This window comes from Agromyces rhizosphaerae, assembly GCF_027925245.1.
GTDB lineage: Bacteria > Actinomycetota > Actinomycetes > Actinomycetales > Microbacteriaceae > Agromyces > Agromyces rhizosphaerae.
In genome coordinates, this window is record NZ_BSDP01000001.1 from 1,987,950 (window position 1) to 2,101,653 (window position 113,704).

At 72.0% G+C, this 113,704-nt stretch carries 101 protein-coding genes and 2 pseudogenes (2 of these 103 only partly in view); 42 read left to right on the top strand and 61 right to left on the bottom strand.

The features are described 5' to 3' along the window. A protein-coding gene (locus tag QMG39_RS09370; protein WP_281884328.1) for an alpha/beta hydrolase crosses the window boundary here: on the bottom strand, positions 1-559 show its beginning. 587 nt of this gene lie to the left of the window's left edge; only the first 559 of its 1,146 coding nucleotides appear in the window; the start codon lies at positions 557-559; the stop codon falls past the left edge of the window. Positions 560-1,065: 506 nt separating this feature from the next. Here QMG39_RS09370 and QMG39_RS09375 point away from each other — a divergent pair. Both QMG39_RS09375 and QMG39_RS09380 read left to right on the top strand, forming a co-directional pair. Then, complete coding sequence (locus QMG39_RS09375; protein ID WP_281884330.1) at positions 1,066-3,147, top strand: DEAD/DEAH box helicase; 2,082 nt, start codon at positions 1,066-1,068, stop codon at positions 3,145-3,147. A 184-nt stretch (positions 3,148-3,331) separates the two neighbouring features. Next, entirely contained in the window at positions 3,332-4,408 is a 1,077-nt protein-coding gene (locus tag QMG39_RS09380; protein WP_281884332.1) for a GDSL-type esterase/lipase family protein, read from the top strand. 154 nt (positions 4,409-4,562) lie between these two features. Here QMG39_RS09380 and QMG39_RS09385 read toward each other — a convergent pair whose 3' ends face one another. Beyond that, a complete protein-coding gene (locus tag QMG39_RS09385) occupies positions 4,563-4,979 on the bottom strand; it encodes a GNAT family acetyltransferase (protein WP_281884334.1) in 417 nt (138 codons plus the stop codon). Positions 4,980-5,072: 93 nt separating this feature from the next. Here QMG39_RS09385 and QMG39_RS09390 point away from each other — a divergent pair, with 93 nt between their 5' ends. Then, the gene (locus tag QMG39_RS09390) at positions 5,073-5,501 is read left to right on the top strand and encodes a GNAT family N-acetyltransferase (protein ID WP_281884336.1); all 429 of its coding nucleotides are present in this window, start codon (positions 5,073-5,075) and stop codon (positions 5,499-5,501) included. Positions 5,502-5,520: 19 nt separating this feature from the next. Here QMG39_RS09390 and QMG39_RS09395 read toward each other — a convergent pair whose 3' ends face one another. Next, positions 5,521-5,964: a GNAT family N-acetyltransferase gene (locus QMG39_RS09395; RefSeq protein ID WP_281884338.1), complete on the bottom strand. Its 444-nt coding sequence runs from the start codon at positions 5,962-5,964 to the stop codon at positions 5,521-5,523. A gap of 41 nt (positions 5,965-6,005) precedes the next feature. Beyond that, the gene (locus QMG39_RS09400; RefSeq protein ID WP_281884340.1) at positions 6,006-7,028 is read right to left on the bottom strand and encodes an LLM class flavin-dependent oxidoreductase; all 1,023 of its coding nucleotides are present in this window, start codon (positions 7,026-7,028) and stop codon (positions 6,006-6,008) included. Between the two features lie 82 nt (positions 7,029-7,110). On the opposite strand from QMG39_RS09400, the gene QMG39_RS09405 reads away from it, so the two are divergent. Beyond that, the gene (locus QMG39_RS09405; protein WP_281884341.1) at positions 7,111-7,506 is read left to right on the top strand and encodes a hypothetical protein; all 396 of its coding nucleotides are present in this window, start codon (positions 7,111-7,113) and stop codon (positions 7,504-7,506) included. A 14-nt stretch (positions 7,507-7,520) separates the two neighbouring features. Here the strand turns inward: QMG39_RS09405 and QMG39_RS09410 are convergent, their stop codons facing one another. From QMG39_RS09410 to QMG39_RS09420, 3 genes are all read right to left on the bottom strand, one after another. Beyond that, on the bottom strand, positions 7,521-9,632 hold the full coding sequence (locus tag QMG39_RS09410) for a RecQ family ATP-dependent DNA helicase (RefSeq protein WP_281884344.1): 2,112 nt from the start codon (positions 9,630-9,632) through the stop codon (positions 7,521-7,523). 58 nt (positions 9,633-9,690) lie between these two features. Beyond that, positions 9,691-10,644: a DUF1214 domain-containing protein gene (locus tag QMG39_RS09415; protein WP_281884346.1), complete on the bottom strand. Its 954-nt coding sequence runs from the start codon at positions 10,642-10,644 to the stop codon at positions 9,691-9,693. Between the two features lie 117 nt (positions 10,645-10,761). Continuing rightward, positions 10,762-11,682, bottom strand: a complete 921-nt coding sequence (locus tag QMG39_RS09420; RefSeq protein ID WP_281884348.1) for a hypothetical protein — start codon at positions 11,680-11,682, stop codon at positions 10,762-10,764. A gap of 116 nt (positions 11,683-11,798) precedes the next feature. On the opposite strand from QMG39_RS09420, the gene QMG39_RS09425 reads away from it, so the two are divergent. Further along, a complete protein-coding gene (locus tag QMG39_RS09425) occupies positions 11,799-13,634 on the top strand; it encodes a helix-turn-helix domain-containing protein (protein WP_281884350.1) in 1,836 nt (611 codons plus the stop codon). 84 nt (positions 13,635-13,718) lie between these two features. Here QMG39_RS09425 and mnhG read toward each other — a convergent pair whose 3' ends face one another. From mnhG to QMG39_RS09455, 6 genes are read right to left on the bottom strand one after another with little or no spacing between them, the layout of a single operon-like run. After that, positions 13,719-14,186, bottom strand: a complete 468-nt coding sequence (gene mnhG / locus QMG39_RS09430; RefSeq protein ID WP_281884352.1) for a monovalent cation/H(+) antiporter subunit G — start codon at positions 14,184-14,186, stop codon at positions 13,719-13,721. Next, positions 14,183-14,458 carry an MrpF/PhaF family protein gene (locus tag QMG39_RS09435; RefSeq protein ID WP_281884354.1) on the bottom strand — a complete coding sequence of 92 codons (276 nt, stop codon included), beginning with the start codon at positions 14,456-14,458 and terminating at the stop codon, positions 14,183-14,185. Before QMG39_RS09435 ends, mnhG begins: the two co-directional genes overlap by 4 nt. After that, positions 14,455-15,168 carry a Na+/H+ antiporter subunit E gene (locus QMG39_RS09440; RefSeq protein WP_281884356.1) on the bottom strand — a complete coding sequence of 238 codons (714 nt, stop codon included), beginning with the start codon at positions 15,166-15,168 and terminating at the stop codon, positions 14,455-14,457. Before QMG39_RS09440 ends, QMG39_RS09435 begins: the two co-directional genes overlap by 4 nt. Next, positions 15,165-16,745, bottom strand: coding sequence for a Na+/H+ antiporter subunit D (locus QMG39_RS09445; RefSeq protein WP_281884358.1), 1,581 nt, complete (start codon positions 16,743-16,745; stop codon positions 15,165-15,167). The genes QMG39_RS09440 and QMG39_RS09445 overlap by 4 nt, the downstream gene beginning before the upstream one ends. Further along, positions 16,742-17,251: a sodium:proton antiporter gene (locus tag QMG39_RS09450; protein ID WP_281884360.1), complete on the bottom strand. Its 510-nt coding sequence runs from the start codon at positions 17,249-17,251 to the stop codon at positions 16,742-16,744. The genes QMG39_RS09445 and QMG39_RS09450 overlap by 4 nt, the downstream gene beginning before the upstream one ends. Continuing rightward, positions 17,248-20,250, bottom strand: a complete 3,003-nt coding sequence (locus QMG39_RS09455; RefSeq protein ID WP_281884362.1) for a Na+/H+ antiporter subunit A — start codon at positions 20,248-20,250, stop codon at positions 17,248-17,250. The genes QMG39_RS09450 and QMG39_RS09455 overlap by 4 nt, the downstream gene beginning before the upstream one ends. 60 nt (positions 20,251-20,310) lie before the next feature. Here QMG39_RS09455 and QMG39_RS09460 point away from each other — a divergent pair, with 60 nt between their 5' ends. Then, the gene (locus QMG39_RS09460; protein ID WP_281884364.1) at positions 20,311-21,147 is read left to right on the top strand and encodes a sulfurtransferase; all 837 of its coding nucleotides are present in this window, start codon (positions 20,311-20,313) and stop codon (positions 21,145-21,147) included. Between the two features lies 1 nt (position 21,148). Here QMG39_RS09460 and QMG39_RS09465 read toward each other — a convergent pair whose 3' ends face one another. Genes QMG39_RS09465 through QMG39_RS09475 form a run of 3 tightly spaced genes read right to left on the bottom strand, consistent with a single transcriptional unit; the run spans position 21,149 to position 22,644 of the window. Then, complete coding sequence (locus QMG39_RS09465; RefSeq protein ID WP_281884366.1) at positions 21,149-21,520, bottom strand: type II toxin-antitoxin system VapC family toxin; 372 nt, start codon at positions 21,518-21,520, stop codon at positions 21,149-21,151. Next, on the bottom strand, positions 21,517-21,762 hold the full coding sequence (locus tag QMG39_RS09470) for an AbrB/MazE/SpoVT family DNA-binding domain-containing protein (protein ID WP_281884368.1): 246 nt from the start codon (positions 21,760-21,762) through the stop codon (positions 21,517-21,519). Before QMG39_RS09470 ends, QMG39_RS09465 begins: the two co-directional genes overlap by 4 nt. A 60-nt stretch (positions 21,763-21,822) precedes the next feature. Continuing rightward, positions 21,823-22,644, bottom strand: a complete 822-nt coding sequence (locus tag QMG39_RS09475) for a class I SAM-dependent methyltransferase (protein WP_281884370.1) — start codon at positions 22,642-22,644, stop codon at positions 21,823-21,825. Positions 22,645-22,740: 96 nt separating this feature from the next. Here QMG39_RS09475 and QMG39_RS09480 point away from each other — a divergent pair, with 96 nt between their 5' ends. Then, entirely contained in the window at positions 22,741-23,697 is a 957-nt protein-coding gene (locus QMG39_RS09480) for an FKBP-type peptidyl-prolyl cis-trans isomerase (protein ID WP_281884373.1), read from the top strand. Between the two features lie 75 nt (positions 23,698-23,772). Here the strand turns inward: QMG39_RS09480 and vapC are convergent, their stop codons facing one another. From vapC to QMG39_RS09505, 5 genes are all read right to left on the bottom strand, one after another. Continuing rightward, on the bottom strand, positions 23,773-24,177 hold the full coding sequence (gene vapC / locus QMG39_RS09485; protein WP_281884375.1) for a type II toxin-antitoxin system VapC family toxin: 405 nt from the start codon (positions 24,175-24,177) through the stop codon (positions 23,773-23,775). Next, positions 24,177-24,374 carry a type II toxin-antitoxin system VapB family antitoxin gene (locus QMG39_RS09490; RefSeq protein ID WP_281884377.1) on the bottom strand — a complete coding sequence of 66 codons (198 nt, stop codon included), beginning with the start codon at positions 24,372-24,374 and terminating at the stop codon, positions 24,177-24,179. Before QMG39_RS09490 ends, vapC begins: the two co-directional genes overlap by 1 nt. An 84-nt stretch (positions 24,375-24,458) precedes the next feature. Next, a complete protein-coding gene (locus QMG39_RS09495) occupies positions 24,459-25,043 on the bottom strand; it encodes an ECF transporter S component (protein ID WP_281884379.1) in 585 nt (194 codons plus the stop codon). 39 nt (positions 25,044-25,082) lie between these two features. Next, positions 25,083-26,048: an energy-coupling factor transporter transmembrane component T family protein gene (locus QMG39_RS09500; protein ID WP_281884381.1), complete on the bottom strand. Its 966-nt coding sequence runs from the start codon at positions 26,046-26,048 to the stop codon at positions 25,083-25,085. After that, positions 26,045-27,907, bottom strand: a complete 1,863-nt coding sequence (locus tag QMG39_RS09505) for an ABC transporter ATP-binding protein (RefSeq protein WP_281884383.1) — start codon at positions 27,905-27,907, stop codon at positions 26,045-26,047. Before QMG39_RS09505 ends, QMG39_RS09500 begins: the two co-directional genes overlap by 4 nt. Before the next feature lie 208 nt (positions 27,908-28,115). On the opposite strand from QMG39_RS09505, the gene QMG39_RS09510 reads away from it, so the two are divergent. Then, on the top strand, positions 28,116-28,529 hold the full coding sequence (locus QMG39_RS09510; RefSeq protein ID WP_281884385.1) for a transferase: 414 nt from the start codon (positions 28,116-28,118) through the stop codon (positions 28,527-28,529). A 110-nt stretch (positions 28,530-28,639) separates the two neighbouring features. Here the strand turns inward: QMG39_RS09510 and QMG39_RS09515 are convergent, their stop codons facing one another. Both QMG39_RS09515 and QMG39_RS09520 read right to left on the bottom strand, forming a co-directional pair. Continuing rightward, positions 28,640-29,110 carry a hypothetical protein gene (locus QMG39_RS09515; RefSeq protein ID WP_281884387.1) on the bottom strand — a complete coding sequence of 157 codons (471 nt, stop codon included), beginning with the start codon at positions 29,108-29,110 and terminating at the stop codon, positions 28,640-28,642. A gap of 202 nt (positions 29,111-29,312) precedes the next feature. After that, entirely contained in the window at positions 29,313-30,368 is a 1,056-nt protein-coding gene (locus tag QMG39_RS09520; RefSeq protein ID WP_281884389.1) for an LLM class flavin-dependent oxidoreductase, read from the bottom strand. Between the two features lie 244 nt (positions 30,369-30,612). Between QMG39_RS09520 and QMG39_RS09525 the strand changes: the two genes are divergently transcribed. Beyond that, positions 30,613-32,052 carry an FAD-binding oxidoreductase gene (locus QMG39_RS09525; RefSeq protein ID WP_281884391.1) on the top strand — a complete coding sequence of 480 codons (1,440 nt, stop codon included), beginning with the start codon at positions 30,613-30,615 and terminating at the stop codon, positions 32,050-32,052. A 31-nt stretch (positions 32,053-32,083) separates the two neighbouring features. On the opposite strand, the gene QMG39_RS09530 is transcribed toward QMG39_RS09525, so the two are convergent. Further along, entirely contained in the window at positions 32,084-32,482 is a 399-nt protein-coding gene (locus QMG39_RS09530) for a hypothetical protein (RefSeq protein WP_281884393.1), read from the bottom strand. 108 nt (positions 32,483-32,590) lie between these two features. Between QMG39_RS09530 and QMG39_RS09535 the strand changes: the two genes are divergently transcribed. Further along, the gene (locus tag QMG39_RS09535; RefSeq protein ID WP_281884395.1) at positions 32,591-33,586 is read left to right on the top strand and encodes an LLM class F420-dependent oxidoreductase; all 996 of its coding nucleotides are present in this window, start codon (positions 32,591-32,593) and stop codon (positions 33,584-33,586) included. Between the two features lie 9 nt (positions 33,587-33,595). On the opposite strand, the gene QMG39_RS09540 is transcribed toward QMG39_RS09535, so the two are convergent. The 5 genes from QMG39_RS09540 to QMG39_RS09560 all read right to left on the bottom strand — a co-directional run bounded on the left by QMG39_RS09540 (position 33,596) and on the right by QMG39_RS09560 (position 39,511). Further along, the gene (locus QMG39_RS09540) at positions 33,596-33,838 is read right to left on the bottom strand and encodes a glutaredoxin family protein (protein ID WP_281887232.1); all 243 of its coding nucleotides are present in this window, start codon (positions 33,836-33,838) and stop codon (positions 33,596-33,598) included. A 43-nt stretch (positions 33,839-33,881) separates the two neighbouring features. After that, entirely contained in the window at positions 33,882-37,442 is a 3,561-nt protein-coding gene (locus tag QMG39_RS09545; protein WP_281884397.1) for a TM0106 family RecB-like putative nuclease, read from the bottom strand. 135 nt (positions 37,443-37,577) lie between these two features. Next, on the bottom strand, positions 37,578-38,108 hold the full coding sequence (locus QMG39_RS09550; RefSeq protein WP_281884399.1) for a hypothetical protein: 531 nt from the start codon (positions 38,106-38,108) through the stop codon (positions 37,578-37,580). A gap of 146 nt (positions 38,109-38,254) precedes the next feature. Continuing rightward, the gene (locus tag QMG39_RS09555) at positions 38,255-38,773 is read right to left on the bottom strand and encodes a hypothetical protein (RefSeq protein ID WP_281884401.1); all 519 of its coding nucleotides are present in this window, start codon (positions 38,771-38,773) and stop codon (positions 38,255-38,257) included. A 99-nt stretch (positions 38,774-38,872) separates the two neighbouring features. Continuing rightward, positions 38,873-39,511 carry a TetR/AcrR family transcriptional regulator gene (locus QMG39_RS09560; RefSeq protein WP_281884403.1) on the bottom strand — a complete coding sequence of 213 codons (639 nt, stop codon included), beginning with the start codon at positions 39,509-39,511 and terminating at the stop codon, positions 38,873-38,875. 117 nt (positions 39,512-39,628) lie between these two features. On the opposite strand from QMG39_RS09560, the gene QMG39_RS09565 reads away from it, so the two are divergent. From QMG39_RS09565 to QMG39_RS09575, 3 genes are all read left to right on the top strand, one after another. After that, complete coding sequence (locus tag QMG39_RS09565; RefSeq protein ID WP_281884406.1) at positions 39,629-40,681, top strand: agmatine deiminase family protein; 1,053 nt, start codon at positions 39,629-39,631, stop codon at positions 40,679-40,681. Beyond that, positions 40,678-42,399 carry an amidase gene (locus QMG39_RS09570; protein ID WP_281884408.1) on the top strand — a complete coding sequence of 574 codons (1,722 nt, stop codon included), beginning with the start codon at positions 40,678-40,680 and terminating at the stop codon, positions 42,397-42,399. The genes QMG39_RS09565 and QMG39_RS09570 overlap by 4 nt, the downstream gene beginning before the upstream one ends. 122 nt (positions 42,400-42,521) lie before the next feature. Next, positions 42,522-43,160 (top strand): hypothetical protein, encoded by a 639-nt coding sequence (locus QMG39_RS09575; RefSeq protein ID WP_281884409.1) that lies wholly within the window; start codon positions 42,522-42,524, stop codon positions 43,158-43,160. Positions 43,161-43,260: 100 nt separating this feature from the next. Here QMG39_RS09575 and QMG39_RS09580 read toward each other — a convergent pair whose 3' ends face one another. The 3 genes from QMG39_RS09580 to QMG39_RS09590 form a co-directional block, all read right to left on the bottom strand. Next, positions 43,261-44,451, bottom strand: a complete 1,191-nt coding sequence (locus QMG39_RS09580) for a phage tail sheath family protein (protein WP_281884411.1) — start codon at positions 44,449-44,451, stop codon at positions 43,261-43,263. Positions 44,452-44,563: 112 nt separating this feature from the next. Beyond that, positions 44,564-45,526, bottom strand: a complete 963-nt coding sequence (locus tag QMG39_RS09585) for a phosphotransferase family protein (protein WP_281884412.1) — start codon at positions 45,524-45,526, stop codon at positions 44,564-44,566. A 50-nt stretch (positions 45,527-45,576) separates the two neighbouring features. Next, positions 45,577-47,145, bottom strand: coding sequence for a molybdopterin-dependent oxidoreductase (locus tag QMG39_RS09590; protein WP_281884414.1), 1,569 nt, complete (start codon positions 47,143-47,145; stop codon positions 45,577-45,579). 121 nt (positions 47,146-47,266) lie between these two features. Between QMG39_RS09590 and QMG39_RS09595 the strand changes: the two genes are divergently transcribed. Beyond that, a complete protein-coding gene (locus QMG39_RS09595) occupies positions 47,267-47,521 on the top strand; it encodes a hypothetical protein (protein WP_281884416.1) in 255 nt (84 codons plus the stop codon). A 78-nt stretch (positions 47,522-47,599) separates the two neighbouring features. On the opposite strand, the gene QMG39_RS09600 is transcribed toward QMG39_RS09595, so the two are convergent. Next, entirely contained in the window at positions 47,600-50,365 is a 2,766-nt protein-coding gene (locus QMG39_RS09600; RefSeq protein ID WP_281884418.1) for a cation-translocating P-type ATPase, read from the bottom strand. A gap of 269 nt (positions 50,366-50,634) precedes the next feature. Continuing rightward, positions 50,635-51,552 carry a TspO/MBR family protein gene (locus tag QMG39_RS09605; protein ID WP_281884420.1) on the bottom strand — a complete coding sequence of 306 codons (918 nt, stop codon included), beginning with the start codon at positions 51,550-51,552 and terminating at the stop codon, positions 50,635-50,637. Positions 51,553-51,885: 333 nt separating this feature from the next. Here QMG39_RS09605 and QMG39_RS09610 point away from each other — a divergent pair, with 333 nt between their 5' ends. Continuing rightward, complete coding sequence (locus tag QMG39_RS09610; RefSeq protein WP_281884422.1) at positions 51,886-52,860, top strand: DUF2332 domain-containing protein; 975 nt, start codon at positions 51,886-51,888, stop codon at positions 52,858-52,860. Between the two features lie 88 nt (positions 52,861-52,948). On the opposite strand, the gene QMG39_RS09615 is transcribed toward QMG39_RS09610, so the two are convergent. From QMG39_RS09615 to QMG39_RS09625, 3 genes are all read right to left on the bottom strand, one after another. Further along, complete coding sequence (locus QMG39_RS09615; protein ID WP_281884423.1) at positions 52,949-53,788, bottom strand: hypothetical protein; 840 nt, start codon at positions 53,786-53,788, stop codon at positions 52,949-52,951. A 185-nt stretch (positions 53,789-53,973) separates the two neighbouring features. Next, on the bottom strand, positions 53,974-55,014 hold the full coding sequence (locus QMG39_RS09620; protein ID WP_281884425.1) for an FUSC family protein: 1,041 nt from the start codon (positions 55,012-55,014) through the stop codon (positions 53,974-53,976). Between the two features lie 42 nt (positions 55,015-55,056). Continuing rightward, on the bottom strand, positions 55,057-56,004 hold the full coding sequence (locus tag QMG39_RS09625; protein WP_281884427.1) for a PLP-dependent cysteine synthase family protein: 948 nt from the start codon (positions 56,002-56,004) through the stop codon (positions 55,057-55,059). Between the two features lie 45 nt (positions 56,005-56,049). On the opposite strand from QMG39_RS09625, the gene QMG39_RS09630 reads away from it, so the two are divergent. Further along, positions 56,050-57,009: a PfkB family carbohydrate kinase gene (locus tag QMG39_RS09630; RefSeq protein ID WP_281884429.1), complete on the top strand. Its 960-nt coding sequence runs from the start codon at positions 56,050-56,052 to the stop codon at positions 57,007-57,009. A gap of 10 nt (positions 57,010-57,019) precedes the next feature. On the opposite strand, the gene QMG39_RS09635 is transcribed toward QMG39_RS09630, so the two are convergent. Continuing rightward, entirely contained in the window at positions 57,020-58,621 is a 1,602-nt protein-coding gene (locus tag QMG39_RS09635) for a Na+/H+ antiporter NhaC family protein (protein ID WP_281884431.1), read from the bottom strand. 172 nt (positions 58,622-58,793) lie between these two features. Continuing rightward, a complete protein-coding gene (locus QMG39_RS09640) occupies positions 58,794-59,225 on the bottom strand; it encodes a pyridoxamine 5'-phosphate oxidase family protein (protein WP_281884433.1) in 432 nt (143 codons plus the stop codon). A 191-nt stretch (positions 59,226-59,416) separates the two neighbouring features. On the opposite strand from QMG39_RS09640, the gene QMG39_RS09645 reads away from it, so the two are divergent. Beyond that, positions 59,417-60,157, top strand: a complete 741-nt coding sequence (locus tag QMG39_RS09645; protein ID WP_281884436.1) for a glucose 1-dehydrogenase — start codon at positions 59,417-59,419, stop codon at positions 60,155-60,157. A 173-nt stretch (positions 60,158-60,330) separates the two neighbouring features. Continuing rightward, positions 60,331-60,951, top strand: a complete 621-nt coding sequence (locus tag QMG39_RS09650; RefSeq protein ID WP_281884437.1) for a TetR/AcrR family transcriptional regulator — start codon at positions 60,331-60,333, stop codon at positions 60,949-60,951. Positions 60,952-61,026: 75 nt separating this feature from the next. On the opposite strand, the gene QMG39_RS09655 is transcribed toward QMG39_RS09650, so the two are convergent. Continuing rightward, positions 61,027-62,931, bottom strand: a complete 1,905-nt coding sequence (locus QMG39_RS09655; RefSeq protein ID WP_281884439.1) for a DUF2207 domain-containing protein — start codon at positions 62,929-62,931, stop codon at positions 61,027-61,029. A gap of 131 nt (positions 62,932-63,062) precedes the next feature. Between QMG39_RS09655 and QMG39_RS09660 the strand changes: the two genes are divergently transcribed. Then, complete coding sequence (locus tag QMG39_RS09660; RefSeq protein WP_281884441.1) at positions 63,063-63,452, top strand: DUF4190 domain-containing protein; 390 nt, start codon at positions 63,063-63,065, stop codon at positions 63,450-63,452. A 296-nt stretch (positions 63,453-63,748) separates the two neighbouring features. Here QMG39_RS09660 and glsA read toward each other — a convergent pair whose 3' ends face one another. After that, complete coding sequence (gene glsA / locus QMG39_RS09665; protein ID WP_281884443.1) at positions 63,749-65,011, bottom strand: glutaminase A; 1,263 nt, start codon at positions 65,009-65,011, stop codon at positions 63,749-63,751. 127 nt (positions 65,012-65,138) lie between these two features. Here glsA and QMG39_RS09670 point away from each other — a divergent pair, with 127 nt between their 5' ends. From QMG39_RS09670 to QMG39_RS09685, 5 genes and pseudogenes are all read left to right on the top strand, one after another. Beyond that, entirely contained in the window at positions 65,139-66,518 is a 1,380-nt protein-coding gene (locus QMG39_RS09670; RefSeq protein ID WP_281884445.1) for a glutamine synthetase family protein, read from the top strand. Positions 66,519-66,566: 48 nt separating this feature from the next. Further along, positions 66,567-67,238 carry a TetR/AcrR family transcriptional regulator gene (locus QMG39_RS09675; RefSeq protein WP_281884447.1) on the top strand — a complete coding sequence of 224 codons (672 nt, stop codon included), beginning with the start codon at positions 66,567-66,569 and terminating at the stop codon, positions 67,236-67,238. Between the two features lie 187 nt (positions 67,239-67,425). Continuing rightward, a pseudogene (locus QMG39_RS17155) lies at positions 67,426-67,770 on the top strand (ATP-binding cassette domain-containing protein); the annotation flags it as partial. Between the two features lie 33 nt (positions 67,771-67,803). Further along, on the top strand, positions 67,804-68,358 hold the full coding sequence (locus QMG39_RS17160; protein WP_444979321.1) for an ATP-binding cassette domain-containing protein: 555 nt from the start codon (positions 67,804-67,806) through the stop codon (positions 68,356-68,358). After that, entirely contained in the window at positions 68,355-70,022 is a 1,668-nt protein-coding gene (locus tag QMG39_RS09685; RefSeq protein ID WP_281884450.1) for an ABC transporter permease, read from the top strand. The genes QMG39_RS17160 and QMG39_RS09685 overlap by 4 nt, the downstream gene beginning before the upstream one ends. 58 nt (positions 70,023-70,080) lie before the next feature. On the opposite strand, the gene QMG39_RS09690 is transcribed toward QMG39_RS09685, so the two are convergent. Both QMG39_RS09690 and QMG39_RS09695 read right to left on the bottom strand, forming a co-directional pair. Next, on the bottom strand, positions 70,081-70,209 hold the full coding sequence (locus QMG39_RS09690) for a hypothetical protein (RefSeq protein ID WP_281884452.1): 129 nt from the start codon (positions 70,207-70,209) through the stop codon (positions 70,081-70,083). 634 nt (positions 70,210-70,843) lie between these two features. Further along, a complete protein-coding gene (locus QMG39_RS09695; RefSeq protein ID WP_281884454.1) occupies positions 70,844-71,029 on the bottom strand; it encodes a hypothetical protein in 186 nt (61 codons plus the stop codon). Between the two features lie 153 nt (positions 71,030-71,182). Here QMG39_RS09695 and QMG39_RS09700 point away from each other — a divergent pair, with 153 nt between their 5' ends. Further along, on the top strand, positions 71,183-72,601 hold the full coding sequence (locus QMG39_RS09700) for an MFS transporter (protein WP_281884456.1): 1,419 nt from the start codon (positions 71,183-71,185) through the stop codon (positions 72,599-72,601). A gap of 471 nt (positions 72,602-73,072) precedes the next feature. Here QMG39_RS09700 and ppk2 read toward each other — a convergent pair whose 3' ends face one another. The 4 genes from ppk2 to QMG39_RS09720 all read right to left on the bottom strand — a co-directional run bounded on the left by ppk2 (position 73,073) and on the right by QMG39_RS09720 (position 75,951). Then, the gene (ppk2, locus tag QMG39_RS09705; protein WP_281884458.1) at positions 73,073-73,888 is read right to left on the bottom strand and encodes a polyphosphate kinase 2; all 816 of its coding nucleotides are present in this window, start codon (positions 73,886-73,888) and stop codon (positions 73,073-73,075) included. An 88-nt stretch (positions 73,889-73,976) separates the two neighbouring features. Next, complete coding sequence (locus QMG39_RS09710; protein WP_281884460.1) at positions 73,977-75,086, bottom strand: epoxide hydrolase family protein; 1,110 nt, start codon at positions 75,084-75,086, stop codon at positions 73,977-73,979. 92 nt (positions 75,087-75,178) lie between these two features. Further along, positions 75,179-75,520 carry a HepT-like ribonuclease domain-containing protein gene (locus tag QMG39_RS09715; RefSeq protein ID WP_281884462.1) on the bottom strand — a complete coding sequence of 114 codons (342 nt, stop codon included), beginning with the start codon at positions 75,518-75,520 and terminating at the stop codon, positions 75,179-75,181. Beyond that, positions 75,517-75,951, bottom strand: a complete 435-nt coding sequence (locus QMG39_RS09720; protein ID WP_281884463.1) for a nucleotidyltransferase family protein — start codon at positions 75,949-75,951, stop codon at positions 75,517-75,519. The genes QMG39_RS09715 and QMG39_RS09720 overlap by 4 nt, the downstream gene beginning before the upstream one ends. A 200-nt stretch (positions 75,952-76,151) precedes the next feature. On the opposite strand from QMG39_RS09720, the gene QMG39_RS09725 reads away from it, so the two are divergent. Beyond that, complete coding sequence (locus QMG39_RS09725) at positions 76,152-78,041, top strand: aminotransferase class V-fold PLP-dependent enzyme (RefSeq protein WP_281884465.1); 1,890 nt, start codon at positions 76,152-76,154, stop codon at positions 78,039-78,041. Positions 78,042-78,265: 224 nt separating this feature from the next. Here QMG39_RS09725 and ppsA read toward each other — a convergent pair whose 3' ends face one another. The 3 genes from ppsA to QMG39_RS09740 form a co-directional block, all read right to left on the bottom strand. Beyond that, positions 78,266-80,662 (bottom strand): phosphoenolpyruvate synthase, encoded by a 2,397-nt coding sequence (gene ppsA / locus QMG39_RS09730; protein WP_281884466.1) that lies wholly within the window; start codon positions 80,660-80,662, stop codon positions 78,266-78,268. A gap of 611 nt (positions 80,663-81,273) precedes the next feature. Then, the gene (locus QMG39_RS09735) at positions 81,274-81,900 is read right to left on the bottom strand and encodes a helix-turn-helix domain-containing protein (RefSeq protein WP_281887234.1); all 627 of its coding nucleotides are present in this window, start codon (positions 81,898-81,900) and stop codon (positions 81,274-81,276) included. A gap of 280 nt (positions 81,901-82,180) precedes the next feature. Then, complete coding sequence (locus QMG39_RS09740; RefSeq protein ID WP_281884468.1) at positions 82,181-83,692, bottom strand: APC family permease; 1,512 nt, start codon at positions 83,690-83,692, stop codon at positions 82,181-82,183. Between the two features lie 298 nt (positions 83,693-83,990). Between QMG39_RS09740 and QMG39_RS09745 the strand changes: the two genes are divergently transcribed. The 3 genes from QMG39_RS09745 to QMG39_RS09755 all read left to right on the top strand — a co-directional run bounded on the left by QMG39_RS09745 (position 83,991) and on the right by QMG39_RS09755 (position 88,419). Next, positions 83,991-85,475, top strand: coding sequence for an APC family permease (locus QMG39_RS09745; RefSeq protein ID WP_281884470.1), 1,485 nt, complete (start codon positions 83,991-83,993; stop codon positions 85,473-85,475). Positions 85,476-85,736: 261 nt separating this feature from the next. Then, the gene (locus QMG39_RS09750) at positions 85,737-87,764 is read left to right on the top strand and encodes a primary-amine oxidase (protein ID WP_281884472.1); all 2,028 of its coding nucleotides are present in this window, start codon (positions 85,737-85,739) and stop codon (positions 87,762-87,764) included. A gap of 58 nt (positions 87,765-87,822) precedes the next feature. Further along, entirely contained in the window at positions 87,823-88,419 is a 597-nt protein-coding gene (locus QMG39_RS09755) for a hypothetical protein (protein WP_281884473.1), read from the top strand. 22 nt (positions 88,420-88,441) lie between these two features. On the opposite strand, the gene QMG39_RS09760 is transcribed toward QMG39_RS09755, so the two are convergent. From QMG39_RS09760 to QMG39_RS09805, 10 genes and pseudogenes are all read right to left on the bottom strand, one after another. After that, positions 88,442-88,759, bottom strand: coding sequence for a HepT-like ribonuclease domain-containing protein (locus tag QMG39_RS09760; RefSeq protein WP_281884475.1), 318 nt, complete (start codon positions 88,757-88,759; stop codon positions 88,442-88,444). Then, positions 88,756-89,250, bottom strand: a complete 495-nt coding sequence (locus tag QMG39_RS09765) for a nucleotidyltransferase family protein (protein ID WP_281884477.1) — start codon at positions 89,248-89,250, stop codon at positions 88,756-88,758. The genes QMG39_RS09760 and QMG39_RS09765 overlap by 4 nt, the downstream gene beginning before the upstream one ends. 44 nt (positions 89,251-89,294) lie before the next feature. Next, positions 89,295-90,101: a nuclease-related domain-containing protein gene (locus tag QMG39_RS09770; protein WP_281884479.1), complete on the bottom strand. Its 807-nt coding sequence runs from the start codon at positions 90,099-90,101 to the stop codon at positions 89,295-89,297. Positions 90,102-90,298: 197 nt separating this feature from the next. Next, the gene (locus QMG39_RS09775; RefSeq protein WP_281884481.1) at positions 90,299-91,573 is read right to left on the bottom strand and encodes a hypothetical protein; all 1,275 of its coding nucleotides are present in this window, start codon (positions 91,571-91,573) and stop codon (positions 90,299-90,301) included. Next, the gene (locus QMG39_RS09780; RefSeq protein ID WP_281884483.1) at positions 91,570-92,733 is read right to left on the bottom strand and encodes an AAA family ATPase; all 1,164 of its coding nucleotides are present in this window, start codon (positions 92,731-92,733) and stop codon (positions 91,570-91,572) included. Before QMG39_RS09780 ends, QMG39_RS09775 begins: the two co-directional genes overlap by 4 nt. Further along, the gene (locus QMG39_RS09785; RefSeq protein ID WP_281884484.1) at positions 92,726-93,898 is read right to left on the bottom strand and encodes a hypothetical protein; all 1,173 of its coding nucleotides are present in this window, start codon (positions 93,896-93,898) and stop codon (positions 92,726-92,728) included. Before QMG39_RS09785 ends, QMG39_RS09780 begins: the two co-directional genes overlap by 8 nt. Then, positions 93,895-95,232 (bottom strand): DNA methyltransferase, encoded by a 1,338-nt coding sequence (locus tag QMG39_RS09790; protein WP_281884486.1) that lies wholly within the window; start codon positions 95,230-95,232, stop codon positions 93,895-93,897. The genes QMG39_RS09785 and QMG39_RS09790 overlap by 4 nt, the downstream gene beginning before the upstream one ends. Beyond that, positions 95,229-96,557, bottom strand: a complete 1,329-nt coding sequence (locus QMG39_RS09795; RefSeq protein ID WP_281884488.1) for a hypothetical protein — start codon at positions 96,555-96,557, stop codon at positions 95,229-95,231. Before QMG39_RS09795 ends, QMG39_RS09790 begins: the two co-directional genes overlap by 4 nt. Positions 96,558-96,699: 142 nt before the next feature. Beyond that, positions 96,700-97,699, bottom strand: a pseudogene (locus QMG39_RS09800) (IS481 family transposase). Positions 97,700-98,008: 309 nt separating this feature from the next. After that, on the bottom strand, positions 98,009-98,689 hold the full coding sequence (locus QMG39_RS09805; RefSeq protein WP_281884490.1) for a ScoMcrA-related endonuclease: 681 nt from the start codon (positions 98,687-98,689) through the stop codon (positions 98,009-98,011). A gap of 351 nt (positions 98,690-99,040) precedes the next feature. Here QMG39_RS09805 and QMG39_RS09810 point away from each other — a divergent pair, with 351 nt between their 5' ends. From QMG39_RS09810 to QMG39_RS09865, 12 genes are all read left to right on the top strand, one after another. Further along, a complete protein-coding gene (locus QMG39_RS09810) occupies positions 99,041-99,286 on the top strand; it encodes a type II toxin-antitoxin system Phd/YefM family antitoxin (protein ID WP_281884492.1) in 246 nt (81 codons plus the stop codon). After that, on the top strand, positions 99,283-99,681 hold the full coding sequence (locus QMG39_RS09815) for a type II toxin-antitoxin system VapC family toxin (RefSeq protein WP_281884494.1): 399 nt from the start codon (positions 99,283-99,285) through the stop codon (positions 99,679-99,681). The genes QMG39_RS09810 and QMG39_RS09815 overlap by 4 nt, the downstream gene beginning before the upstream one ends. Positions 99,682-99,854: 173 nt before the next feature. Then, a complete protein-coding gene (locus tag QMG39_RS09820; RefSeq protein WP_281884495.1) occupies positions 99,855-100,337 on the top strand; it encodes a hypothetical protein in 483 nt (160 codons plus the stop codon). Positions 100,338-100,503: 166 nt separating this feature from the next. After that, positions 100,504-101,118, top strand: coding sequence for an NADPH-dependent FMN reductase (locus QMG39_RS09825; RefSeq protein WP_281884497.1), 615 nt, complete (start codon positions 100,504-100,506; stop codon positions 101,116-101,118). Then, positions 101,115-101,588 carry a flavin reductase family protein gene (locus QMG39_RS09830; protein ID WP_281884499.1) on the top strand — a complete coding sequence of 158 codons (474 nt, stop codon included), beginning with the start codon at positions 101,115-101,117 and terminating at the stop codon, positions 101,586-101,588. Before QMG39_RS09825 ends, QMG39_RS09830 begins: the two co-directional genes overlap by 4 nt. Beyond that, positions 101,589-102,428: an ABC transporter ATP-binding protein gene (locus QMG39_RS09835; RefSeq protein WP_281884500.1), complete on the top strand. Its 840-nt coding sequence runs from the start codon at positions 101,589-101,591 to the stop codon at positions 102,426-102,428. Between the two features lie 9 nt (positions 102,429-102,437). Then, positions 102,438-103,379, top strand: a complete 942-nt coding sequence (locus tag QMG39_RS09840) for an ABC transporter permease (RefSeq protein ID WP_281884502.1) — start codon at positions 102,438-102,440, stop codon at positions 103,377-103,379. Between the two features lie 141 nt (positions 103,380-103,520). Next, a complete protein-coding gene (locus QMG39_RS09845; protein WP_281884504.1) occupies positions 103,521-104,627 on the top strand; it encodes an ABC transporter substrate-binding protein in 1,107 nt (368 codons plus the stop codon). Between the two features lie 127 nt (positions 104,628-104,754). Then, a complete protein-coding gene (locus tag QMG39_RS09850) occupies positions 104,755-105,864 on the top strand; it encodes an LLM class flavin-dependent oxidoreductase (RefSeq protein ID WP_281884506.1) in 1,110 nt (369 codons plus the stop codon). Continuing rightward, positions 105,861-106,568, top strand: a complete 708-nt coding sequence (locus QMG39_RS09855; protein ID WP_281884508.1) for a cysteine hydrolase family protein — start codon at positions 105,861-105,863, stop codon at positions 106,566-106,568. The genes QMG39_RS09850 and QMG39_RS09855 overlap by 4 nt, the downstream gene beginning before the upstream one ends. Beyond that, on the top strand, positions 106,565-107,902 hold the full coding sequence (locus QMG39_RS09860; RefSeq protein ID WP_281884509.1) for an NtaA/DmoA family FMN-dependent monooxygenase: 1,338 nt from the start codon (positions 106,565-106,567) through the stop codon (positions 107,900-107,902). The genes QMG39_RS09855 and QMG39_RS09860 overlap by 4 nt, the downstream gene beginning before the upstream one ends. After that, positions 107,902-109,326 carry an MFS transporter gene (locus QMG39_RS09865; protein WP_281887235.1) on the top strand — a complete coding sequence of 475 codons (1,425 nt, stop codon included), beginning with the start codon at positions 107,902-107,904 and terminating at the stop codon, positions 109,324-109,326. Before QMG39_RS09860 ends, QMG39_RS09865 begins: the two co-directional genes overlap by 1 nt. 336 nt (positions 109,327-109,662) lie before the next feature. Here QMG39_RS09865 and QMG39_RS09870 read toward each other — a convergent pair whose 3' ends face one another. Beyond that, positions 109,663-109,932 (bottom strand): DUF1876 domain-containing protein, encoded by a 270-nt coding sequence (locus QMG39_RS09870; protein WP_281884511.1) that lies wholly within the window; start codon positions 109,930-109,932, stop codon positions 109,663-109,665. 371 nt (positions 109,933-110,303) lie between these two features. Between QMG39_RS09870 and QMG39_RS09875 the strand changes: the two genes are divergently transcribed. Continuing rightward, on the top strand, positions 110,304-113,704 hold the 5' portion of the coding sequence (locus QMG39_RS09875) for a hypothetical protein (protein ID WP_281884513.1). It continues 535 nt past the right edge of the window; the window shows 3,401 of its 3,936 coding nt (coding positions 1-3,401); the start codon lies at positions 110,304-110,306; its stop codon lies beyond the right edge, outside the window.

Sequence of the window (113,704 nt, forward strand, 5' to 3'; positions counted from 1 at the left end):
CGACCTGCTCGGGCTCGCGCAGCCACTCGACCGCGAGCGCCACGTCGTCGATCGCCGCCGGGAACGTCACGTCGGGCACGAGCCGGTAGTTCACCGACACCGCCACGAACCCCTGCGAGGCGAGCCACTGGCAGACGAGCCGCCAGTCGTCGCTGGCCTTGTCGCCGCGCGCCCAGCTGCCGCCGTGGATCGCGAGCACCCCCGGACGGCTCGCGTCGGGGCCGGCAGGGCTGCAGACGTCGAGGGTCAGCAGCGTGCCGTCGGCGCGGGTGCCGTACTCGACGTCCTCGTCGATCGCGATGCCGGTGGCCGGTGGCGTGAAGGTGCGGATGCCCGTGATCGCGTCGCCGGGGAGCTCGCTCACGTCGTTCGGGCCGGCGGGGTCGATCGCGCGCAGCCCGAGGTGGAAGCCGCTGAGGGCGGCGACGGCCGCGATCGCCGATCCAGCCGCTGCCGTGACCAGCAGCGCGCGCCAGCGGCGGCGGCGTCCTGCCGGCCGGCGCCCGTCGGGTGCGGCGCCCCGGCCCGCGCCGCCGTCGGTCGCTCGGGTGGTCTGCACGGGGCGCTCCGGGGGGAATCGGGTGGGGCGATGCTACCTGAGGCGGGCTCAGCCGCCGAATGCGGCGGCGCCCTGCCGCTCGTCGCGGGGCCCGTGCGAGGCGTAGGACCCGATCGGCGACACGCCGACCCGGGCGGCCCGGGGCCGCGATTCTCCTCCGGTTCGCACACTGGCCCCCACGGGGTCCGGGCGAAACGGAGGACTGGAGGGGAAACGCGCCGTGGTGGGCCGGCCCGGGGCCGCGAATCTCCTTCGGCTCGCGCCGGGTCGACGTGCCCGGCCGGGCATCCTCACAGCAAGGTCCGCTAGCATCGACGGGTCGGTCTGGGACACCGCGCGCATCGCGCGGATGGGTTTGTGAGTCCCGTGGGCCGGATCCCCGCCGCGGTGGCGGGGAGCATCACCGTATGTGACGGCCCCGGTCGAGGACAGCCCGGGTTCTGAAGCCGACGCGCGCTCGCTCGGCGGTTTCCCATGTACTCGAGGACAACCCAGGAAGCATCGCCATGCCCAAGAACAAGAAGCCCGCCGGCGGCCGCCCCGCCAAGAACTTCGACCCGTCGTACGCGAAGAAGTCGAAGTCGAAGCAGCACAAGCGAGCGGATGCCTCCGGCAGCTCGCGCAAGCCCGGCTCGCGCAGCCCGGGCCACCGCGGCTACCGCCCGGAGGAGGCCGAGCCCAAGCAGCGCTGGAGCCGCGAGGAGCGCGAGGCGGCGGGCCGCTCGCCGCGCCGCTCGAGCTCGTCGCGCCGCGACGACCGCGACGGCGGCGGCCGGTACGACCGCGACGACCGTCCGCGCCGGGACGACCGTGACCAGCGGGGCTCGCGCGGCTATGACCGTGACGACCGCGCCCCGCGTCGGGACGACCGCGACCGTCGGGACTCCGGCCGCAAGTACGACCGTGACGACCGCGCCCCGCGTCGCGACGACCGCGACCAGCGCGGCTCGCGCGGGTACGACCGTGACGACCGCGCCCCGCGTCGGGACGACCGCGACCGTCGCGACTCCGGCCGCCGGTACGACCGCGACGACCGCGCGCCCCGCCGCGACGACCGCGACCGCGACCGCTCGCAGCGCGTCGCCGGGCGCGGCTACGACCACGACGACGCCCGCAAGCGCGACCGCGACCGCGGCGAGCGCCCCCGCCGCGACCACGACGACCGCCGGGTCGCCGGCCGCGGCTACGACCGCACCGACCGGGACGACCGCCGCGGCTACGACCGCACCGACCGGGACGACCGCCGCGGCTACGACCGCAACGACCGCCCGGGCTTCCGCGAGTCCGAGCGCCGCCCGTCGACGTACTTCCCCGCGAAGGACGACCGTGCGCCCTACACGCCCGAGGACGACGTCGTGCTCGAGCGCCTCCAGGCCGAGGCGATCACGGCGGACGCCGTCGAGGGCGTGACGTTCGCCGACCTCGGTCTCGGCGGCAACATCGTGCGTTCGCTGCGAGACCTCGGCGCGGAGCATCCGTTCCCCATCCAGGCCGCGACCATCCCGGTCGTGCTCGAGGGGCGCGACGTGCTGGGCCGCGGCCGCACCGGCTCGGGCAAGACGATCGCGTTCGGCGCGCCGACCGTCGAGCGCCTCATGCAGATGTGGGCGGCGAAGGGCAAGGCCGGCGAGAAGCGCAAGCTCGGCCGCGCGCCGCGCGCGCTCATCCTCGCGCCGACCCGCGAGCTCGCGCTGCAGATCGACCGCACCGTGCAGCCGATCGCCCAGAGCGTCGGGCTGTTCACCACCCAGGTCTACGGCGGCGTGCCGCAGGGCCGCCAGGTCGGCGCGCTGCAGCGCGGCGTCGACATCGTGATCGGCACGCCCGGCCGCATCGAGGACCTGATCGAGCAGCGCCGCCTCGACCTGAGCGAGGTCGAGATCACCGTGCTCGACGAGGCCGACCACATGTGCGACCTCGGGTTCCTCGAGCCCGTGCAGCGCATCCTCCGCCGCACCCGCGAGGGCGGCCAGAAGCTGCTGTTCTCGGCGACCCTCGACACGGGCGTCGCCGCGCTCGTCGACGAGTTCCTCGTCGACCCGGCCGTGCACGAGGTCGCGGGCGAGGACCAGGCGTCGGGCACGATCGAGCACCGCGTGCTCGTGATCCGCAACGACCAGAAGCGCGACATCGTCGCGCAGCTCGCCGCGCGACCGGGCAAGACCCTCGTGTTCTCGCGCACCCGCGCGTTCGCCGAGGACCTCGTCGAGCACCTCGAGGACCGCGGCGTGTTCGCGGTCGCACTGCACGGCGACCTCAACCAGGCCCGACGCACGCGCAACCTGCAGCAGCTCACGAGCGGCAAGGTCGACGTGCTGGTCGCGACCGACGTGGCAGCGCGAGGCATCCACGTCGACGACATCGACCTGGTGATCCAGGCGGATGCCCCGGACGAGTACAAGACCTACCTGCACCGCTCGGGTCGCACCGGTCGTGCCGGCAAGCGGGGGGTCGTGGTGACGCTCATCCCGCGCGGGCGCCACCGCCGCATGACGGAGCTGCTCGAGCGCGCCGAGATCGAGGCCGAGTTCGACGAGTTCGCGCGCGGCGACGAGTTCACGATCGCGGCGGCCGACGCCTCGGAGTAGTCGAGGAGGCCTCACCCCCGCGAACGGGGGTGTTGTCGCCGCCCGCACACGGGACTAACGTGCGGCGTGGGCGCGATCGATGCTGCCCACCGCCGCGCGATCGACGACGTCGCCGAACGTGCAGCCCACGCACCGCGTGCCGGGGGCGTCCCGGGGCGATCGACACCCGTACCGCGGAGGACCGATGACCCGCCACCGTCCCGCCGGCGCACCTGCAGCCGTCGCCGTCATCATCTCGACCGTGATCGCGGTCGGCCTCATCGCCAGCCCCGCGCTCGGCGCGCCGCCCGAGGGCAAGGGCGGCGGCAACGGCAAGGGCAAGAACAAGCCGACGCCGACGGTGATCGAGACGACCACCCCGCCGCCGACCGAGACGACCGCCCCGCCGACCGAGACGACCGCCCCGCCGACGGAGACGACCGCGCCTCCCACGGAGACCACGGCCCCGCCGACGGAGACCACGGCCCCTCCCACGGAGACGACCGCCCCGCCCACGGAGACCACCCCGCCGCCCACCGACCCGGCCGCGCTCCCGGCGATCATGGCCGGCGTCGGCGACTCGATCACCGTCGCGTACGACGCCGACGGCAGCGGCTCGTACCCGCAGTACAGCTGGTCGACGGGCGGCTCGTCGAGCGTGCAGTCGCATGCGACCAGGCTGCGCGCAGCCGGGGCATCCGATCTCGTGGCCTACAACGACGCGGTGGTGGGCGCGCAGGCGGCCGACCTCGCGCCGCAGGTGAACCAGGCGATCGCGCAGGGCGCGGACTACCTCACCGTGCAGATCGGCGCGAACGACGCGTGCACGAGCACGGTCGACGGGATGACGCGGACGGATGAGTTCTCGGCCAGCGTCGCCGGTGCGCTCGGCACGTTCGCCGACCAGCGGCCCGACGCCGAGATCCTGCTCACGACGGTGCCGAACCTGAAGCGCATGTGGGCGCTCAGCAAGGACAACGGCTGGGCCCGGTTCATCTGGTCGATCGGGAGCGTCTGCCAGTCGATGCTGCAGAACCCGACCTCGACGACCACCGCGAGCGAGGAGCGTCGCGACGCCGTGCAGGCCCGCGTCGACGAGTACAACGCCGAGCTCGAGGCGATCTGCGACGCGATCGCGACCTGCACGTTCGACGACTACACGGTGGCGGACTACCAGTTCACCTCGTCGCACATCTCGACGTTCGACTACTTCCACCCGAGCGTCTCGGGGCAGGCGACGCTCGCCGCGATCACCTGGCCGTACTCCGCCTACGCGGGGTAGGACGTCGCTTTTCAGGAGCCGGCCCGGCGGCCGCGCACGGATGGTGCGGGCCGGGCCGGAATCCGGCCGGTTCGGTCGTGCGCGGCTCGCGCCGCGCAGGATTCCGCCGCCGGGCGCCGGTCGGCTCCTGAAAAGTGCCGCACTTCGCCGGGCGTCAGTCGTCGATGAGGCGCTTGCCGAGGTCGATCGTGTCGTCGACCCGGTAGCCGAGCCGCTCGTAGAAGGCGACGGCCTCGCGGTTCGTCGCGCGCACCTGCAGGTTGACCTTGGGGCATCCGATCGCCTGCAGGGCCGTCTCGACGTGCGCGACCAGCGCGCGCCCGATGCCGAGCCGACGCGAACCCGGAGCGGTCGCGAGGTAGTTCATCCAGCCGCGGTGCCCGTCGTACCCGGCCATCACCGACCCCACCACTCGGTCGTCGTCGACCGCCACCACGAACAGCTCCGGCTGCACGGCCAGCTTGCGGGCGATGTCCTTCCGCGGGTCGTTCCACGGCCGCGTGAGCCCGGACGCCTCCCACAGCGCGACGACCGCCTCGGTGTCGTCGGTGCGGAACGGCCGGATCTCCATCACCACACTGTGGCAGAGGCCCGGCGCGAGCGTCGGGTGCGTCGCCGTCGCGGTACGGTCGGCAGCATGGTCGAGCCCGGAGCACCAGCTGCGATGTCGGAACCTCCCGAGGTGCGCGACGACCGGATGCCGGGAATCGAGGCGCTCGTCGCCCTCTACGACGCGGTGGGCTGGTCGGCGTATACCGCCGCACCCGACGTGCTGGTCCGTGCGCTCGCCGGATCGCTCCGCGTGGTGACGGCGTGGCGCGGAGACCGGCTCGTCGGGCTCGCCCGCATCGTCGGCGACGGTGCGACCATCGCATACCTGCAGGACGTGCTCGTGCACCCCGACCATCGACGGTCCGGGCTGGGGTCGCGAATGGTGGCGGCCGCATTCGCGCCGTTCGGCGACGTGCGTCAGCAGGTGCTGCTCACCGACGACGAGCCCGGACAGCGGGCGTTCTACGAGTCGCTCGGGTTCACCGAGGTGCACGACGTGCGGCCCCGGCAGCTGCGCGCGTTCGTACGATTCCGGAGCTGAGCGGCGCGAGCCGGTCGCGCTAGAGCGAGATCTGGTAGTGGATGAAGCCGCTGCGCGAGGCCACCCGGTCGTAGAGCCCGCGCGCCACCTGGTTGGTCTCGGCCGTGAGCCAGTAGACCTTCGCGCAGCCGTGCCCGGCGGCCCACTCGTGCACGTGTGCGATCAGCGCCCGGCCCGCGCCGCCGACCCGCGCATCGGGTGCGACGAAGAGGTCCTCGAGGTAGCAGTAGTCGGCGGTCGACCAGGTGGCGGCGTGCGTCAGCCAGTGCACGAGCCCGATCGCACGCCCCGCCTCGTCGCGCGCCAGGGCGCCGTGCACGGTCGACGTCGGGTCGAGGAGCGCCGCGAACGTGGCATCCGTCGTCGCCTCGTCGAGGTCGGTCTCGTAGAACTCGAGGTACCCGGCCCAGAGCCGCCCCCACTCGTCGCGATCGGCGGGGGTGACGGCGGTGATGGTGACCATGCCCGAAGCCTACGGGCGGATGCTCCCGCTCAGCGCCAGCGTCAGCGCCAGCCGAGCGCCGGCGCCACGTGCGTCAGCACCGACTCGAGCACGTGCGCGTTGTAGTCGACGCCGAGCTGCGTGGGCACGGTGAGCAGCAGCGTGTCGGCCGCGGCGATCGCCTCATCGGCGCGGAGCTGCTCGACCAGCCGGTCGGGCTCGTCGGAGTAGCTGCGCCCGAACACCGCGCGGTAGCCGTCGATCGCGCCGAACTGGTCGCTCGTCTCGCCGCCGCCCACGAAGTAGGCGCGATCGCGGTCGTCGACGATCGGGAAGATCGACCGGCTGACCGACACGCGCGGCTCGCGCTCGTGGCCCGCTGCCGCCCAGGCCTCGCGGTACTGCTCGATCTGCTTCCGCTGCTGCACGTGCAGCGGCTCGCCCGACTCGTCCTCCTTGAGCGTCGAGCTCATGAGGTGCATGCCGCGCTCGGCGGCCCAGACCGCCGTGGCATCCGACCCGGCGCCCCACCAGATGCGGTCGCGCAGCCCGGGGGACTGCGGCTCGATCGGCAGCGGGCCCGGATACGGGTTGGCGAACATCGGCCGCGGATTCGGCTCGGCGAAGCGCGCACCCTCGATGACCTTGAGGAACACCTCGGTCTGCTCGCGCGCGACATCGGCCATGGTCTTGCCCTCGGGCGCCTCGTAGCCGAAGTAGCGGTACCCGTCGATGACCTGCTCGGGCGACCCGCGGCTCACGCCGAGCTGCAGCCGCCCGCCCGAGATGAGGTCGGCGGCGCCGGCGTCCTCCGCCATGTAGAGCGGGTTCTCGTAGCGCATGTCGATCACGCCCGTGCCGATCTCGATGCGGCTCGTGCGCGCGCCGATCGCCGCCAGCAGCGGGAACGGGCTCGCGAGCTGCCGGGCGAAGTGGTGCACGCGGAAGTACGCGCCGTCGGCGCCGAGCTCCTCCGCCGCGACGGCGAGGTCGATCGACTGCAGCAGGGCGTCGCCGCCCGAGCGCGTGGCCGACTGCGGGGACGGCTGCCAGTGCCCGAACGAGAGGAATCCGATGTGCTTCACACCAGAAGACAAGCACACGCGGATGCCGCGAATTCCCGCGCCCGCCCTTGACCGCCCCGCCGCACCCGGCCAGTGTGGGGACATGACCGCTCCCGGCACCGGCAGCACCCGTCAACCACCGCGTCGCGGCGCCGCGTACTGGATCTGCTTCGCGGTCGTCCTCCTCAGCGCATCCGTCAGCGTCTGGTACTCGGTCACCGCGGTGATCGCCGGCGGCCTCGAGGACGCCGACGCGCTCTACGCCGCCTCGCGCAGCGTCGCCATCGTCGTCGTGGCGCTCATCGTGCCGCTCTTCCCGGCGGATGCCGCGCTGCTCGCGATCGCGGTCGTCATGGTCATCGTGCAGGGCATCGACACATTCGTCGGCGCCGTGCAGGGCAACACCCTCGTGATGGTCGGCGCCGCGGTGCTCTGCATCGTGAACATCGTGACCGCGAGCTTCCTCGCACGCACCGACCGCGTGCGCGGCGCGGCGTAGACGCCCCCGCAGCCCTACCCGCGCAGCGCCAGCGCGAACGGCAGTACCGCGCTCGCGCCGGCCCGGCGCAGTTCGCGCGCGGCGACCGTGAGGGTCCAGCGGCTGTCGGCGAGGTCGTCGACGAGCAGCACGGGCCCGTCGGGCAGGTCGAGGGCGGATGCCTCGAAGCGCGCCCACACCCCCGCCAGCCGGTAGGCGCTGTTGCCGCCGGCATCGCCGGTCGGGCCGCCGTCGACCAGGCCGAGCGCGCCCACGTAGGGGAGCCGCCCGACCTCGGCGAGCCCGCGTGCGAGCGACTCGACGAGCTGCGGGCGGCGCCGGGCGGGCATCGAGACCACCGCGACCGGCCGCTCCGCCCACGGCCAGTCGGCGAGCACGCGCACGGCCGCGTCGCGGAGGGCGCCGCTGATGGGGGCATCCGCTGCCGACTCGGCGAACACTTCGCGCAGCGCCCCGCCCCAGCCGAGGTCGGTGAGTCGGGCGAGGGCGCGCCCCTCCGCCATGCGCTCGTCGGGCGCGATGCGCCCCTTCACGGGCACGCCGAGGCGATCGGCGCCGGTCGGCCACTGGGCGCGTGGCTCGATCGGCACGCCGACGCGGTCGAGCGATGCCGCCGCGGTCTCGGCCGCCGAGGAGTCGATCGAGGTCGGGAACCACGGCTCGGTGCAGTTGTCGCACCGTCCGCACGGCGCAGCGGTCGCATCGTCGAGCGACCGCTGCAGGAACTCCATGCGGCAGCCGTCGGTGCGCTCGTAGTCGATCATGTGCTGCTGCTCGGCCCGTCGCTCGGCGGCGATGCGGTCGTACCGGTCGGCGTCGTACACCCACGGCCGGCCGGTCGATACCCAGCCGCCCCGCACGCGCCGCACCGCGCCGTCGACGTCGAGCACCTTCAACAGCAGCTCGAGCGGCGAGCGGCGGATGTCGACGATGGACTCGAGCGCGGGCGTCGACAGCGGCTCGTCGGGCGACAGGGCGGCGATGACGCGCGACGCGCGCTCCTCGGTCGGCATCGCGGCGGTCGCGAAGTGGTGCCAGATGTCGGGGTCCTCGCGCCCGGGCATGAGCAGCACGTCGGCGTTCTCGGTCGCGCGGCCCGCGCGACCCACCTGCTGGTAGTACGCCACCGGCGACGACGGCGCGCCCAGGTGCACCACGAACCCCAGGTCGGGCTTGTCGAACCCCATGCCGAGCGCCGAGGTCGCGACGAGCGCCTTGACCCGGTTCTCCTTCAGCAGCCGCTCCGACTCCTCGCGCTCGGCCGGATCGGTCTGCCCCGTGTAGGCGCGCACCTCGTGGCCGGCGTCCCGCAGCATCCGTGCCGTGTCGTTCGCGGCGCTCACCGTGAGGGCGTAGACGATGCCCGAGCCGGGCAGGTCGTCGAGGTGGCTGAGCAGCCAGCCGAGCCGGCCGCGCGCCTCGGGCAGCCGCAGGACACCGAGGCGCAGGGATGCCCGCGCCAGCGGTCCGCGGATCGTCACGACCTCCACCGAACGCTCGTCGGCGGCGTGCTCGAGCTGCTCGGCGACATCCGTCACCACCCGGCTGTTCGCGGTCGCCGTGGTCGCGAGCACCGGCACGTCGTCGGGCAGCTGCGCGATGAGCTCGGCCAGCCGCCGGTAGTCGGGCCGGAAGTCGTGCCCCCAGTCGCTGATGCAGTGCGCCTCGTCGACGACGAGCATGCCCATGCGGCGCACGAGCACAGGCAGTCGCTCGTCGCGGAACGACGGGTTGTTCAGACGCTCGGGGGAGACGAGCAGCACGTCGACCTCGTCGCGGTCGAGCGCGGCGAGCACGTCGCCCCACTCGTGCGCGTTGGTCGAGTTGATCGCCACGGCGCGCACGCCGGCCCGCTCGGCGGCCGCGATCTGGTCGCGCATGAGCGCGAGCAGCGGCGACACGAGCACGGTCGGCCCGGCACCCTGCCGTCGGCGCAGCAGCGTCGCGACGAAGTACACCGCCGACTTGCCCCACCCCGTGCGCTGCACGACCAGCGCGCGCCGCCGGTCGTCGACGAGCGTCGCGATCGCCTCGAACTGGCCCTCGTGGAACTCGGCGTCGTCGCGCCCGACGAGCGCACGCAGCACGTCGAGGGCGTCGTCGCGGGTGGTGGTGGCGGTGGTCACCCCTCCACCCTCTCGCACCCGGCCGACACGGGCGGCCGCACCGGCCGGCCGAGCGCCCTCAGCGCAGCACCGGCGTCAGGTCGGGCAGCGTCCAGGCCCCGTCGAAGTACTCCTGCCGCGGGCGGTAGAGCCGCACGATGAAGTTCCAGCCCTCGGGGATCGGGATCGCGTTGGGCAGGTCGCGCACCCCGTCGTCGTGCACGAAGTGCACGGTGATCGCGCCGTCGTCGTCGGGCACGCCGGTCACGCTGTTCACGGTGTACCGGCCGCTCTCGTTCGGCACGAAGAAGCCCTTCGCGTCGTACACCGAGATCGACCAGAACGCGTCGACCGGCACGTCGGCCATGCGCAGCGAGAACGTGCCCGTCGCCTCCTCCGGCACCACGCCGATGTACGACGCCTCGTGCGACGGCAGGCCACCCCACCCGGCGGCCGTGCCGATGAGGTGGCGTACCGGATCGACCTCGTCGGGCGCGCCGAAGGTGCGCTCGAACCCCGTGAGGCCGGCCGCGAGCTGCAGCAGCGCGTTGCGGGTCGCGTCGAGGCTCGCCTGGTCGAAGTCGGGGTCGGGGAAGGGCTCGGCGGATGCCGCCTCCAGCCCGATCGCGTCCTGCAGTGCGCCGACCGCGGCGACGTCGTCGGCGTCGTTCGGGTCGACGAGCGTGCGCACGGCGACGAAGCAGTGCGAGGCGCCGGCGAGGTCCGCATCGAGCCGGTACTCGCCGGGGTCGTGGAAGATCCTCGGGATGTAGTGCTCGGTCGTCACGACCATCGCCGACAGGTACCGCCCGCCCGCGTCGGGCAGGGTCAGCGTCGCCCCGCCCGAGACGTCGACGACGACGAAGCTGTAGAGCGTGTCGCGGTTCATGCGGATCACGGTCTGCTGGTCGATCGGCGCGGGCGCGCGATGATGCAGCAGTCGGTTGACGCCCCCGGCGTCGCGCTGCAGGTCGTGGAACATCCGCGCGGTCTCCGCGACCGCGAAGTTGTCGACGTTGACGTGCGTGCCCATGTCGGATCCCCCATCCGTTCCCTGGAACACGTTCACCGTACCGCCGTTCGGGGAGCGTGTCAGGGTCGATCGTCCCGCCGTCGAACGGTCAGCGGATGCTGCGGGGTGGCCGGGCCCTCACAGCCGGCCGACGACCGCGATCGCGAGCTGCGTCGCCGCGCCGACGTCCTCCGCGCGCGAGTCGCCGTCGCCAGTGCGCACCGACACGAAGCCGCCGACGTCGCCCGCCGTGAAGCTCACCGCGTGCCCGCTCGTGCTGAAGCTGCCGGTGCCGATCATGCCCTCGTAGGCCGCGCCGTCCTCGAGCTCGTCGATCTCGGAGTTCGCCAGCGGCGTCGACTCGTCGAGGTACTCGCTGCGGAACTCGTCGATCGGCACGAGCATCACCCAGACCTCGTTGTCCGACGCGGCCGCCTCCCACTGGCACTGGATCCAGCCGAACCCGAGGTCGCTCGACTCGCCCTCGGGGACGTCGCCGCCCATGACCGCGACGAGCGGTGCGTCCGCCTCGCTGAGCAGCGTGCAGGCGTCGGTGACCGTGGTCCCTGCCGCGTCGCCGGTGCCGCACTCGACCGCGGCGAACTCGCCGACCGTGTAGGCGGCGTCGGCAGCCGCGAACGCGAGTTCGTTCACCCGCTCGGGCATCGCCTCGAGCGCGTCGCCGAGCGCAGTGTCGTCGTCGGTGTCGACGTCCGCGAAGTGCGCCGCGATCTCCGAGAAGTACTCCGACAGCACTCCCCACTCGTCGGCGATGTCCTCGGGCGGCGTGGTGGCGACGAACCCGGGCGTCAGCCCGACGACCGTCGTGACGGCCTCGGCCGCCTCGGAGGGCGGCGACTCGATGACGCCGATGAGCGTCGCATGGTCCGGGTACAGGTCGCAGAACCCCGCCGGGTCCGTCGTCGTGGTCTCTGTGTCCGGGGCCTCGGCCGGCGCATCCGCCTCGGCATCGGACGACGTCGCGCACCCCGCGAGGGCGAGCGCGGTCACGAGGCAGCCGACGATCAGCGCGCCGCGCGCGCGGAGGGACGAGGTCATGGGTCGGATGCTACGGAGCGGGCCGTTCCGGTGAATCCGTAGACACTACCGGGTTCCCGGAGTCCACCCTCCACATAGGCGGACCGGGTGCGCCGCAGGGTCGCTACCATGCCCGCATGAGCCCGGGCGCACCCACCGATCGGGTCACGCTCGCGCGGCTCGCGCTGATCGACGCGCTCGACGGCGACCCTGAGGCGCAGGCCGTGGAGATCTGCCTGCTCCCGATCGATGCGTCGGTGCAGTGCACCGGAACCCTCGTCGCCGCAGCCCGGTCCGCCGCCGCGCGGGGCGCCCATGCCGAATCCGCCAGATGGTGGGTCGAGGCGGCCCGCCGCACCCCCGACCGCGACGAGCAGCGCCGACTGTTCGAGGGCGCGGCCGCCGCCACCTTCCTCGCCGGCCGGCCCGACCAGCTCGCGGCGGTGCTCGACGAACTGCTCGCCGAGGCGCTGCCCGAGCAGGCGGCGCGCTGGATCGCCCTGCGGCTGCTCGCCGACCTCGACCACGCCGATCCCCTCGGTCGCATGGGGGAGATCGATGCGATCGCCGTGCGCGTCGCCGCCAGCGATACCGAGGCGGCCGACGCGCTGCGCATCACGGCCGCCTTCGCGCTCGTGCTCGCCGGGCACTGCGAGCAGGCGGTGCGCGTCGCCGACGAGCTGCGGGCGACGGGCCGGGAGCTCCCGCTCGCGGCCCGGCTGATCGCCGACGGCATCGACGTTGTCGTCGGCCGCACCGGTGCCGGCGAGCTGATCCGCGCCAACGGCGATCGCCAGTTCGCCGCGGAGGCGCTCATCGAGCCGACGCTCCCCATCGCGCCGACGGCACTGCACATCGCCTGGCTCGGCGAACCCGAGCGCGCCCTGCGCGCGCTGTCGGAGCACCGCGCCGGCCTCGAGGCATCCGCCGCCCCCAGCCCGCTCGCGTTCACGCTCGCCCAGGAGGGCGTGGTGCTCCAGCAGCTCGGCCGATGGTCCGAGGCGCTCGCCGCGTTCGAGCGCGCCGCGTCGCTCGCCGACACCGGTGCGCTGGGCGCGGTGCTCGCGCCGATCCGCGTGCGCCACGCGCACCTGCTCGCGCTGCTCGGGCGGGTCGAGGAGATGGAGGCGGTGCTCGCCGATCCCGCCGTGCGGAGGGTCGCCGCGATGCCCCTCAGCCGGCACACGATCGAGAGCTCGCGAGGCATCGTCGCGCTCGCCGCAGGCGACGTCGCGGTGGCGTATGCGCGCTTCACCGAGGCGGCGCGGCTGGAGCGCGTGATGGGCACGGCGGAGCCGGCGTTCCTGCCGAGCGTCGGCGATCGGTTCGAGGCGGCCTGGCGCCTGGCCCGCGAGCACGAGGTCGCCGACGATCTCGAGGCGTTCGCGCAGCGTGCGCGCCGGCTCGACCGCACCGCGCAGCTCGCCGTGGCGCTGCGTTGCCGGGCACTGGCCGACGGCGACGACGGCGCGTTCGCCGAGTCCGAGCGGCTGCACGAGGCATCCGCGCATCCGTTCGAGCACGCCCGCACGCTGCTGGCGTGGGGGCGGTCGCTGCGTCGCCGGCGTCGGCGGCAGGACGCGCGCGACCGCCTCGCGGAGGCCGCCGAGCGGTTCGACGCCCTCGGTGCGCGCTCGTGGTGCGACGCGGTCGCGCAGGAGCGGGTCGCGTGCGGCGAGCGACCGGCCGGCGGCGCCGTCGCAGGGCCGCTGGCGTCGCTGACCCCGCGCGAGCTCGAGGTGGTCGCGCTCGTCGCCGACGGCGCGAGCAACGCCGACGTCGCCGCCCGCCTCGTGCTCTCGCGGCGCACGGCCGAGTACCACCTGGGCAACGCCTACCGGAAACTCGGCGTGTCGAGTCGCGCCGGCCTGTTCGCCGCGCTCGCGAGCGCGCACGCCGACACCACGCGCCCGCCGGGTTCCTCGAGTGGTCACGAAGTGCCGGAATCCGCGCGGCGAAGCGACATCTCGTGACGACTCGGCGAGCGGGGGCCGGGGGCCGGGGGCCGGGGCCGGGGGTCGGGGCCGGGGGTCGGGGACCGGGGGTCGGTCGCCGGGTCAGGAGCCGTCGTCGGCCGAGGTGCGCTCCCGCTCGCGCCGCGCGATGTCCTCGGCGAGCTCGTCGTCGATGAGCAGGTCGCGGCGCACATGGTCGGTGCGGTAGGCGGCGCGGCCGAGCATGTGCGCGGTCATCGGCTGGGTGAGCAGCTGGAAGGTCAGGATCAGCACGATCGTGGTGAGCACGCCCCACGTCGGCACCTCGACGAGGATCGCGACGAGCACGGCGACCAGGCCCAGCACCTGCGGCTTGGTGCCCGCGTGCAGGCGCGAGAGCACGTCGGGGAAGCGCACGATGCCGACGCCGGCGGCCATCGAGAGGAACGCGCCGAGCAGCACCAGCACGCCGATCACGACCTCGCGCACCCCGAACCCCTCGGGCAGCAGCGGCATGGCCTCGGCGGCGGGCGCGATGCCCTGTGCCGACACCGCGGGGGCGAGGAGCAGGGCGACGGATGCGGCGCTCACGAGTCGTCCTCCTTCGCCATGAACCTCGCGATGGCGATCGACCCGAGCACCGCGAACATCGCGAGGACGAGCAGCACGATGAGCGTGTCGGTGTGGTGGTTGACGGCCATCTCGGCGCCGATCGCGCACATCGAGATCGCGAGCAGCACGTCGGCCGCGAGCGCGCGGTCGAGGATCGACGGCCCGACGATGATGCGCCAGACCGCGCCGATCGCGCCGATGCCGAACATGATGCCGGCGAGGATCGTGACGGCCAGCCCGAAGATGCTCATCGCTCCCCCTCCCCGGAACCCGGGCGGCCCGGGTCATCGCGGTGCACCCCGTCGCGCCGGGCGATGTCGTCGGCCGAGACCTCGTCGCTGCCGAGCGAGGTGAGCCCGTCGGGCGCGCCGCCGTGTGCGCCGCCGCCCCGCTGCATCCGCCTGGCCCGTCGTTCGGCGCGCACCGACTCGGCCTCCTCGTGCGTGCCGACGGCGAGCACGATGCGCTCCTCGGTGCCGAGCACGTGGCGCCTGGTGCGCTCGACGTCCTCGTCGGTGCGGGTGCCGAGCGCGTGCAGGTAGAGCACCGCGCGCTCGCGGTCGACGTCGACCACGACGGTGCCGGGCACGACCGTGATCGCCTCGGCGGTGAGGGTCATGACGAGGTCGGAGTGGGTGTGCAGCTGCACGGCGATGATCGAGTTGACCGGCTTGTAGCGCGGGTTCACCGCCCAGAACGCGACCTCGATCGACGCGGTCGCGACGTCGACGATCATCCGCAGGCCGAGCAGCAGCCCGCGCCACGGGTTGAACCTGCCCGACAGCAGCACGGGCGGCAGGTAGAAGACGCGCGTCACGAGGATCGCCAGCAGCACGCCGGTGACGACCGACATGACCGTGACCTCGTCCCAGAGGAACAGCCAGAGCGCGATGAGCAGCACCAGCAGCGGCAGCTGCCGCCAGATCGAGCGCCAGGGCGAGATGTCGCGTGCCGGGCTCATCGGATGCCCCCGGGGAAGACGAGGTTCACGTAGACGGCCGGGTCGAGCAGGTTCGTCGCCGCCCGGCTGCTGAGCTCGAACAGCGGCCCGGCGAGCACCGTGAGCAGGAGGCTGAACGCGACCAGTCCGACCGTGGCGGCGAGCATCAGCACGGGCGCGGTGCGGGTCTCGGTGACCGTCGCGCCCTCGGGCGCCTCCTGCATCGACTCGACGAGGAACGACTCGTACCCCTCGAGCTCGTCGCGGCTGCGCCAGAACGCGAGGTTCCAGAACCGGGTGAGCGCGTAGAGGGTGAGCAGCGAGGTCGCCGCCCCGGCACCGATGACGGTCCAGATGAGCCAAGGTGCCGCGCCCTCGCCGGAACCCGCCACCTCGGCACCGCCGAGGAACAGCCCGACCTTGCCGATGAACCCCGAGAAGGGCGGGATGCCGCCGAGGTTCAGCGCCGGGATGAAGAACAGGATCGCGACGAACGGCGAGGCGGCGAGCAGCCCGGCGAGCCGGTTCACCGAGGTCGCGCCGCCGACGCGCTCGATGAGCCCGGTGGTGAGGAACAGCGCGGTCTGCACGGTGATGTGGTGCACGACGTAGTAGACGGTCGCCGCGATGCCGAGCTCCGACGCGAGGCCGATGCCCATGAGCATGTAGCCGATGTGCGAGACGAGCGTGAACGACAGCAGCCGCTTGATGTCGGCCTGGGCGAGTGCGCCGAGGATGCCCACGAGCATCGTGAGCCCGCCGAGCACGAGGTACATCGTGGTGAGGTCGTTGTCGGCGAAGATCGTCATCTCCGACCGGATGAGCGCGTACACGCCGACCTTGGTGAGCAGGCCGGCGAACACGGCCGTGACCGGCGCAGGCGCGGTCGGGTACGAGTCGGGCAGCCAGAACGAGAGCGGGAAGACCGCGGCCTTGATGCCGAACGCCGTGATGAGCGCGAGGTGCAGCAGCAGCTGGATGTCCTGCGGCAGCTCGGCGATGCGCACCGAGAGCTGGGCGATGTTCGCCGTGCCCGTCGCGCCGTAGATGAGTGCGATCGCGCTGAGGAAGAACAGCGACGACACGAGGCTCACCACGATGTAGGTGACGCCCGCGCGGATGCGCTCGCCCGTGCCGCCGAGCGTGAGCAGCACGTAGCTCGCCGCCAGCAGGATCTCGAACCCGACGTACAGGTTGAACAGGTCGCCCGCGATGAACGCGTTGCAGATGCCCGCGGCGAGGATCAGGTAGGTCGGGTAGAAGATCGACACCGGCGTCTCGCGGTGGCGGTCGGCCACGCCCTGCCCCACCGAGTAGACGAGCACGCCGAGCAGCATGATCGCCGAGATGACCAGCAGGATCGCCGAGAGGCGATCGACGACGAGGGTGATGCCGAAGGGGGCATCCCAGTCGCCGATGTAGACCACGATGCCCCGGGTGGCGTCGACCGCGAACAGCAGCACGCTCGCGATCACCGCGACCGCCGCCAGCACGGCGACGCTGAGCCACAGCTGCACCCGCCGGTTGCGGCCGAGCACGAGCGTGGCGGCCGCGCCCAGCAGGGGCAGCAGCACGACGAGGGGCACGAGCGCGGTCATCGGCGATCCCCTCCCCGGTCGGGGCGATCCGTCCGGGCGGATGCCTCGGAGCCGCGCTCGTCGTACTCCTCGTCGCTCTCGTCGAGGATCTGCAGGATGGCCGTGTCGTCGAGCCGCGAGCTGCGGGCCACGTCGGCGGCGCCCTCGCCCGACTCGCGCCCGTCGCGATCGTCGTCGACCAGGTCGCCCTGGTCGCCCAGCCGGGCGAGCCACCACGACCGGTAGATGAGCGCGAGCATGAACGCGGTGATGCCGAGGTTGATCACGATCGCGGTGAGCATGAACACCTGCGGCAGCGGGTCGCTGATCGCCTCGGGGTCGACGCCGTCGTACAGCACCGGCGCGAGGCCGGGCGCGCCTGCCATGACGTAGAGCAGCAGGTTCACGGCGTTGCCGACGAGGAGGAACCCGATGAGCACGCGCGTGAGGCTGCGCTCGAGCATCACGTAGATGCCGGCGCCGAACATCACGGCGACGAGCGCGACGAGGGTGAGCGAGCCGGTCACGGGCGGGCCTCCTCGGGGGTCGTGCCGGTGTCCACGGGCGCGGTGGCGGCGGTGTCGTCGTCGGCATCGGATGCCCCGGGGGCGCCGGGCTCGTCGCCCGGGCCGCTTCCGTCGGCGGCGTCCATGCCCTCCTCGCGGTGACGGTCGACCTCGGCGCCGAGCGAGCGCAGGATGTCGAGCACGAGCGCGACGACCACGAGGTACACGCCGATGTCGAAGAAGGTCGAGGTGCCGAACGAGATCTCGCCGAGCACCGGCACGTGCCATTCGAACCAGGTCGAGGTGAACACGGTCGAGCCGAACACGAGCGGCGCGGTGGCGGTGCCCGCGGCGAGCAGGAGGCCGAAGCCGAGCAGCTTGCCCGCGTCGACCGGCACGGCCTCGCCGAGCTCGTAGCGCCCGGCGGCGAGGTAGCGGGCGACGAGCGCGAGGCCCGCGAGCAGCCCGCCCGCGAACCCGCCGCCCGGGGCGTTGTGGCCCGCGAACAGCAGGTAGACCGACACGATGATCGCGGGGTGGAAGAGCAGCCGCACGAGCACCTCGATGAGGATCGAGCGGTTGCGCGGCCCCAGCGTGCGGCCGGCGAGCAGCCAGGCCTGGCGGCTCGTGGCGCGGTCCTCGGGCACGTCCTGCTGCTCGACGACGGGACGCACGCGGTCGCGGCGTCCTGCGGAGGAGTCGAGGCGGGGCGCGGCGCCCGTGCGCCCGGTCACGAAGATGAGGCTCGCGACGCCGGTGGCGACCGCGACGAGCACCGAGATCTCGCCGAGCGTGTCCCACGCGCGGATGTCGACGAGCATGACGTTGACGATGTTCTTCCCGTGCGCCTCGAGTGCGAGCTCCGGCAGCCCGCCCGAGATCGACGGCTCGACGCGAGCACCGAGCGCGATGAGCCCGACCGCGCCCATCGCGAGGCCGGCGAGCACGCCGATGATCGCGCGGAACCGGCGCCGCACGGGCGGGTTGTGCTGCGCGATCTGCTTCGGCAGCCGGCGCAGCACGAGCACGAACGCGACCAGGGTGAGCGACTCGACCAGCGCCTGGGTGAGCGCGAGGTCGGGCGCGCCCGACATGCCGAAGAGGACCACGAGGCCGAAGCCCGTGACGCCGACGAGCAGGATCGCGGTGACCCGGTGGCTCGCGACCGCGGCGGCGACGGCCGCGACCGCCATCACGGCGGCGACGAACGGCTGCGCGGGGAAGTCCCACGCGCGCACCTCGTCGGGCCACGCTCCGTTCAGCAGCAGGCCCGTGCCGAGTCCGGCGATGAGCACGAGCACGATGACCGCGACGTAGCCCGGCAGTCCGCGGCGCTGGATGAACACGGTGAGCGCCGCCGCGAACCGGTCGACGCCGCGCACGATCGAGAGGTACTCGCGCGAGGTGTCGAACCACTCGGGCGTCGCCGCCTGGAACCGGGCGACGGGGCGGCGCAGCCAGACGAGCAGCGCCGCGACGCCGAACACGAGCGCCGAGAGCGCGAGCGCGGGCCCGAGGCCGTGCCAGAGCGCGAGGTGGTACTCCTGCGGACCGGGCAGCTCGTCGGCGTAGGCCGTGAGCAGCGGCTCGATCGACGTGATCGCGAACGCCGCGACGACGCCGGCGGTCGCGAGCACGACGGGGGAGATGAGGATGCCCGCGCCCTCGTCGTGCAGGGGCGTGTCGTCGCGCCCGGGCCGGCGCCAGAACGCGCCCCAGAAGAACCGCACGGTGTACGCGACGGTGAGGATCGAGCCGACGACCACCCCGACGAGCGCGAGCCACGCCCAGGCCTCGCCGTGCGCGACGCCCTCGAGGAACGCCTCGAACACGGCCTCCTTCGCCACGAACCCGATGAGCGGCGGGAGCCCGGCCATCGATGCGGCCGCGAGGCCGGCGAACGTCGCGAGCACGGGCATGCGCCTCCCCACCCCCGACAGCTCGCGCCAGTCGCGGGTGCCCGCCGCGTGGTCGACGATGCCGACCACGAGGAACAGCGTCGACTTGAACAGCGCGTGCGCGAGCAGCAGGGCGACGCCGGCCAGCGCCGCATCCCGCGTGCCGAACCCGACGACCACGATCAGGAAGCCGAGCTGGCTGACCGTGCCGTACGCGAGCAGGAGCTTCAGGTCGTACTGCCGCAGCGCGCGCCAGCCGCCCACCAGCATCGTCAGCACGCCGAGGCCGATGACGATCGGATGCCACACCGACAGGTCCGCGTACCCGGGCGCGAGACGCGCCACGAGGTAGACGCCCGCCTTCACCATGGCGGCCGCGTGCAGGTAGGCGCTGACCGGGGTCGGGGCGGCCATCGCGGCCGGCAGCCAGAAGTGGAACGGCACGAGCGCGCTCTTCGAGATCGCGCCCACCAGCACGAGCGCGATGCCCCACTCGGCGGCGGCCCCGGTGACCGGTGTGGCGAGGAGCGTCGCGAGCGAGGTGGTCTCGCCGGCGACCGCGAGCAGCACGAGCCCGACGAGCATGACGAGCCCGCCGAAGGTCGTGACCGTGAGCGCCTGGAGGGCCGCGCCGCGGCTCTCGCGGCGACCCGTGTAGTGGCCGATGAGGAGGTACGAGAGCACGCTCGTCGCCTCCCAGAAGATGAACAGCGCGAACACGTCGTCGGCCGTGACGAGCCCGAACATCACGCCCGCGAACAGCAGCAGCAGCGAGGCGAACCTGCCGAGCGACGGCTCGTCGTCGCGGAAGTACCAGGCGCAGTAGAGCAGCACGAGCGCGCCGACGCCCGTGACGACGAGCGCGAGCAGCAGCGAGAGCGCGTCGAGGCGGAAGCCGAGCTCGATGCCGAGGCGGGGGATCCAGCGGAGCTGCTCGACGAGTTCGCCGGATGTGCCCGTCTCCGCACTGACGCCGACGACGAGCGGCAGTTGCGCCAGCAGCCAGGCGAACACGGCCGCGGGCAGCACGGCGATGACGAGGAAGACGCGGCGTCCGAGCAGGCGGGTGGCGAACGGGGTCAGCAGCCACACGAGCGCGAACAGCCCGAGGCTGACGAGCATCTGGCCTCCCCCTGCCGGTCGCGGATGACCAGCCTACCGGCGTGATGGAAGCATGGGGGGATGGACGTGATCATCACCGCGGAGGCGCTCGCCGGGGCGCTCGGCGGGCCGACGCCGCCGGTGCTGCTCGACGTGCGCTGGAGCCTCGCCGAGCCCGACGGTCGGCCTGCGTACCGGGCGGGGCACCTCCCGGGCGCGGTCTTCGTCGAGCTCGAGACCGAGCTCGCGCGACCCGAGCACGAGCCGGCCGAGGGGCGCCACCCGCTGCCCGACGAAGCGGCGTTCACCGAGTCGATGCGCCGCTGGGGCATCCGCACGGGCGACGCCGTCGTGGTGTACGACGACCTCGGCAACCAGTCTGCGGCGCGCGCGTGGTGGCTCCTCCGGCACGCCGGTGTGGCCGACGCGCGCCTGCTCGACGGCGGACTCGCGGCCTGGCGCGCGGCCGGGCTCCCGCTCGAGACGGGCGACGCGGTACCGACGCCCGGCGACGCGACCGCCCGCTACGGGCACCTGCCGGTGGTCGACATCGACGGGGCCGAGCGGATGCCGCGGAGCGGCGTGCTCCTCGACGCGCGCGCCGCCGCCCGCTATCGCGGCGAGGTCGAGCCGGTCGATCCGATCGCGGGACACGTGCCCGGCGCGGCATCCGCCCCCACCGCCGGCAACCTCGACGCCGACGGCCGATTCCTCCCGGCCGACGCGCTCCGCGCGCGCTACGAGGCCCTCGGCGTCGTTGCCGGGCGCCCCGTCGCCGCGTACTGCGGATCTGGCGTGACCGCGGCGCACGCCGTCGCCGCGCTGGCGATCGCGGGGTTCGATGCGGCCCTGTACCCCGGCTCGTGGAGCCAGTGGGCGAACACCCCCGGCCGCCCCGTGGAGACCGGCGGGGCGTAGGTCAGCGGATCTGGCGGATGCCCGGGTCGGCGCCCCACGCGGCATCGGCGGTGAGCACGTCCGCGCCGAGGCGGCGGCCGAGCGCGAGGCAGAGGCGATCGGCGAGCGAGAGGCCCGAGCCGGCGCGCCAGCGCGTCGCGGCATGCTCGGCATCCTCCTGCGTGACCGGCTCGACCCTCGTTCCGTAGCTCTCGAGCAGCGCGCGGGCAAGCGCCCAGTCGCCGCCGCGACCGGCCACCTTCTGCGCGACCTCCGACCAGTTCGCCGCGCCGACCGCACAGGTGCCGTCGCCGAGCAACTCGGCCTCGACGACGTCCGCCCCGGGCTCGCCGTGCAGGAACGCGAGCACGGCGGACGCGTCGAGGACGCTCACGCCGTGTCTTCCGCGCGTGCTGAGGCCCGCCGGTCGGCGAGGAGTTCCTCGACGAGGCTCGTCCCGGCGAGCTGCTCGCGCAGCAGCCGCTTCACCTGCTCGCGGGTCGCCAGGACCACGCCCCGATCCGTCTCGATGAGCAGCAGCGGCGTGCCCTGCTCCCAGCCCTGATGGGCGCGCAGCTCGGCGGGGATCACGAACCGGCCGCGATCACCGAGCGTCGAGTAGTGCGTGGTCGTCATGCCGGCACGGTACCACCGTCGAGAGTTGAGTGGTACACGCGGGTGCTCTGTACCACTCCGTCACTCGGGACGGCGGCCCACCCCGACGAGCGTGCCGACGTCGACACGCTCGATCTCGCGCTCGGCGAGCGCCGCGAGGTAGGCGGTGCGCACCTCCTCGACCGTCTCCTCGCCGAGGTCGCCGAAGAGCGCCCGCATGCCCGTGCCGCGGGCGAAGCCCCAGGCGAGTTCGGGCGTGAGCTCGAGCGTGCGCGGCACCGCGTCGGCGCGCACCTGCACCAGGCCGAGCCCGGTCATCCACACCGCGAGGGCGCCCGGCGTCGCGGCCGAGCGCATGACCGGCGAGGCGTCGTCGGGGTCGAGGTCGGCGAGCTCGGGCCGGTGCGGAAGGAGCGCCTCGAACAGCACCTCCGCGAGCGCGTCGATGGCGCCGGGCGCCCACACCGTGAGCCCCACGCGCCCACCGGGCCGTGCGAGTTCGACCAGGTGCCGCGCACCGGCGCGAGGGTCGTCGAAGAAGAACACGCCGAGCACGCACTGCACGAGGTCGTACCCGTCCTCGTCCCACTCCAGCACGTCGCCGACGTGCGGATGCAGCTGCGGCAGGTCTCCCCCCGCGCGCGTGACCAGCCGGTCGATCATCGCCCGGGCGGCATCGACCGCGTCGACGTGCCCCTCCGGGCCCACGAGCTCGGCCGTCGGCAGGGCCGACGCCCCGTCGCCGCAGCACGCGTCGAGCACGCGCTCGCCCGGCATCGGCCTCGTGCGCACGATCGTCGCGGTCGAGACCGGTTCCCACAATTGCGGCCCGAGCACCCCGAAATCGTCCGCCGCCTCGGCGAATGACTCGGCGTACGCAGGCGTCGTCGCCGCTTCCCCCATGTGCCCCATTGTGAACCAGCGGCATCCGATTCAGGAATTTGATAGCGGGACGCGCCAGACTGTACGCACACCCACGACGAATCGAGACGCACCTCCATGCATCGCACCCTGCGCCGTGCCGCACCCATCGCACTGCTCTCCGCCTCCGCCCTGCTGCTCGCCGGCTGCGCGGCGGCCGACGAGACCGAGCCCGACGCCACGACCGAGGCCGGCGGGTGCCTCGAGGTCGCCTCCGGCGCCGAGAGCGATTCCGTCACCGTCTCGGGCGACTTCGGCGTGGAGCCCACGACCGAGTTCGACGTGCCGCTCGACGCCGACGAGCTGCAGCGCACCATCGTCGAGGAGGGCGACGGCGACGCGACCGAGATCGGCGACGCCGTGACCGCCCAGATCAGCGTGTTCTCGGGGAGCACCGGCGACCTCGCGTTCTCGCAGGAGGCCACGCTGACCGTCGCCGACGCGTCGATCTTCCCGGCGTTCCTCGCCGGCATCGACTGCCTGCCGGTCGGCACCCGCACCGTCACCATCGCGCCGAGCGACGAGCTCTTCGGCGACGAGGGCAACGCCGACATCGGCATCGCGGGCGGCGACACGGTCGTCATCGTGACCGACTTGGTCGACCGCATCGAGCCCGCGGTGCCGCAGGACTGGACCGAGGACGTGCCCGACGTGTCGTTCGACGACGCGGGCGTGCCGACCGTAACCCTGCCCGACACCGACCCGTCGGACGACCTGCTCATCGCCGTGCTCGAGGAGGGCGACGGCGCCGAGGTCGGCGAGGGCGACACCGTCACCGTGCAGTACCAGGGCATCAGCTGGGACACCGGCGAGGTCTTCGACCAGAGCTACGGCGGCGACCCGATCAGCTTCAGCACCGCCGGCGTCATCGAGGGCTTCGGCGCCGCGCTCGTCGGCCAGACCGTCGGCACGCAGCTGATCGTCACCATCCCGCCGCGCTACGCCTACGGCGAGGAGGGCGCCGGCCAGGAGCTCTCGGGCCAGACGCTCGTCTTCCTGATCGACATCGAGGACACCGCGCCCGCGGCGGGCTGATCCCGCCCGACGCGACGGAGCCGCCGACCCCGACGGGGTGGGCGGCTCCGCTCGTCTGGCGCCTCGAACCGGGTCTCAGGCCGTCCAGACCCGCAGGTCGACGTGGGCCGAAGCGTGGACGAAGTCGCGATCGGTGGTGAGGACCACGTGGCCGTGGCGGATCGCCAACTGGGCGATGAGCGCGTCGATCGTGCCGAGTTGCACCCCACCGCGACGACAGGTGTTGCGGAGTTCCGCGGCGGCGACATGGTCGTCCCGGTCGGGGTGCAGCATCGGTACGTATGCGAAGCGCTCGATGATCTGCGCGCGTGCCGCCGCTGGGAGGACGCCGTGGAGCAGCTCCTGCAGGATGACGCCGGTCGTCGAGACGATCTCCGCTCCCCTGAGTGCGGCGAGCAGCGCGTCGACCTCGGGGACCCGCTCCGGGCGGTCGCGGCGCAGCGCGAGCGACCAGACGCTCGTGTCGACCAGCAGGGCCATCAGCGGGAGCGCTCGGCCTTGTAGTCGAACTCGAGATCCCATTCGACCGCGCCGATGAGGTCGAGGATGCGCGCCTGTTCGCGGCGTGCGATGAACTCCTCGAGTGCCCGGGTCACGGTGGCCTTCTTCGTGTGCTCGCCGCCCACCCGCAACGCGTGGTCGAGCAGTTCGGGGTCGATCGCCAGGTTCGTCGCCATGTGCATCACCTCGCACACGAGTCTACACATGGTCATGTGTAAGACCGAGCCGGGTGACGTCTCGGCGCGGGCGGAGGCCCGATCTCAGACGATGGCGTCGGCGGATGCCTCGGCCGGCGCCCGAACCGGCTCGGGTCGCGCGAGCCCGCGCACGACGCCGGTGTGCTCGAGGCGCGCGGCGATGAACCGTCCGAGCCAGGTCGCGGCGACCGCGCTCACGACGAGCAGTACGACGAAGACGACCTGCACGGCGGGCGCGAAGTCGATCACGCCGAGGCTGCGCATCGACACGGTCGAGTAGAGCGCGGCGAACGCGCCGGCGCCGACGTAGAAGACCCACGGCTTCCAGTAGCGGTAGAGGCTCACGAGGAACGGGACCTCCAGCGCGATGCCGATCATGAGGCACGTGACCACGGCCGAGAACCCGTAGGGCGTGAACGGCACGTTGACGAGCCCGGCGATGAGCGCGGTGAGCACGCCCACGCCGGGGCGGCGCAGCAGCGCGAGCGCGATCACGAACGGCAGCAGGTAGAGGCCCACGCCCGCCGCGTAGGCGAGCGGCACGACCTTCGCGAGTGCGGCGGCGGCGTTGTTGACGGGGATGAGCAGCAGGCCGCCGGCCGCGCCGATCGCGGCGCAGGTCATCAGCAGGCGGGTCGTGAAGCGCATGGGTCTCCTGGGGTGTGGGGTGGGTCGAACGGAACGAGGTCAGGCGGTGATCTCGGAGCGGCTGGGCGTCAGCGTGCCGAGACCCGACGAGATGCCCCACCAGTACAGGGCGATCGCGACGGCCCAGAATGCGACGACGAACACGGTGTCGCGTGCGCGCCACGGCACGAGGTAGCGCTCCGTGCGGGTGGGGTGCGCGCCGAACGCGCGGGCGTCCATCGCCAGGGCGACGCGCTCGGCGTGGCGGATGGCGCTCGCGAGCAGCGGCACGGCGTAGCCGATCGTGCGTCGCACCGCGGCGACCGGCCCGCGCCCGGCATCCGTGCCCCGCACCCGATGCGCCTGGCGGATCACCTCGAGCTCGTGGCCGAACCGGGGAACGAACCGGAACGCGGCCAGCGCGGTGTAGCCGATGCGGTACGGCACGCGCAGCTGCTGCACCATCGAGCGCACGAGCTCGGGCCCCGACGTCGTGAGGCCCGACAGCAGCGCGAGGGCGAGCAGCGCGGCGATGCGCAGCGACGTGGCGAGGCCGACCAGGTAGGCGGCGAGCGTGAACCGCCAGTCGCCGATCTCGAGCAGCACGACGGATGCCGCGGGCGAGCCCTGGTCGATGCGCGACGCGTCGACCCAGAGGCCGAAGCTCACGCCCATCAGGGCGATCACCACCGGCAGCCCGACCACGAGCGCGGCGGTGAGCCGGCCGCTGAGGCGCGCGCCCACGAGCAGGAGCACCACGACGAGCACGATGAACGCGAGCGGGATCGCGATGCCGCGCGTGAAGATGATGAGCAGCATCACCGGCAGGGGGGCGGCGACCTTCGCGAGCGGGTTGAGGTGGTGCAGGAAGCGCCACGCCGGCGCGGGCGGCTTCGGAGCGAACGGGTCGATGCGCACGCCCTCGCCGCGGCCGCGGCGACCCGCCGAGGCGGTGCCGAGCCCGTCGTCGTGGCCGGGGGCGACCGACGCTGCGGTGCCCGCCGGGTTCGTCGAGGGCGCGCTCATCGGTTCGCCCCGATGCGGTCGGATGCCCCGGAGCCGGCCGTGTCGCCCGTCGCCGGCGTGCCCTGCTGGCCGGCCCCGCCGCGCCGTGCGCTCGCCGCCCGCCCGGGAGCGGCCACCGGCAGCTGCGCGATGCGGCTCACACCGTGCCAGTCGGGGTGGCGGGTCAGCGCGCGGGTCGCGCGCGCGAGCGGCGGGTGCCGCAGCCCGGCCTCGTCGATGAGCGGACCGGCGAGCACGGCGCCCGTCGGACCGTGCCCGAGGATGCGCCCGTCGCGCATGACCGCCACCCGCGTGGCGTAGTCGGCGACGAGCTGCAGGTCGTGGGTGACCACGATGACCGTGGTGCCGACGGCGTTCAGGTCGGCGAGCATGCCGAGCAGCTCGGCGGCGCGCTCCCGGTCCTGGCCGAAGGTGGGCTCGTCGAGGGCGAGCACCGGCGCCCCGGCGATGAGCGCGGTGCCGACCGAGAGGCGGCGCTTCTGCCCGCCCGACAGCAGGAACGGATGCTGCTCGCGGTGCTCCGCGAGTCCGAACCGCTCGAGCATCTCGTCGACGCGCGGCGCGCGCTCCTCCTCGGGCACGCCCTGCACGCGCAGCCCGTGGTCGAGCTCGTCGGCCGCCGTGTGGGCGAGGAACTGGTGCTCGGGGTTCTGGAAGACGAAACCGATGCTGCGGGCGAGCGTGCGCGCATCGGTGCGCGCGGGGTCGAGTCCGAGCACGTCGACGGTGCCCTGCGGCGGCACGACGACGCCGGCGAGGGCCTGCAGCAGCGTGGTCTTGCCCGCGCCGTTGGTGCCGACGATCGCGAGGAACTCGCCGCGCTCGACGTCGAGCGACACGTCGTGCACGACGACGGGGCCGCGCCTGCCGCCCCGGCGCACGTCGAGTCCGCGTGCGCGGATGGCGGGGCCGTCGGACGCCGCGGTGCGGGCGGCGACCTGCGGGCGCGGGTCGCGCGTCGAGGCGCGCACCGGCGCGGCATCCGTCAGCGGTGCGGGAAGCTCGGGCACCGCGTCGAGGGCGGCGGCCAGCTCCGCGGGGGTCAGTGGGAGCGGGTCGATGGGCACGCCCGCGTCGGCGAGGCGGATCGCCGCGAGCGTGGAGACCGGCAGCCACACGCCGTGGTCGAGCAGTTCGCGCGCCCGCCCGGCGAGCACCTCGCGTGCGGGTCCGTCAACGACGACGTGCCCGTCGGCGTCGAGCACGACGACCCGGTCGATCAGGTCGACCGCCTGGTCGAGGTTGTGCTCGACGAGCACGATGGCGTGCCGGTCGTCGCGCGCGAGCTCGCGCAGCACGGCGTAGACCTCGTCGATGCCGGCCGGGTCGAGGTTCGCGGTCGGCTCGTCGAGCACGAGCACGGGGCTCGCCATCGCGAGCGCGCACGCGATCGCGAGGCGCTGCCGGCCCCCGCCCGAGAGGCGGTCGGGGTTCTCGCTGCGCCGCTCCCAGAGCCCGACGCGTCGCAGCGCCCGCTCGCCGCGGGCGAGCACCTCGTCGGCGGGCAGCAGCTGGTTCTCGGGGCCGAAGCACACCTCGTCGAGCAGGGTGCCGGTGACGACCTGGGCGTCCGGGTCCTGGAACACCATCGCGACGTGCGCGCTCAGCGCACCCACCGGGTGCTCGGCGGTGTCGAGCCCGGCGACGCGCACCGTGCCCTCGAGGGTCGCTGGCACCGCGTGCGGCACGAGCCCGTCGAGCGCGAGGGCGAGCGTCGACTTGCCGCATCCGCTCGGCCCCAGGATGAGCACGACCTCGCCCGGCGCGACCTCGAAGGAGACGTCGTCCGGCGTCGCGCGGGCCGCGCCGTCGTGCCGGATGGACACGCGGTCGAGGTGCAGCAGAGGCGTCTGGGTCATGGGCTCGCGGACGGTGAGGGCGGATGCAGCTTAGGCCAGCCTAACCTCACGCGGCCCGGATCCCAACGGCGTGACGTCACCCCGCCGCGGCCGAAGTACACAGGTGTCATTCGGATTCCACTCAGCGGGAATGCACGTTGCCGTCGCAGCGTTGTACGAGTGCTACGCGCGATTTCCCCTGCCCCGCGCGTGGTGAAGGGAGGGCACCATGGGCAAGTCCTATGTCGAGTTCGAAGACGACCACGGCGTCACCCTGCGGTACCGGAAGCACGTGAACGGCCGCGGGTTCGTGGCCGCCGGAGCGAAGGTGGATGCGACGGCGTACGTGCACCCGACGGCATACGTCGACCCGGGAGCGAAGGTCCTGAAGAACGCGTCGATCGGTCCGGGCAGCTGGATCGACCACGACGCGGTCGTCGGCGAGCGGGTCAACATCGGCACGAACGTGCACATCGGCAAGCGCACCGTCGTCGGCCACGGGGTCGACGTGGGCGCGCACGCGAAGGTGGGCGCCGACGTGAAGATCGCGAACGGCGCGCGGATCGACCGCGACGTGGTCGTCCCCGACGGCACCTACGTCGACACGACGTCGTGGGCGCGCGCGCACGGGCTCGCCGCCTGAGCGTCGCGACTCCACCCTGAACGAGGGCCCGGTGACATCGGTCGCCGGGCCTTCGTCGTGCCCGGCGACCACGTCCTACCGGGGCTGCGGCCGCCAGCCGCGTCGGCCCGTCAGCCCGTGACGCTCGGACCGATCGGCGGCAGCACGAAGTCGCCGATGCCCACGACCTCGACCCGCACGGGCGCGCCCTTCGCGACGCCGCGCGGCGTGGGGATCTCGTGCGTGCGCAGGCCGAGGTCGGCGGTGCAGGCGTCGCCGCCGGTGCGGACCACCTCGATCTCGATGATCGACGGGTCGGGCACGCTGATGTCGGTCGGCACGTACGGGCACGACGAGCTGCCCGGGATGGTCAGCGCGATGCGCTCGCCGTCGTCGACCCAGGCGACGCCGGGATCGAACTGCCCGGCCGGGGCGTCCGACGGCGCGGGGGTCGCGATGCCGTCCTCGGCGGGGCCGTCGTAGGTGCGCACGGCGACCGAGTGCGGGTCGCATGCGGTCAGGGCCGCGACGAGCGCGGCAGCGGCAAGCACCGCCGACGCCGGCCTCCCGGCCCGGTGGCGGCTCCCTCGTGCCCGTCGCATGCGCGATCCCCTCGCCTCGCTCGCCTGGGTTCGATCGTACTTGCCCGCGCGCGCCCGCGGGTTACGCGCGCTTTTCAGGAACCCGGGCGGCACTGGTGGCTCGATGCTGCCTCGGCCGGGCCTGCGGCGCACGGATGCTGCGCGGCCGGCCGGCCGACGCAGCATATCGCCGCCGAGCCTCAGGCGCTTCCTGAAAAGTGCCTCACCCCGACGGGAGGACGTCGCGCGCGAGCAGCTCGAGGGTGCGCTCGCGGCCCGGCGAGGCATCCGCCCCCTCGTGCTCGTACGCACCCGCGACGGGCGAGACCATCACCTCGTCGACGCCGTAGCGCTCGGCCAGCCGCCGCACCTCGGCCGCGGCCTCACCGGGCGCCCCGATCACCCAGCGGCGCTCCATCGCCGCGACGACCTGCGCCGTCGCAGCGTCGGGGGTCGCGGCCTCCGCCTGGTCGACCGTCTCGAGCGCCTGCAGCGGCCGCCCGGTCTGGATGCGCGCCATGCCCCGCAGCTGCGGCAGCGCCCGCGCGCGGGCCTCCTCGTGCGTCTGGGCCACCGACGCGTTGAGGGTGAGGAACGTGCGCGGCTCGGGGTGCGCCTCGCTCGGCCGGTACCCGGTGCGGTAGAGCTCGAGCGCCCGCTCGATGCCCTCGCCCGCGAAGTGGTAGGCGAACACGTACGGCAGCCCGAGCTCGGCGGCGAGCCGCGCCGAGAAGTCGCTCGAGCCCAGCAGCCAGATGGCGGGGGCGCCGGATGCACCGGGAGTGGCGTGCACCGCGTACTCGCGTCCGCTCGTGAGCCGCAGTGTCGCGCCGTCCGGCTGCACGAGTGCCGCGATGTCGGCGACGTGGTCGCCGAACCGGTCGACGTCGCTGGTCGTGCCCGACATGCGCAGCAGCTGGGTGATCACGCCGTCGCTGCCGGGCGCGCGGCCGAGCCCCAGGTCGATGCGACCGGGCGCGAGTGCCTCGAGCGCGGCGAACTGCTCGGCGACGACGAGCGGCGAGTGGTTCGGCAGCATGACCCCGCCCGACCCGACGCGGATCCGCTCCGTGCGCGCCGCCGCCGCGGCGATCAGCACCGGTGGCGTCGTCGAGGCGACGGCGGGCATGTTGTGGTGCTCGGCGAACCAGTAGCGCGTGTAGCCGAGCCGGTCGGCGAGCGCCGCCAGCCGCATCGAGGCGGCGACGGCCTGCGCGCTGGTCTGGCCGTCGCGCACGGGCACGAGGTCGAGCACGGAGAGGTGGAGCGGTGCGGTCATCGCACGGGCCAACGTGCCGGGGCGGGCGGCTATTCCGGACGTCGCGGGGTCGCGCCGCGCGCGGGCCCGCCGCATCCGCCTCGCCACGGGGTCGGTGCGGCCCCTGATGCCGCACGGCATGCGCGGGTGTTCGATGAGCGTTGCGTGCGCAGCGGCCGAGCCGCTGCACCTGACATCGGATGCCCCGTGGCGGAACGCACCCCGGCATCGATCCCACGCGCCACCATCGGAAAGGAACCACCCCGTGAACACCCCTGTGTCCGGGCCGTCGACGACGGACCGCGACGCGCAGCGGAGCACCGCCCGCGCCGAGGGCCTCGCCGCCCTCGCCAACCGCCTCGCCGGCACGCTCAGCGTGCCCGGCGACCCCGACTGGGACGCCGCCCGCCAGGCCTGGAGCCTCTCGGCCGACCAGCACCCCGCCGCCGTCGTGCACCCCGTCGACGTCGCCGACGTCGTGCACGCCGTCTCCGCCGCCCGCGAACTCGGGCTGCGGATCGCCCCGCAGTCGACCGGCCACAACGCCGGGCCGCTCGCCGCGCAGGGCCTCGGCGACACGCTCCTCGTGCGCACCTCGGCGCTCGACGAGATCTCGATCGACCCCGCGCGTCGCGTCGCCCGCATCGGCGGCGGCACGACCTGGGAATCGGTCGCCGCGGCGGCAGGCCCGCACGGGCTCATGGCGCTCGCGGGCTCGTCCCACGACGTGGGCGTGGTCGGCTACACCCTCGGCGGGGGCGTGAGCTGGTTCGCCAGGTCGCACGGTCTCGCGGCCAACCACGTCCTCGCCATCGAGCTGGTCACGCCCGACGGAGTGCAGCGGCGCGTGGACGCGGACACGGACCCCGACCTGTTCTGGGCGCTCCGCGGCAGCGGTGGCGGCGGGCTCGGAATCGTGACCGCGCTCGAGTGCCGCCTCTTCCCGATCACCGAGGTGTTCGCCGGCATGATGCTCTGGCCCGCCGAGCGTGCGCACGAGGTCTTCACCGCGTGGCGCGATCTCACGACGACGGTGCCGACCACCGCGTCGACCGCGTGCCGCCTGTTCCACTTCCCCGACATGCCCGAACTGCCGCCGTTCCTCGCCGGCCGCTCGGTCGTCGTGGTCGACGGGGTCGTGCAGGGCACGCCGGAGGAGGGCGCGGCGCTCGTCGCGCCGCTGCGTGCGCTCGAGCCGGAGATGGACACGTTCGGCCCGACGCCCGTGTCCGAGCTGATGCACCTGCACATGGACCCGCCCGGCCCGACGCCCGGCACCGGCGACGGCATCCTCCTCGACGAGCTGCCGGACGCCGCGATCGCCGCGGCCATCGGCGGTCTGGGCGTTCGTGGCGCCTCGCGGCTGATGTTCGTGGAGCTGCGTCACGTCGGCGGGGCGCTCCGCCCGGATGAGGGTGCGTCGGTCGCCGACGGCCCGACCGGCGTGCTCGCCGGCCTGGACGCGGAGTACGTGTGCTTCTCGAGCGGCATGCCGTTCCCCGACGGCCCGGCACCCGTGCGCGCAGCGCTCGACGTGCTCTTCGCCGGCCTCGCGCCGTGGCGGGGCGGCCTCGACTACCTCAACTTCGCCGAGACCGGTCGAGACCCCGAGCGGTTCTGGGGAGCGGATGCCCCCCGGCTCCGAGTCGTGCGGGAACGCGTCGACCCCGACGGCGTGATGCGTCCGGCGCACGCGATCGGCTGAGCCGGCATCCGCCACCCGTCCCGCCGAGTGATCAGCCTGTTGGCTCCGAGAGGAGCTGGAACACCGGCTCGGAGTCGAGCTCGGCGGGGCGGACGCGGTCGGGGTGCGGCTCCTCGATCGGGATGCGGAGGTCGCCGGCCGGCGTGTGCACGAGCACCTCGCCCGCGTGGGCCGACTCGAACCAGTCGTCGACGTGCACCCGGGTGAGCACCCGCACGCGCTGCCCCTCGGCGGGCCGCTCGCGCAGCGCGAGTGCGAGCATTCCGGTCGCCTCCGAACGGCCGGGCTCGGCCTCCAGTGCGAGCTCCCAGCCGTCCGTCGGGCACACGCCCGAGCCCGTCACGTGCACGAGGCGGCGCTCGCCGGTGTAGACGGCGTACGCGGCGAAGTCGGCTGCGTCGTACGTGCAGCGCTTGCGGAAGACGACCATGCACCGGACGCTATGGCCCGGCTCGGGGGGAGCGCATCAGTGCGTTCCCCGAGCTTGCCGCGGCGGGCGAGCCTCCCCACGGCCGCCGTGCGTGCGTAGGCTCGGAGCATGCGATTCGGGATGTTCGTTCCTCAGGGTTGGCGGCACGATCTCGTCGGCATCGAGCCGGCCCGGCAGTGGGAGGTGATGCGGGACCTCGCGGCCTACGCCGACGCAGGCACCTGGGAGTCGATCTGGGTCTACGACCACTTCCACACGGTGCCGGTGCCGAGCACCGAGGCCACCCACGAGGCGTGGTCGCTCATGTCGGCGTTCGCGGCCGTCACCGATCGCGTGCGGCTCGGCCAGATGTGCACCTGCATGGGCTACCGCAACCCGGTGTACCTCGCGAAGGTCGCGGCCACGGTCGACATCGTGTCGGGCGGCCGCACCGAGATGGGCATCGGCGGTGGCTGGTACGAGCACGAGTGGGAGGCGTACGGCTACGGGTTCCCGCCGGTGCGCGACCGGCTCGGGATGCTCCGCGAGGGCGTCGAGCTCATGCGCCAGGCGTGGTCGACGGGCGAGGCCAGCCTCGACGGCGAGTACTACCGGGTGTCGGGTGCGCTGGTGCATCCGCAGCCCCTGCAGCCGGGCGGCATCCCGCTCTGGATCGCGGGCGGCGGCGAGAAGGTGACGCTGCGCATCGCGGCGCGCTACGCGCAGTACACGAACTTCGGCAACGGCGACCCCGACGACTTCAGCCGGCGGAGCGAGCTGCTGCGCGGTCACGCCGAGGCGGTCGGCACCGACTTCGACGCGATCGTGCGCAGCACGAACTACAACACGGTCGTGGGCGAGACCGAGGCGGAGGTCGCCGAGCGGCTCGCGGCGATCGAGGCGCGGGCGGCGTCGGCGATGCCGGCGGACGCGGTCGAGAAGTACATGGCCGCCTACCGCGGCGAGCACGCCTTCGGCACGGGCACGGTCGAGCAGATGGTCGAGCGCCTGCAGGACATGCGCGACCGCGGGCTCGGGTACTCGATCCACTACTTCCCCGAGGCGGCCTACGACCGTTCGGGGCTGGAGCTGTTCGAGCGCGAGGTCATCCCCGCGCTGGCCTGAGCCGGTCGGCTACGCTGCGGGCGCCTCGGCGAGCTCGTCGAGCTTCGCGGCGAGCTCCGCATCGGTCGGCTCGACGACGTGCGTGCCGTCGGGGAAGACGACGACGGGGATCTGCGTGCGGCCGCTGATGGCCTTGGCGCGCTCGGCGCCGTCGAACTCCTCCTCGAGGTCGACGTAGTCGTAGTCGACGTCGAGGCGGTCGAGCAGCGCCTTGGAGCGGCGGCAGTCGCCGCACCATTCGGCGCCGTACATGGTCACGCGGGCAGGCTGAAGCTGTGGTGCAGGGGAAGTCACATCAGGAGACTACGCCGACGAGTTGTGAGGTATTCCCAGCTTCGGCCGCCGCGGGCTCCCGGCCGACGAGCCGGATGAATCCGCTGAGCTGCGTGAGCCCGTCGGGCGTGTACGGCAGGTAGTCGAGCAGGCCGGGCGAGTAGATCAGGTACGCGGCGACCTTCGCGCGCGAGACCGCGACGTTCAGGCGGTTCTTCAGCAGCAGGAAGTCGATGCCGCGGGGCACCTCGGCGGCGCTCGAGGCGGCGAGCGACACGATCGCGACGGCCGCCTCCTGCCCCTGGAACTTGTCGACGGTGCCCACCGGCACGTCGCCGTACCCGGCCTCGTCGAGCGCCTGCCGCACGAGCGCGAGCTGCGCGTTGTACGGCGTCACGACGATCAGGTCGGCCTGCTCGAGCGGTCGCGACTCGGCCGCCGACGGCGCGCCGACGTGCGCCTCGGTGTACGCGCGGCCGAGCAGCGACCCCACGAGCCGCACCACCTCGGCGGCCTCCTGCGGCGACTCGGTGGCGTTGCCCTGGTGCGCGAGGGGCAGCGGATGCAGCCCGGGCTCGACACCCTCGATCGCACGCAGCCCGGCCGAGCCGTGCGAGTGCAGCGCACCCTCGTACGACAGCACCGAGACGGACTCGGCGACCGCCGGGTGCATCCGCCGGCTCTCGGCGAGGAAGACGCCGAACTCGGGCGGCAGCACGTCGTGCCCGTCGGCGACCCACCCGAGCGCCGAGCCGTCGACCGGTTCGGGGTGGATGCCCTGGCTCACCTGCGGCAGCTGCTGCGGGTCGCCGAGCAGCAGCAGGTTGCGCGCCGCGACGCCGACGGCGATGGTCGACGCGAGGGAGAACTGGCCGGCCTCGTCGATGACGAGCAGGTCGAGGCTGCGCCGGCCGAAGCGGCCGAGGTTGGCGAAGTCCCAGGCCGTGCCGCCGACGACGTAGCCGGATGCCTCGTGCGCACGCGTGTACTCCCCCACGCCGTTCTTCGCGATGGGGGTGAACGCCGGGTCGGGGGCATCCGGGTCCTTCGGCGCCTTGGCGACCAGGGCATCGTCGAGCCCCGCCTCGACGATGCGCGCGAGCAGGTGCTCGACCACCGCGTGCGACTGCGCGACGACCCCGATGCGCCAGCGGTGCTCGGCGACGAGGCGCGCGACGACGTGCGAGCCCACGTAGGTCTTGCCCGTGCCGGGCGGCCCCTGCACGGCGAGGTACGAGTCGTCGAGGTCGAGCAGGGCCTCGGTGACGGATGCCACGGGGTCGGCGACGGCCGGCAGCGCGCCGCGCTTCGTGCGCGGCGGCACGCGGCGGAGGATGTCGGCCGCGGGGTTGCGCGGCCAGTCGGGGAGCGTCGCCACGAGGTCGCGCGCCCACTCGGCGATGGCGCCCTTCTGCGCGCCCGCGCTCGGGGGTGCGCTCGGGGCGAGCGCGGTCGGCAGCACCCGCCACGGCTCGGCGTCGTCACGCAGGATCTCCTCGATCACGACGCCGTCGTCGCGCATCTCGAGCACGTTCACGGGGAGTGTCGCGCGCGTGGTCGGGCGTGCGCCGGCCGGGCCGAACGGCGCCGGCGGCTCGTAGAGGGCGAAGGGCTTGGCGCCCGTGGAGAACCGGCTGCCGGGCGCGATGCGGCCGCGCAGCAGCACGTGCCGGCGCGGCTTGCGCTGCCGCGAGTCGTCCTCCATGAACCAGTCGCGCAGCACGATCGAGGCCGCGGGCTCGACGACGAGCACGTCGCGCGTGTCCTCCCACTCCTCGATCGGCTGCTCGAGCCGGAAGAAGTGCGCCCACCAGAAGCTCTTCTGCTCGCGCTCGTGGTAGTCGATCGCGGCGGCGGCGAGTGCGAGGGCGGTGCGCTCGGGGTCGCGATCGCGCGCGAGCGGGTCGCCGGCGCGGGCCAGCAGCTCCGCCGCCAGTGGCGACGACTCGACGCTGGCCTCGGTCACGTCGGGCAGCGGCGCGGGCGCGACGCCCTCCTCTCGGGCGCGCTCGAGCAGCCAGTCGCGCAGGCGCAGCGTGGAGACGCAGTCGTAGCGGTTGTAGTCGGCGAGGTCGTCGAGCACGACCTGCGCGCCCGCCGCGTCGCCGGTGGCGCGCAGTTCGCGCGCCCGCACGTACTCGAGGATCGAGTCGCCGCCCGACTTCACCTCCGCCTCGCGCAGCTCGTCGCCCATGTACAGCGGCTCGAGCTTCTTGATCGAGTACGACCGGCTGCCGACGCGCACGCCGCGCTTCACGATCGGGTAGAGGTCGACGAACACGCCCTCGCGCAGCAGCTGGTCGACGGCGGCCTCGCCGACGCCGTGGCGCGCGGCCATGGCGAGCAGGTGCGTGCGCTCGTAGCTCGCGTAGTGGTAGATGTGCAGGCCCGGGTGGCGTCGCCGACGCTCGGCGACGAACGCGAGGAACGCCTCGAGCGCCCGGCGCTCCTCGGCGAAGGTGTGCGCCCAGATGGGCGTGAACTGCTCGTCGACGTCGACCATGCCGAACAGGTAGTCGATGCCCCACCAGGAGCCCTCGCCCTCGGAGTACAGCGGGTCGCCCTCGAAGTCGAAGAAGAGGTCGCCCGGGTCGGGCTCGGGAATGGCAGCGAGCGCGGACGCGTCACGCACGTGGAACGGCGGGGGTGCGGGCGGGGCGGCGGATGCCTCGGGGCCGGCGTCGGTGGGATCGGGCACCGGCTCAGGGGCATCCGCCTCGGCCTCGAGCTGCAGCCGCGCCTGCTCGCGTAGCCCGTCGAGCACCGAGGGGCCGATGCCGTCGACCTCGCCGTGCGACGCGGCCAGCTCGTCGATGGTGCGGATGCCCGCTGCCGCCAGCCGCGTCCGCTGCCCGACGCGCATGCCCGCGACGAGCAGCACGTCGCGGTGCGCCTGCACCTCGAGGTCGCAGGTGGGGCAGCGGCCGTCGAGCGCGTAGCGCTCGTCGCCCCACGCGACCGGCTCGGTGTCCGCGAGGCGCTCGTCGATCACCTGGCGGAGGCGCGCGAGGCGCAGCCGGTACGCGGGCATGAGGTCGTCGATGCGGTGGCTGGAGACGGTGCCGTCGCCGAGCAGCAGCTCGGCGGTGTCGGCGCGCGGCACGCCGATGCGGTCCAGCTGCTCGGCGTACGCGGCGAGCTGGAGCAGCGCGGTCACCTTGGCGCGGCGGGCGAGCTTGGTGTCCTGCACGAGGTAGCGGCCGTCGGCGTCGCGCACGATGAAGTCGGCGAACCCGATGAACTCGTCGGTCGCGAAGGTCGCCTGGAACACCACGTCGGCACCGCGCGCGAACGCGTCGTTCGTGGCATCCACCGCCGCCTGCACCTGGTCGGCGTCACGGGTGTCGGGGCGCTCGACCTGCACGACGCCGTCGCCGAACTGGGCGACGTACTCGGCCAGCCGGCGCTCCTCGTGCGCATCGCCGAGGCGCGCCGAGCGCTCGAGCATGGCGTCCTCGGGGTCGGGCACGGGTTCGCAGCGGCCGAGCTTCGCGTCGAGCGCGCGCAGGAACGCGAACTCGCACTCGGACGCCTTCTTGAGGTCGCTGGCGCTCGTGACGACCCGGCCGTCTCGTACGAACATGCCGCTCCTCGCCTGCCGGGCTCGGGCGTCCCGACACCCTCACGGTAGCGGCGACGGGCGACAGCGCGGAGCGGTCGACGTGCCGCCCGAGGGTGCGGCCGGCGCGTCAGACGGCGCGGCGCGACACGGTGCCGGTCAGCAGCAGCACTCCCACCCCGTGCTGGCCGGCCTCAGCAGATACGCGCCGCGAACCGTGGTGCCCGTGAAGGTCATTCCGGACAATGCGCTGACCGAAACCAGGAGGGTCCCTCTGCCCTCGAGATCCATTGCGACTGAGATGTCGATCGTCTCGGCGAATGCGGCGCCGGTGCCGGTCACGGTGGCGGGACCGGATGTCAGGTCGATGCCGAGCGCGGGGATGCCGGCACTGATCAGTCCGAGATCCTCGTCGGTGGTCACGGAGATCAGGAACCGCGCGCCCACCGGGATCGGGTCCGTCGCGATCTCCGCGTGGAACTCGGGGATGGTCGAGCAGGAGAAGAGCGGGAATCGGACCGCAACCGCGGGAGCCTCAGCCGACGCGGCGACCGTGGGGACCGTCGCGGCGACGGCGATCGCGGGGACCGACCAGGCGGCCGATCTCGCCAGCGCGCGGCGGGTGAGGCCCGTCGGCTCATCGATTCGTCGGTAGTGCGGGGTGCGGGGTGCGTCTGCTGCGTCGTGCATGCACGGCTCCTGCGCTCGGGACGTCTGGTACCCGTCTACTGGATGCACCGAGGGCGACCGTGCCGCGGCGCTCCGCTCAGACTAGGGGAGCGGATACGGCCGCCGCCAGCGTTGTGGCCGCTTTGGTCCGTTTGCAACGGGTCGCGTCAGGCCGTGCTGCACATGTAGTTGTTGCTGTTGCCGTCGCGGCGCTTCGTGATCGCCGAGGTGAGGTCGCCGGTGAGGGTGAGACCGTTCTGTCCCGCGACCACGATGGAGACGGTGCCCGTGCCGTTCTGGCCGAGCGAGAACGCGACGTCGATGATGCCGTCGAAGTCGGCGCCCGTTCCGGTGATGACGTAGGGGCCGTTGCCCGACCCGGTGTGGGTGAACTGCGGCGTCGCCGAGAACGAGCCGCTGCCGGTGTGCGTGAGGGTGATCTGGATCTGCTCGCCCGCCGCGAAGGTGCCGACGTCGATGCGGAAGGTCCCCGTGTTCCGGGATCCGCAGGCCGCGCTGACGACGACCGGGCGGGTCGGGGCGCCGCTGCCGCCGCTCGCGGCGTACGCGGGGGCGCTGACCGCGACCGCGATCGCCGGCACCGACCACGCTGCGGCCTTCGCCACGGAGCGGCGGGTCAGCCCGGCGGGCGCGGTCGTCCCCGCGTCATCCGTCGAATCGACCATTTCGCTCCCCCTGTTCGGTGCTCCGCAGGTTCCGAACGACACCCACCCCGGGCCTCGAGACGCGCAGCGGATCAACAATAGTTGACAGCCCGCGTCGCGTCACCTGCGGATCGTCGCAGGTGCCAGCGCGCCGCGCGTCAGCCCGAGCATCCCCTCGACCGCGCGCCCGATCATCGAGCCGCGCTCCCCCGGGTCGCCCCAGCGCACGAGCGCCTGGGCGTTCAGCCCGTCGATCATGCCGAGCAGCTGCCAGGCGACGGCGTCGGGGGCATCCGTCTCGAACTCGCGCGCCGCGACGCCGGCCTCGATGAGCGCGCGCAGCACGTCGTGCCAGGCGTCCATCTCGGCGCGGACCGCCGTCGCGAGCGCATCGCTGTGCCGGCCCATCGACCACGCCTCGACCCACACGACGGTCACGTCGTCGCGCTCGGCGTCGAGCAGCGTGTCGAGCAGCGCGGCGAGGCCCGCGGTCGGCGTGGGCTGCTCGGCGAGCATCGCGGCGACCTCCTCGACCTCCTCGGTGACGATGGAGGTGAAGGTGGCGGCGATGAGCGCGTCCATGTTCGGCTGGTAGTGCGAGACGAGGGCGGGGGTGACGTCGATGCGGGCCGCGATGCTGCGCAGCGTGAGCGCCGACAGGCCCTGGTCGAGCGCGAGCGCGCGCGCCGCGGCCTGGATCTGTTCCCCCCGAGCCTCGGGCGACTTCCTGCCGGCGCGCCGGCGAAGCGTACGAGTCATTGCGAGCAGTCTAGGCAGACGGATGCCTCCGGGGGAGTGCGCCGCGCCGGTTGTTGACCATATGATCAATAACGCGTCGGTCGCTCCAGACGCCGACGCCCGCCCCGAGGAGGACCCATGACCTGGCGCATGCCATCCGAGACCGCCCCGCACGAGCGCACGTGGATGGCGTTCCCGCGCCCGAACCTCACCCTCGGCGAATCCGAGGCCGACGGCGACCGCGCCCGCGAGGCGTGGACCGCGGTCGCCCACGCCGTCGCGGAGTTCGAGCCGGTGACGATGGTGGTCGACCCCGTGGCATCCGCTCACGCCCGCAGCATGCTCGGCGGGCACATCGCGCAGGTCGAGGCCCCGCTCGACGACTACTGGATGCGCGACATGGGCCCGACGTTCGTGGTCGGCGACGACGGCGCGCTCGGCGCGGTCGACTGGGTCTTCAACGGCTGGGGCGCGCCGGCTTGGGCGAGCTGGGAGCACGACCGCGAGATCGCGCGCTTCGTCGCCGGGCAGGTCGACGTGCCGGTCGTCTCGTCGCTGCTCGTGAACGAGGGCGGCGGCATCCACGTCGACGGCGAGGGCACCGTGCTCGTGACCGAGACCGTGCAGCTCGACCCGGGTCGCAATCCCTACGCCGACCGCGCCCGCGTCGAGGACGAGCTCGCGCGCACCATCGGCGCGACGAAGGTGATCTGGCTGCCCCGCGGCCTCACGCGCGACTACGACGACTTCGGCACGCGCGGCCACGTCGACATGGTCGCGACGATCCCCTCGCCCGGCCGCCTGCTGCTGCACGCCCAGAACGATCCCGAGCACCCCGACCACGAGGTGACCCGCGAGCTGCGGGCCTTCCTCGAGACCCAGACGGATGCCGCGGGGCGCCGCTTCGACATCATCGACCTGCCCGCACCCGCGACGCTGCGCGACGAGCACGGCTTCGTCGACTACAGCTACGTGAACCACCTCGTCGTGAACGGCGGCGTCATCGCCTGCGGCTACGGGGAGGAGCGGGCGGATGCGGCGGCCGCCGAGATCCTCGCCGAGGCGTACCCCGGGCGGGAGGTCGTCACGGTCGACGCGCGGGAGATCCTGGCGCGCGGCGGGGGCATCCACTGCATCACGCAGCAGCAGCCGGCGGTCGCAGCCGCCGGCTCGGAGGAGGGCGACCGATGATCGAGGTGCACGAGGCGTCCATCGCCGACCTGCGGGCCGCGCTCGAGGACGGCCGCGCGACGAGCGAGCAGCTCGTGCTCGCGTACCTCGCGCGCATCGCGTACTTCGATCGCGGCGGCATCCGGCTGAACGCCGTGGTCGTGCCGAATCCCGACGCGCTGGTGGAGGCGCGCGAGAGCGATGCGCGCCGCGCGCGCGGCGAGGTGCTCGGGCCGCTCGACGGCATCCCGTACACCGCGAAGGACTCGTACGCGGTGCGAGGGCTCACGGTCGCGGCGGGCAGTCCGGCGTTCGCCGACCTCGTGGCGGGCGACGACGCGTTCGCGATCTCGCGGCTGCGCGCGGGCGGGGCGATCTGCCTCGGCCTCACCAACATGCCCCCGATGGCCAACGGCGGCATGCAGCGCGGGGTCTACGGCCGCGCCGAGAGCCCGTACAGCGCCGACTACCTGACGGCCGCGTTCGCGTCGGGCTCGTCGAACGGCTCGGGCACCGCGACCGCCGCCTCGTTCGCCGCGTTCGGGCTCGGCGAGGAGACCTGGTCGTCGGGCCGCGCGCCCGCCTCGAACAACGCGCTCTGCGCCTACACGCCCTCGCGCGGCGTCATCTCGGTGCGCGGCAACTGGCCGCTGGTGCCGACCATGGACGTCGTCGTGCCGCAGACCCGCACCATGGACGACCTGCTCGCGGTGCTCGACGTGATCGTCGCCGACGACCCCGAGACGCGCGGCGACTTCTGGCGCGCGCAGCCGTGGGTCGCGTTGCCCGCGGCATCGTCGGTGCGGCCGGAGTCGTATGCAGCGCTGGCGCCGAACGGGGCGGATGCCGCTGCGCAGGCGCTCGCGGGCCGGCGCGTCGGCGTGCCGCGCATGTACGTGAACGCGGACCCCGAGGCCGGCACCGCCGAGCACCCCGGCATCGGCGGGCCGACGGGCCGCCGCATCGAGACCCGCGCCTCGGTGATCGACCTGTGGGAGGCCGCGCGCCGCGACCTCGAGGCCGCGGGCGCCGAGGTCGTCGAGGTCGACTTCCCGGCCGTGACGAACTACGAGGGCGACCGGCCCGGCGCCCCGACCGTGTTCACGCGAGGGCTCGTGAGCCCCGAGTTCCTCCGGAGCGAGATCGTCGACCTGTCGGCGTGGGCGTGGGACGACTTCCTGCGCGCGAACGGCGACCCGAACCTGCCCGGCCTCGCGGGCGTCGACGGCGCGCGCATCTTCCCGCAGCCCGAGGGAGCGCTGCCCGATCGCTACACCGGGTTCGACGACGACATCGCCGACTACCCCGCGCGCGTGCGCGAGCACCCCGGCCGGGCGCTCACCGATATCCCGCACCTCGAGGAGGGGCTGCGCGGCCTCGAGGAGACCCGGCACGTCGACCTCGAGCAGTGGATGGACGGGCTCGGCATCGACGCGGTCGTCTTCCCGGCGGTGGCCGACGTGGGGCCGGCGGACGCCGACGTCGACGAGGCATCCGCCGACCTCGCCTGGCGCAACGGCACGTGGGTCGCCAACGGCAACCTGGTGCCCCGCCACCTCGGCATCCCCACGGTGACCGTGCCGATGGGCACGATGGCCGACATCGGGATGCCCGTGGGCCTCACGTTCGCCGGGCGCGCCTACGACGACACCGCGCTGCTGGCGCTCGCCGCCGCGTTCGAGGCGACCGGGTCGCGCCGCACGTCGCCGCCGCGGACGCCGCCGCTCGTCGGCCGCTGATCGCGAGGGCGGGCGGACGGTAGTCCGAGGCATCCGTCGCCCTGCCGCCGCCCGCCATCGCCCCGGGCTGCGGCGATACGCTGTGGATTGCACGCGTCGGGACGAGCGGAGAGGGGGCGGCGATGGGCTGGACCGACCTGTTCCGCCGCCGGCCCAAGCGGCGCAAGATGGCGCCGTACCGCGCGCCCGACATCAACCCCGACCAGCCGCTGCGCGAGCACGTGATCGACGACGGCGTGATGGTCGCGCGCTACAGCGCCCGGCTGACGCTGAAGAACCGCATCATCGTCGGCGCGCTGCGCGGCGAGGACGCGTTCGACACGGAGCGCTACCAGCAGGTCGCGCGCGAGGTGCTCGACGATCTCATCGACGAGCTCGACCGGTCGGCCGAGCGGGTGCAGGAGGTGCGCCGCAAGGCGTTCAGCCTGCCCGGCCGGGCGAAGCACGAGCACGACTACCGCTCGCGCGACCTGCACAACCTCGAGCATCGCGAGGAGGTCAACACCGCGGTGGCGGCGCGCATGCGCGTGATCCGCGACAACGCGCAGTCGGTCGAGGTGCTGGTGAAGCTCGCGCGCGACGACGCGTGGTCGGAGATCGGCGGCGAGATCGCGCGGCGGTCGGCCGAGACCTGGCACCGCTACGAGGACGACCCCGACTACGAGCAGGGGCGCGAGCGGCGCATGCGGCTGCTCATGCGCGAGGTCGCGTTCGAGGTGAAGCAGGCGCGCGAGGCCGCCGACGGCGCGCACTACGCCTGAGGTCCCCCTCTCGAATACATGCAACGCCGTGCGACACGCCATCGCGTTGCATGTTCCCGGCGCGGACCGGCCGATCTTGCATGTTCTCGGGAGGGAGCCGTCAGGGAGCGACGGCGGTGCGGGCGGCCACCCGGATGACGACGAACTCGGCGGGCTTCAGGGGCGCGAAGGCGATCAGCACGTTGAGGCGGCCGGCGGCGACGTCGGCGGGCGTCGTCGTGGTGGCATCCGCCCGCACGAAGTAGGCGTCGCGGGCGCTCCGGCCGCGGAACGCGCCGGCCCGGAACAGGTCGTCGAGGAAGCGCTCGACCATGGCGCGCACGCGCGCCTGCAGCGGCGCGTCGTTCGGCTCGAAGACCGTCCAGGCGAGGCCGCGCTCGATGCTCTCCTCGAGGAAGCGCGCCGTGCGGCGCACCGACAGGTACTTCCACTCGGGGTCGGACGAGATCGTGCGGGCGCCCCAGACGAGCACCGCGCCGTCGGGCGCCTCGCGCAGGGCGTTCACCCGCAGCTGCGCGAGCGCGTCGATGCCGTGGTCGCGCATGCGCGTCGCGAGGCCGCCGACGCCCGCCAGGGTGGCATCCGTGCCCGCCGGCGCCTTCCACACGCCGTGGGTCGCGTCGGTGCGCGCGATGAGCCCGGCGATCGCGCCCGACGGCGCGCGCACGGAGTCGGCGCCCAGCAGCGGATCCGCGCCGGAAACGCGGGGCGCGTAGACGGCAGCGTCCGGGCTGTCGGGGAAGCGCTCGAGATCGGCGGCCGTCGCGGTGGCCGGGTCGAGGCCGGCGGGCGCGTCGAGCACGGCGGTCGCGCGGCGACGGGCGGCGAAGTCGACGACGGCCGCGACGACGGGCGCGCCGACCTCGAGTGCCGCGAGCGGGTCGCCGTGCCGGGCCGTGCCCGGGCTGAGGTACGGCGGCACCACCACGAGTCCGAGGTGCTCCGAGATCGCGAGCGAGTGGATGCCGCGGGGCGCCGGCCCGTCCGCGCCGAGCACGTCGTCGTCGGTGACCGTGCCGACGTCGGCGCCGACCCGCACCACCACCGCGCGCCGTCCGCCGTTGCGGAAGAAGTCGCGCACCGAGTAACCGAGATGGCTGCGCGCGGTGAGCCCGCCGAAGGTCCGCACGAACCCGCCCCAGCTCGCGATCGTCACGGGCTCGTCGCGTGGCCCCGCGGTCGCGCCGCCGACGAACCCGGTGAGCGCGGTGTCGACCGGCGTGATCGGCGGCGGTCCGGGCTGCGGCACCTCGCGCACGAACACGCCCGGCGACAGGAACCGATCGGCCATCGCTGCGCCCTCCTCCCGGATGCTCGGCGGGTACGACCGAGTGTACGAGGGGTGGTGTCGAGACCCGTCGAGAAGCTGCGTTCTGGGCCCGCGTTCCGCAGCTCTTGACGGGTCAGGGGAGGCGCTCGCGCAGCAGCGCGAGGCTCACCAGGCCCTGGTCGAGCTGGAACTTCCGGAGGTTCGGGATCTCCGGCACCTCGGGGCCGGTCGAGGCCTCGAGGAAGTAGCCCGTGAGGCCGACGAGCAGGCGGTTCGCGACCCCGTCGTCGAGCCCCGCGAACACCGGATGCCCCCGGAGCAGCGCCTCGACGTCGGCGCCGGGGTCGTACAGGCGCACGTTGACGAGCAGCACCAGCGCGTCGAGCCAGCTCGCGCCGAGCGCGGCCCACGGCCAGTCGACGAGCGCCACCGCGCCCGACGGGGTGACGAGCAGGTTGTCGGCGCGCACGTCGAGGTGCACGAGCCGGTCGCCGCCGACCTCGCCGATCGCGGTCGTCGCGGCCGCGGCGAGGTCGTCGATCCGGGCGGTGACCCACTCGTGGTCGTCGGGCGCCAGCGAGGGCAGTCTCGAGGGGTCGGCGGCGAGGCGCTCCCAGCTGCGCAGGTTGTCGTCGAGCGCGTCCGACGCGGAGCCGAGCAGCGCGCCGAGCTCGGGCGGGGCGGGTGCGGCGGTGAGCTCCGCGAGCGCATCGAGCACGGCCCCGAGTTCGTCGGGCCGCCAGGGGGTGTGCGGATGCCTCCCCTCGACGTCGTCGAACACGACCGCGATCCAGTCGCCGCGATCTACCACCCCGCGCACGGCCGGCACGGGCATGCCGTCGGGCATCGCGCCCGCGATCGTCCCCTCCAGCCGGTGCAACTCGACCGATTGCGCGTTCACCGCGGTCGAGGCGGTCTTCACGAACGCGCGCGTGCCGTCCGCCGTCGTGACGCGGTCGGCGGACCCGGGCGAGAACCCCGCGGGCTGGCTGACGGCGTCGACCACGGGGGAGCCGAGCAGGTCGTCCACCGCGGCGCGCAGGCTCGGCGGCACCTCGCCCCAGGGCATCCGCCTGCCCGACCCGTGCACGGCCATGGCGCAACGGTATCGGCCCCGTCGCCCGGTGCGAGCCGCGGGTGGAGAACTCAGGCCACCTGCACCGTGATGATGTGGTGACCAGTCGCCCCGTCGGGCGCGACCGTCGTGCGCTCCTCGGTCTGCACCTCGCCGTCGGCGCCGGTCGCACGCACCCGCAGCACGCGCGAGCCGGGCTCGGCCTGCCACTCGTGGCGCCACTGCACCCAGGTGTCGTCCGAGATCGCGGTCGCGAGCTCGGCCTGCTCCCACGGGCCGTCGTCGACCTGCACCTCGACGCCCGCGACGCCGGTGTGCTGGTGCCACGCGACGCCCGCGGCGACCTGCGTGCCGGGCGAGACCGTCGAGCCGTATCGCGGCACGTCGATGCGCGAGTGCAGCTTGATCGGGCCGCGCTCCGACCAGCCGCGCGGGGTCCAGTACGCCTGCGCACGATCGAACCTCGTGACCTCCAGCTCGGTCACCCACTTGGTCGCCGACACGTACCCGTAGAGCCCGGGCACTACCATGCGCACCGGGAAGCCGTGCTCGGCGGGCAGCGGCTCGCCGTTCATGCCGACCGCGAGCAGCGACTGCCGGTCGTCGGTCAGCGCCTCGATGGGCGTGCTCGCCGTCCACCCGTCGACCGAGCGCGAGAGCACCATGTCGGCGTCGGCGGACGGGCCCGCCTCGGCGAGCAGGTCGCGGATCGGCGCGCCGAGCCACACCGCGTTGCCGATGAGCGAACCGCCCACCTCGTTCGACACGCACGCGAGCGTCACGGCGTGCTCGACCATCGGCAGGGCGAGGAGCTCGTCCCAGGTGAGCGTGACCTCGCGGTCGACCATGCCGTGGATGCGCAGGCTCCAGTCGGCGGGCTCGAGGTCGGGCACGCGCAGCGCGGTGTCGATGCGGTAGAAGCGGTCGTTCGGCGTGACGACGGGTGCGAGACCGTTGATGCCCAGATCTGCACCGGACGGGATGGGCGGCGCGGGCGTCGCCGGCGTCGGCAGTGAGATCGCCTCGCGCACCGCGGTCACGGCCCGAGAACCGGCCTGCATCGCGTAGCCGCCGAGCGCGGCGAGGGCGCCGATGGCGGCCGCGCCGCCGGCCCAGCCGAGGAAGCGGCGCCGGTCGATGTCGACGGCGCGGTCGGCCTCGTCCGGGGCATCCGCGCGGGTGGGCGGGCGTGCGGGGAGGCGCTTCAGCACGACGGCGAGGGCGGATGCCGCTGCGCCGGCCGCGATCGCCGACGGGATCCAGTCGAGCGGGGTGGCGTTCGCGCGCGATGTCGCGGCGATGAAGCCGACGACGCCGAGCCCGACGAGCACCACGCGGCCGAACGGCGGGCGCCGCCACTCGAGCACGCCGGCGCCGAACGCGAGGCTTGCGAGCACGATGCCGATGCCGACGAGCAGCGCGGTCTTGTTGTTCGTGCCGAACAGTGCGATCGCGGTGTCCTTCGCCCACGGCGGCGCGAGGTCGACCAGCCAGGAGCCGATGACGGTGAACGGGCTGCCGCCCTGCGCGAAGAGCGCGGCCGAGAGCTCGCCGAGGCCCGCGCCGAACAGTGCGGCGGCCACGCCGGCACCGCCGGACAGCAGCCATCCGGGCAGGGGGCGTCGCGGCGAGTCGGCCATGCTCCCCACGCTAGGTCGCGTGCGGGGCGCAGATGGGCCGGATGCCGGAATCGTCAGCGCTTCGTCACATTTCGCGCGTCGCGCGCGGGCGATGTCGGCGGCCGGGCGTAGCGTGCGGCACATGGAGACGAGCCCCGTGACCGAGTCGATCGACCTGCCGCTGACCGGCAGCGACGCGTGCCCCGACTGCGGGTCGGGCAGCACGGTGCAGGTCGTCTACGGGCTCACGGACGACGTGCTCGACGAGGCGATCGCCGACGGCGCCGTCGTGCACGGCGGCTGGTTCCCCACCGACTTCGCGCCGACCCGGCACTGCAAGTCGTGCCACGCGCAGTGGGTCGACACCGACGAGTACCTCGGGGCGCTCGCAGACTGATCGGGCGGATGCCGCGGGCCGGGCGCCTGCTCCGGCGCGGACGCGCGGGCGGGGGGAGCGCCGGCCCAGGGCATCCGCTCAGTCGGTGACCACCGGCTGCCGCGCCGGCTTCGGCGCCCGCGCGGCTCGCGCCCGGCGGCGCAGCCACCACTTGTGCGCCTCGACCACGGCGAGCACCGGCAGCAGCAGCGCCACGCACTCGAGCCACTGCCACCCGGTGAGCGAGACGGTGCCGAGCGCGTTCTGCAGGAACCCGAACTCCGTGGTCACGATGAGCAGCAGCACCGGCCAGACGAGCATCTTCGCGGCAGACGAGATCGGCGGCAGCAGGCCCGACTCGGGCGCGCGGCGCATGAGCAGCGCGCTCAGCACCGTGGCGAGCCCGACGACGATGTAGACCATGGTCATCGAGGCGCTGGGCTCGGTCGGGCTCGGGGCATCCGGCCCCCAGGCGAGCGGCACGAGCGAGACGACGAAGATGGTGACCCCGTAGAGCAGCCACTCGACGAGTGACGCCGGGTTGGTGATGCCCTTGTTCGGATCGCGCGGCGGGCGGTCCATGATGCCGGGCGGCGTCGGGTCGCCGGCGATCGCGAGCACCGCGAACAGCGTGATGAAGAAGTTCAGGAACAGCACCATGCCCGGGAACATCGCGACGCCGTCGTTGATCGCGAACGCGCTCGCGGCGAGGAACAGGAAGATCATCGAGAACAACTGCGACATCTGGAAGCGCAGGTAGGAGACGATCTTGTCGTAGACCACGCGGCCGAGCTCGACCGCGTGCACCAGCGTCGAGAAGTTGTCGTCGGTGAGCACGAGCTTCGCCGCCTGCTTGGTGACCTCCGAGCCCGAGCCCATCGCCACGCCGATGTCGGCCTGCTTGATCGCCGCGGCGTCGTTGACGGCGTCGCCGGTCATGGCGACCACCTCGCCCTGCGACTGCAGCATGCCGACCAGGCGCAGCTTGTCCTGCGGGGTGACGCGGCCGAACACGTGCAGGTGGCCGAGGCGCGAGTTCAGCTGGGCGTCGTTCAGGTTGCGCAGGTCGGCGCCCGAGATGGCGCCCGGGCCGAGGCCGAGCTCGGCGCCGATCGCGCCGGCGGTCACCGCGTGGTCGCCCGTGATCATGCGCACCTCGATGCCGGCGCGCTGGGCGAGCGCGACCGCGTCCTTCGCCTCGGCGCGGAGCGGGTCGACGATGCCGACGATGCCCGCGAGCACCAGGTCGTGCACCATGCCCTGCGGGTCGCGCAGCATGGCCGCCTCGTCGGACTCGTCGAGGATGCGCATCGCGACCGCGAGGGTGCGCAGGCCGGACGCCGACATCTCCTCGAGCGCCGCCGTGGCGGCATCCGCATCGACCGGCACGATCTCGCCCGAGGCGCCCACCATGCTGACGCAGCGGCCGAGCACGATGTCGGGTGCGCCCTTCACGAACTCGACCAGGTGGCGCTCGCCGCCCACCTGCATGCGGTGGAACGTGGCCATGTACTTGTAGTCGGAGTCGAACGGCACCTCGGCGAGCCGCGGGTGGGCTCGGCGCGACTCGTCGGCATCGATGCCGAGCTTCGCGGCGAGCACGACCAACGCGGCCTCGGTCGGGTCGCCGACCACGTCGCCGTCGACGCTGACGGATGCGTCGTTGGGCAGCACGAGCGCCTGCGCGAGCTTGCCCGGGCGCACCTCCACCTCGTCGCCCGCGGGGGTCAGCACCCGCCCGTCGAACGAGTACCCGCCGCCCGTGACCGACAGGTGCGCGCCGCCGAACCACACCGTGCGCACCGTCATCTCGTTCATGGTGAGCGTGCCGGTCTTGTCGGAGCAGATGGCGCTCGTCGCGCCGAGCGTCTCGACGTCGTTCAGGCTCGTGACGATCGCCTGCTGCGCGGCGAGCCGGTTCGCGCCCCAGCCGAGCAGGCTCTGCACGAACGCCGGCAGGCCGGTCGGGATCGCCGAGATCGCCACCGCCGTGCCGAGGAACAGCAGCTCGTCGAGCTCCTGGCCGCGCAGCAGGCCGATCGCGATGATGATCGCGACCGCCGACCACGCGATCACGCCGAGCACCTTCGTGAGCGAGTCGAGCTCGCGCCCGAGCGGCGACTTCCCCGACTCGACGGTCGTGAGCAGGCTCGCGATGCGGCCGACCTCGGTGCGCATGCCCGTCTCGACGACGATGATGCGGGCCGTGCCGCGCGTGATCGACGTGTTCTGGTAGACCATCGACGTGCGGTCGGCGAGGGCCGTGTCGGCGTCGTTCGCGGTCGGGCCCTTCGGGATCGGCAGCGATTCGCCGGTGAGCGCCGCCTCCTGGGTCTCGAGGTTCGCCGCCCGCAGGATGCGCCCGTCGGCCGGCACGAGGTCGCCCGCCTCGAGCTCGACCACGTCGCCGGGCACGATCGCGGTCGCGTCGACCAGCCGCACCACCCCGCCCCGCACCACGCGCGCCTGCGGCACCTGCAGCTTCGACAGCGCGTCGACGCTGCGCTTGGCCTTGAGCTCCTGGCTCGTGCCGCGCCAGACGTTGTAGAGCACCAGGATGCCCACGATGATCGCGGTCGAGACCTGCCCGATGACGAGCGACACGATCGCGACGATCACGAGCATGAGCGTCATGAGCTCGAACAGCTGCTTCAGGGCGATGCGCACCCAGCTCGGCTGCGGGGCGGATGCGAGTGCGTTCTCGCCGTACTCCGCGAGGCGCCCGTTCACCTCGCTCTCGGCCAGGCCGTCGGCCGGGTCGACGCCCAGCCGCGTCGTCACCTCATCGACCGTGAGACTCCACCAGGTCGGACCGGGCACCTCCTCGGTCGCCTCGGTGGTGCTCGTTGCAGCTGAATCGGTCATCCCGCTCCGCCTCCCCGCGTCTCTCGCCAGCCTAGTGAGGCGGCGCGCGGCGCGGACGTGACCGCCCGTCGTGCCGCCCGAAAACATGCAGATTCGGCGGGTCCGCGTCGGGAGCATGCACCGGCGCGGCGTGTCGCGCGGCGTTGCATGTTCTCGGGAGGGAGGGGGCGACGGGGCGAGCGGATGCGGCGGGCAGCGGGCAGCGGGCAGCGGGCAGCGGGCAGCGTCACGCGGCGGGCGGGGGCGAGCGGATGCCGCGGGGCGGCGCCCTACCTCGGCTGCTCGCCGCGCAGCATGAGGCGCGCGCGGGCGAGGATCGTCGCGATCACCACGACGACCACCGCGACGATCGCGGCGACGGCGGCCGGCGTCGAGAGCAGGTTCCCGTCGAGGCGCGCGATCGCGACCCAGGTGAGTCCCCAGCACAGCGACAGCGTCGGCGCGATGCGCCCGCCCCCGCGCACGGCGATCGCGACGCCCACGAGACCCGCGACGGCGAGCACGACGACGGCCCAGGCATCCGCCCCGATGCCCCAGCCGTCGAACCCCGCGGCGACCAGCCCGGCGGTCACGTTCGCGGCCGTCGCGATGGCGACCCAGCCGAGGTAGAGGCCGACCGTGCCGTCGGTGAGGAACGCGTCGAGCGGGTTCGCCGGCCGCCAGCGCAGCAGGGTGAGGAACGCGACCACGAGCACGCCGAGCAGCACGGCGATGACCGGGATGCTGAGCCAGAGCACGTCGAACTGGATCGACAGGATCCACGCGGCGTTCAGCAGCAGCGACGCCGCGACCGGGTAGCCGACCCGGCGGTGGCGCTCGGCGCTGCGCTGCGCGGGCAGGAACTGCCAGACGGCGTAGGCGAGGAGGCCCGCGTAGATGACCGACCAGATCGAGAACGCGCCCGTGCCCGGGGCGATGGGCGTGGCGTCGGCGGCGAGCGCGCCGCCCGCGGCGTCCTGGATCGGGGTGCCGCCGGCGGCGCCGGAGCCGATGAACGAGCCGACGATCGCGAGCACGGCGCTCACGGCGACGGTGAGCTGGCGGGCCAGGTCGTTCGGTGCGGTGGAGCGGGCGGATGCCTCGGGGGCATCCGTCGCCTGCGCTGCCGTCGGGCGGTCGGGCGCGGTCGCGTCGTTCGCGGTGGCGTTCGTCGTCGATCGCGCCGTGGTCTCGTGGGATGCGGACATGTCGCTGCCTCCTGTGCTCACGGTAGGCCTCGCCGCCGGTCGGGGCGGGAGGATGCGCGGCGCGTTCGGCGCCGCTCACCCAGGGTTCAGACGGACGCGCCCGTTCGGATGCACCGTCGTGTCGCGAATACATGCAACGGCGCGGAACACGGGGGCGTGTCTGCATGTATTCGCCGCCACGTGTCAGATCTGCATGTTCTCGCTACACGGCGCGGGGCGGGAGGGCGAGGGGCGACGGGCGAGGGGGGACGGGGCGAGGAGGCGACTGCGAGGGCGACGGCGAGGGCGAGGGCGACGGGTCGGGTCGCCCCGCGGCATCCGTAGACTCGGCGGGTGCAGGTGCAGCAGACCGGGGACGTCACGCGCGACTGGTACACCCGGTTCGCCGTGAACGAGGCGCGCGGGCAGTCGGCGATCTACGAGGCGTGGGCGACGGGCGTCGCCGGCGACGACGAGGTGCTCGACCTGATCCGCGAGCTGCCACGGCCGAAGCAGCAGCCGAACCTCGTCTTCGCGTGCTCGCGCCTGCTCGGCGCGCCCGAGGGGGAGTACGCGCCCTGGCGCGAGTGGCTGCTCGCGAACTGGCCGGCGGTGGCGGATGCCGCGCTGCAGCGCGCCACGCAGACCAACGAGCCGCGCCGCTGCGCACTGCTGCTGCCGCTGCTCGCGGCCATCGAGGGGCCGATCGCGCTGCTCGAGGTGGGGGCGTCCGCCGGGCTCTGCCTGTACCCCGATCGGTACGCGTACCGCTACGACGACGATCCGGTGCTCGGAGAGTCGGACGTGCTGCTCGAGTGCGCGACGACGGGGCCCGTCCCCCTGCCCGACCGGCTGCCCGAGATCGTGTGGCGCGCAGGGCTCGACCTCAACCCGCTCCGCGTCGACGACGCCGACGACATGCGCTGGCTCGAGACGCTCGTCTGGCCCGAGCAGGTCGAACGGCGCGAGCGCATCCGGCGGGCGATCGAGCTGGCGCGGCGCGAACCCGTGCGGCTGGTCGCGGGCGACGGGCGCGAGCGGCTGCGCGAGGTGGCGGCGGATGCCCCGGACGACGCCACGCTCGTGGTCTTCCACGCCGGCACGATCGTGTACCTCGGCCGTGACGAGCGGGCGGCGTTCGCCGACGACGTGTGCTCCCTCGCCGCCGAGCGCGGCCGCACGCACTGGATCTCGATCGAGGGCCAGGGCGTCACGCCGGGCGTGCAGCCCGACGGCACCGGAGGGTCATCGACGTTCGCGCTCGCCCTCGACGGCGACCTGGTCGCCCTCGCCGGCCCGCACGGCCAGTCGCTCGACTGGCTCGCCTGAGCAGCCGGCCCATCCGTGAGTCGTCACGAACTGTCGCTATCCGAGTGCGGATGGCGGCAGTTCGTGACGACTCGGCGGGGGGATCAGGTCAGGGGGCGGACCAGGTCCAGCCCTCCTCGGTGAGCTCGATCAGCACCTTGATGCGGTCGCCGTCGTCGAAGTAGGTCACGCAGTTGTACGAGTCGCCGACCTCGAGCACCGTCGGAGCGTCGCCGCAGTCGGTCTCGGTCGCGCGCCACGGTGCACCCTCGGCCTCCGCGTAGTCGTTCCAGTCGAGCGTGACGAAGTACTCGACCTCGGCCGGGTCGATCTCCCACTCGCCCTCTGCCAGCGCCACGACCTCGCCCCCGTCCGAGCCCTCGTCGACGACTTCCTCGACCGGCTCCTCGACGGGCTCCTCCACGGGCGCCGGGGCCTCCTGCGAGGTCTCGTCGAGTTCCGACAGCGCCGCCTCGATCTCGGCCTGGATGATCGGGTTCGTCAGTGCATAGACGACCGTCATCACCACGCCCGCGATGAGTGCGAGCGCGCCCGTGACGATGGCCGAGATGCCGAGCACCTTCGCGAGGGTGCGGCGCCCGCGCTTCACGGCGAACACGAGGGCGACGATGCCGAGCGCGACCGCGGGGACCGCGCCGAGCAGGCCGACGAGCGGCACGGCGAACGCGCCGGCCAGCGCGACCAGGCCGACGATCGCGGCGATGATCGCGAGGGCGCCGACGCCGCGCTTCGCCTCCGGGCCCGGAGCCGCTTCCGGCTCGCCTGCCGGCGTCTCGCCTGCCGGCGCCGCGCCTTCGGGCGCGTCCGCTGCGGGCGTCTCCACCTCGGGAAGCGTGGCCGTGGCGGTTGCGGCTGTCGCGGGCGGCCCCTCAGGAGCTTCCGGCTGCTCCGCGGCCGGGGTGGTCGGGTCGTCGGTCTGCTCGCTCACGGCGTCCTCTCGGTGGGGTGTCGGTCGAGCGTACGGCGTGGGGAACCCGCCTCCGTTCCCCCTGTGGAGGGCCGCCCCGGCGTACCGACCTGCACCGCGAATGGTCACGAAGTGTCGGAATGCCGGACCGGTTTGCGGCAGTTCGTGACGACTCGATGACCGGCGAGCGGGCGGGCGGATGCCGCTCAGCCCTCGTCGCCCTCCCCCACGATCCCCTCGTGGATGCGCCGCAGGTCCTCCATGAGCGAGCCGATCAGCACCCAGTGCGACGAGCGCGGCGGCGCGAGCGAGAGCGGCGCCGTCAGCACCGGGATCTCGGTGGTCATCGGCTCGGGCTCGCGCTCCGCGGGGCGCACGAGCAGGCGCACGTCGTGCGCGGCGCGCGCGAGCTCCTCGCAGATCGAGCGCACCGAGGGCTCGTCGTGCAGCGACTGGTCGTAGTGGTCGGAGAACGCGCGGGTCATGCCGATGAGCTGCGTCGTGATGGGGCGGAGGCGCTCGACGAGCGCCTCGAGCTGCTCGAGCTCGCGCCGGTGCGACTGGCGGCGGGGGTTCAGCGCGAGCGACTCGCGCGCGTCGTCGAGCGCCTCGTGCGCGGCATCCGTCATCGGCCTGAGCAGGCGGGCCTCGATGATGATGCCCGAGACCTCGCCCGGCGACTGCGGGGTGGCGAGGCCGCGCGCGAGGCGGTCCATGGTCGCGGCGATCTCGAGGCCGAGGTCGACCACGGCGCGGCGGGCCGGCTCGACGAGCACGGGCGGCACGATCAGGGCGTTGACGACGATGCCGATGAACGCGCCGAGCACCGTCTCGAGCACGCGGTCGAGCGCGTACTCCGGGGTCGACTGACCGAGCGCCAGCACGAGCATCGCGCTGATCGCGACCTGGTTCGACGTGCCCGACGTGAGCTTCAGCCCCCACGAGGTGAGGCTCGCGGCGACGATCGCGAGCAGCACGACCCAGGCGTCGGGGCCCAGCAGCAGCCCGAGCACCGACGCCAGGATGACGCCGACGAGCACGCCGACGCTGCGCTCGATGCCCTTGCCGAGCGACTGGTTGACGCTCGGCTGCACGACGAGCAGGGCGGCGATGGCCGCGAAGATCGGGGGCGTGCCCGGGAAGAGCCAGGCGCCGACCAGCCAGGCCGCGATCGTGGCCGCGATCGACTTGGCGACCTGCAGCACGGGCAGTCGCCGCGTCGCTCGGAACCCGCCGGCGAGGCGCATGGCTCCACGGTAGCGCCCGAGGTGCCGCGGGCCGCGGCGACGTCAGGAGTAGATGTGCCCGCCGAGGTACTTGAGCCCCGAGTCGCAGGCGATCGTCACGACGCGGTGCCCGGGGCCGAGCGCGACGGCCTCGTCGATCGCCGCGCACACGTTGAGCCCCGTCGAACCGCCGCCGAACACGCCCTCGGTGCGGGCGAGGGTGCGGCACATCTCGAACGCGCGGTCCTGCTCGATCGCGCGCACCTCGCGCAGCACCGTCCGGTCGAGGAACGGCGGGTCGACCGAGACGGCCACGCCCTCCACCCGGTGCGCGCCCGGGACGCCGGTCGTGAGCAACGCCGACTCGGCGGGCTCGACCGCGACCACGGCAGGGTCGGCACCGGATGCCCGGAGCCCGGCGAGCGTGCCCATGAGCGCACCGCCCGTGCCGACGGCGACGCAGAGCACGTCCGGGCCGCCGGGCAGCTGCTCGGCGATCTCGGCGCCCATCGTCGCGTACCCGCGCGGCACGTCGGGGGAGCCGAACTGGTCGGCGTAGTAGGCGTGCGGCGCCTCGGCGAGGGCGTGGGCGCGCTGCCGCATCCGGTCGATCAGCTCCGTGGTGATGGTGCCGTCGCCGCTCGGCTCGACCAGCACGGTCGCGCCGAACGCCTCCATCGCCTGCCGCTTGCTGTCGGAGAACGCGTCGGAGAAGACCGCGGTGAACCGCAGCCCGAGCACGCCGGCGACGAACGCGAGGGCGGTGCCGGTCGAACCGCCCGTGTACTCGACCACGGTGTCGCCCGGCTCGACGTCGCCGCGCTCGAGCGCGCCGGTCAGCACCGCGACGGCCATGCGGTCCTTGTACGACCCGGTCGGGTTCGCGCCCTCGACCTTCACCCACACCTCGGCGGCGCCGTGGGGCACCAAGTGCTCGAGCCGCACGAGCGGCGTGCGGCCGATCGCCGCGAGCCCGCCCGTGACGCGCCCGCTGCCGCCTGGATCGCCCATGTGCGCACCCCCGTGCGTGCAGGCTATCGCGGGTAGGCTCACGGCATGAGCCCGGAAGCACAGGTGCTGGTGGTCGGCGAGTCGATCATGGACGTCGTCGTCGATGCCGAGGGCACCGAGACGGATGCGCCGGGCGGCTCGCCCGCGAACGTGGCGCTCGGCCTCGCGCGGCTGGGCGTGGGCGCGAGGCTCGCGACGGCGCTGGCGCACGACGCGTTCGGGGAGGCGATCGCGGCGCACCTCGGGGCATCCGGCGTGGTCATCGACGACGCCTCCTGGGGCCTCGAGCGCACCGCGGTCGCGCGGGCGACGATCGCCGCCGACGGGTCGGCGACCTACGACTTCGACATCGCGTGGGAGCTGCCCGGCGCACCCGCGCTCGCCGGCGAGCGAGTGCTGCACACCGGGTCGATCGCCGCGTTCCTCTCCCCCGGCGCCGACCGCGTGCGCGAGGCGGTCGCGGCCGCCGCGGGTCGCGCACTCGTCACGTTCGACCCGAACGTGCGGCCGGCGCTGCTCGGCGAGCCCGACGCGGTGCGCGCCGAGGTCGAGTCGCTCGCTGCCGCGTGCGACGTCGTGAAGCTGAGCGACGAGGATGCCGCGTGGCTCTACCCCGGCCGCGCGATCGACGTCGTGGTGGCGGAGCTGCTCGGCGCTGGGGCCGGGATCGTGGCCGTCACGCTCGGCGGAGACGGCGCGGTGGTCGCGAACTCCGAGGCATCCGCCGTGGTGCCCGCAGTGCCGGTGGAGGTGCGCGACACGGTGGGCGCGGGGGACACGTTCATGGCCGCGCTCATCGCGGGGCTGCTGGCGACGGATGCCGCGCCGGCGACGCTCGACCACGACGCCCTCGCGCGCCTCGGCAAGCGCGCCGCGACGGCCGCGTCGATCACGGTCGGGCGCGTGGGCGCCGACCTGCCGACCGCGCGCGAGCTCGAGCACGCGCTGGATGCCGCGACCGTGCAGGAGTGCCTCGACGCGGCCGCGTGCACCAGCCCCTGGTGACCGCCCCGGGCTACTCCGAGGTCGCCGGCTCGGCGAGTTCCGCCTCGACCTCGACCGGCTTGCGCACGAGTCGAACCAGGAACACGCAGCCCGCGAGCACGACGAGCGTCACCACGAGGCCGAGCCAGGTGAGGTCGGTGGCCGCGAGCACGACGTAGCCGACGATCGCCGAGCCGCCCGCGATGCCGACGAAGGGCAACTGCGTGACGACGTGCGTGATCACGTTCGACCCGGCGCCCGTGGACGACAGGATCGTCGTGTCGGAGATCGGCGAGCTGTGGTCGCCCGCGACCGCGCCCGCCAGCACGGCGCCGAGCATCGGGAGCAGCAGCTCAGGGGCATCCACCGCGTTGACGATCCCGCCCGCGATCGGGAGCAGCAGGCCGAACGAGCCCCACGAGGTGCCGGTCGAGAACGCCATCGCCGCGGCGAGCACGAACACGATCGGGATCAGCCACGCCGGCGACAGGTTCGACGACTCGACGAGCTCGCCGAGGAAGACCCCGGTGCCGAGCGCGTCGATGAGGCCGCCGAGCATCCAGGCGAGGATCAGGATGCCGACCGCGGGCATCATCGACTTGATGCCCTCCCACCAGCCGCGACCGAAGGTGTTCCAGGCGAACTTCGGGTTCGCCGTGGTGTAGCGGAAGTAGTAGTACAGCGCGACGGCCAGGCCGAGCGCGCCGCCGAAGATGAGCGCGGCGCTGGTGTCGGTCGACGCGAGGATGTCGACGACGTTCCACGAGCCGCCGGCGCTCACGCCGGTCCAGACGATGCCGGTGAAGACGCCGACGACGAGCGCGACGAACGGCACGACCAGCGCGCGCTTCGCGCCCGGCTCGTGCACGGGGAGGTCCTCGCTCAGGTGCCCCGGCACGACCTCGCCCTCGGCGTAGGGCCGGCCCTCGGTGATGGCCCGCAGCTCCTCGCGTCGCATCGGGCCGATGTCGGCCTTGAAGACGATGACGAGCCAGACGAGCACCGCCGCGGCGATCGCGTAGTAGTTGGCCGCCGCGGCGCCGAGGAAGGCCTGCACGCTGCTCAGGGTGAGCGCGGACGCGGCGACGATGGGGGTGAGGATGCCCATGATGTACGCGCCCCAGCTCGAGAACGGGGCGAGCACCGCGACCGGGGCCGACGTCGAGTCGACGATGTACGCGAGCTTCGCGCGCGAGATGCGGTGCTCGTCGGTCACCGGGCGGCTGATCTGCCCGACGGCGAGGGCGTTGAAGTAGTCGTCGATGAAGATGACGATGCCGAGGATCGCCGGCAGGAACATGCCGCCCCGGCGGGTCTTGATGCGTTCGACCGCCCAGTCGGCGAACGCCTTCGTGCCGCCCGACATCATGATGAACGCGGCGATGACGCCGAGCGCCAGCGTGAAGACCAGGATGTAGACGTACCAGGTGTTCACGCCGCCGTCGACCCAGAAGATGCCGGCGAACGCCTCCCAGACCAGTCGCAGCGTCTCGAGCGGGTTGAACGCCGCGATGAGCAGCGCGGCCGTGAGCACCCCCGCCCCGAGGCTCAGCATGACCTTCTTGGTGATGATCGCCAGCGCGATCGCGATCACCGGCGGAACCAGCGTCAACCAGGGTGCCGTCTCGAGCATCGGGTCCCCCTCCCGTGTGCTCCGACCCTAGGAGCCGCGCGCGCGGCCCGTCAACGCCCGGCGGACGCGCGGTGGGACCGCCGGAGCGGGACTGCGTACGCAGACTGCGGGAATCCGCGGCGCGTTCCCGCAGTTCGCGTACTCGGTCGCGCCCGCAGTGCCGGCGAAGCGCCTAGAGCGTGCCCTCGTGCCGCGGGTCGAGCGCGAAGACGACCGCGCGGCCGGTCACGACCTCGACGTCGATGCGCACGAAGTTCGGCTTGTCGGTCGGGATCCACGGCTTCAGGGGCGCCGACTCCGCGTCGGCGATCTCGGCCGGCGTCGTGAGCGGCTTGGCGGTGCCTCGCACGACGATGCTCCAGCCGCCGTCCTGGTCGAAGTGGTCGACCTCGAAGGCGACGGCGTGGTTCACCGTCACGTCATCGAACTTCGTGCCGCCCGCCGTGCGGAACAGGATCGAGCTGCCGCTCGCGAAGTAGTTCACGGGGAAGATGTCGGGTCGGCCGTCGACGGCCACCGCGAGCCGGCCCATCTCGTTGTTGCGCAGTCGCACCCAGCACTCCTGCTCGGAGAGTGAGGTCATCAGGGTCGTCGCATCGTCCATGGGGCCATCCTCGCAGGCTGGCTGGCGGTGTCAACGGTGGCGACGGTGGCAGCCGGGTGCGGCGGGGCATCCGCCCTCTATTCAACAGGTGTAGTGTAGATGACGACGATGAGGTCGACACCCTTCGCGATGCCGACCCCCGCCAGCCCGGGGTCGACCGACCCCTGGGATCCGCATTCAGGAAGGTAGACATGGCACGCGTCAGTGGAAAGGTCGCACTCATCAGCGGCGGAGCCCGGGGCATGGGGGCGTCGCACGCCCGCCTGCACGTCGCCGAGGGCGCGAAGGTGGTGATCGGCGACATCCTCGACGAGGACGGCGCGACCCTCGCCGGCGAGCTCGGCGACGCGGCGAGGTACGTGCACCTCGACGTGACCGACTACGCCCAGTGGGAGGCGGCCGTCGCTGCAGCGGTCGAGGCGTTCGGCCGGCTCGACATCGTCGTGAACAACGCGGGCATCGCGAACTTCGGGCCGATCGAGGAGTACACGCTCGACGCGTGGGACCTGATCCTGAGGATCAACCTCACCGGCGTCTTCTACGGCATCAAGGCCGCCATCCCGGCGCTGAAGGAGTCGGGCGCCGGCTCGATCGTCAACGTCTCCTCGACCGCCGGCCTCCAGGGCTACGAGGCGCTGCCCGGCTACAACGCCGCGAAGTACGGCGTGCGCGGCCTCACCAAGAACGCCGCCCTCGACCTCGGCCGGTACAACATCCGCGTGAACTCCGTGCACCCGGGCGTGATCCGCACCCCCATGACCGCCGAGCTCGAGACCCCGCAGAGCCACGTCGCCCTGCACCGCGTGGGCGAGCCGATCGAGCTGTCGAACCTCATCCTCTTCCTCGCGAGCGACGAGTCGAGCTTCTCGACCGGCGCCGAGTTCGTCGCCGACGGCGGCGAGACCGCGGGCCTCGCGCACTACGCCGACTGAGGGCGAGCGGATGCCCCGGGGCCACCGACGCGCTCGCCGCGCGCCGCTCCGGGGCAACCGTCGTCTCGCCCGCCCCGCGGCATCCGCTCGCCTCGCCCTACCGCCGCGCGCGCTCCCGCGCCTCAGGGCGACCACTGCCCAACCGGTGTCACCCCTCCGGCTAGGCTGAGCGGGTGACGACGAGCACGCCGGGTTCCCCGGGCCTCGATCCGCGTGCCGAGCGCACCCGGAAGGCGATGGTGGACGCGCTGAGCCGTTTGCTCGCCACCACGGCGCTCGACGAGATCAGCGTCACCGCGCTCTGCCGCGAAGCCGGCGTGCACCGCACGACGTTCTACGGCCACAACGAGAGCGTGCAGGACTTCGCGATCGAGCAGTACGGATACGAGTTCGACACGATCTCGATCGTCGACGTCGACCCGTCGGAGGGCGACCCGCAGCAGGTGGCCGCGCGGTACGAGGAGTCGCTGCACGCGCTGCTCGAGCACGTCGCGTCCGAGCGCACGGGCTACCGGGGGCTGCTGACCTCCCGCTCGCGCTGGCTCTTCCACTCGGTGCTCGACGTGCGGATCCGCCACCGTGCACTGCTCGCGGTGCAGGTCTGGGCCGAGCGCGGCGTTCCCGGCGCCCCGAGCGACCCGGGCGCGCAGGAGGAGGCCGCCGCGTACATCGCGGGCGGGCTCGTCGGCGCGATGGAGACCTGGGCGCTCGGCGACGACGACGACATCGCCGCGGCGACGGCGCGCTTCACCGCGCTGCTCCCGTCGTGGTGGCCGCACCCCACCGACGACTGACTCCAGACCCGTCGAAATCCCGCGCTTCCAGCGCTGGGAACGCAGGTTTCTGACGGGTCTCGCGAATCGACGAGGTCAGCGGCCGCCGCCGCCACCGCCGCCGCCGCCCCCGCCGGAGAACCCGCCGCCGCCCGAGCCGCCGCCCGAGCTCGACGAGGCCGCGGCCACGCGCGCCGCGGCGGCCGACTGCATCGCGTGCGATCCGGCGACGTTCATCGCGATGAGCGCCGCGTACGGCACGTGCCGGTGGCGGCGCCAGCGGATGCGGTCGTCGTCGACCTCGCGCACGAGCGTGTCGAGCTCGCGCGCCCACGAGTCCTCGATGCCCCACAACTGCGCCCACGGGAGCAGGTCCTCGTAGAGGTGCACGCGCTCGGCGGCATCCGTCGCCGCCGCCCTGCCGCGGTCGGCCTCCGAGGCGATCGGTCGCCGCTCGGCGGTCTCGACGCCCTGGAGCACGCGCATGCGGTCGCGTTCGGCGAGCTGCATGTAATCGCGGAGCCCCAGGAGGTGGTCGCGCAGCGCGGCGCCGAGCTCGGTGAGCACGGCCGGGCGGTTGGCGATCATCAGGCCGAAGATGAACCCGAGCACGCCGACGATGAACCCGCCGATCACCCAGATCGTCGCGACCTCGGTGAACATGCCGATCACGAACACGACCCAGAGCAGCATCGAGCTGATCAGCTCCACGCCCGAGAGCCAGCCCATCGGCCCGCGCGGCGGCTTCACGCGCAGCCCCCGCCGCAGCGCCTCGGCCGGGGCGTCGTCATCGACCGCCACGAGCGCCCGCGCCTCCGAGAGCTCCATCTTCTTGTCGATCTCGCGCCGCGCGCCCGGCTGCATAGTCGGGAACATCGCCATCAGCAGTCGCAGGTCGCGCGGCTCCATCGCCTGCGGCACGTCGAGAAGTTCGGCGTGCAGGTCCTTCGTCTCCCGCCCGCGCCAGTCGGTGCCGCCCGAGACCTCGACGAACTGGATGTGGTCGTTCAGGGCGAGCCGCAGGATCTGCGCCTGCAGCCCCTGGTTCTGCCGCCCGATGATGTTCGCGCCGAGGATCGGGTCGACGCCCTGCGGCGGGCTGTACTCGGGCACGATGATGCCGCGGCCGGGGTGGTCGCGCCAGCGCGCGATGCGCACGACGAGCATCACGATCAGCAGCACGAGCACGAGGCCCGCGAGGATGCCGGGAAGCCACGTGAACCACACACTGTCGCGCGCCCGCTCTGGCACCACGAACGTGCCCTTGTCGAACGCGATCGCCACGGTCACGCCGGAGTACGGCCCGAGGTCGGTCTCGCTGACGTCGAAGGTTCCCGCAGCGGCATCCGACTCGATCTCGCACTGCACGTCACTGCCCTGCACGCCCCGGTAGCAGGCCGCCGCGCCCGTGAGCGCGTCGGTCAGCGCGGGGTCGACGACGAGGTGCATCGCCACCGTGCCGAACGGCTGCGGCCAGCCGGTGCCGTTGACGTCCCAGTAGAACTCGTCGACGCCGGTGTCGCCGAAGGTGCCGACCACGTCGTGCTGGCGGTAGCTGATCACGTAGGTCTGCACGCCCCGCACGAACTCGTCGGTGCCGAGCGCGAGGTCGATGTAGCCGTCGCTGCGGGTGGCCTCGGCGGCGACGGGCGCGCCCGACTCGTCGGTCACGATGATCTGCTCGGTGCGCAGGTCGACGCCGTCGTAGGTGTCGACGAGGCTGCGGATGATGCCGCGGTTCTGGTTGAAGTCCGGGAAGCGAGCGACGATCGTCTCGGTCACGTCGAGCACCGCGTGGCCGTCGGCGTCGCGGCTCAGCGCGTAGTCGGCCGTGAACGAGTCGAACGTGAAGTCCTCGACGCCCGCGGGCGCCTGTCGGACGGGCGCGGCGGCTGCTCCCGATGCGGCGATCGTCGCACCGACGACGATCAACGCCAGCGCGGACGCGACGGTTGCGACGGTTGAGAAGCGGAGGGGCAGTCGGATGCCTCGAAGCTGCATGTCTCGAGTCTGGCAGTTCGCCGCCCGCGCGCATCGGGGTTCTCCCCGGGCGAGGCGGCCGAGTGCGGGCGGCGCGACGCGCGAGCGCGGCATCCGCCAGAATCGAAGCAGTACGAGAACGGGGTGCGAGCATGGCGGACGAGACGGGCGGCGGACCCGCCGCGGGGTGGTACACCGAGCCCGGCACGGGCCGGCAGCGCTGGTGGAGCGGCAGCGAGTGGGGCTCCTACCAGGCCGTGCCGTCGGACTGGACGCCGCCGCGGGAGACGGTCGCCGGCAACGGCTTCGCGATCGCCGCGCTCGTGCTCGGCATCTGGGGCTTCCTCACGACGTGGATCCCGTTCTTCATCGGGCTGATCCTCGGGGCCGTGCCCGACCTCCTCGCGATCATCTTCGGCATCCTCGGCATCGTGCGCGCGAACCGCGTCGGGGGCACCGGCCTGGGAATCGCCATCGCCGGCCTCGTGCTCGGCACGCTCGCGTTCGCGTCGATCTTCACCGGCGCCGGCACGATCTGGTAGCCCGGCTCAGCGGCGCCGGCTTCGTCCCGCCTGCCCGACTCAGCGGCGCCGGCTTCGTCCCGCCGGCCCGACTCAGCGGCGCCGGCTTCGTCCCGCCGGCCCGACTCAGCGGCGCCGGCTTCGTCCCGCCGGCCCGACTCAGCGTCGCCAGCTTCGCCCCGCCGGCCCGCCCAATTCACACGGGCCCGCGTTCGAACACGGGCCGACGCGACGAACACGTGCCGGTGCGATCGGCACGTGCCGAAGCGATGAGGTGGGTGACGTGGGGCGGATGCGGGAGGCGGTCGACCGAGCGGTCAGTCGCGGAGCACGCCGTCGGGGTCGCGGATCTCCACGCGCGCGCGGCCGTCGGGATTCGTGCCCGCCAGGTCGACGACACCGCGGAAGACGCGGGAGGCGCCGCCGCCGACGCGGGTCACGCCGGTGAAGTCGAGCACGAGGCATCCGTCGTCGTTGACCAGGGGCAGCAGGCGCGTCAGCACCTCCTCCATGCCGGCGAAGCGGATGTCGCCGCGCAGCAGTGCGACCGTGGTGCCGTCGTCGGGGTCGAGCGACGCGATCGGCGAGAGCGGCTCGCCGCGCGGGTCGAGCATGTGCAGGCCATAGCGCTCGCTCATGGTGGTGAGCATCTCGACGCCGCGCACGCTGTTGCCGCGCTCGTCGAGGCGCGGGCTGAACGTGCCGACGCCGAACTGCTCGGGCTGCAGCGCCACGATGCCGCCGCCCACGCCGCTCTTCGCGGGGAGGCCGACGCGCAGCAGCCACTCGCCCGACGCGTCGTACATGCCGCAGCTGGTCATCATCGAGGTGGTCCACCGGGCCGCATCGGCGCTGATCACCCGCTCGCGCGTCAGCGGGTTGATGCCGCCGGTCGCGAGGGTCGCGGCCATGACGGCGAGGTCCCGCGTGGTCACCACGAGCGCGCACTGGCGGAAGTAGGCGTCGGTGGCGACGTCGACGGGGGCGGCGAGCGTGCCGGCTGCGTGCGTGAGGTAGGCGAGGGCGCGGTTGCGGTCGCCGGTGGCCGCCTCGGAGGCGTAGACGGATTCGTCCAGCTCGAGCTCGCGCCCGGCGAACCGGCTGAGGCCCTTCCGGATCTCTCGGAACTTCTGCTCGGTCGTCTCGCCGCCCATGAGGGAGGTCGCGACGATGGCACCGGCGTTGATCATGGGGTTGTCGGGGCGGCCGGATGCCTCGAGGCTGATGGCGTTGAACGGCTCGCCGCTCGGTTCGAGGCCCACGTGGCGTGTCAGGGTGTCGAGGCCGAGCGCGTCGAGCGCGAGCGCGAAGACGAACGGCTTCGAGGCCGACTGGATCGTGAACTCGACGCGGCTGTCGCCCGCCTCGTGCACCGAGCCGCGCGTGCTCGCCAGCGCGATCGCGATCGGCTCGGGGTCCACGTCGGCGAGCTCGGGGATGTAGTCGGCGACGGCGCCGTCCGTGTTCGGCCGGGCGGCGTCGAGCACGCCCGCGAGCGTGCGATGCACGGGGTCGGTCAGCCTCGGATCGTGGTGGTCGTCTGCGTCGTATCCGTCGTCGCTGCGCCCGTCGTCGGCCATGCGGTCAGCCTAGGGCCGTGCGCTCGCGCGGGCCATGGGTGAATACTGGGAGCGCATCGGGCCCGGAGCGACGCGCATCGGGCCCGACGGCCCGACAGGGGAGCACCGCCGGAACGAGGGGGACCGGATGTCCGCACCGATCGGCATCGAGGGCGTGCACGCGCTCATGGTGACGCACGTCGACAACGCGGGCATCTCGCGCGTGAAGGTGCTGCCGGGCCGCCGCCTCGACACCGCGGACGAGTCGGGCGTCAGCATCTCGAACAGCGTCGGCATGCTGTTCTCGGTCGACGACCACCTCAACTCCACCCCGGAGATCGATGCGATCGTCGGCGACCTGCGCGGCATCGCCGACCTGACCGCGCTCGCGATGGTCGATGCCGGGGTGGGCCTCGCCTGGGCGCCGGCCGACCTCCGGGCGCTCGACGGCTCGGAGCATCCGACCTGCCAGCGCTCGGCCCTCAAGCGCGTCGTGTCCGCCGCCGAGGACGACGGCCTCGCGTTCCGCATCGGCTTCGAGCTCGAGTTCACGGTGTTCCGCACCCCCGGCGACGATCGCGAGGACCGCGCGACGGTCGCGGCCGACCCGGTCGCCGTCGTGCCCGAGTACGCCAACGACGGCCCCGCCTACGCGACCCGCGCGCTGCTCGACGTGGAGCCGTGGCTGCTCGCCACGATGGCCGCGCTCGATGCCGCGGGCGTGCCGGTCGAGCAGGTGCACCCCGAGTTCGGCGACGGCCAGATCGAGATCGCCCTCGCGCCGCGCGAGCCGCTGCGGGCGGTCGACGAGCTGGTGCTCGCGCGCATCGTGATCCTGCGGACCGCGGCGCAGCACGGGCTGCTCGTGTCGTTCGCGCCGGTGCCCGTCGCGGGCGGGCCGTCGGGTGGATGCCACGTGCACCTGTCCGCCCGGCACGAGGGCCGCGCGCTCATGTTCGACCCCGACGCGCCGCACGGGTTCACGCCCGAGGCGGGCATGATGATCGCCGGCATCCTCGACCGGCTCGAGGAGGGCCTCGCGCTGCACGGCGGCAGCGTGCTCTCGTTCGACCGGCTGCAGCCGAACCATTGGGCGGGCGCCTACCGGTGCTGGGGCCCGGCGAACCGCGAGGCGGCGATCCGAGTGGTGGAGGGGCAGGCGGGCCACGAGGCCGAGCAGCAGAACCTCGAGTTCAAGTGCGCGGATGCGGCCGCCAACCCGTACCTCTCGGTCGCGGCGCTGCTCGCGTCGGCGCTCGACGGCATCGCGCGCCGCGCCGACCTGCCCGAGCCGGTGCTGGTCGACCCGAGCACGCTGACCGACGAGGAGCGCGACGACCGGGGCATCCGTCGCCTGCCCGCCGACCTCGGCGCGGCGCTCGAACTGCTCGACTCCAGCCAGTTCTTCCACGACGTGTTCGGCACCACGCTGCTGGACGCGTACGTGGCGTCGCGACGGCACGAGTGGGTCGCCTACGGCGGGCTCGACACCGCGGCGGTCGCCGAGATCGTGCGCTGGCGGTACTGAGCGCGCGCATCTTGCGCGCGTGGTGAACGCGCGTTTACCATGGTGAACATGCGTTCACCGACGGCGCCGGAGCCGCACGAACTCTCCACGCGGGCACGCATCCGGGCCGCCGCGATCGAGCGGTTCGGGCGCGACGGCTTCGGCGTCGGAGTACGCGCGATCGCGGACGACGCGGGCGTCAGCGCGGCATCCGTCATGAAGGTCTTCGGGTCGAAGGAGGCCCTGCGGGTCGCGTGCGACGCGTACGTGTTCCGCACCGTGCACCAGGCCAAGCACGAGGTGCTCGTCGAACCCGGAGCGCCCGGGGCGTTCCTCGGGCAGCTCGCGCGCATGGATGAGTACCGGCCGCTCGTGGGCTACGTGCTGCGGAGCATCCAGGACGGTGGGCCGCACGCCGCCGAGTTCATCGAGCACATGGTCGCCGACGCGCTCGACTACGTCGCCGACGGGGTCGCCGCGGGCACCATCGTGCCGAGTCGCGATGAGGACGCGCGCGTGCGGTACCTCATGGGCGCCATGTTCGGGGCGCTCATGCTCGAGCGGCTGCGCCCTGGGGCGCCGGCCGACCCGAGCGAGGGCATGCTGCACGCGCTCGGGCGCACCGCGCTGCCCGCGCTCGAGCTCATGACCGAGGGGTTCCTGACCGACCGGGCGCTGCTCGACACGTACCTCGAGTACGTGCCCGACCCACCGGCCGACGCCGACGACGCCACCGGCTGACGCCCCTCCCGTGCACGAAACCACTCCCCGCTCCCTCCCCCACCCGAACTGATCGAAGGCGACCATGACCACGACCTCCGGCTCCACCACGACGCTCCCCCGCACCGACCGCTCCGACGCCCCTGCCATCGAGATCGCCGGCCTCCGGAAGCGCTTCGGCCAGACCACGGCCCTCGACGGCCTCGACCTCACCGTCGAGCGCGGCGAGGTGCTGGGCCTCCTCGGCCCGAACGGCGCGGGCAAGTCCACGACCATCCGCGTCCTGCTCGGCCTGCTGCGCGCCGACGGCGGCGACGTGCGGCTGCTCGGCGGCGACCCCTGGCGCGACGCGGTCGCGCTGCACCGGCGACTCGCGTACGTGCCCGGCGACGTCGAGCTCTGGCCGAACCTCACCGGCGGCGAGGCGATCGACGTGCTCGGGCGCCTGCGCGGCGGCATCCACCGCAGCCGGCGCGACGAGCTGTGCGAGCGCTTCGACCTCGACCCCGGCAAGAAGGGCCGCACCTACTCGAAGGGCAACCGGCAGAAGGTCGCGCTCGTCGCCGCGCTCGCGTCGGACGTCGAGCTGCTGCTGCTCGACGAGCCAACCGCGGGCCTCGACCCGCTGATGGAGGCGGAGTTCCAGGCGTGCATCCGCGAGGCGACGACCGCCGGGCAGACCGTGCTGCTGTCGAGCCACATCCTGGCGCAGGTGGAGGTGCTGGCCGACCGCATCTCGATCATCCGCGAGGGACGCAACGTCGAGACCGGATCGCTCGCCGAGCTGCGCCACCTCACCCGCACGAGCGTCTCGGTCGCCGCGACCGGCGACACCGCGAGCCTCGAGTCGCTGCCGGGCGTGCACCACTTCCGCGTCGACGACGGCTTCGTGCGCTTCGACGTCGACGGCGAGGCGATGCCTGCGCTCGTCGCACGGCTCGGTGCCCTCGAGGTGACCGGTCTCACGGCCACCCCGCCCACGCTCGAGCAGCTGCTGCTGCGGCACTACGGCGACGTGCCCGAGGGGGCGGCGGGGGCGGATGCCCCTGAGTCGACCGAGGGCGCAGGGGCGACGGATGCCCCCGGGTCGACCGGCTCGGCGTCCGCGCCCGCCGCCACCGACGCGGAGACCTCGCGATGAGCACCGCCACGGCTCCGGCGCGGCGCGCGCCCGAGGCATCCGCCCCGCTCGGCCCGCCCCGCCCGCTCGCCGGCACCGGCGCGCTGCTGCGGTTCATGCTGCGACGCGACCGCATCCGCTTCTTCGGCTGGACCCTCGGGCTCACCATGATGCTCGTCTACTTCTCGGGCGTGCTGCGGTTCGTGTTCCCGAACCCGGAGGACCTGCAGACGATCATCGGGTTCACCGCGAGCCCGGTCGGCGCGCTGCTCGGCGGGCCGGGGTTCGGGTACGACGACCTCACCCTCGACCGATTCCTGGTGAGCCAGTACGGGCTGTATCTCATCACGGGCGCCGGGCTCATGGGCATCCTCACCGTCATGCGGCACACCCGCCGCGAGGAGCAGGCGGGGCGCGCCGAGCTGCTGCGCGCGAGCGCCGTCGGCCGGGTCGCGCAGCACACCGCGGCGCTGCTGGTCGCGGTGCTGATGAGCGTCGTCGTCGCCGTGCTGTACGGCGCGGTGCTCACGGCGCAGGGCACGGATGCGGCGGGGGCGTTCACCTTCGGGGCATCCGTCGGCGCAGCCGGCATCGCGTTCGCCGGCCTCGCCGCGACGACCGCGCAACTGACCGCCTTCTCGCGCGCCGGGTCGGGCATCGCCGGCACCGTGCTCGGCCTGTCGTTCCTCGTGCGCGGCCTCGGCGACATGTCGAGCGCGCAGGGCGGCGACCTCGGATGGCTGTCGTGGCTGTCGCCGATCGGGTGGTCGCAGCAGACCGCACCGTACGTGTACGACCGGTGGTGGCCGCTCGCGCTGTCGCTCGCGTTCGCCGCCGTGTGCGCGGGGATCGGGTTCTGGCTCGCCGGCCGCCGCGACCTCGGGTCGGGCCTCATCGCCGCGCGCCGCGGCAGCCCGGCCGCCGCGCCCTGGCTCGCGAGCCCGTTCGCGCTGGCGTTCCGGCTGCAGCGCTCGGCCATCATCGGCTGGACGCTCGCGCTCTTCGCCTCGGCCATCGCGTACGGCAGCTTCTCGCAGCCGCTCGTCGAGGGCTTCGTCGACGCCCCGCCCGAGCTGCTGGCGATCATGGGCGCGGAGGACGACATCCTGTCGGGCTACCTCGGCCTGATGGGCCTCATGATGGCGTTCTTCGCGGTGATCTTCGCGATCCTGTCGGTGCAGTCGCTGCGCGGCGAGGAGCTCGACGGTCGCGGCGAGGGCGTGCTCACGGCGGCGGTCGGGCGCGGCACGTGGATGACGTCGTGGCTCGTGGTCGCGGCGCTCGCCGTGGCGTGGCTGCAGTTCGCGTCGGGCGTCGGCCAGGCGATCGGCGCGTCGACGTCGACCGGCGACTGGTCGATCTTCTGGGACGTCGTGCTCGGCCACGTCGCGCACTCGCCCGCGGTCTGGGTCGTACTCGCGGTCGCCGCCCTGCTCTACGGCTGGCTGCCGCGCCTGCTGGGCGTGGTGTGGGTGCTGTTCGGCTACGCGTTCATCGTCGGGTTCTTCGGTCCGCTCTTCGACCTGCCCGACGTCGCGCTCTGGATCTCGCCGTTCGAGCACATCGGCGAGTACCCGGGCGAGGAGCTGTCGGGGGTCGCGATGCTCGTGCTCGCCGGGGTCGCGGTGGTGGTGGCGGCCATCGGCGTGCTCGGGTTCCGGCGGCGCGACCTGATCAGCGACTGACGGGTGAGACGAGAGCGAGCGGATGCCCCGGGGCATCCGCTCGCTCTGTGTTGTCGCGCTACGCGCCGACCAGCTCGCCGCGCTCGGCGGCGTCGGTCGCGCCCGCGATGGGGCGGCGCAGGATCGCGCCGTCGTCGGTGACGACCAGCTCGGGGTCGGTGACGGGGGCGATGAGGTCGTTCGTCATGGTGCGGTCCTTTCTCGATGCGTGCGGTGGGCTCGGGTGGTGGCGCGCGCAGCCGGCTGCGGCGCGGGGGATTCGGACAGGGGGTGGGCGGCGACGTGCGCAGGGGAACGGCGCACGTCGCGACACGGCGTATGCAGGGGGGTGGCGAGCGCTGGGGGCGCTCGCCGGACACGGCGTATGCAGGCCGGCGTATGCAGGGGTGGGGGAGTCAGAGGAAGCGCACCGGCGCCCGGGCGCGACGGACCTCGATTGGGGGGAAGTGAGATCGGTCGCCTCGACGGCGCGCCGGTGCGCGACCGGCGTCGAACGCGGCAGCGCCGCGCCGCCTGGCAAGGGGGGATGCAGGCGGGGCGCTAGACCGCGGCGACCCGATCTCGGAAGTGGCGCAGCAATGCACCCAAGGCGTCGGTGTGCGACGCGCTGTGGATGTGGATTGCCACGTGATCACTTCCCTCTCTGACCAGGCACCGGGACTGGGGGAGAGTTCCCGTCTGCCTGTGGTCTGACCATACCAAGCGATCCTGAGAGCGGGCTGTCAGTTCGGATGCCGCGTGCGGCATGCGCGTGCCGGAGCGCGCGCCGACTCAGGGGCATCCGCCCCTCGTCTCCGCCGACGGAAGTGCGGGGGTCGGGCTCAGCTGCGGTGGAACAGGTTGGCGATCGCGTGCCAGATGCGCAGGCGGGTGTCGGGCGCGGTGTCGACCGCTCCGGTCGGCTGGTGCACCGGACCGGTCGTGGCGATCGCGCCGCCCCAGGCGCCGTTGGTCCACGGTGAGGTGCCGCGGTGCGTGGGCTCGAACAGGCTGGTCTCTGCGCTCATGACGTCCTCCTCGACGCTGTCCCGTGATGCGCGGGTAACTTCCATTGTCTCGCGGTTCGGGCGCCTCGGGGTCAGGACTCGCCCTTCGCGAGGCCCGGGCGCGCACCGAGCCGGTCGCTGCGCCACCGCCGCGCCGCCCCGTACCGTGGAACGGTGAGCTCGAACGGCCGGCCCGACGCGCAGCCCACGCCGGCGCGCGTCGGCGCCCGCGCGATCGTAGCCACCACCGGACTCACGCTCGCGACGCTCGGCGCGGTGCTGCCCCAGACGATGAGCGCACCGGTCATCGGGCTCACCGCGGAGGACTACGGCACCACGGCCGCCGAGGCGAGCTGGGCGCTCACGGTCGTGCTGGTCGTCGCGGTCGCGTCGACGCCGGTCATCGGCCGGCTCGGCGACGCGTTCGGGGCGCGGCTGCTGCTCGTGCTGCTGCTGCCGGTGGTCGCGGTCGGCCTCGTGATCGCCGCGCTCGCGCCGACCATCGGCTGGCTGATCGCGGGCCGGGCCGTGCAGGGTCTCGCGGGCGGCGTGCTGCCGCTCGCGATCACGATCGTCTCGCACCTCTTCCCCGGGCGGCATCGCGCCGCCGCGGTCGGCCTCGTGACCGCGACCTTCGCGACCGGCACGGGCTTCGGCGTCGTCGTCTCGGGCCTGCTCGTGGACCACATCGGCGTGCGCGCGCTGTCGTGGGTGCCGCTCGCCCTCATCGCCGCGGCCGAGGTGCTCGTCATCGCGGCGCTCCCGCACATCCCCACCCGGCACGGCGTGCACATCGACGTGCGCTCGGCCCTGTTCATGTCGGCCGGCCTCGCCGCGCTCCTCCTCGCCCTGACCGAGGCGCCGCAGTGGCCGCTCCCCTGGCTCTCGATGAGCGGATGCCTCCTCGCCGGCGCCGCCCTCCTCGTGCTGTGGATGCGGCGCGAGCACCGCAGCCCCGACCCGATGGTCGATCCGCGCACGCTCGCCCGCCGCGGAGTGTGGGCGACGCACCTCACGGCGCTGCTGCTCGGCGCGACGCTGCTCGGCTGCTTCGTGCTGCTGCCCGCGTTCGCCGAGGCGCCCGCGGACGCCGACCCGACGACGGAGACCGGCCTCGGGGCGAGCGTGACGGTCGCCGCGCTCCTCCTGCTGCCGGCGTCGCTCGCGATGCTCGCGGTCGGCCCGCTCGCGGGCATCCTGCGGCGACGGTTCGACACCCGCGCGCCCGTGCTGCTCGGGGCGGCGACGGCCGCGCTCGGCGGGATCGTCATCTTCGCGGCGACGCGCGACTTCGCCGGGCTGCTCGTGGGCACCGTGCTGCTCGGCGCGGGCATCGCGGTGAGCTCCGCGGGCATGGTGAACGTGCTGATCGACGTCGTGCCCGACGACGAGGTCGGCGTCACGACCGGCGTCAACGTGGTCGCCCGCCAGATGGGCGGCGCGCTCGGTGCCGCCGGCGTGGCCGCCGCACTCGCGGTGCGCGGCTTCCCGCCCGACGCGGCCGCCTTCGGCACCGCGTTCGCGCTCGTCGCCGCGCTCGCCGTCGCCGGCGCCGCCGCGTCCCTCCTCATCCCCCGCCGCCGCGCCCGCTGAACGTCGCGCCCGCCGCACGCCGCCGCGCCCGCCGCGCGCGCCCGCCGCACGCCGCCGCGCCCGCCGCGCGCGCCAGCCGCGGCGCCGCCCCGCGGCATCCGCTCGCCTCGTCCTTCCCCCAGCGCGTAGCGAACACATGCAGATCTGCACGTTGGCGGCGAAAGCATGCACTCGTGCGGCGTGTCGCGCGGCGTTGCATGTTTTCGCTACAGACGCGTGCGCCTGACGGCGGTTCCGGCGCCGCCCGCGGCATCCGCTCGCCCCGTCCTGCCCCCAGCGCGCCTTCCCGCGGCATCCGCCCCTCCCGAAAACATGCAGAAACGCGCGTTCCGCATCGAGAACATGCATCGCCGCGGCGTGTCGCTCGCGATTGCATGTTTTCGGGAGGGGTCGCCGGGTGCATGGCTCGGCTACGCCGGATCGTGCGGACGTGCGTCAACCAGAGGCGCCGCCCCGCGGCATCCGCTCGCCCTACTTCTTGCCGCGCTCGCGCTGCTCGACCTCGCGCGCGTAGTCGGGCACCGAGTTCGTCCAGGTGCGCGGCGGCCGCTCGTATCCCGTCGACGGCGGCCGCTCCGGAATCTCGATCTTGCGCCCGGGCACCTGCTCCCACGGCACCTTCTGCAGGATGTGCGCCATCACGTTGATGCGCGAGCGCCGCTTGTCGTCGCTCTCGATCTCGTACCAGGGCGCCTCGGCGATGTCGGTGTGGAGGAACATGCGGTCCTTCGCGCGCGAGTAGTCCTCCCACTTGGTGATCGAGGCGAGGTCGGTGACGCTGAGCTTCCACCGCCGCATCGGGTCGTCGAGCCGCGAGCGGAACCGCTCCTCCTGCACCGTGTCGGACACGCTGAACCAGTACTTCAGCAGGATGATGCCGTCCTCCACGAGCATCCGCTCGAAGATCGGCGCCTGGTGCAGGAAGCGCTGGTACTCCTCGTTCGTGCAGTAGCCCATGACGCGCTCGACGCCGGCGCGGTTGTACCAGGACCGGTCCATCAGCACGATCTCGCCGGCCGCCGGCAGGTGCGGCACGTACCGCTGGAAGTACCAGCGCGTCTTGTCGCGCTCGCTCGGCGCGGGCAGCGCGACGATGCGCGCCTGCCGCGGGTTGAGGTACTCCGACACGCGCTTGATCGCCGAGCCCTTGCCGGCCGCGTCGCGCCCCTCGAAGATCACGACGACGCGCGCCCCCGACTGCTGCACCCACTTCTGCATCTCGACGAGCTGCGCCTGCAGGCTCTTGAGCTCGCGCTTGTACAGCGACTTCGGCATCCGCTTGGTCATGTCCTGACCTCCCCGTGCCCGAAAGCCTAGGGGGCGGATCCGGCGGGGCGCAGCCCTCCACAGCCGTGGCGCGGCCGTGGCGCGGCCGTCATGCGAGCGACGCGACGAAGCGCCGCATCCGCTCGGCCATCTCCTGCGGCACCTCCGCGACGGTGAAGTGCCCGCCCTGTTCGAGCCGGTCGAACCAGCGGAGGTCGCGATAGAACGACCGCGCGACCGACTCGGGGTTGCCCGCCTCGTGCCGCTGGATCCACACGGCCGCGGGCACGTCGACCGGCGGGATGGGCCCCGGCTCGTCGCCCCGATCGAAGTAGGGGCGGAACGACGACGCGATCGTCCGGGTCGCCCAGTAGATCGTCGCCTCGGTGAGGATGCGATCGCGCGAGATGCGCCGCTCGACGGCGCGCGGCTCGCCGGGCGGGGTGTCGCTCCACTCGACGAGCTTCTCGGTGATCCAGGCGAGCAGGCCGGCGGGCGAGTCGTCGAGCGCGACCGCGAGGGTGTCGGGGCGGGTCGCCTGCACGTGGGCGTAGGCGCCGTCGGGGCCGCCGCGCGCGTCGAGCTCGTCGAAGAACGCGAGGTCGTCGGGGTCGGTCAGCGCGGCGCGCTCCTCGGGGGTGGGGAAGTGCGCGTGCGTGGCGACGATGCCGGCGACGTGGTCGGGGTACGACGCGGCGATCAGGTCGCTGACGTTCGCCGTCACGTCCTCGCCGTACGTGACGTACCGGTCGTAGCCGAGCACGTCGGTCATGAGCGCGTGCATGGTGGCCGCGAGCCGCGCCTCGGTGAGGGGGCCGTCGGCGGAGGGCGTCGAGAACGCGAAGCCGGGCAGGCTCGCCACCACCACGTGCATGTCGGGCAGAAGGTCGGCGAAGTCGAGCTGAAGCGCGAAGGTGTGCGGCCAGCCGTGCATGACGAGCAGGGCGGGTGCGCCCGGCAGCGCGGAGCGGAGGTGCGCGAAGTGCACGGTCGCTCCGTCGATCGGGGCGGTGAACTGCGGATGCCCGTTCAGCCACGCCTCCCGCGCCCGCCAGTCCCACCGCAGCCAGGTGTCGACGAGGTCGCGCAGGTAGTCGGCGTCCATGCCCGACTCCGGCCGTCGCGGCGAGTCCGGGAGCAGGCGGGTGCGCGCGAGCCGTGCTCGCAGATCGTCGAGGACCTCGTCGGCGACGTGGATCTCGAAGGGCTCCACCGTCATGCCGCGAGCGTACGGCCGGCCACCGACAGGAAGGCGCGTCAGGTACGGGCGCTGCCATCTCGCCCATCGTGTTCGCTGGCTGGTCCGCCGAGCTACGTGTCGCGTCGATCGCGGTCGAGGACCGCGCGCATCTCGGGGAAGGCACGTGACACCGTGGTCCACAGCAGCCCGGCGTCGATGCGGTCGTAGTGATGCACGACGTAGTCCCGGTTCTGCGCGGCCTGCGACCAGACGGGATCGTCGAAGCGTGTCGGATCCGCACGGACGAGACGCTTCGCGAGGTCCCCGACACGGTTCGAGAGCGCTTCGAAGGCCAGGGGGAGGGCCAGATCGTCGTCGAATGCCTCGCGTCCACGCGCGACGAGCGCGGCGGCCCGCTGGAGCGTCGACTCGAGGGCATCGAGCCAGCGGTCGATGCGGTCGTCCGCACTCACAACGCCTGGGCTTCGTCGAGGATGCCACGGTCGCGGATGGGGTCCAGTGCGCCTCGCGACACGACATCGACGGTGCGCTCGAGCAACGACGCCACGTCGACCTCGAACTGGGCGAGATCGAACAGCGAGGCGTCGTCGTTCGGAACGACGAGGAGGTCGACATCGCTGTCCGGGCGGTCGTCACCCCGCGCCGCCGACCCGAACACCTCGACCGACCGGATCCGGTTCGCGCGAGCCAGCCGCTCGATGAGCGAACGCCGGTGATGCAGCAGTTCGCGAAGCGGCGTGCCGGGCCGCCCCTCGGTCGTTGCGCTGTCGCCCGGTGCGGGTACGACCGAGGAATAGGGAACGAGCACCGCCTCGGGCTTCCGGTGCGAGCCGATGACGACCGGCGCGGCCGCGCTGCCCTGCGCACGGAACTCACGCAGCACCGCTGAGAGCTTCGCGCGTGCCTCGGCGACCGGTACGACGGTCTGTGCGGGGTCGGACGGGGACGTGCTCATGGTCCGATGGTAGCAAGAATGTACATATTCATGTACAGAAGGTGCCATCGCGCGTGGCCACTGGAACAGCGGCCCCGCGGCATCCGCCCGCTCTGGCCGCCGTCGGCGGGCGGCGGTAGCCTCGGCGTGTGGACCTCCACCGAGCGGATGCCGCCGCCGAGGCGGGCACCGCGACCCCCAGCGACGACCGGGCGCACATCGACGCGATCCGGCGGTCGCCGCTGGTCCGGCGCATCCGCGAGTCGGTCATCGGCGACGACCAGGTCGTGCCGGGGCCGTACGGGCCACGCCGCGTGACCTACGCCGACTACACGGCGTCGGGGCGGGCGCTCACGTTCATCGAGGACTTCGTGCGCGACGAGGTGCTGCCGCGGTACGCGAACACGCACACCGAGTCGAGCGGCACGGGGCTGCAGACCACGCGGCTGCGCGAGGACGCCCGCGCGACGATCCGCGACGCGGTCGGCGGCGACGACGACACGGTCGTGATCTTCACCGGCGCCGGGGCGACCGGCGCGATCGACAAGCTCGTCGGGATGCTCGGCCTGCGCGTGGCATCCGCCCTCGACGACCGCTACCACCTCACCGCCGCGATTCCCGCTGAGGAGCGCCCCGTCGTCTTCATCGGCCCGTTCGAACACCACTCGAACGAGTTGCCGTGGCGCGAGTCGATCGCCGACGTCGTGACCATCCCCCAAGACGCCGACGGCCACATCGACCCGGCCGCGCTCGAACGCGAGCTGGAGCGGTACGCCGACCGCCCGCTCAAGATCGGCTCGTTCTCGGCGGCGAGCAACGTGACCGGCATCGTGAGCGACACCCCGGGCATCTCGGCGCTGCTGCACCGGCACGGCGCGCTGTCGTTCTGGGACTTCGCGGCGGCAGCGCCGTACGTCGACATCGAGATGTACCAGGGCGCGCCCGCCGACGCCCTCGCCACCGGCGAGTACAAGGACGCGATCTTCCTCAGCCCGCACAAGTTCATCGGCGGGCCGTCGACCCCGGGCGTGCTGGTCGTGCGCCGCGAGCTCGCGACCAACCGGGTGCCCGACGTGCCCGGCGGCGGCACGGTCGCCTTCGTCAACCCGACCGAGCACGAGTACCTCGCCGACGTCGCCCACCGCGAGGAGGGCGGTACACCGGCGATCGTCGAGTCGATCCGCGCCGGGCTCGTGTTCGGGCTGAAGCACGCGGTCGGCGTGCCCGCGATCCGCGCCCTCGAGGACGACTTCCTCCAGCGTGCGATCACCGCCTGGCACGGCGAGCCGGCCATCGAGGTGCTCGGCAACCTCGACGCCGAGCGCCTGTCGATCGTCTCGTTCGTGGTGCGCGCCCCGAGCGGCCGCTACCTGCACCACAACTTCGTCGTCGCACTGCTGAACGACCTGTTCGGCATCCAGTCGCGCGGCGGATGCTCCTGTGCTGGCCCGTACGGCCACGAGCTGCTCGGCATCGACATCGAGCGCTCGCACGAGTTCGAGCGCGAGATCGCCCGCGGCTGCGAGGGCATCAAGCCCGGCTGGGTGCGCATCAACTTCAACTACTTCATCTCCGAGGCCGTGTTCGACTACCTCGTCGAGGCCGTGCGCCTCGTCGCCCGCGATGGCTGGCGGATGCTCCCCGACTACACCTTCGACCCCGAGTCGGGCCTCTGGCGCCACCGGCGCGGCCCCGCCGAGCCGCCGCTGCGCCTGCGCGAGGTGTCGTACGACGCCGAGGGGCGGCTGACGTATCCGCACCACGACGACCGGGCGCCGGAGTCGGCGCTCGCCGGGTACCTCGCCGAGGCACGCGAGCGGTTCGCGGTCGCGGGTGGCGGGGCCGGCCCGCCTGCAGGTGGGGTGACGGATGCCGCCGCGCCGACGCATCCGTTCGAGCAAGTGCAGGTGACGGATGCCGCTGCCCAGCCGCATCCGCCCACCGATGCCGACCGGGCCGACGCCTCACCGGCGACGCTCTCCGCCGACTTCGAGCACCTCCGCTGGTTCGACCTCCCCGCGGTCTGCCTCACGAAGTAGCCGTCGCTGCGCGCCGGTCCGTCGGTCGGTCCGTCGATGCCCTCCCGAAAACATGCAGATCTGCGCGTTCCGCGTCGAGAACATGCACTCGCGAGGCGTGTCGCACGGAACTGCATGTTTTCGGGAGGGGCGAGGGGGTCGGGAGGGGCGAGGGCCGCCGAGACGAGGCCGAAGAGGGGGCGGATGCCCCTGAGCTGCGTCGCCCAGAGGCATCCGCCCGCCCCTCACACCATGGACAGCTCGCGCTTCGCCGCCTCGAGCCGGCCGAGCCGCTGCCACGTGTCGACGACCGTGTCGGGGTTGAGCGAGATCGACGAGATGCCCTGGGCCATGAGCCACTCGGCGAAGTCGGGATGGTCGCTCGGGCCCTGGCCGCAGATGCCGACGTACTTGCCGCGCGAGACGCACGCCTCGATCGCCATGCTCAGCAGCTTCAGTACCGCGGGGTCGCGCTCGTCGAAGACGCGCGACATCTCGGCCGAGTCGCGGTCGACGCCGAGGGTGAGCTGGGTGAGGTCGTTCGAGCCGATCGAGAAGCCGTCGAAGTGGTTGAGGAACTCGTGGGCGAGCACCGCGTTGCTCGGCACCTCGCACATCATGACGACCTGGAGGCCGTTCTCGCCGCGGACCAGTCCGTTCTCCGCGAGGGCGGCGATGACGCCCTCGGCCTCGGCGATGGTGCGCACGAACGGGATCATCAGCTTGATGTTCGTCAGCCCCATCTCGTCGCGGGCGAACTTCAGGGCCTCGCACTCGAGGTCGAAGCACTCGCGGAAGCTCGGCGCGACGTAGCGAGAGGCGCCGCGGAAGCCGATCATCGGGTTCTCCTCGTCGGGCTCGTAGCGCTCGCCGCCGATGAGGTTCGCGTACTCGTTCGACTTGAAGTCCGACATGCGCACGATCACCGGGTTCGGCGCGAACGCGGCCGCGAGCGTCGAGACGCCCTCGGCGATGCGCTTGACGAAGAAGTCGCGCGCGCCCGAGTAGGGGGCGATGCGCTGGCGGATCTCCTTCGCGACCTCCGGCGCCTGGTCGTCGACGTCGAGCAGCGCCCGCGGGTGGATGCCGATCTGCCGGTTGATGATGAACTCGAGGCGCGCGAGGCCGATGCCGTCGTTCGGCGTCTGGGCGAAGTTGAACGCCTGCTCCGGGGTGCCGACGTTCATCATCACCGCGGTCGGGATCTCCGGCAGGTCGCCCATGTCGCTGTACTCGACCTGGAAGTCGAGCACGCCGTCGTACACGTACCCGGTCTCGCCCTCGCCGCACGAGACGGTGACCTGCTGGCCGTCGACGAGCAACTGGGTGGCATTGCCGGTGCCGACGACCGCCGGCACGCCGAGCTCGCGGGCGATGATCGCCGCGTGGCAGGTGCGCCCGCCGCGGTTGGTGACGATGGCGGATGCCGTCTTCATGACCGGCTCCCAATCGGGATCGGTCATGTCGGCGACCAGCACGTCGCCCGGCTGGAACTCGTGCATCTGCTCGACCGAGGTGAGCACGCGCGCCGCGCCGGTGCCGATCTTGTGGCCGATCGCCCGCCCCTCGGCGACGACCGGGCCGCGCTCGGTCAGGCTGAACCGCTCGGTGCGGCCGGTGCGGCGGGCGACCACGGTCTCGGGGCGCGCCTGCACGATGTAGAGCTTCCCATCGACGCCGTCCTTCGCCCACTCGATGTCCATGGGGCGGCCGTAGTGCTGCTCGATCGACACGGCGTAGCGGGCGAGCTGCTCGATCTCGGCGTCGGTGAGGCTGAAGCGGCGCGCCTCGGGCTTGGTCACCGGCACGAAGTCGACCGTGCGGCCGACGTGCTGCGACTTCGTGTAGACCATCTTCGTGGCCTTCTCGCCGACGGTGCGCTTCAAGATGGCGGGGCGGCCGGCGTTCAGCGCCGGCTTGTAGACGACGAACTCGTCGGGGTTCACCGCACCCTGCACGACGCCCTCGCCGAGTCCATAGGCCGACGTGATGAGCACCGCGTTCTGGAAGCCCGACTCGGTGTCGATGGTGAACATGACGCCCGACGAGGCGAGGTCGCTGCGCACCATCCGCTGGATGCCGACCGACAGGGCGACGTCGAGGTGCGCGAAGCCGTGGTGCACGCGGTACGAGATCGCGCGGTCGTTGTAGAGGGAGGCGAACACCTCGTGCACGGCGCGGAGGATCTGGTCGATGCCGCGGATGTTGAGGAACGTCTCCTGCTGGCCCGCGAAGGAGGCGTCGGGGAGGTCCTCGGCGGTGGCGCTCGAGCGCACGGCCCAGGACACGGGGTCGTCGGGGTCCTCGCCCTCGGTGAGTTGCGCGTAGGCGTCGCGGATCTCCTGCTCGAGTTCGGCGGGCAGCGGCGTCTCGATGATGTCGGTGCGGATGCTGCGGCCGGCGCGCGCCAGCGCCAGCGTGTCGGAGCTGTCGAGCTCGAGCAGCGTGGCGGCGATGCGGTCCTCGAGGCCGGTCTGGCCGAGGAAGGCGCGGAAGGCGTCGGCCGTCGTGGCGAAGCCGCCGGGCACGTTGACGCCCGCGGCGCCGAGGTTGTGGATCAGCTCGCCGAGTGAGGCGTTCTTGCCGCCCACCCGTCCGATGTCGTCCATTCCGAGTTCGGAGAGCCAGAGGATGTTGGCCACGGTGGGTGTCCCTTCATGAGGTGGCAGGCACCGGGGGTGTCCGGTCAGTCGAGATTGGCTCATCTCGGGGTGGTTTCGGTGACGGATGCCCCTGAAAGAATCGCCGTTCTTGACTGTGAACCGTTGAAATCACTCTCTTGCCGCGCGCCGAGTACTGAGAACCGCTCGATGTTTCGTGCGCATGTCGGCTGGCTGGGCGTTCGCCGGGCTCGCCCGGCCGTTCCCGCCCGGCGGCGCCCGCTCCAGGTCCCACCGGGCGTCGCCCGCTCCAGGTCCCACCCGAAAACATGCAGATCTGCGCGTTCCGCCGCGAAAGCATGCAGACACGCCGCGTTTCGCACGCGGTTGCATGTTTCTGGGAGAAGCGCGGCGCGGGTCCGGCCGCCGCCGCGATCGTCGTCGCTCGCCGGCCCTCTCCCGAAAACATGCAGATCTGCGCGTTCCGCTGCGAAAGCATGCAGACACGCCGCGTTTCGCACGCGATTGCATGTTCTCGGGAGAGGGCGCTGGTCGGGAACGGTGGCGGTGGGCGATGTGTGTGGGCGCAGGCACGACACCGGGTGGAGGCGGGCGGTGTCGGGCGCGGGAGCGCGAGCGGGAGGAGGCGCGCCCTACGCCAGCAGCGGCTCCAGCCGCGAGGCGGTCTCGCGCAGCACCGCGAGCAGGGGTTCGGGCGAGGCAGCGCGGGCGGGCGTGGTCGCGAGCGCGATGCCGGCGACGAGCGCGCCCCGGTCGTCGCGGATCGGCACGGCCAGGCACGCGCGCCCGGGCACGATCGGCGACGACATCGACACGAAGGCAGCGGATGCATCGAGCAGCAGCCCGCCCAGCGCCGAGACGTGGGGGTCGCGCGAGATGCGCACCTCGTCGCTCAGGGCGAAGTCGGGGTCGGCGTCGACGATCTGCAGGATCCCGCCGTCGTAGCGCACGAGGTGCACGCCCGCGCGCACCCGTCCGCGGAGGTCGTCGACCACCTGGCGCACCGCGCGCGGCGGCGGCGCGGTCGGCACGAGCGTCGCGAGCTGCGTCACCTTGCTGCCGAGCGCGAACCCCGACAGGTCGGGCAGCCGCACGAGGTACTCCTCCTGCACGAGCAGGTTGAGCAGGCGGTACGCGGTCGCCCGCGGCATCCCGAGGCTCGTCGAGACCTGCTGCGCGGTGACGCCGGGCCCGAGCCGCGCGACCTCCTCGAGCACGTGCAGCGCGTGCTGGATCGCCTTCGGCTGCCGGGCCCGCAGTTCGACCCCGCTCGCGGGCGGTGGCGGGTGAGCGGATGCCTCAGGCGAGCCGCCTCCTGAAAACTGCCCGCCCGTTCCTGAAAAGTGCCCGTCTCGCGGCGGGTGAGCGGATGCCTCCGGCGAGCCGCCTCCTGAAAACTGCCCGCCGGTTCCAGAAAAGTGCCCGTCCCGCGGCGGGTGAGCGGATGCCTCCGGCTGCCCGCCTCCTGAATACTGCGCGCCCGTTCCTGAAAAGCGCCCGTCGGCGGGCTGCGCGAGCCCACGGGCATCCGCTCGCTCGTCAGGGCTCGCCACGGCGCCCGCCCCACACGTCGGCGATCGTCGGCACGTCGTAGACGCCCCGGATGCGCGGGTGCCGGAACGCGAACACCGTCCGCACGGCGGCGAGCACGATGGTCACGCCGAGGATCCCGACCATCAGCCACACCGCACCCGACCGCGCGCCGGTCGCCTCGACCACGAGGTACGCGACGAGGATCGCGGCGACCCCGACGGCCCCCGAAACTGCGACCAGCGTCGAGCGCCAGCCCGACTCGCCGATGCGCCAGAGGAACACCGGCGAGGCGACGCTCACGAGGAAGTAGGCGACGAGGTATCCGGTCGCAGCCCCCAGCAGCAGCCACTGCATGGTCGGCCAGAGCGCCGCGCCGAGCAGCACGGAGACGACCGGCACCGCGACCACGATCGACATACCGAGGGCGACCGAGACGATCGGCGTGCCGGAGCGACGACGGGTGCGGCCGAGGGCACGCGGCAGGAGCCCCTCGCGGGCGAGGGCGAAGAGCACGCGGGTCATCGCGGTCGCCGACGCGATGAGGCAGGCGAAGAGCGAGGCGGCGATCGCGACCTCGAGCACGGCGCCGAGCCACGGCACGCCGAGCGAGGCGGTGACACCGTCGATGGGGAAGTACCCGCCGCCGCCGCGGAGATCGGCCGCGTCGATGCCGGTCAGCTGCGCGTATCCGGTGAGGAGGTACAGGCCGGTCGAGACGAACACGGTCCAGACGATCGCTCGCGGAATCGCGAGCAGGGGCCGCTTCGCCTCGCCGCCGAGGGTCGACGCCGACTCGAACCCGACGAACGCGGTCATCGCGATCGCGGTCGTGACGAGCAGCTCCGGCCCGGAGATCGCCGTCGGGTCGAACACCGCGAAGGTGCGGTTCGCCATCATCGGGGCATCCGTCGCCCACAGCACGCCGAGCAGCGCCACGGTGAGCACCGCGAGCAGGCCGACCGAGACGACCTCGACGATGAGCGTCACGCGGGCCGAGCGACGGATGCCGCGGACGAGGATGAACAGCGCGCCCGCGCCGAACACCAGCATCAGCGCGACGGCCAGCACGGGGGGCGCGGCGAACGACGGCCAGGTGAAGTCCACCAGCGACAGGGTCGTGTAGACGGTGCCGACGAGGGCGAACATGGCGACGAACCCGTAGCCGATGAGCTGCGCGACGCCGCCCACGAGCGCCGACGTCGAGCCGAGGCCGCGGGCGATGTACGCCGAGACGCCGCCGGGCGCGGCCATGCGCCGGCTGAACTGGGTGATGGCGGATGCCACGAGCAGCGTCACGCCCGCGGCGAGCAGCGTCGGCAGCAGCGACGCGGTTCCGGTGACCGAGGCGATGATCGCCGGGGTCGTGAGCGCGGCGCCGGTCGGCGCGACCGCCGAGACGGACTGGGCGAAGACCTCGACGGCGCCGACGCTGCGGCGGTCGAGGCCGGCGACGGGCGACTCGGCGTCGAGTCCGCGGACCGGTTCGGGGTTCGCGATCGCGCGTTCCAGGGCGGACATCGGCGGGCTCCTCGGGTGGTGCGGGCGGTGCAGTGGTGCGGCGGCGGTGCGGGCGACACGGATGCCTCGGGCAGGCGCCCGCGCGATCCCGCGCCGCGCCCGCGACCCTACCCCGCCCCCGTTTCCCGCGAGCACCCCTCGTGTTTCGGCCCCGTGTCGCCTGAATGAGACACCGCCCCGCGCCCGGTCCCAATTGGCGCCGACGAACTTTCACCCGCATCCGACACCCCTGCAACACACGAACGCGAGGCTGGCCTCCAGCCCTGCACCACTCCGCCCCCGTCGAAAGGGACTCCCCATGACCACCCAGGAAGGCTCGGCCCCCACGACCGAGACCACCGCGCCGAAGAAGCTGAGCGGATCGCTCGGCGTCGTCGCCATCGTCTTCATGGTCGTCGCCGCCGCGTCGCCGCTCACCGTCGTCGGCGGCTCGGTGCCGCTCGGCATCGCGTTCGGCAACGGCGTCGGCTTCCCGTCGCTGTTCGTGTTCTCCGGCATCGTGATGCTGCTGTTCTCGGTCGGCTTCGTCGCCATGACCCGGCACGTGCCGAAGCCCGGCGCGTTCTTCACCTACTCGGGGTACGGCCTCGGCCGCCCGATGGGCCTCGCCACCGCGTACCTCGCCTGGCTCACGTACACGACCGTGCAGGTCGCGGTGCACGCGTACGTCGGCACCATCATCGGCGCGTCGGTCGCCGGCCTCGGCGGCCCGGACATCCCGTGGTGGGTGTGGGCGCTCGCCGTCGTCGCGATCGTCGGCGTGCTCGGCTACCGTCACATCGACCTGAGCTCGAAGGTGCTCGGCGTGCTGCTCGTGCTCGAGGTCGGCATCGCGCTCGTCATGTCGCTCGCGGTCACGTTCACCGGCGGCGCCGAGGGCCTGTCGCTCGACACCTTCGCCCCGGCCGAGATCATCTCGGGCTCGCCCGGCGTCGGCCTCATGTTCGCGATCGCCGCGTTCATCGGCTTCGAGGCGACCGCGGTGTTCCGCGACGAGGCCCGCGAGCCGGGCCGCACGATCCCGCGCGCCACCTACGCTGCGGTCATCGCGATCACCCTGTTCTACGCCTTCGTCAGCTGGGCCGTCGTGATGGCGTGGGGCCCGTCGGAGGTCGTCGCCGCCGCGCAGGCCGACCCGGAGGGCCTCGTCATCGCGACCGCCGCCGCCTACCTCGGCCCGGTCGGCGAGATCGCGATCAACGTGCTGATCATCACCGGCATGTTCGCCTGCGTGCTCTCGTTCCACAACGTCGTCACCCGCTACCAGCTGTCGATGTCGAACGCGGGCGTGCTGCCCTCGAGCCTCGCGAACGTGCACCACAAGCACCTCTCGCCGCACACGTCGTCGCTCGTGCAGACCGGCACCGCCGCGGCACTGATCGCGCTGTTCGCGATCCTCGGCATGGACCCGGTCGCGCAGGTCTTCACCTGGCTCGCCGGCATCGCGACGCTCGGCATCATCATCCTGATGTCGATCACGTCGGTCGCAGTCATCGCGTACTTCCTCCGTACGAAGAAGGACACCCGCGTCTGGAACACGATCATCGCCCCGGTGCTCGGCCTCGTCGGGCTCCTCTTCTCGGCCGGTGTGATCGTGGTCGGCTACCCGATGCTCGTGGGCGACTACGACGCGGCCGGCAACCCGATCTTCGGCGTCACGACCTGGATCTGCCTCGGCATCATCGTCGCCTTCCCGGTCTTCGGCTACCTGCAGGCGGTCTACCTGCGGAAGTCGAAGCCCGCCGTCTACCAGCGCATCACCGAGGCGATCGGCGCCGAGTAACAGCAGAGCGGATGCCCCGGGCGGGCAGCGGCGCTCAGCCCACGCCCGCCCGCGGCATCCGCCCCTCGTCCTCTCCCGAAAACATGCAGGATCGCCGCATCCGCACCGAACACATGCACCACCGAGGCGTGTCGCCCGCGATTGCATGTGTTCGGGAGGGGTGGCACACGGATGCCGCGGGGTCCGTTCCTCACACCCGGACCCCGCGGCACCCGCCCACGCAGCAGACTTCACGAACCACCGCCCCCGAAGGAGCACCCCATGACCATCACCGAACACGGACTCCACGGCCACGCGCACGCCTCGGCGGACGCCGGCACGCCGCATCCGCTCGCCGACCTGAGCGCAGCCGAGATCACCCGCGTGCGCGAGCTGCTGATCGCCGAGCTCGCCCTCGCCGCCTCGACCCGCTTCGCCTACGTCGGCCTCGAGGAGCCGCACAAGCGCGAGGTGCTCGCGTGGGAGGCCGGCGGGCCGCTGCCCGAGCGTCGCGCCCGCGTGATGCTGCTCGACCTGGCCGACGGCAAGTCGACCGACCTGCTCGTGTCGCTCACGAACGGCACGATTCTGCAGACGGTCGTGCTCGACGGGTCGGAGGGGCAGCTGCCCATCCTCGTCGAGGAGTTCGAGATGGTGGGCGACATCGTGGCGGAGGATCCGCGCTGGCACGAGGCGCTCGCCGCGCGCGGCACGAGCCACGACCAGGTGGTGTGCGTGCCGCTGTCGGCGGGGCACTACGGGTACGAGGAGGAGGAGGGCACGCGGATGCTGCGCGTCTTCGCCTTCCGCATGGACCACCCGAAGGACCACCCGTGGGCGCACCCGGTCGACGGGCTGGCCGCGTACATCGACGTGATCAACCGCAAGATCACGCGCCTGATCGACACCGAGCCGTACCCGGTGCCCGCCGAGCACGGCAACTTCGACGACCCCGAGCTGCAGGGCCCGCCGATGGAGTCGCTGAAGCCGATCGTCATCACGCAGCCCGAGGGCCCGAGCTTCGACGTCGACGGCGACGAGGTGTCGTGGGCGAACTGGAAGTTCCAGATCGGGTTCGACCCGCGCGAGGGGCTCATCCTGCGGCGCCTGCGCATCATCGACGGCGAGGAGGAGCGTCCGGTGATCTACCGGGCGAGCGTGTCGGAGATGCTCGTGCCCTACGGCGACCCGCAGGCCACGCGCTTCTGGCAGAACTACTTCGACACGGGGGAGTACCTGTTCGGGCGATTCACGAACTCGCTGCAGCTCGGCTGCGACTGCCTCGGCGAGATCACGTACTTCGATGCGACGTTCGCGGATGAGCTCGGCAACCCGACGACCATCCAGAACGGCATCTGCATGCACGAGGAGGACTACGGCACGCTGTGGAAGCACAGCGACATGTTCACCGAGTCCGACGAGGTGCGCCGCGCTCGCCGCCTGGTGATCAGCTTCTTCACCACGGTCGGCAACTACGACTACGGCTTCTACTGGTACCTCTACCTCGACGGCACCATCGAGTGCGAGGCGAAGCTCACGGGCATCCTCTTCACCTCTGCCTACCCGGAGGAGGGCTACCCGTACGCCACGCAGGTCGCTCCGGGCCTCGGCGGGCCGAACCACCAGCACCTGTTCAACTTCCGCCTCGACATGATGGTCGACGGCCTGGCGAATGCGGTCGACGAGGTCGACGCGGTGCGGGTGCCGATCGGCCCGGGCAACGAGCACGGCAACGGATTCACCTTCTCGCGCACTCGGTTGCAGACTGAAGCGGATGCCGCGCGCGACGCGGACGGCTCGGTCGGACGCGCCTGGCACATCGTCAACACCGAGAAGACGAACCGCCTCGGCCAGCCCACCGGATACGTGCTGCACCCGACGCCCACGCCGACGCTGCTCGCCGACCCGTCGTCGTCGATCGCCTCGCGCGCCGAGTTCGCGACGAAGCACCTGTTCGTCACGCAGTACGACCCGGCCGAGAAGTACGCCGCGGGCGACTACGTGCACCAGAACCCGGGCGGTGACGGCCTCACCAAGTACCGCGCGGGCGACCGCTCGATCGACGGCGAGGACATCGTGCTCTGGCACACCTTCGGCCCGACGCACTTCCCGCGCCCGGAGGACTGGCCCGTCATGCCCGTCGACCACGCCAAGTTCACGCTGAAGCCGTACGGCTTCTTCGACCGCAACCCGGTGCTGAACGTGCCGGCGACGACCGCGCACGGCACGGGATCGCACGCGACCGGTTCGCACGCGGGGTGCGCGCACTGCGCGGGCGACGCGGGCGCGGCGTGCAGCTGCGGGCACTGACCCCGGTCTCGCTGGGTCTGGCGCTCCTCAGGAACGGTATTCAGGAACGGATGCCCCGATGACCGAGCTGCTCCACGCCGGCATGGTGATCCCCGCCTCGATCGGCGTCTGCTGCTCCGTCGGCACCGGCGCCTGGTCGACCCCCGCTGCGGGGTCGTCCGGGCGCCGGCGTGCTGTGCTTGTGGCCGTGCCGGGGCGCGTGCTCGCCGTGCTGGCGTCGCTGCTCATGCTGGGCGCGATGGTCGACATGGCGTTCTTCGCCGGGGCCGTGCCTGGGTGGGCCGGGCGGTCGGTGGTGTGGGCGGCTTCGATGGTGGTCGTGGCGATCGCGGTGGTGGCGGTGGCTCGCGCTTCCGTGGGTGTCACGCAGGTCGACCTGCACCGCGCGCTCGGCCTCGTGGTGACGGCCGCGCTGGTCGTGGCGCTGCACGCCGGCGCCGCTGGTTCCGGGGCCGCTGCCTCGGGCGCCCACGCGGGCCACGAGGCCACGTCCTTCGCACCGGTCATCGTGGCTGGCGCGGTCGCCTTCGCGGCCTACAGCGCGTTGCACGCCGTGCGTGCGCACCGCCTCGGCGCTCGAGTCCGAGCGCTCGACGCAGTGGCCATGTCCGCCATGACGCTCGCAATGCTCATCGTGTCGATCCCGGCGAGCTGATCGCGCGTTCCCCGACGACGGGTCAGGAGAGCAGGCGTTCCACCGCAGCGCGCAGAAGCGGGATGTCCTGTCGAGCAGTCGTCAGCACGATTGCGTGCGAGGTGTCGAAGTAGCGGTGCGCCAGTTGGTCGCGCATTCGCGCGATCTCCGCCCATGGGATGTCAGGCTCCGCACCAGTGACTGACGGGTCGAGGTCCTTGATGGCCTCGCCGATCTCGACGAGACGCATTCGCATCGCGTCGAACACCAGTCCGTCGTCGCTGGGGAGCACGAGGTACTGCTCGATCGCCGAGCAGGCGACGAGGATGTCCTGCAGGCGCTCCCTCGACGACCGGCTCACACGGGGGTCGCTTCGCGAAGCACGTCGGCGGCGATGTCGACCTTCAGGCTGTCAGCCGGCACGATGTCGACCGGCGCGTCGAGGATGCCTTCGGCGGTGCTCCGCATCCGGCCGAGGTCGAACAATCCGACCGCTTCGGTCAGATCGACGAGCAGGTCGATGTCGCTGGTCGCGGTCTCGTCCCCGCGGGCCACACTCCCGAACACGCGGACGTTCGACGCCCCGAGCCGCTCGAGTGCTGCCAGGAGTTCCTCCCGATTCGCGTTGAGGCGCGCCCGCAACGGGCCAAGTCTGGTCGCTGTACCCGTCCCGCTCGTGAGGCGTTCCGCGGTGGCGTTCACGCCCGCCTCGAGTTCGGTCCGGTGCGTCTCGATGAATTCTCGGACCGCTGCCGACACGACATCCTTCTTCGTTCGCCCGAGTACATGCGCAGCGTCCGACACGAGCCGGTCGATCGCCGGATCGATCTTGATCGGGGTGAACGTCGTCATGGAAGCCTCCGATGCCAGAGTACCATCTGGTACCGATCGAACGACTAGGCGGTGCCAACGAGTGTGCCGAGCGCGAGGCCCACCGCAACCACGAGCGCAGCGACCGCAGCCGCCATCACCACCCCGCCCCACGCCATCCGGCGTCGCCGCGCACGCCCAACCTCCCGGCGCAGCCGCTCGAACGCGTCGTGATCCGCCTCCACGACCCCGCCGCTCTGTCCCCACGTCGACGGCAGGGCAGCGGATGCCACGAGCCGCCCCACCTCCTCAGGCGCGAGCACCCCGGGCCGCCGCCGCAGCCACCGCACCAGCACATCCGCCGGCAGCACGACCACCCGCGGCGGACGCTCGCGCACGGTCAGCCGCCGGGCGCCGACGATCGCGAGCACAGGCGTCGCTTCCAGGGGCATCCGTGTCGCCGTCGACAGCAGTTTCGCGGTGCGGTTCGCCTCGTGCTCGGCATTGCGCAGGTGGTCGGTGCGCTGCCCGTTGACGAGGATGCGGCGCGCGCCCACCCACACCGACGCGCCGCGGTGGTGCTTCGTGTTGATCGTGAACACCCCGCCCGGCCCGATCGCGACGTGGTCGAGGTCGCTGCCCGCAGTGCCGACCGGCACCGAGTGCAGCACGTGCCACCCGTCGCCGAGCCGCTCCAGCCGCCGCGCGACCTCGAGCTCGCCGAGCGCTCCGACGTACCAGGGCTCCGCCGCCCGCCCGACTGGCGAGACCCCGAAGAACCGCTGCACCGCCGTGTTCGGCGGCACGCTCGCCTGCTCGCGCAGGCATTCGGCGATGACGGATGCCGCGGGGCGGCGCTGCGCGAGCTCACCCACATCCACGAGTTCGCTCACAGAGGGCTCGCGTCACCGAGCGCGTCATGGTGACGCTGACTCCCACGGCGCGAGGAAGCGCGCCGGTCGCAGCTGACATTCCGCGGGGCCGTCCGACGTGAGCCGTGGACTCCATGTCGATTCTCAAACTGTTGCCCGGCAGCGTTTCGGTGCTCGGAAAGAGTCGCCGAGGTTCCTCCAACAGACGCGCAACGATGTCACGTGTCGGGCGACACATCAGCATTCACCGACTGGGGCGGATCGAGCCAGTAGTCGATCGCGACGTTCAGCTCTCGCCGGACATCCACCAGAGAAAGGTCGGTCCTCAGAGTGGTGAGCTGACCAGACTCGCCACGTGACAAGTGCCCCGTGTCCCGCCGATCGGCGGGGAAGATAAGTACTCCGTTGAACCCACTGGCATCGAAAGCATTACGGAAATTCTCCGCATAGCCGAGCATCTTGTACTGCTCCTCACTAGGAGTGCGGTCCCCCGTTTGATAGCGCCACTTTGCATCGATAAGCATGGGGGACAAGTCTCCCGACGTGAGCGTCAGGTCGGGAATCCCTCGAAGCCTCTTGCCCGTGTCGTGGGCCCACTCCCCTTGCCCAAGAGGAAGCTGCGTCTGAAAGTAAACGGCCACTTCCCGATCGCTGCGGCGAACTGTCGCGACCGGTCGGGGCGATCCTCGGGTGTTCAGACTCCAGTCCGTTGGACCAACCCAACCAGCGTGTGTCAGCGTTTCCCGAACCATCTGAAGGGACCACACCTCGAACACCTTCTCCCAGTAGGTGTTGCTGGCCGGCAGCATCAAGTCGACCAAGGTGCTCGTGTCACTTGTTAGGCCCGGTGATAGTGCTACCCATTCATCGAACCATCTGAGGATTCCTTGGTAGGCCACGTCGTTGGCGGTCAGTCGCCGCGCTACGCGATACCGCGTACTGCTGATGTCCCTCGCTCGAACGCCTGCCACATTCACATCCCGAAACGCAGCGTACCCAGACAAGCGTTCTAGCTTCGCGCTATGCGTTCCGCTTAGTGCGGCCTCCGCGGTCGAACGCGGAAATGGATGCGCGCGCAGTACGCGACAGACCGAGCGAATCAGGCCAAGCGTGAGGCGATTCTCGGGTGTGTCGTGCACTACTCGACTGACCAGGACCGGGAAAGATCGACGCGTGTTGCCCTCGAGCCTCCTTCTCGTATACAGCGGAACATGCAATGCGCCGACCAGTTCGCGCTCCTCACGAACCTCACGTCTTCTGGTTCGCGAGGGCAGCTTGGCCACCGCCTCCACGGCGCTGATCAGCGCGGGTGTCGCCGCTAGAAGACGTCGAAACGTGAACTCGACGTGGTAAGCGCGGAGCCCATCAACCGTCTCGACGCGATGCGCCGGCGCAGACATCGCACCCAGTTCAACGGACTGGTCAGATGGCTTAGTCGCCAGTAGGGGCAAACACTGCTCCAGGACGGTCGCCTTGAGCTGCTCGAGGCTCATGCGATGTACGACAGGCCCGCTGTCTCAACTCTTCGGAGCTCGCGTGCGAAGAGCGGGAACGCAGAACTCACCTCTGTAGCAAAGACAGCCAATTTCTCTGGTTGTTCGAAGTCAGTCTCGAACAGGGGGGCGATCTTCACTGAGGCCGCCCAGTCGAGACTTGCGTGCCACGAACTGCTGGGATTGTTTGATCGGTAGATCGCGGCGAGCCTACATGCCTCCAGGATCGGGGCAGTACCCACCGGCACGTAGGGGAACTTGCTCTCGGTGTTGGCGTACCGGGCCTTGGCCAACTCGCCAAATAGCTTCCCGAGGGCGTCGTCCAGAGCGGCGACATCCTCTCCCTCGGGTTTGACCAAGGATCGCGCTGCAAGATACTCCCGCGATGCAAGCGAGTCTCCGTGCCGCCAGGTCTCGGTTTCCGCGAGCGGTGGAGGTACGTCAAGGGTAATGAAGGTGAACCGGCGCCGGATGCCCATGCTTAGCGAGTTAACGAACTGCTTGTCTACCGAGTTCATTGTTGCGAGGATGCGAAAGCGCGCGGGCACGGTGAGCAGAGGGCTAGCCGGCTCGTACCTGAGCGGCATGGAACCATTGTCGATGCCGCCGCCTCCCAGCACAGTGAATAGCTCTCCGAATGCACGGTCTGGCTCGCAGCGATTCAACTCGTCCAAGATCAGCCAACGAGCCTGATGCGGGTTCACCTGCTCGTCATCGAGATTCCGCGCGACGAATCCGGCGCAATCGATTGCCGCACGAGTGAAATGACCGTGCCGGGGCACCAGCCTCTCTGCGCCACTCGCATCGACAACGAGCTCATGCCCGCCGACTGTGTCATACGTGGTCCAGTCCTCGCGCGCGGTCGCAACCGTCGCCTGAGCGCCGAATGCGGTCGCCAATGCACTAGCAAGCGATGTCTTCCCAGTTCCCGGGGGGCCTTGGAGGACGAGGTTTCCGGCAATGATCGCCGCCACGCACTGCATGAGGGTGGCATCCGATACGACCAGGTCCTGGGCGGCAGCCCTAATGCGCTCCACGATGTCTGAGGGAGTTTCGATGGGGTAAGGCGCGACTTCGGCTGTACGATCGATCGCGGACCAGAACTCGTCTGGAGGAATCGTACCTTGGCTAACGAGTCCCGCGTCGCTAAGGTCAGGCATCACTCACCTCATCTGAAAAGTACGGAATGACATACTCCAGGTCGATGAGCGGCTTCGACCTCGCAAGCGAGAGATCCACACCGCCGGAGTCGTTTCGAATCTTGTCGCGCACTCGGTACGTCCACTCTCGGTCGTGGCTGAGAACAAGCCGCTGATTGCGGCTCAGGCGGCAAAGCAAGGACAGGTCCCCTCGCACGCCGCCATGAGTTCGCTCGTAGTGAACCTGCTCAGTCAGGACGCTCACGCTCTCGTCGCCGAACAGCACCTCTGGTAGCTCAGCTGCGAGTGCAGAACGCGCTTGCCCGATCGGCGGCACCGCAGCTCCGAGGTACTCGAAGTAATCAACTTCATCGGTGAATCCTGGGACGGAAGCAAGCCGATCGATGAACTGCCCAGTCGGTGCGCAATCGTCGGACGGATTCAGTGCCGCCCGGGTGCCTGTTACTAGTCTTAGCATCTCGCGGTAGCTTGCTCGGACAACGTCCCTTCTGGAAGGCTCACCACTATAGGGCGAGACCTCGCGTTCTGATGCAAGAGTGAGTCCGGCAAGGCCTACATGGTTCAGGATCTGATTCATGGAGTTGTACGCAGCGCCCTTGATGTCGGGAAGCTCTCGCAACGCCGGGTACGATTCTGGCTTCACCCGGCTTGAAGACACTAGCTCCACGGCAGTGCGGGCCCCATGGGTGGTCGTAACCGCAGAAATGACCTGCAAGAGCTCAGCGAACCAGAGGTAGTCATCCAGCTCGCAGAGCGCAGTCATCAGGAAGCCATAGATGGGGAAACCCACCTCTTCGTTGGCAGTGCGCCTCGATCTTGGCGGACCCGCAAGCGGGAATCTTGCTAGCAGGCTCAAACCAACCCACGCAAAGGTCTCTTCGTCGCCCGAGAGCCCCGCTTCAATTAGCTGTCGACCCCCGGGCGTAATGTTTATGAGATCAGAGCCAGACTCGACGTATAGCAGCCCGAACTCCTCGAACGAGGACTTCCGGCTCTCCACCGCGTGCGGCGTCATCCGGTTGGTCGCGGATTCACCCCATTGTGCCTTCACCTTGTTGTACGACTGGTTCTCCTCGAACGAGAGAAGGAGGTCCCACGTCAGCTTGGGCTTGGGTCCGTCGAAAGGGTTCGGATAGCCATAGCTGGCTACTCTCCAGTAGTTCAATGTGCAACCTCCCCCGGCGCCAAGTATGTATCGGGTGTCCCGAGTTTGGACGCGTCAAGCATCGCCGCGTGGCCCGCTCTGAAAACTAGCACTCGGTCGAACAGAATGATTCCTCCTCGCCCCGCGCGAGGGAACTTCATGTAGTGACGTCGTACCCGATAAGCAAACGAATACTCAAGACCAAGATCGTGTGCCGCTGCCAAATCACACAGCGCGCTATGCAAGGGAATCCGACCAGTCGAAGTCGATGAGTTGCCAACCACCATCACGTATCGAGCGCCATCCCGGAGTGCAGCGCGCATGGATGCGAAATGCTGATCCATGGTAACGAAATATTCGATAGCGGCGGGCAGCCTGTGCGCCGGCAACTGGTCAAAGTCGATCGAGCTGACGGATGCGGGAGGGTTGTTGTTCGACGCTCTTACCTTGGCGCCAACTTGGCCCGCTCGGAGGCTATTGAATGCTGCACGTGACGGGATCCCGATTTCTTCGGCCAGCCAGAAGTGCTCGAGCATCAAGTTGTAAGGGTAGTCGACCGAATCCATGTACGGCGGACTGGTAATGGCGAGATCAAACGTGCCAGCATGCGTCGGAACTCTGAGGGCGTCACCGTCCTCCGGCACTGCGGCGAGCCCATTTGACCACGAAGCACTCTCTGCGTCCCTGAGGGCGCTCCTTGCACGGCGGACTGCAATGGCCCAGCCGTCTTGAACGGAGATAGGCGTCTTGGGGTTCGTGCCCGAGACGTAAGTCTTCTGCGACTGGTCGTCGGCTCTTGAAGTCGCCCGGAGTATCGAGCTGAACATCACAAGAAGAAATCGTCGTTCTTCAAGCGTTGCGTCCACTGCCAATATGCCTTGCTTGAGGCGTGACAACGCCGCCCAGTTCTCTCGGTCATACCAGTGCTCGAAGTTGGATACGCCTGATATTGGCGTGACCAATCGAGCGCTGGCAAACGAAGCCTTCAATTCCACTTCCCGGAGCAATTCTGAAAGCCTCGATAGTCCAGGCAGCGAGGTCTTCGCTCCGATGATGAGGCGAGAGAGTGGATTGAGCTCTAGCGACATGGACCGAATTCCAGCCGCAGATGCTTCAACTGCGGTTGTACCTGATCCGGCAAAAGGATCCAAGATCAGCGAGTCGGCATTGCCATACTGTGCGATGGCCCACCTCGGAAGCTGCGGAATGTACTTGGCGGGAAAACGGTGCAGACCGTGTGTGAGGCCGTTCGTCCGGTTCGTCAACGAGAGGGTGACGATCCCGCCGTCCTCACCTGGGTTGGGGTCAGGAAACTCGATGACCGTTTCGAGCGCGGGGTCGAGTGCTAGCGTCACCAGAGTTCCACCACGCTCTCCCGCATGTACTGAGAGAGCCCATCGAGGCGGAGCCTCTGCTGCGGGGCGACCGCTAGCGGTCGAACCACCGAAACGCGAACGTTGGAGAAGCCCACTCGTCGGCCAATCTCAGCGATGAGGGCGTCGGAGGGGACAATGACGCCTGCATATGCAGAGTTGCCTACTACCACGAATACCCTGCCACCCCTTGCCAAGAGACGCCGGCACTGTTCCAAGACCTTGCGCATGTCGTCGAAGTATCCAGCTAGGAGCCCAGGGACGCGAGTTCGCATTGCGTAGGAACTCTCGTCCATCAGCGCGATCAGACCGCTGAGTTCTTCGAGACTTGCGGATGGTTGAGTGAGGTCCGAGGCGAGGTGCGACCGCATTGAAGACTTTCTGAGCTTTCTTAGCTCCTCGTATGTCGAGACGAACCCACCGAACCACAACTCGACCTTGAGTGCTTCGAAGTAGTCGAAGCGGTTCGCATATGGCGGTGAGAACAGAATCGAGTCCATCTCCCCATGCAAGTTAGGAAGGACCTCGGCCGCGTTGCCAGTCTCGATGCGCTGCGGTGACCACGCTCCGCGATCGATTCGTCCTTCGTCCTCGAGCATGTCCTGTAGACGACGCGTGTACGTCTGTACTGCGAATGCGCGTTGATCATCTCCGAAACGGGCGCGCTGCCACTCACCTTCTGGTCTACGAACATACGAGATCGGGGCGCGCTTCATGTTGCGGTACTTGATGCCGTTGCCCTCTTTGAAGTAGCTGCCGACGGATTCAAGCGACGAAATCCACGCGAGCAAGAGATACCGATGCACCGCGTCGTCATCTACGTGGTCTTCGATTGTCCGACGAAGCTGCATCATCGCCGTCATGATGGTCGGCTCGAAGAGCTTGTGGGCGATGTTGAGCGCCGGTATTGGCCACTCTTCAGTGGCGAACCGCCCGCTTTGGATCAGTTCGATGTGCGCTCCGACCATGGCGATCTGTTCACGCGACAGTGGCGCAAGCTTGACACCCGCGACGAACGTGGCGAGGGGGTTGACATCGATGCCGGCGGAAGAGAGCCCTCGCTCAGCGGCGCCAACCATGACGGATCCGCTCCCAGCGAAAGGGTCAAGAATCCGATCGCCAAGACCGAGTACGTCGATCAGTTTAGGTGAGAATCCCTCCCTGTAGCGGTACCAGCGATGAACAGGAGCCGTGTTGTTCTGCTTCCAGTGGACGAGCGACGCGAGATCGGGCCGCATCGCAAACTCGACGCGTGAATCGAGTTCTCGCAACATCGATTCCTGGGTACGAAGGAGAGTGCTGGTCATAGGCCCGTCGCTAGCGTGTTGGTCTCGTTCGAACATCAAATCACGCGTCTCAGACATCGGCTGCCCGCACCGCCGCGGCTGCCTGGAGCCGCGAACCAGCGCTGGGTGTGGAGGGCGTGGGCGGCTCCCAGTGGTGCATGACCTAGGTGTAGTGCCCAGGCAGGTTGTTGGAGATCCGGCTGATGGGTGGGAGCTTCCCGATGGCGGTGTGGGGCCTGTGGTGATTGTAGAAGTGCAGCCAGGCGGGGAGCGCGGCGGCGGGCTGACTCGGAGTTGTAGTGCTTCGAGTAGGCCCATCCGTCGGCCATTGTCCGGTGGAAGCGTTCGATCTTGCCGTTGGTCTGCGGGCGGCGGGGGCGGGTGAACTTCGGCGTGATCGAGAGGTCGTGGCAGGCGTGCCGCCATGCGTGTGAGCGGTAGGCGGAGCCGTTGTCCGACAGCACGCGTTCGACGGTGACGCCGCGGTCGGCGAACCAGGACGTCGCACGGCGGAGGACGCCGATGGCGGTGGCGGCGCGTTCATCGTCGTGGATCTCGGCGTACGCGACGCGGGAGTGATCGTCGATGACGGTGTGGACGAATGCGTGACCGGTGATGTGGTCGCCAGCAATGCCACGGCGCCCGGTCTGCTTTGCCGTGGCCGATCGGTTCCGGTAGCCCTGCGCCCGCCCCACGAACCGCCAGCCGCCGCCGTCGGGGATGTTGCCGAGCTTCTTCACGTCGACATGGATCAGCGCGCCCGGCGTTTCGTGCTCGTAGCGTCGAGCCGGCTCACCGGTTCGCACATCGACATGGGACAGACGATTCAATCGGCAGCGGACGAGGACTGCGTGCACGGTCGACGCACTCAGCCCCAGTCGACCAGCGATCTGCACCGGGCCGAGCCGCTTCCTGATCCGCAGATGGACGATCTTCTTCACGATCGGCTGCGGCTTCCTGTTCGGGTGCGAGTGCGGCCGACTGGACCGGTCAGCCATGCCAGCAGGGCCGAGCTCGACATATCGGCGCGCCCACTTCGCAGCGGTGGGATACGACACCCGGAAGTACGCGGCCGCAGCCGCGATCGACCAGCCGTCGTCAACGATCCGAGTTGCCAGCCGGAGTCTATGGCGCGGCGTCAACGCCGCATTAGCGTGGGACACGAGAACCTCCCGGTTCAGAGCGGTAGTGGTAGCAGCTCCACTCTGCCGGGAGGTTCTCGTCACATCACGGCATCCAGGTCAAACAACGTCCCTGGGCACTACACCTAGGGCGCGGCCAATCGTGTAGCTGGGGGTAGGAGGGTTTGGACCCGCCGTTCCGTTGACCGCGGGCGAGGGAGGGGAGCCGTCGTTGTGAGTGGTTAACTATCAGTGTGTGCGACGCCAGTATTTCCCAAGTGGTGGAGTCCGTGGTTGCCCCTTGCCAATGACCAGACGGGACTTAGTCAGCGTGGTAGCACGTGGTACCCATTAGCAGAACTCGCACTCGCCGCTGACCGGGAGCACCATCGTGCAGGTCGGGCAGATCGACTCGACGCGCTCGGGGACGACGACGCGCGGGGTGCGAGGCGCACGAGTGGTGCCCGCCACGCGGGACGAGCCGGCGGCACGAGCTCGAGCCACAGTGAGCGCCGTCAGCTCCGCCTCGCCCTTCGAGGTGCGCCACGATATGTAGTCGCTGTGGATGAAGGCCGTCGCGTTGCCCTTGCGGGGGACGGCGGCAATGTATGCCCCGGACGCGGGCACGTAGAACTCGGCGTCGTCGCGGCGGGAGAGGAAGCGGCGGGCGGCGTCGACGTTGCCCAGCGGGAGAGGCCGCGCCTCGAGCGCCTCGTCGAAGGTGAGGAAGGTCTGGCGGGCCTTGCGGTCGTCGATGCCCTCGATCATGTAGCCGAGTTCGGCCAGGCGGCCGGCGGCGCCGGTGCGGCCGCCGCTGAAGACGTCGGGGCCGGGCTTCACGCCGAATTGGTTGTGGAAGGCCACACCGAAGATCGCCTTCGAGTCGTAGCGGCCCGACTCGGTCACCAGGAAGTAGTCGCGGTCCTCGTCGAACCCGTGCGCCTGCAGAAACGTGGCGCGCCCGAGACGGTCGAACTCCTCGAGCGCGCGGTCGACGGCGGAACGATCGGTGAGGTGGGTGTACGAGAACACCCGAGGGACGATACCCGAGCAAGCTGAGCGACACCGAGGCCGGGCAGGAAGCGACAGCCCCGAGGTGCGCAGAACGGATGCCGGTGCCGGGCGCCGGCTGCACGCGCCGACGCCCGCACGAGGCATCCGCTGCCCTACTCCTCTTCGAGCTCGTCGCCCGAGCGGTCGAACACCACGATCTCGCCGAGGCGCACACACTGCCGTCCGTCCCGCCTGCCCTCCCGGAAGCATGCAGATTCGACCGTTCCTCCGCGAAAGCATGCAGACACGCCGCCGTTCCGGCGGCGTTGCATGTTTCCAGGCGCTCGGCGGGCCCGAGCGCATGTGCTACGTAGGTGCTACACTCGCGCCATGCGGACGATCAGCCAGCGTGAACTGCGCAACGACTCGGGCGCGATCATGCGCGCGCTCGCCGCAGGGGAATCGTTCCAGGTGACGAGTCGCGGTGAGCCGGTCGGCGTGCTCACTCCGGCGGATCGCACGCCGCTCGACGAACTCACGCTGCATCGGGCAGGCGGTCCGATGCGGTTCCCGGTCGGAGTGACGCGCGACGAGTCGGCGCTCGAGGCGCTCATCGCACTCCGCGGCGACCGATGATCGTCGCGGTCGACACGTCCGCGCTCGCGAAGCTGCTCGTCGAGGAGGCGGAGTCGGCGACGCTCCGTGAGCACCTCGCCCAGCGTGATGCCGCTGGCGACACGATCGCCATCTCGACGATCGCCGTGACCGAGCTGCGCCGGCTCGCGATCCGGCTCGACATCGAACCAGACCACGTCGAGCCCGTGCTCCGCCCGTTCCGTGTCATCCGGCTGACCGAGGGCATCCTGCAGCTCGCCGGCCGGCTGGCGCACCGCCACCTCGGCACCCTCGACGCGATCCACATCGCCACCGCGCTCTCGATCGAAGCGCAGGCGCTCATCACGTTCGACACCCGCCAGACGGATGCCGCGCGGCTCGAGGGGCTCGCAGTCGAGGCGCCCGGCGTGGCCTGACCTGTTCGCAGGCGGTTCGCGTAGCGAGAACATGCAGATCTGACACTTGGCGGCGAGAACATGCAGACTCGCCGCGGTCCCGCCGGCGTTGCATGTTCTCGCTACGCACGGCCATTGGTCTCACGCACGTCGGCGAAATCATCGCGTAACACCGCCCGCCTAGCCTGAGCCACATGACGGCTCCGACTCGCACCATCGTGGTGGAGCCGGCCAGGAGCCGGTTCCCCGACGACTCGATCGAGTCGGGCATGCTCCGGGCGCTCGGTGCGCAGCTCCGGCAGGAGCTCACGCCGGCGAGCATCACCGTCGACGAGCAGACCCGGTTCGAGGTCGAGGGCGCGGCCCGCGACGGCAGCGTGTTCGTGCAGCTCGTCGGCAACACCGGGGAGTTCAAGTCGGCCCACCGCAATCGCGTGACCGCCAACCTCTTCAAGCTCGCGTGGGTGAAGCAGGCGCTCTTCCCCGAGGCGCGGCTCGCGCTCTGCATCACGCCGACGGTCGCGAAGGCGTTCGTGCCGAACGGGTGGACCACGGTCGCCACCCGCGACCTCGGCGTCGAGGTGCTGCTGTACGACGTGGACAGCCAGACCCTCTCGACACTCCACGACGGAGACACCAGTGCCAGCCCGGGCACCACGCCGGCACACCGCCCATGAGTTCATGAGCACGAAACACAGCCGCGAGATTCGCGAAACAGCACCCGCCTACAGTCGTACCCAGTTGGACCTCCGCAGGGCACATCGCACCGGCACTCGCCGCACCGATTCGCCCTGCACGCTCTCCACACACACCAGACCCATGGATTGAGTCGTGGAGGCTCCAATGCGTTCGATCGTCGTACTCTCCGGCAACCCCAGAGCCGGATCCAAGACCACGGCAACGGCCACCGCCCTGGCCGACGCCATCGCCGAGGCCGCCGGCACCACCCCCGAGACCACCGTCATCGAGCTCGCCGAGCTAGGCGGCAAGGTGCTCGAGTGGGGCGACACGGATGCCGCGGCCCAGCGCGAGCTCGTGGCATCCGCCGACCTCGTGGTCGTCGCCACTCCTTCCTACAAGGGCAGCTACACGGGCCTGCTCAAGGGCTTCATCGACGGCTACGGCCCGACCTCGCTCGCGGGCGTCGCCGCGATCCCGGTCACGGTCGCCGGCTCGCCGGCCCACGCGCACGTCACCGGCGAGTTCCACCTCACCCCGCTGCTGCACGAGGTCGGCGCGTCCACGCCGCTCGGCGCGCTCGGCATGCTCGAGGCGCACGCCGCCGACCCCGAGGCCCGCGATCAGGCGATCGCGCAGTGGGTGGGCGAGCGGATGCCCCTGATCCACGCCCTCGCGGCAGCCACGACCGCGACCGGGGGCACGCCCGCCGACGAGGCATCCGCCCCCGCGACCGCCACGACCCCCGCGGCCCCCGCCGCCGAGGAGGTGCACGCATGACCATGACGGCCCCCGACCCGCTCCGCCGCGCACTCGGCCACATGGCCACCCCGGTCACCCTCGTGACCACCGTGCACGACGGCCGCCGCTACGGCTTCACCGCGAACAGCTTCACCTCGGTCTCGAGCAACCCGCCGCTCGTCACCGTCTTCCTCGCCGACACGGCCGACTGCTACGGCGCCTTCGCGGCGACCGAGCAGGTGGCGGTGAACATCCTCGCCGAGGGGCAGGGCGACCTCGCGAAGCACTTCGCCACCAAGGGCGCCGACAAGTTCGCCGCGGTCGACCTGCACCCCGACCACGTCGACGTGCCGGTCGTCGCCGACGCGATGGCGACCATCCTCGGCCGGGTCGAGCTGCGCCAGACCGCGGGCGACCACCTCATGCTGCTCATCGCCGTCGACGACGTGATCCACAGCGACCGCGAACCCCTCGTCTACCACAACCGCACCTTCAGGAGGCTGGTCTAGATGGCCCCGCACGATCTCTCCGCACCCGCGATCCGCATCGACGGGGCCCGCAAGGTCTACGGCACCGGCAGCACCCGCATGGTCGCCCTGCACGACGTCGAGCTCGACATCCCCGCGGGCCGGTTCGTGAGCGTCATCGGGCCGAGCGGATGCGGCAAGTCGACGCTGCTCCGTCTCATCGCGAACCTCGAGGCGACGGATGCCGGCAGCGTCGAGGTGTTCGGCGAGTCGCCGGCCGCGGCGTGCGACGGCAAGCACATCGGCTTCGTGCCGCAGACCCCGGCGCTGCTGCCGTGGCTGAACGTGCTGCACAACGTGACACTGCCGCACCGCGTGAACCGTCGCGCATCGCGCAAGCGCAAGGCAGGGGCATCCGCCGCCCGCCCCATGCCCGACATGGAGCAGCTGCTGCGCGACGTCGGCCTCGGCGACGCCATGCACAAGCTGCCGCCCGAGCTCTCCGGCGGCATGCAGCAGCGCGTCGCGATCGTGCGCGCGCTCGGCCTCCAGCCCGACGTGCTGCTCATGGACGAGCCGTTCTCGGCGCTCGACGAGTTCACGCGCGAGTCGCTGCAGGGGCAGCTGCTCGACCTGTGGGACCACACCACCGCGACCGTCGTGTTCGTCACGCACTCGGTCACCGAGGCCGTGCGCCTCAGCGACCAGGTCGTCGTCATGGCGCCCCGGCCCGGACGCATCGTCGACGTGATCGACGTCGACCTGCCCCGCCCCCGCAGCGCCGAGCTGCTCACGAGCGACGAGTTCCACCACTACGAAGACCTGATCCGCGAGCGCCTCCAGTCGGCCTGGCACTCGCCCGACCTGCCGAACGCCGCCTAGGAGCAGAGGATGACCACCATCGACACCTCCACGCCCCGCATGGACGACGAGCCCACGCCGACGGATGCCACTGTGCAGTCCGAGAGCGCCGAGCAGTCCGAGAACACCGCGATGACGGATGCCACGAGCCCGGCCGCGCCCGAGACGACCGCCGCTTCCGAGGCATCCGCCCGCCGTCTCCCGAAGTTCCTCCGCCCGAGCCGCTGGGTGCCGATCACGCTCATGGTGCTCGTGCTCGGCGTGCTCTGGCAGGTCGGATCCGAGAACATGCCGTACCTGCTGCCCCCGCTGCAGGACGTCTGGCGCAGCCTCAGCGGCAACCCGCTCTTCTACATCGAGAACGCGTGGATCACGCTGCAGGAGGCGCTGATCGGCCTGGTCATCGCGTTCGTCTGCTCGTCGGCGCTCGCGATCGCGATCAGCGAGGTGCCGCTCATCCGCCGAGCCGTCATGCCGGTCGCGGTCGTGCTGAACGTCACCCCGCTCGTGGCGATCGCGCCGGCCCTCGTCGTGGCGTTCGGGTTCGGGCCCGAGCCGAAGCTCATCGTGACCGCGCTGATCTGCTTCTTCCCGATCCTCATCAACGTGGCCGTGGGCCTCCGCTCCGTGCCGACGCCGGTGCTGCACTTCTACCGCACGGTCAACGCCTCCCGGGCCGAGCTGCTCTGGTACGTGCGCGTGCCGAGCGCGCTGCCGTTCCTGTTCGCCGCCCTCAAGATCGTCTTCCCGCTGTCGATCGTCGGCGCGGTCGTCGCCGAGATGTTCGCCCCGGGCGCGGCCGAGGGCCTCGGCACCACCATCAGCCTGGCCAGCTCGAACAACCAGCTCCAGGTCATCTACGCCTCGATCGCGATCCTCGCCCTGATGGGCGCGACCCTGCTCGCGATCGTCACCGCCGTCGAGCGGCGCGTGCTGCATTGGCACGACACGCACCGCCACGAACCGGAGTAGGCCGGCCGCGCCGGCCCACCCGGGCACCACCCACCGCACCATTCCGCACCACACTCCCTGCACCGCACCACCGCGTCGTCGCGTCCCGTGGCCGAACGCGCCCTTCGCGCACCCCGCGCACGTCCCCCGAAGGAGAACCACATGTCCCGCCGAACCCTGACCCGCTCGGGCATCGCGCTCGCCGGCGCCACCGCGGCGATCGTCGCGCTCGCCGGCTGCGCCACTGAGGAGACCGCAGCCGACGACACCACCGAGGCCGCTTCGACCGCCATCTCGGCCGAGCGCTGCGCCGAGAACGAGGCCGCCGGCGGCATCACGTTCCTCACCGGCTACCAGTACCAGGCGTCCGCGTCGATCCTCGACGTGGTCGCCGCCGAGGAGCTCGGCTACTTCGAGGACCTCTGCCTCGACGTCGAGATCCAGCCGGGCACCGGCGACACGGGTACGAACACGCAGCTCGTGGCATCCGACCAGGTGCAGTTCACCTCGGTCAGCCAGCAGAACCTGCTGCAGGCCTACGACACCGGCATCGAGCTCGTCGGCATCTCGTCGTACTCGAACGTCGGCCTCGAGATCCTCATGACGATGCCCGACATCGAGGAGCTCTCCGACCTCGACGGCACCATCCTCGGCCACAAGGGCGGCCTGCCGCCGGCCGTGCAGGCCATGCTCGACGAGTCGGGCGCCGACGTCGACAGCATGCAGCAGGTCGTGGTCGGCTACGACCCGTCGATCCTGCCGCGCGGCCAGGTCGACTCGCTCACCGGCTTCATCTCGAACGAGCCGAACCTGCTCGCCGCCGCCGGCGAGGACGTCACCGTGTGGCGCCCCTATGACTACGGCGTGCCGTCGTCGCTCGGTGCGTTCGCCGCCAACCCCGAGTTCGCCGCCGAGCACCCGACCGTGGTCGAGGACTTCCTGCGCGCGGTGTTCCACGCGTTCGAGTACTGCGAGGACAACGCCGAGGAGTGCGTCGGGTACACCGCCGAGCTCTCGGGTGAGGGCTACGACGTCGACCACAACGTCAACATCTGGAACACCGAGTCGGCCATCGTGCGCGACGCGCAGCCCGAGGGCACGAACCTCGGCGCGATCGACACCGACAACGTGGTGGCGATCGTCGACATGCTGAACGACTACTCGCTGCTCGCGAACGACCTCCCCGAGGACGTCGCACTCGGCCTCTTCGACACCTCGTTCGTCGACGCGATCTTCGCCGACGGCGAGCTGGTCTGGCCGGCGCCGTAAGGCGCAGGTGAGCGGATGCCCCGGGCCGGCCACGACCCGAACGGCACCGGATGCAGTCGCCGGGCGTGCGGCCCGGGGCATCCGCCACCACCCCCTCAACTGACACGACGACACAGGAGCCATCACGATGGGTGAGCACAAGGACTACGGCGTCTTCCTGCCGAACGCGGCCGGCGGCTGGATGATCTCGAGCACGGCGCCGTACCCGCCCGCGAGCTACGACTACAACCGCCAGGTGGCGCGCCTCGCCGAGGACGCCGGGCTCGACTTCATCATGGCGATGGCGAAGTGGCGCGGCTTCGGCGGCAGCACCGACCACTGGGGCGAGACGCTCGAGTCGATGACGATGATGGCCGGCCTCGCCGAGGCGACCTCGCGCGTGAAGATCTGGGCGACCGTGCACGCCAACATGCAGAACCCCGCGTTCGCGGCGAAGGTGTTCACCACGCTGCAGCAGATCAGCGGTGGCCGCGCGGGCATGAACATCGTCAACGGCGCGTACGCCGACGAGTTCCAGCAGATGGGCATCTGGGACGACACGATGAGCCACGACGACCGCTACGCCATGACCGAGGAGTGGACCCAGGCCGTGCTGCGCCTGTGGTCGGAGCCGTCGGTCACGATGAACGGGCAGTTCTTCACGCTCACCGACTGCGAGTCGCGGCCGCTGCCCGACCCGCGGCCCACGATCATCTCCGCCGGCCGCTCCGATCGCGGCCGCGCGTTCCAGGCGCAGTACTCCGACGGCGCCTTCCTCGGCTCGGAGACCCTCGAGGGCATGCGCGACCTCTCGCGCGACGTGCACGAGCGCGCCGCCGCCAACGGCCGCACCGTGCGCACCTACTCGATGATGACCATCGTGCAGGGCGACACCGACGCCGAGGCCGAGGCCACCGCCGAGCGCTACGGCGAGGGCCTCGACCGCGAGGCGCTGTCGAACATGCGCCGCTCGTGGGGGTGGGACGCCCAGCGCGCCCTCTCTTGGGCCGAGGGCGCGAAGGGCGAGGAGGCGTTCCAGACGCCGTACGTCACCGGGTCGGCCGAGACGCTGTCGGAGAAGGTCCTCGACATCCTCGACCGCGCCGAGCTCGACGGGCTCATGCTGATCTTCCCCGACTACCTCGAGGGGCTGCCGCGCTTCGGCGAGACGGTGCTGCCGGCGCTGCGGGCGGCCGAAAGTGCTGGGGCGGATGCCGCTGGGACGACCGAGCCCGTGGGAGCCGAGGTCGCATCGTGACCGACCTGCTCCACCGCCAGCTCGGGGCCCTGCGCCCCGAAGCCGCCGCCCTGCTCGTGATCGACGTGCAGCGCTCGTTCGGCGACCCGGCGTTCCTCGGGGGCTACGGGCTCGACGAGGCAGCGTCGGCGCACGTGGCGGCGGCCGTGTCGCGGTGCGCCGAGCTCGTGTCGCTCGCCCGGTCGGCGGGCGTGCCCGTGTACTGGATCGAGCTCGCGACCCCGGTTGACGAGCCGTGGCAGGCGAGCAAGTGGCTGCGCTCGGGATCGTTGTCCGGGCCGGTGGGCGACGACGAGCCGTGCGTGGTCGGCACCCCCGGTGCCGAGTGGTACGGCGTCGTGCCCGCCGAGGGCGAGCCGCACTTCGCCAAGCGCGGCTACAGCGGGTTCCTCGGCACGGGCCTCGCCGAGCGGCTCACCACCGATGGCGTCGAGTGGGTGGCCGTCGCCGGCCTCACCACCGAATGCTGCGTCGCCGCGACCGCGACGGATGCGATCCAGCTCGGCTGGCCGGTCGTGCTCGCCGAGGACGCGACCGCCGCGTACTCGCTCGAACTGCACGCGGCCGCCGTGGAGTCGCTCGCGCTGAACGTCGCCGTGATCGGCGATGTGGCCACCGTGGCCGACGTGTGGGCGCGCGGTTCCGTGCCGTCGTCCGACTCGGAGGCATCCGTCACCGCACCCGCAGGCGAGGTCGTCGCATGAGCGGCGGGATGCACGTCGCGTTCGACCTGTCGTTCACGCACACCGAGGGTCGTTGGGCCCGGCCGGGGTCGTGGGTCGGGCGGACCTTCCCCGACGTGCGGATGTTCCAGGAGATCGCCGTCACCGCCGAGCGCGCGGGCATGCACCTGCTGTTCTTCGGCGACGGCAGCGGGATTCCCGACACGTGGGGCGGCTCGATCGCGCCGGCCGTGGAGTGGGGCGTGCAGTGGCCGCGGCAGGACATGAGCCCGTTCATCGCGGCGATGGCCGGCGCGACCCGCGACATCGGGTTCGGGCTGACGTATTCCTCGACGTTCATGCACCCGTTCTACGTGGCGCGGCTGCTGAACTCGCTCGACCACGTGACCGGCGGGCGCATCGCGTTCAACGTCGTCGCGTCGAGCCGCAGCGCCGACGCAGCGAACTACGGCTTCGACCAGCTGCTCGAGCACGGCCTGCGTTACGAGCGCATGGAGGAGTTCATCGACGTCTGCCGCGCGCTGTGGGACTCGGTGCCGCCGGAGGCGATCCTGATGGACCGCGCGACCGGGCGGTTCGCCGACCCCGCGCTGGTGTCGGCGATCGACCACGACGGTGCGTTCTTCAAGGTGAAGGGGCCGCTCAGTTCCATGCCGAGTCCGCAGGGGCACCCGGTGCTCGTGCAGGCCGGCAACTCGGCGCGCGGCATCGCGACCTCGGCGAAGTTCGCCGACGTGATCTTCGGGTTCGGCGGGCCGCTCTCGGCGCAGCAGCGACACCGGACGATGCTCGACGAGGCGCTCGTGTCTGAGGGGCGCGACCCCGCGGGTGTCGGCATCCTCTGGGCCACGCAGGTCATCGTGGGGCGCACCCACGACGAGGCGCTCGCGCGGCGCGACGAGGTGCTCGAGTACTGGAGCGAGGACGCCGTCGGCGCCTACCTCTCGCACAACGCCGGGTACGACTTCTCGGGGCTGCCCGCGACGATCGTGCTCGGGGAGCTGGCGTCCTCGGTTGCGGCCGCGCATGCCACGCCCGGTGGGCTCGTCGGCAAGCTCGTCGACGAGTACGGCGCCGACCACGCGATGAGCCGCGCGGAGTTCTTCGAGCACGGTTGGCAGCACGCCACCGGACTCGACAACACCGTGCTCGGCACGCCCGAGTCGATCGCGGATGCGCTCGAGGAGAACTTCGCGGCGACCGGCTCCCGTGGCGGCTACATGTTCACGACGCCGCTCCCGACGCCGTCGGGCCTCGCCGACATCGCCGAGTTGCTCGTGCCCGAGCTCGCCCGCCGCGGGACGCTCGCGCCGCGCACGTCGGGCGCGCTGCTGCGCGAGAACCTGGCGGCGTGATGCGTCGGGGATCGGCGAGTGCCGAGCGCGCGGAGCTCGCCGATCCCGACCACGACACCGGGCCGGGCATGGGCCAGGCGCTCCTGATCTGCGCGCTGATCGGCACCGCCCAGATGACCTGGGGCGTGGTCGTGCCCGTGCTGCCGCTCTTCGTCGACGACCTGCACGTGCCGATCGTGCTGCTCGGTCCGATCATCGCCGCCTTCGCGATCGGTCGCGTGATCGCGAACGTGCCCGCCGGGCTGGCGCTGCGCCGCCTGCCCGCGCGGCCGATGGTGCTGACGGTGCTGGTGCTGCTCGCGGCCGTGACCGCGGTGACCGGGTTCGTCGGCGATGCCTCGTGGCTCATCGGCCTGCGGCTCGTGGCCGGCCTGCTCGGCGGCGCGGCGATCACGCTCGGATTCGCGGTGCTCTTCGCCGGGGCGCCCGCCGCGCGGCGAGGTCGCGTGATCGCGATGGCAACCATCGTGCAGATGGGCGCCGCCGCCGTCGGATCGATGCTCGGCGGCGTCGCCGTAACGCTCGGCGGCGTGCCCGCCGCGTTCCTCGCCGCGGCGGTCCCCGTACTCGTCGCGGTCGGCATCGACCTCGTGCGGCCGGCGCGCGGCTACTGGTCGGCGCTCGCCGATGCGCCCGCCCGGTCCCCGCGAGCGAAGGCGCGCGACGACGCGTCGCCCCGCGAGGCCCGTGCCGCGGTCGACGAACGCGAGCCCGCGGCATCCGTCGATGCGTCGGCCGCCGACGCACGCGCCGGCGTCGTCGAACGCGAGCCCGCGGCATCCGTCGACCCCTCAGTCTCCGAGGCATCCGCCATCGTCACCGAACGCGAGCCCGAGGCATCCGCCGCCCCGCCGCCCTCGCGCCCGGCCGACACGCGCCGGGTGCTCGTCGCGCTCGCCATCGTGTCGTTCGCGCTGTTCTTCGCGCGGTTCGCGGGGGAGCAGGGGCTGATCCCGGTGCTGGCGTACGAAGTGGGCGGCCTGACCCCGATGACGCTCGGCATCGCGTTCGCGCTCGGGACCGTCGCGAGCGCGGGCGCGCTGCCGCTCGTCGGGCGCTGGGTCGACGCAGGCGCGAAGGTGCCGGTGGTGGTCGTCTCCGCGCTCGGCGCGGGCGGCGTGATGCTCCTCTTCGGCGTGCTCGGATCACCGTGGTGGTTCGGTGCGGCGATCATCGCCTACGCCGTCGCGACGAGCCTCGCGAACGTGGTGCCGAGCGTCGTGACGGCCGAGGTGTTCCCCGGCCGCTCGTCGGGCGCCGCCGTCGGCGTCACCCGCACCGCCGGCGACATCGGTGCCGCCGTCGGCCCGCTCGCGGTCTTCGCGCTCGCCGAACTCGCCGGTGCCTGGGCCGGTCTCACGCTGCTCGCCGTGGTGCCGATCGCCGCGATGGGCTGGTTCCTCGTGGTGCTGCGCCGTCGCTGAGCCTGGCACCAGGCCCGCCCGCCCGCACGGGCGCCCGCGTCGCCGTGTCCACGTCGTCCCCCGCGCGCGCGTCAGCCGCCTCGCCCCTCCCGAAAACATGCAGATCTGTCAGATCCGCCGCGAGAACATGCAGACACGCCGCGGTTGCGCCGACGTTGCATGTTTTCGGGCGGGCGCGCGCGGTGAATGTGCCCGCCCCTGGCCTGGTGTAGCGAAAACATGCAGATCTGACCGATGGCGGCGAAAACATGCAGACACGCCGCGGTTCCGCCCGCGTTGCATGTGTTCGCTACAGCGACCGCCGAGAACCGGCGGTACGTACGCGGACGCCGCGCGCTAGCGGTGCACGTGCGCCGGCTCGCCGGTGAGGTGCGTGATGTCGCGCTCGGTCGTGTGCAGCAGCCGCTCGGAGAGGTTGCGCAACGCGCGGGCGACGGCGAGCTCGTCGCCGATGGCCGGCACGTTCGGGTCGTGCGGATTTCGGTCGGCCTTGCCGACGCCGGTCACGTCCTGCCCCGACGGGGTGACGACGCTGGCGCGCGCGGTCGTGGTGTCCTCTTCTTCGTCGATCTCGACGGTGACGTCCCAGTGCTTCGTCGCATACATGGAACTCACCACCTTCCTGTGGTTCCGTCTCCAGCGTAGCCACGGGGCCGCACCCCGGCCAGAGTCCGATGCACCGGAATGGGGGCCAGCACTGACGCGGGCCGACCAGCACGGTGGAAACGTGAGCCATGCGGTGCCGGTGCCGTTCGCGCGGTGCCGAGACCGCGCCCGCGCCGGCGGGGAATCCGGCCGAGTCAGGCCCGACAGCCCGGCACGCTGCCGAGTCGGATACACCGACACCACGAGCACCACCAGGCACGACCACGACCACGACCTCGCCCGACGCACGACGCCGTGACGCACGACACCGCAGGGCAGCGAAGCCCGGCGGCACGAGCGCAGCTTCGGCCGGGGCCACGGGGGAGCGCACCATGCCGCCCATCGATCCGGACCTCGTCGCGGCGTTCGGCCGCATCTTCCGCCCCGCTACCGCGATGACGGTGCGCGTGGACTTCCTCGAACGGCTCGGCGCGATCTTCGGCGGCCGACCGCCCGGCCAGAGCCTGCCGTCGGTGCGCCTGTTCCGCCCGCGCGACCTCATCGACGTCGAGTTCCGCTTCGTCAACCTCGAGCTGCGCGGCACCGGCACGCGCCGCGTCGTCGCACGCGAGATCGCCGGCCGCCCCGCCCAGCTCATCGCGATCTTCGGCCCGCAGCACCTGCTCGAGCAGGCGTTCTTCGACGCGGCCGGGCCGGAGGGCGACTTCGTCTCGCAGAACGCGGAGACCGGCGGCACCCCACCAGCCGGCGGCTCAGAGATGCCGAAGTACCCGGTGCAGGCGATCCTCTCCCGCCCGAGCCGCCTCGCCTTCCGCGTCACCGAGGAGGAGATCCCGTTCACCGAGACCGGCCTGCTCGCCGCAATGCGCCTGCTGCCGCTGAGCGTCGCCCCGCACGCGGTCTCGTTCACCCCGTTCCGCCGCTTCCCCGACCTCGTCACCGACGTCGGCGCGGTGCTCGAGGCCACGACGCGCGCCTCGAGCTTCCTCGAGGAGGCGGCGCGTCGCGCGGTGCTGCGCGAGCGCCTCGCGGCCCGGCCCGACGCCGCGGCATCCGTCGAGCTCGCGAACCTGGAGCTGGCTCCGGATGCCTCGGCCAGCGCCCTTGCGACCGCCGCGGCCGCCGCCCGCCTGCACCGGACCGTCGGCCTCATCGAGGCGCGCTTCGGCCCGGCGAGCGCGGTCGGCGCCGTGGCCTCCGGCGCGGGCGCGATCATCGACCTCTCGCCCGCGCTGGCGCTCGACCTGCGCCCGTCCGTGCCGCGCGAACCGACCTCGACCGAGACCGCGATCGAGCTGCCGTGGCGCCTCCAGCTGAGCCCGCACGCCACGGGCGGGTTCATGCACTCGATCGACGACGTCACCCACGACGGCCGCGTCGAGCTGTGGCACACCCGGCTCGGCACGCGCGACGCCGAGGCCGGGCAGGTGTTCCCGATCGCCGCTGCCACGACCTCGCCCGTCGACGAGGAGGACCCCGACACCCGCCAGGTGCGGGCCATCTGGACCCGCGACTTCAGGCCGGGCAAGAGCGCCGCCGACGAGGTGAACGCGTTCCCCCAGGAGGACTTCGGCGACCTCGGCACGCTGCCGCCGTTCCGCGCGAGCCTCTCCGTGAAGGACCGGATGCAGCTCGTGCACCGCACCTCCAACCACCGCTGGTCGGGCGAGGGCAACCACGTGCGGCCGGCGCAGGTCGAGCACCTCATGCTGACCGGGCTGGGCGGATGGCTCGCCAGCGAGGCCGACTTCGGCGACGAGGCGCCGGGCCTGAACCTGCAGGAGTGGCGGCACCGCGCGACGATGGCGCGGGACCACTACGTGAAGGTCGTCTACGCGGGCATTCTCGCCCCGTTCGGCCATCGCGCATCGCTCGTGAAGATCACCGAGCGCAGGGTCGCGGGCGATGGTCGGGCCACCCTCTACCAGCGGCTGTTCATCATCGTGCGCCAGCCCGAGCGGGCGTACCTGCACACGGGCGTCGCCGACTTCGACAACGTCATGCCGTTCCGATGGGTGCGCATCATCACGAGATCCACGCCGCCGCTCGCGCTGCCGCACTCGCTGATCACCACCTCGGGCCAGGTGTTCGTGCCCGAGATCGCGACCGCCGACGTCGGGCAGGGCGGTGCGGCGCCCTCGGGCAGCACGCCCTTCGTCTTCAAGTTCCTCGCGAACGACGTCGACAACCACCTGGTGGAGTTCGAGGGACCGCTCGTCTTCCTCGAGACGACCGCCGTCGATTCGAAGGCGGACGACCCCGTCGGTGCGGTGGACGCGGCGAACTCCGTCGCGCACGCGTACGGCATGGGCGGGCAGCTCGTCGCGTACGCCGAGCCCGACGAGGACAACGACCCGGGCGACACCGCGCTGCCCACCACGACGCTCACGTTCGACGCCACCGTGCACGGCGGCAAGCCGAACTACGTCGTGCCGCACCTGCGCGTCGCGATGGCCCCGGTGCCCGCGATGGCCGCGTTCACCGGGCAGTCCGGGCCTGTGCCGCTGCGCATCGCCGACGCCTACCGCGGCAGCCGCTTCGCGGCGGGAAACGCGGGCGGGCTGTTCCTCGAGCTCGCCGACGCGGCCGGCGCGCCGCTGCCGACCGCGCCGCCGACCATGGACTTCGGCTCGCAGTCCGACAGGTCGGGCGCGTTCCTCAGCCCGTCGATCGGCGTGAAGGCGCTCGCCCGCAAGGTCGGCCCGGTCGGCGGCGACCTCGCCACGCTCGCGGCGAACCCGGCGAACTTCGACCTGGGAGCGATGTTCCCGGCGAGCGCGGCGAAGCTGTTCGGCGTCATCAACCTGCAGGACCTCCTGCCCGCAGCGAACGGCGTGCTGCCGAAGTTCGTCACCCAGGTGCTCGACGCCGCCGCGACCGCGCAGCAGACGGTCGCCCGCGCCCAGGCGTTCGTCACCGCGAAGGCGGCCGAGCTCGCGGCGCTCGGCGCGAACGTGCAGAACGCCGCCACGGCACTCGCGACGAAGGCGCAGGCGTTCACCGACGCGATCGGCCAGCTCGCGGCGGACCCGGATGCCGCGCCGAACCTCGACCAGGTGATCGCCGACATCGGCGCAGCCGCCGGCACGATCGCCACGGCGCTCGACGACGCCGGCCCGAACCTCCCGCTGGCCAGGCCCGAGGTCGAGCAGGCGGCATCCGTCATGCATCTCCTCGCCGACGTCGCGGGCACCGCCGGCACCGTCGTGACCGCGCTCCGCAACCTCTACAAGGGCCTCGCCGTGCCCGAACAGGTGTCGGCGCGGCTGGAGTGGTCGACCGAGCTCGGCCAGTGGCCGGCGAACGCGGCGAAGCCGATCTTCGAGCCCAAGGACGATCGGATGCTCCGCCTCGTCGCCGAGGTGCAGGCACCGCTCGATGCGTCGAAGTCGCCCGGCGCGCTCGTCTCGTGTTCGCTCCCGCCGTTCGACCTGCGGCTGGTGGGGGACGCCGAGTTCATCATCATCCGCGTCGCGGTCATGGCGTTCTCGGTGCGGGGCGGGAAGAAGCCCGACGTCGACGTGCAGCTCGACGATAAGAAGGGCATCGAGTTCGTCGGACCGCTCGCCTTCATCGAGGCGATCAAGAAGGTCATCCCGTTCGACGGGTTCAGCGACCCGCCGTACCTCGACGTGTCGACGAGCGGCATCACCGCGGGCTTCGACCTCGCCATCCCCGACCTCGCCGTGGGCGTGTTCGCGCTGACCAACATCAACGTCGGCGCCCGGCTCTCGGTGCCGTTCATCGGCGAGTCGCTCGAGTTCCGGTTCAA

What these genes read in the sequence shown, in the direction of transcription:
- QMG39_RS09630 (WP_281884429.1), top strand. Translation starts at nt 56,050, where the DNA reads ATGAGCCCGGAAGCACAGGTGCTGGTGGTCGGCGAGTCGATCATGGAC.
- QMG39_RS09645 (WP_281884436.1), top strand. Translation starts at nt 59,417, where the DNA reads ATGGCACGCGTCAGTGGAAAGGTCGCACTCATCAGCGGCGGAGCCCGG.
- QMG39_RS09600 (WP_281884418.1), bottom strand. Translation starts at nt 50,365, where the DNA reads ATGACCGATTCAGCTGCAACGAGCACCACCGAGGCGACCGAGGAGGTG.
- QMG39_RS09460 (WP_281884364.1), top strand. Translation starts at nt 20,311, where the DNA reads ATGGACGTGATCATCACCGCGGAGGCGCTCGCCGGGGCGCTCGGCGGG.
- QMG39_RS09870 (WP_281884511.1), bottom strand. Translation starts at nt 109,932, where the DNA reads ATGTATGCGACGAAGCACTGGGACGTCACCGTCGAGATCGACGAAGAA.
- QMG39_RS09780 (WP_281884483.1), bottom strand. Translation starts at nt 92,733, where the DNA reads ATGCCTGACCTTAGCGACGCGGGACTCGTTAGCCAAGGTACGATTCCT.
- QMG39_RS09585 (WP_281884412.1), bottom strand. Translation starts at nt 45,526, where the DNA reads ATGGCCGTGCACGGGTCGGGCAGGCGGATGCCCTGGGGCGAGGTGCCG.
- QMG39_RS09745 (WP_281884470.1), top strand. Translation starts at nt 83,991, where the DNA reads ATGACCACCCAGGAAGGCTCGGCCCCCACGACCGAGACCACCGCGCCG.
- QMG39_RS09695 (WP_281884454.1), bottom strand. Translation starts at nt 71,029, where the DNA reads ATGAGCGCAGAGACCAGCCTGTTCGAGCCCACGCACCGCGGCACCTCA.
- QMG39_RS09775 (WP_281884481.1), bottom strand. Translation starts at nt 91,573, where the DNA reads ATGAGCCTCGAGCAGCTCAAGGCGACCGTCCTGGAGCAGTGTTTGCCC.
- QMG39_RS09490 (WP_281884377.1), bottom strand. Translation starts at nt 24,374, where the DNA reads ATGGCGACGAACCTGGCGATCGACCCCGAACTGCTCGACCACGCGTTG.
- QMG39_RS09475 (WP_281884370.1), bottom strand. Translation starts at nt 22,644, where the DNA reads ATGGGGGAAGCGGCGACGACGCCTGCGTACGCCGAGTCATTCGCCGAG.
- QMG39_RS09755 (WP_281884473.1), top strand. Translation starts at nt 87,823, where the DNA reads ATGACCGAGCTGCTCCACGCCGGCATGGTGATCCCCGCCTCGATCGGC.
- QMG39_RS09710 (WP_281884460.1), bottom strand. Translation starts at nt 75,086, where the DNA reads ATGACGGTGGAGCCCTTCGAGATCCACGTCGCCGACGAGGTCCTCGAC.
- QMG39_RS09740 (WP_281884468.1), bottom strand. Translation starts at nt 83,692, where the DNA reads ATGTCCGCCCTGGAACGCGCGATCGCGAACCCCGAACCGGTCCGCGGA.
- QMG39_RS09860 (WP_281884509.1), top strand. Translation starts at nt 106,565, where the DNA reads ATGAGCGGCGGGATGCACGTCGCGTTCGACCTGTCGTTCACGCACACC.
- QMG39_RS09420 (WP_281884348.1), bottom strand. Translation starts at nt 11,682, where the DNA reads ATGACCTCGTCCCTCCGCGCGCGCGGCGCGCTGATCGTCGGCTGCCTC.
- QMG39_RS09845 (WP_281884504.1), top strand. Translation starts at nt 103,521, where the DNA reads ATGTCCCGCCGAACCCTGACCCGCTCGGGCATCGCGCTCGCCGGCGCC.
- QMG39_RS09545 (WP_281884397.1), bottom strand. Translation starts at nt 37,442, where the DNA reads ATGTTCGTACGAGACGGCCGGGTCGTCACGAGCGCCAGCGACCTCAAG.
- QMG39_RS09690 (WP_281884452.1), bottom strand. Translation starts at nt 70,209, where the DNA reads ATGACGAACGACCTCATCGCCCCCGTCACCGACCCCGAGCTGGTCGTC.
- QMG39_RS09530 (WP_281884393.1), bottom strand. Translation starts at nt 32,482, where the DNA reads ATGGTCGTCTTCCGCAAGCGCTGCACGTACGACGCAGCCGACTTCGCC.
- vapC (WP_281884375.1), bottom strand. Translation starts at nt 24,177, where the DNA reads ATGGCCCTGCTGGTCGACACGAGCGTCTGGTCGCTCGCGCTGCGCCGC.
- QMG39_RS09815 (WP_281884494.1), top strand. Translation starts at nt 99,283, where the DNA reads ATGATCGTCGCGGTCGACACGTCCGCGCTCGCGAAGCTGCTCGTCGAG.
- QMG39_RS09795 (WP_281884488.1), bottom strand. Translation starts at nt 96,557, where the DNA reads ATGACCAGCACTCTCCTTCGTACCCAGGAATCGATGTTGCGAGAACTC.
- ppk2 (WP_281884458.1), bottom strand. Translation starts at nt 73,888, where the DNA reads ATGACCAAGCGGATGCCGAAGTCGCTGTACAAGCGCGAGCTCAAGAGC.
- QMG39_RS09685 (WP_281884450.1), top strand. Translation starts at nt 68,355, where the DNA reads ATGAGCACCGCCACGGCTCCGGCGCGGCGCGCGCCCGAGGCATCCGCC.
- QMG39_RS09865 (WP_281887235.1), top strand. Translation starts at nt 107,902, where the DNA reads ATGCGTCGGGGATCGGCGAGTGCCGAGCGCGCGGAGCTCGCCGATCCC.
- QMG39_RS09480 (WP_281884373.1), top strand. Translation starts at nt 22,741, where the DNA reads ATGCATCGCACCCTGCGCCGTGCCGCACCCATCGCACTGCTCTCCGCC.
- QMG39_RS09515 (WP_281884387.1), bottom strand. Translation starts at nt 29,110, where the DNA reads ATGCGACGGGCACGAGGGAGCCGCCACCGGGCCGGGAGGCCGGCGTCG.
- QMG39_RS09555 (WP_281884401.1), bottom strand. Translation starts at nt 38,773, where the DNA reads ATGGTCGATTCGACGGATGACGCGGGGACGACCGCGCCCGCCGGGCTG.
- QMG39_RS09520 (WP_281884389.1), bottom strand. Translation starts at nt 30,368, where the DNA reads ATGACCGCACCGCTCCACCTCTCCGTGCTCGACCTCGTGCCCGTGCGC.
- QMG39_RS09590 (WP_281884414.1), bottom strand. Translation starts at nt 47,145, where the DNA reads ATGGCCGACTCGCCGCGACGCCCCCTGCCCGGATGGCTGCTGTCCGGC.
- QMG39_RS09510 (WP_281884385.1), top strand. Translation starts at nt 28,116, where the DNA reads ATGGGCAAGTCCTATGTCGAGTTCGAAGACGACCACGGCGTCACCCTG.
- QMG39_RS09655 (WP_281884439.1), bottom strand. Translation starts at nt 62,931, where the DNA reads ATGCAGCTTCGAGGCATCCGACTGCCCCTCCGCTTCTCAACCGTCGCA.
- QMG39_RS09595 (WP_281884416.1), top strand. Translation starts at nt 47,267, where the DNA reads ATGGAGACGAGCCCCGTGACCGAGTCGATCGACCTGCCGCTGACCGGC.
- QMG39_RS09550 (WP_281884399.1), bottom strand. Translation starts at nt 38,108, where the DNA reads ATGCACGACGCAGCAGACGCACCCCGCACCCCGCACTACCGACGAATC.
- QMG39_RS09570 (WP_281884408.1), top strand. Translation starts at nt 40,678, where the DNA reads ATGATCGAGGTGCACGAGGCGTCCATCGCCGACCTGCGGGCCGCGCTC.
- QMG39_RS09535 (WP_281884395.1), top strand. Translation starts at nt 32,591, where the DNA reads ATGCGATTCGGGATGTTCGTTCCTCAGGGTTGGCGGCACGATCTCGTC.
- QMG39_RS09405 (WP_281884341.1), top strand. Translation starts at nt 7,111, where the DNA reads ATGACCGCTCCCGGCACCGGCAGCACCCGTCAACCACCGCGTCGCGGC.
- glsA (WP_281884443.1), bottom strand. Translation starts at nt 65,011, where the DNA reads ATGGCCGACGACGGGCGCAGCGACGACGGATACGACGCAGACGACCAC.
- QMG39_RS09375 (WP_281884330.1), top strand. Translation starts at nt 1,066, where the DNA reads ATGCCCAAGAACAAGAAGCCCGCCGGCGGCCGCCCCGCCAAGAACTTC.
- QMG39_RS09830 (WP_281884499.1), top strand. Translation starts at nt 101,115, where the DNA reads ATGACCATGACGGCCCCCGACCCGCTCCGCCGCGCACTCGGCCACATG.
- QMG39_RS09395 (WP_281884338.1), bottom strand. Translation starts at nt 5,964, where the DNA reads ATGGTCACCATCACCGCCGTCACCCCCGCCGATCGCGACGAGTGGGGG.
- QMG39_RS09565 (WP_281884406.1), top strand. Translation starts at nt 39,629, where the DNA reads ATGACCTGGCGCATGCCATCCGAGACCGCCCCGCACGAGCGCACGTGG.
- QMG39_RS09500 (WP_281884381.1), bottom strand. Translation starts at nt 26,048, where the DNA reads ATGAGCGCGCCCTCGACGAACCCGGCGGGCACCGCAGCGTCGGTCGCC.
- QMG39_RS09440 (WP_281884356.1), bottom strand. Translation starts at nt 15,168, where the DNA reads ATGAGCCCGGCACGCGACATCTCGCCCTGGCGCTCGATCTGGCGGCAG.
- QMG39_RS09850 (WP_281884506.1), top strand. Translation starts at nt 104,755, where the DNA reads ATGGGTGAGCACAAGGACTACGGCGTCTTCCTGCCGAACGCGGCCGGC.
- QMG39_RS09670 (WP_281884445.1), top strand. Translation starts at nt 65,139, where the DNA reads ATGTCCGCACCGATCGGCATCGAGGGCGTGCACGCGCTCATGGTGACG.
- QMG39_RS09470 (WP_281884368.1), bottom strand. Translation starts at nt 21,762, where the DNA reads ATGACGACCACGCACTACTCGACGCTCGGTGATCGCGGCCGGTTCGTG.
- QMG39_RS09640 (WP_281884433.1), bottom strand. Translation starts at nt 59,225, where the DNA reads ATGGACGATGCGACGACCCTGATGACCTCACTCTCCGAGCAGGAGTGC.
- QMG39_RS09445 (WP_281884358.1), bottom strand. Translation starts at nt 16,745, where the DNA reads ATGACCGCGCTCGTGCCCCTCGTCGTGCTGCTGCCCCTGCTGGGCGCG.
- QMG39_RS09540 (WP_281887232.1), bottom strand. Translation starts at nt 33,838, where the DNA reads ATGTACGGCGCCGAATGGTGCGGCGACTGCCGCCGCTCCAAGGCGCTG.
- QMG39_RS09435 (WP_281884354.1), bottom strand. Translation starts at nt 14,458, where the DNA reads ATGAGCATCTTCGGGCTGGCCGTCACGATCCTCGCCGGCATCATGTTC.
- QMG39_RS09425 (WP_281884350.1), top strand. Translation starts at nt 11,799, where the DNA reads ATGAGCCCGGGCGCACCCACCGATCGGGTCACGCTCGCGCGGCTCGCG.
- QMG39_RS09750 (WP_281884472.1), top strand. Translation starts at nt 85,737, where the DNA reads ATGACCATCACCGAACACGGACTCCACGGCCACGCGCACGCCTCGGCG.
- QMG39_RS09605 (WP_281884420.1), bottom strand. Translation starts at nt 51,552, where the DNA reads ATGTCCGCATCCCACGAGACCACGGCGCGATCGACGACGAACGCCACC.
- QMG39_RS09835 (WP_281884500.1), top strand. Translation starts at nt 101,589, where the DNA reads ATGGCCCCGCACGATCTCTCCGCACCCGCGATCCGCATCGACGGGGCC.
- QMG39_RS09820 (WP_281884495.1), top strand. Translation starts at nt 99,855, where the DNA reads ATGACGGCTCCGACTCGCACCATCGTGGTGGAGCCGGCCAGGAGCCGG.
- QMG39_RS09840 (WP_281884502.1), top strand. Translation starts at nt 102,438, where the DNA reads ATGACCACCATCGACACCTCCACGCCCCGCATGGACGACGAGCCCACG.
- QMG39_RS09380 (WP_281884332.1), top strand. Translation starts at nt 3,332, where the DNA reads ATGACCCGCCACCGTCCCGCCGGCGCACCTGCAGCCGTCGCCGTCATC.
- QMG39_RS09455 (WP_281884362.1), bottom strand. Translation starts at nt 20,250, where the DNA reads ATGCTCGTCAGCCTCGGGCTGTTCGCGCTCGTGTGGCTGCTGACCCCG.
- QMG39_RS09390 (WP_281884336.1), top strand. Translation starts at nt 5,073, where the DNA reads ATGTCGGAACCTCCCGAGGTGCGCGACGACCGGATGCCGGGAATCGAG.
- QMG39_RS09675 (WP_281884447.1), top strand. Translation starts at nt 66,567, where the DNA reads ATGCGTTCACCGACGGCGCCGGAGCCGCACGAACTCTCCACGCGGGCA.
- QMG39_RS09415 (WP_281884346.1), bottom strand. Translation starts at nt 10,644, where the DNA reads ATGGGCACGCACGTCAACGTCGACAACTTCGCGGTCGCGGAGACCGCG.
- QMG39_RS09660 (WP_281884441.1), top strand. Translation starts at nt 63,063, where the DNA reads ATGGCGGACGAGACGGGCGGCGGACCCGCCGCGGGGTGGTACACCGAG.
- QMG39_RS09765 (WP_281884477.1), bottom strand. Translation starts at nt 89,250, where the DNA reads ATGACGACGTTCACCCCGATCAAGATCGATCCGGCGATCGACCGGCTC.
- QMG39_RS09560 (WP_281884403.1), bottom strand. Translation starts at nt 39,511, where the DNA reads ATGACTCGTACGCTTCGCCGGCGCGCCGGCAGGAAGTCGCCCGAGGCT.
- QMG39_RS09505 (WP_281884383.1), bottom strand. Translation starts at nt 27,907, where the DNA reads ATGACCCAGACGCCTCTGCTGCACCTCGACCGCGTGTCCATCCGGCAC.
- QMG39_RS09620 (WP_281884425.1), bottom strand. Translation starts at nt 55,014, where the DNA reads ATGCGCCTCGCCGGCGGGTTCCGAGCGACGCGGCGACTGCCCGTGCTG.
- QMG39_RS09635 (WP_281884431.1), bottom strand. Translation starts at nt 58,621, where the DNA reads ATGCTCGAGACGGCACCCTGGTTGACGCTGGTTCCGCCGGTGATCGCG.
- QMG39_RS09580 (WP_281884411.1), bottom strand. Translation starts at nt 44,451, where the DNA reads ATGGCCGATCGGTTCCTGTCGCCGGGCGTGTTCGTGCGCGAGGTGCCG.
- QMG39_RS09625 (WP_281884427.1), bottom strand. Translation starts at nt 56,004, where the DNA reads ATGGGCGATCCAGGCGGCAGCGGGCGCGTCACGGGCGGGCTCGCGGCG.
- QMG39_RS09825 (WP_281884497.1), top strand. Translation starts at nt 100,504, where the DNA reads ATGCGTTCGATCGTCGTACTCTCCGGCAACCCCAGAGCCGGATCCAAG.
- QMG39_RS09810 (WP_281884492.1), top strand. Translation starts at nt 99,041, where the DNA reads ATGCGGACGATCAGCCAGCGTGAACTGCGCAACGACTCGGGCGCGATC.
- QMG39_RS09385 (WP_281884334.1), bottom strand. Translation starts at nt 4,979, where the DNA reads ATGGAGATCCGGCCGTTCCGCACCGACGACACCGAGGCGGTCGTCGCG.
- QMG39_RS09495 (WP_281884379.1), bottom strand. Translation starts at nt 25,043, where the DNA reads ATGCGCTTCACGACCCGCCTGCTGATGACCTGCGCCGCGATCGGCGCG.
- QMG39_RS09575 (WP_281884409.1), top strand. Translation starts at nt 42,522, where the DNA reads ATGGGCTGGACCGACCTGTTCCGCCGCCGGCCCAAGCGGCGCAAGATG.